Below are 89,994 nucleotides of genomic sequence, written 5' to 3' on the forward strand. Positions count from 1 at the left end.
CAACGGTCAGCGCGGGCTTCAGTCCGAGGAGGTCGAACACCGGGCCGAGCGTGCGGCCGACGGTCGGCGCGAGGTAGCCGATCTTCCCACCGGAGGTGGTGACGGCCATCACGCCTGATCCGTCATAGGCCTTCTTGGCGCGGTCCACCGCCGCCTCGAAGTCGGAGACGAGCTTCTTCGCGTCCTTCTGCTTGCCGAAGACCTCGCCGAGCACGGTGACCTGGCGCTTCAGCTCGGCGTCGAAGGGCTGCCCGTCGCGCGGGTCGAGCTCGAGGATGGTCGCATCGGGAACGAGCGCGGCCAGCTTGTCGTGGTGCTGGGTGAAGCGCTGACCGTTCACGATGAGGTCGGGGGCCACGGCGACGACCGACTCGAGGTCGGGCTCCATGTGGGTGCCGAGATCGATGATGCTCTTATCCTTGACGTACGACACGGTCCCCGGCATGAGCGACACCGCAGCCGCCTTAACCGGGATTCCCCAGTCGGCGAGCGTCTGGAACGTGCGGTTGTCGGTGGCGACGACCGAGGCCGGGGGCGTCGAGATCGTGTGCTCCCCGTTGTTGTCCTCGATGGTCACGGTGCTCGTGCGGGCGGTCGCGCTTTCCGTGGGGGTCGCGGCGGGGCCGGAGGCGCAGCCGGCGAGGGCGACGGCGGCGACGAGGCCGAGCGTGGTTGCGGTGAGGATCCGAGGCACGGACATGGAGATGCTCCTGTTCTGCGGGATGTGCTGTGTTGACCACCGGTCCACCGGGTTAGGGTTACCTAACTTCGACCGAGGCCGTACACAGGTTAGCCTTACCTTATGAACAACGCGAAATCCGGCTTCGCCCTGGGGCGACGCCCGCTCGAGCTGCGCTTCCGCACGCTGACCCTCTCCTCCCGCGAGTGGATCGCACCCGATTTCGTGCGCGTGCGGCTGACCGGATCCGATCTCGCCGGCTTCGATTCCCTGGGCGCCGACGACCACATGCGGCTGTTCTTCGCTGACGGTCCGACCGAATCGGTCGAAGAGCTGCGGGCGGCCCCGAGTCGTGAGTACACGCCGCTCGCATGGGGCGAGGACTGGCTCGACGTCGAGTTCGCGGTGCACGGCGACGAGGGCGTCGCGGCCCCCTGGGCGGCGAGCGCTCCCCTGGGCTCGACGGTGGGCGTCGGCGGTCCGCGTGGCTCGATGGTGCTGGATGGCGAGCCCGACGGCTGGCTCCTCGCCGGAGATGAGACCGCGATCCCGGCGATCCGCCGCTTCGCCGCGCAGATCCCCGCCGGCACCCCCGCCCGCATCGCGATCGAGGTGCGTGGCGCCGAGCATGAATTGGCTCTCGACGCACCCGTGCCGGTCGAGTGGATCCATCGCGGCGACGCTCCGGCCGGATCCGCCCTCGTCGCCTTCCTGGAGTCGCTCAGTGCGGACGATCGCCCGGGTGAGGCCCCGCTCGTCTTCGTCGCGGCGGAATCGTCGATCGTGAAGCCGGGCCGCGCCCTCCTCGCACGCTGGGGTGTCGACACGGCCCACGCCGTCGTGAAGGGCTACTGGAAGCGCGGCGAGGCCGAGTACCACGCCCCGCACTGACGTCTTCAGGCCGCCAACAGGTCGAGAACGTCGACCCCTGCCCCTGGCGGTCCACGGTCAGTAACGGGCCGCGGTTAGTCCTCGTCGAGCACGGCGGCAACGGCCTCGATCTCCACCAACTGGTCGTCGTACCCCAGCACCGTGACACCCATCAGCGTGCTCGGCGCGTTGTGAGCACCGAACGCCTCGCGCACCACTGCCCAAGCGGCTCCGAGGTCCGCCTGACGGGTCGAGGCGACGAGCACGCGGGTGCTGATCACGTCGGTCAATACCGCTCCCGCGGCGGCGAGCGCGGTCTCGAGGTTCTCGATGCACCTCGCGGCCTGGCCGACGTAGTCGCCGACCGACGCCGTGGATCCGTCGCGGTTCAGCGGGCAGGCGCCCGCGAGGAAGATCAGCCGCGCATCCTTCGGCGCTGTGGCCGCGTAGGCGTATTGCGCGACATCGGAGAGCTCCGCGGCGTGGATGAGGGTCACGGCTGTCATGCCCACAGTCTGTCGCACCGGTGGGCTGCACCCGGGTCCGGCAGACTGAACCCATGCCTCTTTTCGACCACATCGGCCTCACGGTCGAAGACCTCGACCGCGCCTACGCCCAGTGGAACCCGGTGCTCACCGCGCTCGGCTGCCTCTCCGACGGCAGCGAGCTGGAGGGCGGGATGGCATGGTCCCGCGACGACGAGACCGAGCTGATCCTCTACCGCGCCCCCGAGCCCGACGGCGAGCCGCACAGGTACGGACGGATCGGCTGGCAGCATCTCGCCTTCGCCGTGGACTCGCGTGCCGAGGTGGAGCGCCTGCACGCCATCGCCGTCGACGCCGGCTGGACGACGGTGCGGGATCCGAAGGTCTTCACGCGGTTCTCGGATCGCTACTACGCGTCATTCGTCGAGGACGACAACGGCATCCGGATCGAGTTCATGTACAACCCGCCGCGGGAATCCGTCGAGGGCTGAGGCCCGCCGTACTGACCGGTCCTCGCGCATTGTCCCCGGCATCCGCGATGCTGGGGGGCATGGCCACTCTCGATCATCTCGGCATCAGCGTCGACCACGTGCCCGGCGCCTCCGCGCAGTTCGATCCGGTGCTGAGCGCACTCGGCTACGTCCGCAGGCACGATGCTCCCGATCTCGCGTACTGGCGGCAGGACGGCCTGCCCGAGATCCTGCTCTACCCCGCGCGCGACAACGCGGATGGCCCGCACGAGCACGGGCGCGTCGGCTGGCAGCACCTCGCGTTCGCGGTCGATTCGCGCGCCGAAGTCGACCGCGTGCACGACATCGCGATCGACGCGGGCTGGACCGCCGTGCGCCCGCCGAAGGAGTACCCCCGTTTCAGCGATCGCTACTACGCGTCCTTCGTCGAGGACGACAACGGCATCAGGCTCGAGATCGTGCACAACCCGCCACGCGACGCCTCCGTGAGCTGATCCGCGACACACCATTGCCGATGTCGGAGGCCGGCCTCAGACTGAGTGCGGCGCCGATGCGGCGTCGTCGATCCGAGCACGGAGGACACCGATGACCAACCTCAATCCGTACATCTCGTTCCGCGGCGACGCCCGCGCCGCGATGGAGTTCTACCAGCAGGCCCTCGGTGGCGATCTGCAGGTGATGACCTTCGGCGACATGCCGGGCATGCTGCAGGATGAGGCCGAGCAGACGCTCGTCATGCACGCTCAGCTGACCACTCCCGGCGGCCTGGTGCTGATGGCCTCCGACACCCCCGGATACATGGAGTACAAGGCCCCGCAGGGTGTCTCCGTGTCACTGAGCGGCTCGGACGAGGCCGAGATCCACGCCGCGTGGGACAAACTCGCCGACGGCGCCACGGTCAGCCAGGCCTACGGTCCCGCGCCGTGGGGCGGGCAGTTCGGCATGCTCACCGATCGGTTCGGCGTCGACTGGATGTTCTCCGGCGGGGAGGGCAACGCCTGATCTGCACGCCTGGCTCCGCGGGGCGGAGCCAGGCCTGACCGCGCCGACCGCTCCTCGGGGCCGGCGTGATTCAGAGCTCGGGCTCGGCGGTCGCCCATTCGACGCCGTCGAGCGCGAGCTCCTTGGTCATGTCGCGCAGGAASCGGATGACGACCTCGCGCTCCSCCTCCGTCAGGCGCGCCGCCGAGTGGAAGCGGCGCGCCTGCTGGCGTCCGACCGTCTCCATGGCCGCCTTCTTCGTCTCGGGTGTGATCGAGATCGCCAGCGCACGTCGATCCGAGGGGTGCGCTGACCGCACCACGTGGCCGCCGCTCTCCAGCCTGTCGAGCAGCTTGGTGGTCGACGCGGTCGAGATGCCCAAGTGCTGTGCGATCCCGCCGGGGGTCGCCACCGCGCCACGGTTCGCACACACGATCAGGTAGTGCAGCGCGCGCATGTCGGTCTCGTTCAGCTTCATGTACCGGCGGGACGCCTCGGCGAGGCGCTGCTCGGCGTCGCGCAACTCGCCGAGGGACGCCATCAGCTCTGCGATCTGCCGGATCGCGCTCTCGTCCATGCCGGCGCGATCGAGCAGCACGCCGTCCGGATCGCTCGCCTCGATGTCGTAGACGGCGCTCGCCTCGACGCCGTCACGCGCAGTCGCCTCGGCGCGCGTCCCGAGGCCCCGCTCATCCGCCTCGTCGCGCCGCTCCGCCATGCCGTCATGCTACACCGAGCCTTTTTCATGCCAGGATGATTACTTGCCAAGCTAGCTAACTCGAACTATCCTGCCGAGGACGGAAGGAACCCGATGACCGCCCCGCAGCACGTCGCACCACCGCACCGCCTCCGCCGCGCTCTGCGGATCCTCCTACCCGCCCTCATCATCGTCGCGTGGCTGGTCGCGGCATCGCTCGGCGGCCCCCTGTTCGGGAAGGTCGACGAGGTCTCCTCGAACGACCGCACGGCGTACCTCCCGTCCTCCTCCGACTCCGCGCGGGTGCAGGAGCTGCAGACGCGCTTCGCCGGATCCGATGAGATCCCCGCGATCGTCGTCGCCTCCTCCGACGACGCACTCACGGAGGCGCAGCGCACCGCCCTGTCCGATGCAGTCACGGCCACGACGGACATCGCGGGCGTCGGCGACGACGTCTCCCCCGCGCTGGTCTCGGATGACGGCAAGGCCGTGCAGGCGTTCATCCCGATCCGCTCCGACGCAGAGCTCGGCGATGTGGTCGCGGAGCTGCGGTCATCCCTCGACAAGGCCGCCCCGGAGGGGGTGCACGTCTACATCACCGGGCCTGCCGGGTTCAGCGCCGACCTCGTCGCCGGTTTCGCCGGCATCGACGGGATCCTGCTCGGTGTGGCCCTCGCCGCGGTCTTCGTGATCCTCGTGCTGGTCTACCGCTCGCTGCTGCTGCCCGTCGTCGTGCTCCTGACGAGCCTGTTCGCCCTCTGCACCGCGCTGCTGCTGGTGTGGTGGCTCGCGAAGTGGGGCGTGCTGCTGCTCAGCGGCCAGACCCAGGGGATCCTGTTCATCCTCGTGATCGGCGCCGCGACCGACTACGCGCTGCTGTTCGTGTCGCGTTTCCGCGAAGCCCTGCGCGTCGAGCAGGATCGCGCCACGGCGGTGCTCTCGGCCTGGAAGGGCTCCTTCGAGCCGATCCTGGCCTCGGGCGGCACGGTGATCGCCGGCCTGCTCTGCCTGCTGCTCAGCGATCTGAAGTCGAACAGCGCGCTGGGCCCCGTCGCGGCGATCGGGATCGCGTTCGCGATGCTGTCGGCGCTCACCCTGCTGCCCGCTCTCCTCATGGCGTTCGGGCGCGCGGCGTTCTGGCCGCGCCGGCCGGTGTACGCCCCCGAGGTGGTCGCGGCCGAGGGCGGCATGCCCACGACCGGCGTGTGGGCGCGCTTGGCCGAGCTGATCCGGCGCCGCTCGCGGGTGATCTGGATCGCGACGACCCTGGTGCTCGCGATCGGCACGCTCGGCGTGCTCCAGCTCGACGCCTCCGGCGTGCCGCAGTCCGACCTCGTGCTCGGCTCGTCGCAGGCTCGCGACGGCCAGAAGGTGCTGGGCGAGCACTTCCCAGGCGGATCCGGCAGCCCGGTCCAGGTGGTCGTCGCCAACGACTCCCTGCAGAGGACGGCCGACGTGCTGCTCGCCGACAAGGGCATCGACGGCGTCACCGTCACCGCGAAGGATTCGCCGAGCGGCTCGGCACCCGTGACCCAGGACGGCGTCCAGCAGGTCGGACGGCCCGGCACTCCCGCCCCGGAGGCGACCGTGGTCGACGGCGACGTGGTGCTGCAGGGCACGCTCACCTCCGCGGCGGATTCGACGGCCGCGGAGGACACGGTGCGGCGGATCCGCACCTCGCTCGAGGGCACCGGTGCGCTCGTCGGCGGCGTCACCGCGACGGCGACCGACACGGACGACGCCTCGCTGCACGACCGCACCCTGATCATCCCCGTGATCCTCGTCGTGATCATGCTCATCCTGATGATCCTGCTGCGCGCGRTCGTCGCGCCCGTGCTGCTGATCGTGACCACCGTGCTGTCGTTCGGCACCGCGATGGGCGTCTCGGCGCTCGTCTTCAACGGGATCCTTCACTTCCCGGGGGCGGATCCGGCCGTGCCGCTGTACGGCTTCGTCTTCCTCGTCGCCCTCGGGATCGACTACAACATCTTCCTCATGACCCGAGTGCGGGAGGAGAGCCGGATCCACGGCACGCGCGAGGGCGTGCGCCGCGGTCTTGCGATCACCGGCGGCGTCATCACCTCGGCAGGCCTCGTGCTCGCGACGACGTTCGCCGCGCTCGCGGTGATCCCGATCCTGTTCCTCGCGCAGCTGGCCTTCATCGTGGCGTTCGGCGTGCTCCTGGACACGTTCGTGGTGCGCTCGCTGCTCGTGCCGGCACTCGTGCACGACGTGGGTCGCGTCGTGTGGTGGCCCTCGAAGCTGTCGCGCAGGGAACGCTGAGCGTCATCCGCCCCGGGCGTCAACCGATCGCAGGTTCCGTGGCGGCGGCGTGGTCGGCGCGATCGGTGAATGCCTGCTTCGGGACGAAGAGCAGCAGGACCGCAGCGGCGAGCGCGGTCACGCCGCACACCACCCACACCGTGACGTAACCCGAGAAGGATCCGGCGGTGCCTTCGGCCGCGGCGGATCCGGCGACCGCGTGCATGAGCGCGATCCCGAACACGCACGAGGCGATCGCGCCGCCCACGGTCTTCACCGAGTTCGTGAGCCCGGTCGCAACCCCGGTCTGGGTGTGCGGCGCCGCCGAGGCCRCCGCAGCGGGCAGCGCGGCGACGAGCGCTCCGGATCCGATCCCGACGATCACCATGTTCGTGATGACTTGCCCGTAGGCCGCGTGGAACGGCAGGAACAGCAGGAACCCGATCCCCACGAGCACGGAGGCGCCGATGAGCGTGATCCGGGGCGTCGCGAACCGGGCGATCTGCGGGTAGCCGAGGGCGCCCGCGATCATCGCGACGAGGTAGACGCCGATGATCAGAGAGGTCGCGAAGCCGGTGGTGCCGAGGCCATAGCCGTAGACCGCCGGATCCGTGCGGGCGAAGGTCGACAGCGGCGCCTGCGCGCCGAGCACACTCACGCCGAACAGGCCGGCCGTGAGGAACACCGGGCCGAGCGCGGGGCTGCGGAACATCCGCACGTCGATGAGCGGATCCTGCTGGCGCAGCTCCCACAGGGCGAACGGCACGATGAGCAGCACGCCGATCACGATCACGATCCAGGACAGCGGGTTCGCGACGCCGCCGGGCAGGCGCAGCAGGCTGAGCCCGCCGGTGAGGCCGATGAGCGACAGCGAGATCAGCACGAGTCCTGTCGTGTCGAAGACGCCGCCGGTCTTCTCCGGCGACTCCTGCACGCCGAAGAGGATCACGAAGAAGCACGCCGCGATGAGCACCGCGGGCACGAGCAGTACGACCGTGAGCGGCAGATGGTCGACGAGCGCCCCACCGACGAGAGCGCCGATGATCGCGCCGCCCTCGAGGGCTGCGACCAGGATCCCGGCCGCCTTCGCCGTGATCGTCGAGCTGCCCTCGATGCGCCGGGCGCGCGACCAGATCAGGGCGATCTCCAGCGGCAGCCACACGACGTAGAAGCCCATCAGCGCCCATGCCACGAGGAAGACGCCGAAGGTCGCGGTGAACGGCAGCACGAAGGCGGCGACCGCGGTGAGGGCCGTCGAGATCAGCAGCATGCGCTTGCGGCCGACCATGTCGCCGAGCTTCGCGAATGCCGGCACGACCAAGGCGGACAGCATGAGCTGCGCGCCCTCGAACCAGTTCACGTCGGCGTCGTGGATGCCCAGGTGCCGCGCGATGTCGCTGAGCATCGGCGTGTAGTAGCCCTGCAGCACACCGCTGGTGAACTCGACGAAGGCCAGGAAACCGACCACGGCGACCAGAGTGCCGAGTGTGGCGGTGCGCGTCATCGCGACTCCTTCGTGCAGTTCCGCGGTGTCGGCGGAACGTGGTGCGGACGCGCCGACGTGCTCGGCGTCCGCGTGCGGGTCAGCTCACTGTAACCGTTCGATGAGCGCGCGGTGGAACAGCTCCCCGCGCTCGAGCGCTGCGATCTCGACGCTCTCGTCCACGCCGTGGATCGTGGCCCGCTGCGCGTTCGACATCTCCAGCGGCGCGAACCGGAACACCACGGGCGAGAACCGGTGGAAATGCCGGGAGTCGGTGGCCTGCATCGTCACGTACGGCACGGCGGGGATCCCCGGGTGCGACGCAGCGAGCGCCTCCGCAAGAAGAGCGAAGGGCGCCGTGTCCGTGGGCGACTCGGGCGACGGATCGCTGCCCTCCAGTACTTCGACGGTCACGAGCGGATCCGCGATGCGCCGGCGTACGCGTGCGGTCGCGCTCCGCACCGTCTCGCCGAGGGCGATCCGCAGGTTCACGGTGGCCGAGGCCTGCGACGGCAGCACGTTGGCTGCGGTGCCGCCGGATTGCATCGTGGGAGCGACGGTCGTGCGCACGAGGGCCGCCGCCTCGCCGCCGAGCGCGGCGAATACCCGCGCAGACACGGGCGGGAGCRCTCCGAGCGTGCGCAGCAGCAGGCGCGCGGGCCCGGAGGCGGAGCCTGCGAGCTGCGTCAGCATGCGCGAGATCGCCCGCGGCGTGCGCGGACGGAAGGTGCCGGGGCCCAACCGGTCGACCGCACGCGCGATGCGGCGCACGGCGGTGCGCGGCGGCGGGGCCGAGGCGTGGCCGCCCTCGCCACGCGCGCTGAGCCTCACCGTCATCACGCCCTTCTCGCCGACGCCGATCATCGCCGCGCTCCCCGGCACGAACGGCAGGGGCGCGTCCACCACCGCGCCGCCCTCGTCGAGCACGAGCCAGGGCACGATCCCGCGGTCCTTCAGCACATCTGCGATCGCGGTGGCGGCGGATCCGAACGTCTCCTCGTTGCCTCCGAAGGAGAGGTAGACGTCGCGGGCGGGCGTGAAGCCCTCCGCGAGCAGGTTCTCGACGGCTTCGAGGATCACGATGAGCGGCCCCTTGTCGTCCAGGGCACCGCGGCCGTAGACGGATCCGTTCTCGATCACGCCCGCGAACGGCGGGTGTGTCCATGCGTCGGACTCGTCCACGGGGACGACGTCGTAGTGCGCCATGAGCACGAGCGGCCCGTCGGCCGCCGTGCGCTGCCCTGCCCAGTGGAACAGCAGCCCGAAGTCGGTATGGCGCTCGAGAGTCAGCTCGGCGTGCACCCGGGGGTAGAGCTCGGCGATGAGCGCCACGAAGTCCTCGAACGGCGCGGATCCGCGCTCGTCGAGTTCGGCGGACACCGTGGGCAGCTGGATCATCCGCGACAGGCGTTCGGCGATCGGGGGCACGTCAGTCATCGTGGCCATGCTAGCCGCGCATGCGCATCCGTCGCGGCGGCGCAGACGGGCGCGCGAGGACGGGTCAGAGCGCCTGGTGGTACCCGCGTCGCACGGCGACCGCGGTCAGCACGATGCCCCAGGTCAGCTCGGACACCATCACCGCGATCTGGTACCAGAGCGGGGCCGCACCCGGGGAGAGCACCTGGGTCCAGTCCCCCAGGGCGTGCAGGAACGCGAGTGCCCAGATCGACCCGATCATGAGCCGGGCGCCGGCGAAGCAGACGCCGAAAGTAGCCGCACCGAGCACCTGCCACCACGTCTCATCGACGCTCTTGCCGAAGAACAGCCCGTTGCCGAGGTGCCACAGGCCGAATACGAGCGACGTCGCGGCGACGCCGAGCCAGGGGTGCCGCCTCATCACCGCGCCCAGCGCGAGGCCGCGTGCCGCCGTCTCCTCGGAGATCCCCACGGCGAGCATTCCGGCGGCGACGCTGAGCAGCATTCCCGGCGAGCCCGCGATCCCGGGGATGCCCTGCCGTCCGATCCAGATGTAGGAGAGCTGGATCGCCAGCACCGGCGCGAGCCAGCCGAGGGCGTCGACCCGGCCGGAGCCCCACCCCGCGACCCGCCGCAGCGGAGTGCTTCCCCACCATCCGGCGCGGTGCACCAGGGCTGCGACGAGCCAGGCGACGGCGAGGCTGAACCCGTTGGTGACCACGACCCCCAGCTGCGGGAACCAGCCCGGCTGCAGGGCAGGGATCGGGACGGAGCCGAAACCGTAGGTGGTGACCCACCAGGCGAGCATGACGAGGAGCGCGCCGGTCCACGTCCGCCACCCGGCGGGATCGATCGGCGTGCGCGCGGTCGTCACGCCAGGAAGGCTACCGGACCGGATCCGACCGCAGGCCCGCGACTTAGGCTGGGCGCATGAGCATCCCGCAGTCGCCCTCCGGATCCGCCCGCCCGCTCGCCGTCATCAGCGGCGGAGGCACAGGCATCGGTCTCGCCTCGGCCCTGCGCCTCGCGCGCGACGGCTTCGACCTCGCGCTCATCGGACGCCGCGCCGGCGTGCTGCAGGAGGCGACCGACCGCGTCCTCGCGCAGACGCCGGACGCCCGGGTGCAGACGATCACGGCCGACCTGCAGGATCCGGACGCCGTCGAGCGCGCCGCCGGCGAGATCGCCGGCGGCGTCGAGGTGCTGCTGAACAACGCCGGCGGCAACGTGCTGGACCGCGGCGAGGGCCTCGCCGGGATCGCCGCCAATTACGAGGCCAACATACGCCTGAACGTGCTCACCGCGGTGCTGCTCACCGAGGCGCTGCTGCCCCGCATCGCGCGGCCGGGCGGCCGGATCATCTCGATCAGCTCGATCGCGGCGCTTCGAGGAGCGAACGGCTACGGCGCGGCGAAGGCTGCGATCCATGGCTGGATGATGGGCCTCGCCGCCGACCTCGCCCCTGAGGGCGTGACGGTCAATGCCATCGCGCCCGGCTACGTGCCCGACACCGGGTTCTGGGACGGCCGGCGCACGCCGGACATCGTGGCGTCGCGGCTCGCGCAGGTGCCGATGAACCGTGCCGGCACGCCGGACGAGGTCGCCGGCGCCGTGTCCTACCTCGCCGGCCCCGAGGGCGGCTGGACCACCGGGCAGATCATCCAGGTGAACGGCGGCGCGCTCTTCGGGCGGGGCTGACGATCGGTCGCTGAGCCCCGGCGGAGCCCGGATCCGCTGAGCTCGAGTCCGCGCGTCGGGAACGCCGGTGCCCCGTCACCCGCGACGCGTGTAGCGGTGTTCCGGTCGTCCGGTGGCGCCGTAGCGGAGCCGCACCTCGACCTCCTCGCGGTCGGCGAGCGCGGCGAGGTGCCGTTGCGCCGTGGCCCGGGAGATCCCCACGCGCTCGCCGATCTCTGCGGCCGAGGCCTCGGCCTCGCCCAGCGCGGCGAGCACGACCTGCTCCGTCGCCGATCGCGAGGGCGTCGCAGCCTCTCCCGATCCGTACAGGATCGCGAGCGCACGGTCGAGGTCCTTCTGCTGCAAGGCTCGATCGCCCGCCATCAGGTTGCGGAAGCGGGCGTATCGATCCAGCGCCCCGGTGAGGGTGCGTCTCTCGAAGGGCTTGATCAGGTAGGACAGGGCACCGGAGCGCAGTGCGCGCCGCACCGTCGCCGGGTCATCGGCGGCCGACACGAGGATCGCATCGATGCCCGCCTCCCGCACGACGCCGATCCCGTCGCCGTCGGGCAGGTAGACGTCGGCGAGGAGCAGATCCGGAGACAGGTCCCGGATCGCGGCGCGGGCCTCGGCGAGCGTGCGCACGGGCTCCAGCGCGACGAACCCCGGGCGCTCGTCGACGATCGTCTGATGCAGCCGGCCGACCCGGAAGTCGTCGTCCAGCACGAGGGTGCGGATCGGATCCGTCATCTGCTCTCCTCCTTGTCGGGGCGGGTACTGGTTCGTTCGCCGTCGGTGTCCGCGCGGCCGGCCCCTCCCAGCGGTGCGACCGCCCTGTCGAGACGCGCGGCGAAGACTGCTCCGTGCTCGTCGCCGCCACGGTCGATGATCCACAGATCGCCGCCTCCGCGCCGGGCGATCTCGCGGGACAGAGGCAGGCCCAGCCCATGACCGTGCACGGCCCCGGCGTCATCGGAGTCGGCGCGGTCGTCCGGGCCGGGCTTGTCGGGGTCGGTGTCGCCCGGCGCACCCTCCTCGAGCGCCGCATCGAGGCCTGCCCCCGAATCCGCGACCGTGACGACCAGTGCCGCACCGTCATCGAGCACGGTGACCTCGACCCAGCGCGGAGCGGCTCCGGCGACCGCCGCGGTCACGGCGTTGTCGACGAGGTTGCCCAGCACCGCGGCGACGTCCTCGGCCTCGACCACGGCGCCGAGCAGGTGCGTGTCCTCGGCGATCCGCAGGGTCACGCCGCGCTCGGACGCCTCGAGCGCCTTCGCGCCCAGGAACGAGCGCAGGAACGGGTCGGTCAGCCGCTCCCGCCCCTCCACCGGGAAGTCCACGGATCCCCGGACCATCAGCTCGGCGAGGAAGTCCCTGGCGTCCTGCACGCGCTCCGCATCGATGAGCCCGGCGGCGACGTGGATCCGGTTCGCGAACTCATGGCGCTGCACGCGGAGGGCGGCCGTCATCGTGCGCACGGTCTCCAGTCGCTCCGAGAGTGCGACCAGCTCGGTGCGATCGCGGATGACGGCCACCGTGCCGAGCGGTCGCCCGTCGCGCTCGACGGGCCGGGTGTCGAGGTAGAGCACCCGGTCGCCGTGCACCGCCTCCGAGAGTGCCCATCCTCCGGAGACGGCCTCGCGCACCGCGCCCGGAAGGCCGGTCCGATCCAACGGCACGCCGACAAGGTCGTGCACCGACAGCAGCCGCTCGGCGGCGGCGTTGCAGACCCGCACCACCCCGTCCGGGTCGACCGCGAGCACGCCGTCGTCGACGCCGTTCAGCACGGCGGTATGGTTCTGCACGAGCGCGACCAGTTCCTCCGGCTGCACGCCGAGGGTGAGCCGCTCCCAGCGGCGGCGCAGCACGAGCGCGGCGACGCCGGCCAGCAGCAGCGATCCCACGGCGGCGACGCCGATCACGGCGAGCAGCGGCGGCAGGTCGTCGAACACGCCCGCGCGAGCGAAGCCGACGCTGACCTCGCCGATCGGGGTTCCTCCGCCGTCCCGCACGGGCACCTTCGCCCGGGCCGAGTCGCCCAGGGTGCCGGTCTCCCATTCGATGACCTCGTGGCCGGCGAGCACGTCCTGGAACGGGGTGCTCACCTCCTGGCCGAGACGAGCCGGATCCGGATGCGCGAGCCGGATCCCGTGGTCGTCGGTGATCACGATGAACAGGGCGCCCGTGCGGGAGGCAGTCGCCGTCGCGGTGCGCTGCAGCACTCCGTCCCGCAGGTCGTCCGCCTGCGGCGTGCCGGGGTCGGCGGAGGCGCGGGCGACCTCGGCGCGGATCTCCGGATCCTCCGCCAGCGTGCGCGCGATACCGAGTGCCGAGGACTCGGCCTCGGCACGCAGCTGCTGCACGGCGAGCAGCAGATACACGCCGGTGCACAGCGCGACGACGAGCACCACCGTCGCGAACTGCAGCAGGAGGGTCCGCGTCGCGAACCGCATCCGGTTTCTGCGGGGCATCCGTCCTCCTTGAGCAATATGCGCAGAAGTCACGCTACGCGCACAACGCGGCGGAATGCGACTTTCCGGATCCGCAGCGCCTGCGTTCCCTAATCTCGGCGAGGTCCGTCGAAGACGACAGGCGGATGACGAAGGAGTCACCTCATGCCCACGGTTCTCATCGGTCTGCTCGCCGCAGCCGACGAAAAGCCCTCGTACGACATCGCCTTCGCGCCACCCGAATGGGTCCTGGTGATCCTCGGCTTCGTGATGGTGCTGGTGTTCATGACGCTGATCATGACCAAACGCCTCACCCCGATGGTGGCGCTGATCCTGGTCCCCACCGTGTTCGGCCTCTTCGCCGGTGCCGGACTGGGCCTCGGCGACATGATCCTCGACGCGATCGGCAAGATGGCGCCGACGGCGGCGCTGCTGATGTTCGCGATCATGTTCTTCGGCATCATGATCGACGTCGGCCTGTTCGACCCGCTGATCCGCCTGATCACGCGCGTGCTGGGCGACGACCCGGCGAAGGTGGTCATCGGCACGGCTCTGCTCGCCGGCGCCGTGTCGCTGGACGGCGACGGATCCACGACGTTCATCATCACCACCTCGGCGATGCTGCCGATCTACCTGCGCCTGGGCATGAGCCCCGTGGTGCTGACCTGCGTGGCGGGCCTGATGAACGGCACGCTCAACATCGTGCCGTGGGGTGGCCCCACCGTGCGCGCCGCGACCGCGCTCGGTGTGCAGCCGACGGACATCTTCGTGCCGATGCTGCCCTCACTGGGTATCGGGCTGATCGTCTCCCTCGGCTTCGCCTGGATGCTCGGCCTGCAGGAGCGTCGCCGCCTCGGTGCGCTCGACGAGAGCCGCCTGACCGGCACCGCCGAGGGCGGACTGCTCGCCGCGGTGCCCGCGATCTTCCGCGGCTCCGACGCCAAGCCTGGCGCGCGCGCCTCGCTGCGGACCGGCAACATCGTCACCGTCGCCGGCGGTCATGGCGCCGTCGCCGCGGCCGGGGTGGACCCGACCGACACCGCGATGGCCGACACCATGCTCGACCCGAACAGGGCGACGCTGCGCCCGCGGCTGATCTGGTTCAACCTCGCCCTCACGGTCGCCGTCATGGTGCTGCTCATCGCCGACCTGCTGCCGCTGCCCTACGTGTTCATGGTCGGCGCCGCCCTGGCGCTCGTGGTGAACTTCCGAAAGCTCAAGGAYCAGGCGTCCGAGATCGTCGCGCAYGCGCCSAGCATCGTCGGCGTSGTSTCSATGGTGATCGCGGCGGGTGTGCTCGTCGGCGTGCTCACCGGCACGGGCATGGTCGACGCGATGGCGTCGTGGATCACGAATGTGCTGCCCCCGGCGCTGGGTCCGTTCCTCGCGCCGATCACCGGGATCCTGTCGATCCCGTTCACGTTCTTCATGTCGAACGATGCGTTCTACTACGGGATCCTGCCGGTGCTGTCGCAGAGTGCCGCGCACTTCGGCATCGACCCCGTCGAGATGGCCCGCGCGTCGATCACCGGCCAGCCCGTGCACCTGCAGAGCCCGCTGGTTCCGGCGATCCTGCTGCTGGTCTCGCTCGCGAGCGTGAACCTCGGCGACCACCACCGCAAGGTGCTGTGGCGCGCGCTCGTGGTCTCGCTGGTGATGCTGGCGGTCGGCCTCCTGACCGGCGCGATCCCGTTCTTCGTCGCGCAGTGACCACCCGGGTGATCGTGGTCAGCGCTCGCTGACCACGATCGGCCCGTCGGCTCCCGCGATGAGGCGCAGGCGGGGCGTCTTCTCGCCGGCGGTGATCCTCGTCCGGATCCGGTTCGACCGCGGCGCCAGCGCACACGTCGTCATGTCGCTGTACGCGCACGGGAGGTTGCTGGATCGGGTGAAGTCGATCATCGCCGTCTCGCCGTCCAAGACCGGGTCCACCACGACGTCGCGGCCCCAGACGGTCGTCTCACGGCCCGAGGTCGCATCGGTGAACGGCAGGCGCCAGCCGTTGCCGGACACGCTTTCGAAGACGGCGAGTTCATGCCCACGCCCTCCGATGGTGAACCGCAGCGTGCCCGGAGACTGCAGGAGATGCAGGAAGTCGCCGACTGCGGCGTCGACCTCGTACGCACGCGGATCCGCGTGGAACACGGCGGGGATCACCCACGCCTCGTTCGGGCGGAACGCGGGAGTGCCTCCGAAGCTCTCCAGGAACGGACTCGGCTGCAGCCGACTCCGCAGCACCGCATGGCCGCCGAGCCGGGCGAACTCGGCCGTGCCGCCGGCGAACTCGAGGGTGCCGTTCTCACCGGGGTCGATGCGGGCTTCGCCCGTGAGGTCGACACCCGAGTATCGGGCGCGCTCGTCAGGATCGAGGGAGAGGAGCACGGACCCGCGAATCGCGCGGAACGATCCCGGCACCCTCGGCACGCGCTGCGGGCGCGCGCTCAGCCAGTGCAGTCCTGTGTACGCGAGAGGTCCGTGCGGATCCCGCCTGCGCTCATCGAGATCGTCGTGCCAGTGCTGCCAATCCTGCGCGAAGACGTACGAGCCCAGGCTCTCGAATCCGAGGTCGTCGATCGGCGGATCGGGCGACAGCGAGGCGGAGGAGAGCCCTGCGAACGTATCGTCCGCGAGCTCTGAATACCATTCACCGGTCACCATGATCCCTCTCCGTCCGCGTCGCTGTGTCTTGTCCCTCTCACCGCGACGCTAGATCGCGGCCGTGCGCTGGGCGCCGGATGTCGTCACCCGACGTCATCCCGCGCAACAGTTCTGCACCTGACGACACAGAGGCTTCCGCGTGCCGTCGTGACGGCAGGCTGGGCGCCACGGAGCCGGCATGTGCCGCGCACCGCCGCATCGTCTCGAGCAGAAGGAGGGATCCGTCATGTCGACCCAGCAGATCGACCGGCCGCGGAGCGTGGAGAGCCACCGACTCGAGGACAGCAGCCCCGACCGGGTGGAGGCTCTCTCCGCGGAGGAGTTCAGACGCGTGTTCCGGGAGCACCCCGCGGGCGTCGCGCTGGTCACGGCCGAAGCCGGCGACGGGCCGGTCGCGCTGACCGCCACGAGCGTGTCCTCGGTCAGCGCGGAACCGCCTTTGCTCGTGTTCTCGATCTCCGATCAGTCGTCGGCGTCGACCACGATCAACAGCGCGGACACCGTGATCGTCCACCTGCTCTCCTCTGCGCAGCTCGGCCTGGCGAAGCTGGGCGCCACCAGCGGCATCGACCGGTTCGCGGATCGCGCGATCTGGAGCCGCCTGGATACGGGTGAGCCCTACTTCCCCGCGGCGCGCACCTGGGTCCGCGGCCGTGTGCTGCATCGCCTGCGGGCGGGCACGTCCACGGTGGTGATCGTGCACGCGCTCGACGCCGCCCTCCCCGAGCCGTCCGAGACCGGGATCGCCGCAACGCCACTGGTCTATGTGAGCCGCACCTGGCATGCCCTGGGAGAGCCGTCCCGGATCGAGTGACGGCGGCCGGTCAGGTGCCGCAGTAGGTGAGGTGTCTCGGCGCGCCGTCCGGTGCGGGGCGGGTATAGCGGCGGTGCTGATCTCCCGCGCGCTCGATGAAGGGTGTGCGCAGCAGGCCCAGCAGTTGCGTGAACGGCGCGATGTCGCCGTCGACCGCCGCCGCGAGCGCCTCGTCCAGGATGTGGTTGCGTGCGATGTACACGGGGTTGGCCCTGCGGATCAGTTCGTCGTCGGGGCCGAGGGCGCGCCACCGGTGCAGCCACGCGTCGAGCTCGGGGACCGGACCGAGGAAGCGGCTGCGGACCGGGCGCTCGTCGCCGGCCGCGGCCGCGGCGAGATCCCGCCAGAATCCGGTGAAGTCGACCGCGTGCTCGGTGAGCATCCCGAGGGCCGCGTCGGCCACGGCCTCGATCTCCGCCTGTTCGACGTTCTGACCGACGCCGAGCTTCCGACCGAACGCCAGGGATCTGTGCGCGCGATAGCGGTCCTCGAAGGAGGCGGTGATGTCGGCCGCGATCCGCTCGGCGGTCGCCACGTCGTCGTTGAGCAGAGGCGCCATCGCCTCCGCCAGGCGTTCGAGATTCCACCGCATGATGGCAGGCTGCCTGTCGTAGGCGTAGCGGCCGAACTCGTCGATCGAGCTGAAACGAGCCCCGGGCTCGTAGGCGTCCAGGAACGCGCAGGGCCCGTAGTCGATGGTCTCGGCGGAGACCAGGACGTTGTCCGTGCTGAGCACGCCGTGGACGAACCCGATCCGCATCCAGTCCGCGGTGAGCGCGGCCGCTGCCTCCACGATCTCCGCGAGCAGGGCGCGGTAGGGGTGCTCCGCGCGCGCGGCCTGCGGGTAATGCCGGGCGATGACGTGGTCGGCGAGGCGCCGGAGCAAGCCGGGATCCTCGTGCGTGCCGGCGTACTCGAACGAGCCGAAGCGGACGTGGCTTGCGGCCGTGCGGGCGAGCACAGCACCGGGCAGCACCTGGCCGTCGCGTTCGCGCGGAGCGCCCGTCGACACGACCGCGAGCGCTCGGGTCGTGGAAACGCCGAGGGCGTGCATCGCCTCGCCCATGAGGTATTCGCGCAGCATCGGGCCGACCGTGGCGAAGCCGTCGACGCGCGACATCGAGGTCGGGCCGATGCCTTTGAGATGCAGGTCGCGCAGCCGTCCCCGCCGGTCGCGTCTCTCCCCGAGCAGGGCGGCGCGGCCGTCGCCGAGGATCGGCCGGAACTCACCCCACTGGTGGCCCGCGTACACCTGGGCGACAGGGGCCGTCCCGTCGGCCCGCGACTCGCCGGTGAGGAAGCGCGCCCCGTCGTCGGACCGGAGCCAGCCGGGTTCGAGGCCGAGCTCACCGGCGATCTCCTCGTTCAGCGCGATCAGCCGCGGATCCGGCGTGCGCACGGGGGACGCCGGGCGGGAGAGCTCGGGCAGGAGCTCCGCCCAGGTCTGCTCGAGGACCGGCGGGCGACGCGCGGCGTGGGGGGCGATCGGATGCGTCATCCCACGAGTCTCCGCTCGCGCCGCGGAGCGCGGATCCCGAGCGAAATCCGGCGACATGCGGCGGAACATTCCGTCGTCGAAGACGCCGCGAGTCGCCCGATGACGGTGCGCTTCGGAAGCATCGCGCCCCCGGATTAGCGTGAGGGCGCGCCGTGCCCTCGCGCGGCCTGGACTCCGAGGAGAGCACGTGTCGGACTACTTCGATCGCACCGCAGACAAGACCTTCACCCGCGTCTACAAGCGCGAGACGCCTGACATCCTCGCCGCGTTCGCCGCGTTCGATCAGGCGGTCTTCGCCGAGGAGGGGCGCGCCATCCCGCTGAAGTTCCGCGAGCTGATCGCCCTGGCGGTGGGCATCACGACGCAGTGCGCCTATTGCATCGACGGGCATGCGCAGAACGCGGTGCGCGCTGGCGCCACCGAGGCGGAGCTCGCCGAGGCCGCCTGGGTCGCGACCGCGATCCGCGCGGGAGGCGGGTACGCGCACGGCAGGCTCGCATTCAAGCTCGCCGGCGACGCGCGCGTCGAGCACGCGCACGGGCACGAGCACGCGGGCGCGCAGTGACGGCTCCGTCGCCCGTCGAGGCGGAGGCCCTCGAGCTCATCCGCGACCTCATCCGCATCGACAGCGTCAACACCGGCGATGCGGCCACCATCGGCGACGGGGAGACTCGGGCGGCATTGTTCGTGAAGCAGAAGCTCGAGGAGGCCGGCTATCACGTCGACCTGGTCGAGCCGCGACCCGGCCGGGCGAGTGTCGTCGCCCGGCTGGCCGGGACGGATCCGGACGCCGGGGCGCTGGTGGTGCACGCGCATCTCGATGTCGTGCCCGTGGTGGAAGCGGACTGGACTCATCCGCCGTTCGGCGCGGAGATCCACGACGGCATCCTCTACGGACGCGGCGCCGTCGACATGAAGAACTACGCGGGGGCCATCCTCGCTCTCGCCCGGGCCTACCGCAGGGAGGGCGTCGTGCCCCGCCGCGATCTCATCTTCGCGTTCTTCGCAGACGAGGAGGCAGGCGGCGTGTGGGGCGCGCGGTGGATCGTGCACAACCGGCCGGAGCTGTTCGACGGCGCCACGGAGGCGATCAGCGAGGTCGGCGGGTTCTCCATCCCGCTCACCGACGAGCGGAGGGCCTACCTGGTCGCCACGGCTGAGAAGGGCGTCACGTGGGCCACCCTCACCGCGCGCGGGCACGCGGCGCACGGCTCGCGGCCGACGTCGGACAACGCGGTGGTGCGCCTGTCCCGTGCTGTCGCCGCCGTGGGGGCGCACCGCTTCCCCGTCGTGACGACCCCCGCCCTGAAGCGCTTCCTGCAGGTGTTCGGGGAGCATCGCGGGATCCGGTTCACGGACGACGGCTTGGACGAGGAGCTCGCCGGGCTCGGATTCGTCTCCTCGATCGTCACGGCATCCGCGCGCAACACGGTCTCGCCGACGGTGCTCAGCGCCGGYGGCAAGACCAACGTGATCCCCGCCGAAGCCACCGCACGTCTCGATATCCGCGCCCTGCCGGGGGCGGATGCCGCACTGCAGCAGGAGCTGGCGGCTCTCGTCGGCGACGACGTCGATCTCTCGTGGGGGCGCCCGGTGCCCGCGATCGAGTCGCCGATCGACTCTCCGCTGCTCGAGGTGCTTCAGGATGCAATCGCGACCGAGGATCCCGACGGCCTCGTCGTGCCCTATCTGCTGCCGGCGAGCACCGACAACAAGCACCTGGCGCAGCTCGGCATCCGCGGGTACGGCTTCGTGCCGCTGCGGGTTCCGGCCGACTTCGACGTGTTCGGGGAGTTCCACGCCGCGGACGAGCGGATCCCGGTGGAGGCCCTGTACTTCTCGACGCGCGTCACGGATCACATCCTCCGCAACGCCTGAACCGACCTGCCGACGGGGCGCCGGTCCGACCATGGACCGGCGCCCTGTCCTCTGCGCCTGGGTGACGCCGGACATCGCTCCGTTACGCCGTATATCAGCCGGTTGCATCGGATATCAGCCGGTTGCCGCGTGTGAATCCCCGGCTGTGGAGGCAGCCGAAGGTGCTCATACCGTGGCTTCACGCAGCACCCGCTGCGCTGAGGAACCACGAGGGAGCATCATGACCGACATCGCCGCACCGCCTCTCGGCCGCTCGGTCGACCACGAACCGAGCCGACCGGAGGATCGCACTCGGACCAGGGTCGACATCAGTGCCGTCCCCGTGGTGCACACCCGTCACTGGTGGCGCTGGACGTTCGCCGCGCTCATCCTCTTCGTCGTCGCCCAGTTCGGCTGGAGCCTCGTCACGAACAGCCGCTACGAGTGGGGGACGTTCGCCGAGTACTTCTTCTCGGGCCCCGTGCTCATCGGCATCGGGTACACGCTCGCGATCACCGCCGTCTCGGCGATCGTCGGCTTCGTGCTCGGCACGATCATCGCGCTGGGACGGCTGTCGAAGTCCCCGCTGCTCAGCTCCGCCGCGTGGGCGTACATCTGGTTCTTCCGCTCGGTGCCGTTGGTCGTGCAGATCATCGTCTGGTACAACCTCGGCTACCTGTACCCGAAGCTGGGACTCGGCACGCCGTTCACCACCGACTTCTGGATCGTGGAGTTCCCCACCGTCCAGCTGGTCAGCGCGTTCGCCGCAGCCATCCTGGGCCTCGGGCTGCACCAGGCCGCATACTCGGCGGAGATCATCCGCGGAGGGCTTCTCTCCGTCGACCAGGGGCAGTCCGAGGCGGCGGCCGCCCTCGGCATTCCGGCGGGCCGGCGGCTGTTCCGGATCATCCTCCCGCAGGCGGCGCGCTCGATCGTCCCGAACGCGACGAACGAGGTCATCGGCCTCGTCAAGGGCGCGTCCGTGGTGTTCGTGATCGCGATCCCCGAACTCTTCTACGCGGTGCAGGTCATCTACAACCGCAACAGCCGGGTCATCCCCCTGCTCCTGGTCGCGGTCGTCTGGTACACGATCATCACCACGATCCTCAGCATCGCGCAGTTCTACATCGAGCGGCACTTCGCGCGCGGCTCCGCCCGGGCGCTGCCGCCCACCCCTCTGCAGCAGGCCCGGCGCTGGGTCGGTTCGCAATGGGCCCGGCTCGGCGATGATCAGACACCGGCCGGTGCCGCGATCCGCTCCACCGGAAAGGCGAGCGCATGAGCACCATCAGCGCGGAGACCGCCACCAGCGGACTCGTCGAGATCCACAACGTCCATAAGAGCTTCGGCGGGCTCGAGGTGCTTTCGGGGATCGATCTCACCGTGCAGCCCGGCGAGGTCATCGCGCTGCTCGGCCCGAGCGGCTCCGGCAAGTCGACCCTGCTGCGCACCATCAATCACCTGGAGAGCGTGGATCGCGGATCGGTCACGGTCGACGGCGAGCTGATCGGCTACGAGCTGCGCGGTGAGAAGCTCCATGAGCTGCACGAGCGGGAGATCCTGCGGCGCCGCACGCAGGTGGGGATCGTCTTCCAGCACTTCAACCTGTTCCCGCATCTCACCGCGCTGGAGAACATCGTCGAGGCGCCGATCGCTCTCAAGCGCCTGGCCGCCTCGGACGCCAGAGAGCTCGCCCTCGGCCTGCTCGATCGCGTCGGCCTCGCCGACAAGGCCGACGCCTACCCCCGGCAGCTCTCGGGAGGCCAGCAGCAGCGCGTGGCGATTGCCCGCGCACTCGCACTGAAGCCCAAGGTGCTGCTGTTCGACGAGCCGACCAGTGCGCTGGATCCAGAGCTCGTCGGCGAGGTGCTCGAGGTCATCAGCGACCTCGCCCGGTTCGGCACCACGCTCATCATCGTCACCCACGAGATCGGCTTCGCCCGCCAGGTCGCCGACCGGATCGTCTTCCTGGACCACGGGACCGTGATCGAGGAAGGACGTCCCGCCGACGTCCTGGATCACCCGAAGCATCCGCGAACCCGAGAGTTCCTGGCCAAGGTCCTGAACTGATCCGCACGCCCCGAACGCGGCACGGCCGCATCATCGCAAGGCCCCTCACCGCAAGGAGAAACACAGCATGGCACTCAGCAAGAAGCAGGGCGCGGTGGTCGGCATCGCCGCCGTCGCGGTCGCCGCGATCGTCGCCGTCGGCGCGGTCGTCGCCCTCAACCAGCCGGCGGCTGCGACCGCCGCCGACAGCACACCGCAGCCCACGAAGAGCGCGGCGAAGGTCTCGGCCGACGACGTGAAGTGGGTCGAGGGCGAGGTCGTCCCGAAGGCCGTCGAGGCTCTCAAGAAGAGCGGCTTCCACCCCGTCGAGCCGGGCAAGCTCACCGTCGCCGTGGGCGCCTTCGTGCCGCCGCTCAGCTACGTCCCGGACGGCAAGACCCTGCCCGCCGGCACCGAGCCGAACATCGGCAGCCTGATCGCGCAGGGACTCGGCCTGACCTACAACCCCGTGGTCGTCGCCTGGGCCGATTGGCCGCTCGGAATCCAGTCCGGCAAGTACGACCTGATCACCTCGAACGTGACGGTCACCGAGGCGCGCAAGGAGCTCTTCGACTTCGCCAGCTACCGTCAGGATCTGCTCGGCTTCTACGTGAAGTCCGACAGCACGATCTCCAAGATCCAGAAGGCCGCGGACATCTCCGGCCTGAAGATCGTCGTCGGATCCGGCACCAACCAGGAGCAGGTGCTCCTGAAGTGGAACGAGGAGCTCAAGACCGCGGGCAAGGCACCGGCCGACCTGCAGTACTACGACGACAACGCGGCCGCGACCCTCGCGCTGCAGTCGGGCCGCGTCGATGCCACCTTCGGCCCGAACGCCTCCTCCGCGTGGGCGGCCAGGGAGACAGGCGCCACGAAGCTCGTGGGCATCGTCCCGGGCGGGTGGCCGCAGGCGGCCGCGATCGCGGCCGGCACCGCGAAGGGCAACGGACTCATCGAGCCCGTCAACATCGTGCTCAACGAGCTCATCGCGAACGGGAAGTACGCCCAGGTGCTCAAGGGGTGGGGGCTCGACTCGGAGGGGGTCACGACCTCGGAGATCAACCCGCCGGGGTTGCCCAAGTCTTGAATCCGAGGTGCGGGCCGGCGGCAGATGCCGGCCCRCACCTTTCCGTGTATCCGCACCCGAGAAAGACGAACACATGACCAACCGTGCACCGCTCAGCATCCTCGAGCTCTCCCCGTTCGGCGAAGGGTCGACCGCGGGCCAGGGCCTCCGTGACACGATCGCGCTCGCGCAGACCGCGGAACGACTCGGCTACCACCGCTTCTGGCTCGCCGAGCACCACCTGAACCCCGGCGTCGCCGGCGCCGCCCCGCACGTGCTGCTCGCGGCCATCGCCGCGGCGACCGAGCGCATCAGGATCGGCACTGCCGCGACCATCATCGGCAACTACGCGGCCCTCCAGGTGGTGGAGGCCGCGGGCGTCGTGGCCGCCCTCCACCCCGGGCGCTTCGACCTCGGCATCGGCCGATCCGGATCCACATCGCACCCCTCGGCGCCGAGCGCATCGGCCCCTGCGGAGGCCCGCGTCGTGGACGGTCTGCTGCTGCCGGCCGCGAAGCCGTTCGCCTTCGACTCCGCCCGGTTCGCCGCACAGGCACGGTTGCTGCGCCGCACCGCAGGCGACGCCGACCGGTTCGAGCAGGACGTGCTCGACATCCTCGCGCTCATCGCGGGCGCCTACATCGCCCCCGAGGGCGTGCCGATCCACGCGACGCCGGCCGAGGGGCAGGACATCCAGGTGTGGCTGCACGGCAGCACTGCGGGGATCAGCGCCGAGCTCGCCGGGCGTCTCGGGCTGCCGTTCGGCGCCAACTTCCACGTCGCGGGCAGCTTCGTGCTCGACGCTGTGCAGGCCTATCGGCGTGCCTTCCGGCCTGGCGCGCTCGCCGAGCCGCGCGTGATCGTCTCGGCCGACGTGCTCGTCGCGGATACGGCGACCGAGGCGGAGCGCATCGGCCGCGGGTACGCAGAGTGGGTGCACAGCATCCGCGCGGGCCAGGGGGCGATCGCCTACCCGCACCCCGACGATGCCCTCGTCGCACCGTACCCGGCCGACCTGCTCGGCGTGGTCGGCGACCGCCTCGACACCCGTTTCGTGGGCGACGCGGAGACCGTCGTGGAGCGGCTCGACACCCTCCAGCGCGTGACCGGCGCCGACGAGCTGCTGCTCACCACGATCACGCACGACCCCCGGGACCGCGAGCGCTCGTTCGCGCTGCTCGCCGACGCATGGGGTTCCGAGAGCAGCGCACCCCGGGTCCTCGAGACGGCGCGCGGGCGATGAGCCCGACAGCGACGGCGCTCGCCATCCGGCTCGCCGTGCCCGACGAGTACGGAATCGTCGGGCGCCTCACCGAGGACGCCTACGTCTCGAGCTACTCCGAGCTGTCGGCCGCGTACCTCCGGTCGCTGCGCGACGTGGCCGCGCGCGCGGCGCTGGGAGACATATGGGTCGCGCTGGAGACGGATGTGATCGTCGGTAGTGTCTGGGTCCCGCGCGCCGGTGCGCATCTGTCGGAGGTGGCGCGCGACGGCGAACTCGATTTCCGCCAGCTCGCCGTCGCACCCACGGCCCGCGGACGCGGCGTCGGCGAGGCCCTCACCCGGCATGTCATCGCCCTCGCCGCCGAGCGGCGGGCCGAACGAGTGGTCATGAACAGCGGACCTGAGATGACGGGTGCGCACGCCCTCTACGCGAAGCTCGGCTTCCGCAGGCTGCACGAACGCGAGCAGAGCGTCGAGGTCGAGCCAGGGGTGTTCCTCGAGCTTCTGGCGTTCGGCCTCGACATCGCGCCGGCGGAGACCTCCGACGCATGACGTAGCCTGCCGATCGCACCTGCCGACGCCCATGCACAGCGCTCAGCGCCGCCCGCGCATCCGCGGGCGGCGCTGAGTCGTGAGCGCTCGAGGTCCGGCGCTCAGAGCGAGTCGGCCCGGGGGATCAGGCCCTCGGCGGAGACCTCGCCGTGCACACGTCGGGCCGGCGTCTGCTCTCCCGCCGTCACCGCGATGCGGAGCCGGTTCTCCGCGGGAGGCAGCGGGCAGGTGGCGAAGTCGGTGTACGCGCACGGCAGGTTCGTCGCCCGGTTGAAGTCGACCACGGTCGCGTCGGAGCCCTCGGCCACCTCGAACGACACGGTCCTGTTCGCGGCGTACGTGGTGACGCCGCTGGTCGCGTCGGTGAACAACGCGAACAGCGAACCGGGTCGGTGCCCGTCGAACGCGAGCAGCCGGAACGGCTCGTCGTCGACGAGGAACTCGACGTAGCCCGGGGAGTCGTACACGTGGCTGATGCCGTCGACGGCTGCACCGACCTCGATCGCCCTCGGCGCGACGAACCGGACGAACCGGCCCGGGATCCGCCAGCGCGGGTCGGGCGGGAATGCGGCTGTCCCCGTGTAGGCGGACAGGAACGGGAAGTCGGGGCGGCGCGGCCGCAGGATGTCCCGTCCGCCACGCTTGGCGACTTCGACGACGCCTCCCTCGAACCCGACCGTCACGCCGTCGCGCTCCGCGAGGGGGCCGAACGCGTGCGTGTCCGTGACCTCGGCGCCGTCGACCGTGAGGGCCTCGCCGTCCGCGAGGACCACGACGGGCCCGGTGACGCCGGTGAACCACTCGCCGGGCAGGCCGGGGAAGCGGCGCGCTTCCGCCGTCAGCCAGAACAGGCCGCTGACGGCGAGGAACCCGTGCGGGTCGGCACGGCGCTCCTCATGCGTTTCGTGCCAGTCCTCCCACTCCCGCGCGAACGCGTCCGCCGTCTGCGCGGGCGTTGTCTCCACCGGGGCAGGGAGCGTCATCGTGCCGTCTCCGTCGCCCCGGCGAGCTCCTCGGCGCGCGCCGGCAACGGCAGGCGCAGGTTCGCGCGCAGCGTCGTGCCGTCGTACTCGCTGCGCAGCGAACCGCGCTCCTRCAGCAGCGGCACGACCTCGTCGACGAACTCGTCGAGCCCCGACGGAACCAGGTGGGAGCCGAGCACGACACCGTCTCCGCCGTCCTCCTGCACGAACGCGTCGAGCTGATCGGCGACCTGCACAGCAGTGCCCACGTATCCCGGTCCGCGGCTGATCTCGTGCGCGAGGCCGCGCAGCGTGAGACCCCGCTCGTCGGCGAGTTCACGCCATCTGCGCACCGTCTCGAACCGGTCCTGGAACACGAAGGCGCGGCCCTGGATGATCGGCGGAGCTTCGGGATCCGGGTCCACGTCCGGCAGCGGTCCGTCGGGGTCGTAGGCCGACAGGTCGCGGTTCCATACCTGCTCGAAGGTGACCTGGATGGTCTTGTCCGTGAGCTGCTGCTCCAGGATGTGGCGGGCCTTCTCCTCGGCGTCCGCGGCCGAGTCCCCGATCACGAATCCCGCCGCGGGCAGGATCTTGATCTCGTCCGGTCCGCGACCGAAACGGGCCGCGCGCTCCCGGATGTCGGCGGAGAACGCCTTGCCCTCGGCGAGCGTCGCGTAGGGCGAGAAGATCGCGTCCGCCGTGGAGGCCGCGAAGTCCCGGCCCTGCGGCGAGACCCCGGCCTGCACGATGACCGGGCGCCCCTGCGGGCTGCGCGGCACGGTGAAACGGCCCGCGATGTCGAACTGCGTGCTGGACTGGGCGAACGCGCCGGCGCCGGCGTCCGCGAGGAAGACGCCCGTCGCCTTGTCTGCGACGATCGCCTCCTCGGCCCACGAGTCCCACAGCCGGCGGATGGTGGCGACGGTCTCCTCCGCGCGCACGTAGCGTTCGCTGTGCGGAAGGAAGCCGCCACGGCGGAAGTTCGCGCCGGTGAACGCGTCGAACGAGGTGACGACGTTCCATCCGGCCCGRCCGCCCGACAGRTGGTCCAGGCTGGCGATCTGGCGGGCGAGCTCGTASGGCTCGTTGAASGTCGCGTTCAGCGTGCCCACCAGGCCGATGTGGTCGGTCACCGCGGCCAGCGCCGCGAGCACGGCGAGCGTGTCGGGGCGTCCGGCGATGTCGTGGTCGAACATGCGGCCTGCCCTGGCGCGCAGGGCGAGCCCCTCCGCCAGGAAGAAGTAGTCGAAGCGCCCACGCTCGGCCGTCTGCGCGACGTGCCGGAACGTGGAGAAGTCGATCTGACTGCCCGCATCCGGGTGCTCCCACAGGGTGTGCTCGTTCACTCCGCCGACATACGCGGCGAGGATGATCTGCTTGCGTGCTCTCGTGGTCATGGTGTTCTCCTCTGATCGGTCAGACGGCGGCGTAGCGACTGGGGACGTGCTCAGGCAGGCCGAGCAGCCCGCGCAGGGTGCCCGCCTCGTAGGCGTCGTGGAAGAGACCGCGTGCGCGCAGCTCCGCGGCGAACGCGCCGGCGATGCGGGGCAGGTCGTCGGTCAGCACCCCGGGCCGCAGGCGGACCCCGGCGTATCCGAGGGCTCCGAGCTGGGCGACGAGGTCGGCGAGCTCGGATGCGGAGCCGGTGAAGACGCGCGCGTCGCTCGTGAGCGGGCGGCCGAGGGCGTCGAGACGACGGAGTCGATCGGCGGCGGGCTCCCCGTCCGGATCGTCGAGGAACACCACGAGATCGGCGAAGACCTGGAGGGGCTCTCCCCCGCGGCCATCCGCGGCGGCGGCGACCTCCGTCAGGATCCGCTCCGCGTGCGCAGCGTCGGCCGGGGTGACGAAGACGAGGTCCGCGGAGCGCGCGGCCAGCCGGTAGGGCACCTCGGCGTGCGCGAGCGCGGCGACGACCGGCTGCCCCTGGGGCGGGCGCGGTGTGATCGACGGCCCTCGCACGCTGAACCAGCGGCCCTCGAAGTCGATCTCGTGCACCTTGTCGGCGTCGAGGAACCGGTCGGTCGCGACGTCGCGGATCTCGGCGTCGTCCTCCCAGCTGTCCCAGAGCCTCCGAACGACCTCGACATGATCGGCGGCCTCGTCGAAGAGCTCGCCGACCAGCACGTCGAAGGCAGGATCGCCCCAGGCGATCTGATCGCCGGGGTGCGCGCGACGCCCGAAATGGGCGGCCTCGTCGGCCCGCCCGGACACTTTCACCTGCCACCCCGCGCGACCCTCGCTCGCGAAGTCGAGCGTGGCGATGCCCGTGGAGACGTGGAACGGCTCGGTGTGCGTGGTCGTCACGGTCGGGATCAGCCCGATGCGAGAGGTGACGGGCGCCACACGGGACGCGATCAGCAGGGCGTCCAGGCGTCCGCGCACCTCGTCGGTGCGTTCGTCCCCGCGGACGGGATCCGAGGACTGCAGCGCGAGGGAGTCCTCGATCGTGACGAAGTCGAGGAGCCCTTCCTCCGCGGTGCGGACGAGGTCGGTCCAGTACCCGGGGGTGAACAGCTCGGCGGGCCGCGATGATGGCTCCCGCCAGGCGGCAGGGTGCCAGCCGGCGCCCTCGAGGGCGACGCCGACGCGAAGTCGTGAACTCATGATGTGCTCCTTGTCTGGGACGGTCGATGYGTCTGGGACGGTCGATGTGTCTGGGGCGGTCGAGGGGACGATCGAGAGGGGACCCGCTACGCGGCGGCCGAGGCGAGTGCTCCGGCGGCCGGCACCCAGCCGAGTCGGGGCAGGACCGCGTGGCGGATGTCGGAGAGGATCTGCCGGTAGTCGTCGAGCGACAGCGCATACGGCAGCGCGATGCGCAGTTCGGTGAGGCCGTCGATCGCGGGGTCGGACGCGAGCCGCTCGACGATCTCGTCGGCGGTGCCGAACAGATCCCGCTGGAACAGGTGCCCGTTCGTGGGCCGCTCGGTGCGCGCCTGCCTGCTCTCCGCGAACGCGGTGTAGCGGTCGCGCTGGCCGGCCGTGGCACTGTCGATCGGCAGGATCACCCGCTCGACTCCGACCGACCCGGTGCCGGCGCCGGCGAAGTGCGCGTGGTAGTCGTCGATGTGGGCGCGCTGCGCGTCCTCGAAGGAGGCGGCTCCCGCGGCGGCCGTGATGTTCCCGAGCAGGAGCTTGAGTCCCTGGTCGGCGGCCCACCGCACCGAGCGGGCGGAGCCGCCGCCGAGCCACACCCGATCCCGCAGCCCCGCGATGTGCGGCTGCACCCGCGGGGTCTGCGGGCCGTACGGCGTGGGGATGTCTGCGCCGAGCGCATGGCCTTCCAGCGCCTCGAGGAAGCGTCCGATCAGGACGTAGGCGTCGATGTCGCCGTCGTCCTCGATGCGGCCGAGGTGTCGCAGCAGCGCCCCGTGCGGCGCGGACGAACTGACTCCGACGTTCAACCGGCCGTTCGACAGGGCATCGACCGTGCCGAAGTCCTCAGCGAGGCGGAACGGCGTCTCGTAGCCGAGCGGCACCACCGCCGTCTCCAGGCGGATCCGCTCGGTGCGCTGCGTGGCTGCGGCGAGGAAGGTCAGCGCCGACGAGACGCCGCGCTCGAGATGGCGCTGGCGGATTCCGGCCACCTGCAGACCGATCTCCTCGGCGAACTCGAACAGCCGCAGCGTGTCCTCGAGTCCTGCCGTGGGATCGGCCTCGGGGTAGTTCCCGGCCAGGGTGAAGCCGGCGGAGGCGATGGTCGCGGTGCTCATCAGTGTGCGTCCTTCCAGGCGGAGACCAGCGAGTCCAGGCGTGAGTCCGCTCCGAGCCTGATGCCGTGCACGGTGGACTGGGTCGACAGGATCGAGGTGAGCTCGTGCACCGGGATCTGGTAGTACTGCGCCGCGATGCGCGCCTGCGCCTCGGCGAGGATCTTGTCGCGCGCGGCGGGGTTGCCCGCCGCCAGCTGCCCCTGCAGCAGCGTCTCGAGCTCGGGGTCGTCGATGTGCAGCTTCGTGGTGGCCTTGGAGTACTGCGTGCGCAGCACATCGCCGTCGGCGCGGGAGAGGTTGCCCCACACGATGTCGAAGTCGCCCGACGCCTGCTTCGCGAGGAACTCGGGCACGGTGCTGCCGGAGAGGACCACGTCGATGCCGACCTTCTTGAGCTGCTGCTGGATCAGTTCGAGCGAGGTCTGGTTCGGCCCGAAGTTCGTGATCCACGCCAGCTGCAGCGTCAGCGGAGCACCGCCCTTGGTGCGGATCCCGTTCGCGCCCTTGGTCCAGCCCGCCTTGTCGAGGAGCGTCCCGGCGTGCTTCGGGTCGTAGGAGAAGTGCTTGCTCTCGTCGGCCCAGGACGGCGTGTTCTTCGCCAGCGTGCTCGTGGCGACGTTGAAGAGCTTGTTCAGGGCGGTGTCCCGCACGACGGCCGGGTCGATCGCCGCGGAGATGGCCTCCCGCACGGCGATGTCCGAGACGATGGGGCGGGCCAGGTTGAACGAGAGCCCGAAGCTGATGCCGGGATTGCCACGCGAGATCAGCGGGTACCCGGCGTCCTGAAGCGTCTGCACATCGGTGGGCTGGACGCCGCCGATGACATCGACCTGGTCGCTGGTCAGGCTGCCGGTGCGCACGCCCGCCTCGGGCGCGACCTGGAACGTGACGGTGTCGAGATGGGCGCGACCGTTGTTGCCGAGCGCTTTGGGCGCCCAGGCGTAGTTCTTGCGGGCGGTGAGCACGGTCGAGACGTTCTTGGTGTAGCTGTCGAGCGTGAACGGGCCGGTGCCGACGATGGCCTTGCCGTCGGCGCGGTTGGCGAAGGGCRCGGCGAGGGTGGCGTTGCCGACGATGCCCAGRCCGACGCTGGCYGTCGAGTTCGGGAACGCGGCGTTCGGGGTGCTGAAGTCGACCTCGACSGTGTCGTCGTCGATSACCYTGGTCTCCTTGTAGCCGACGAAGTTGCTGGTCGTCTGCGTCAGGGCACCCCCGGTCTGGATGTCGTCGAAGGTGGCCTTGACGTTCGCCGCGGTGAACGGCGTGCCGTCGGAGAAGGTGACGCCGTGGCGCAGCTCGAAGGTGAACGACGTCGCGTCGGCGTTGCTCTTGTAGGAGGTGGCGAGCCACGGCTCGAGCTCGCCGGTCTGGGGGTTCTGGTAGAGCAGGGAGTCGACCAGCTGCCGGGTGACGTACCAGGTGTCGTTGCCGGAGCCGATCCCGGAGGGGTTCAGGGAGATCGGGTCGTTGGCGATCGCGAACGTGAGCGCCCCGCCGTCGACGGGCTTGGCCCCGGCACTCGTCGGTGCGGCCGCGGGCGCCGCGGGCGCGCAGGCGCTGAGGGCGAGGCCGGCGATGACGGCGATCGAGGCGAGCGCGGTCGTTCGCAGGCGCAGGGCGGTGCGCGGGCGCGACGCCGTTCGGGTCGGGTTCATGGTGGCTCCTTGGTGGGGGTGCGGTCCGGTGCGGGACGGAGGGGGAATCGGGTGGGAGATGGTCAGAGGGCGATCCGCAGGCCGCCGGGGATCGCGTCGAGCAGGGTGCGGGTGTACTCGGTGCGCGGGTGGTCGAAGATCTCCCGCGCGGTGCCGGACTCGACGATGCGACCGCGCTGCATGACGCCGACGGTGTGCGCGATCTGCCGGACCACAGCGAGGTCGTGCGAGATGAAGAGGTAGCTGAGGCCGAATTCGCGCTGGATGGTGCTGAGCAGCGTGAGGATCTGGTGCTGGATCGACACGTCGAGGGCGGAGACGGGCTCGTCCAGCACGATGAGCTCGGGCGAGATCGCGAGCGCGCGGGCGATCGCGACGCGCTGCCGTTGCCCGCCGGACAGCTCCGAGGGCTTGCGCTGCAGCACCGAGGAAGGCAGTGCGACGACGTCGACGAGTTCCGCGGCGCGGGCGCGGCGCTGGGCCCGGTCYCCGAGACGGTACGCGATCAGCGGGTCGCTGATGATGCGCTCGATGGTCAGCCGCGGATTCAGCGCGGCATAGGGATTCTGCTGCACGAGCTGCACCCGGCGGCGCAGCTGTCGCAGCTCCGCGCCGCGGAGTGCGGTGACGTCGGCGCCGTCGAACCGGACGGTGCCGGAGGTCGGGTCGGTGAGGCGCAGCGCCAGCCGGGCGGTGGTCGTCTTGCCCGACCCCGACTCGCCGACCAGGGCGAGCGTCTGGCCGCGTTCGATCCGGAAGCCGACGCCGTCGACGGCGCGCTGCACGGCCCCGCCCGTCCCGGGCACCGCGAACTCCTTCACGAGCGCGTCGACTTCCAGCACGGGCTCGACGATCGCCGGGCTGGTCGGCGGCACTCCCGCGTCCCGGGCGGCGAAGGGATCGCCGGGGCGTCCGCGCAGCACGACCGGCGCTGAGGCTGCGGCGATCACCGGCTCGTGACGCGCGTTCAGGCCGGGGGCGGCCGCGATCAGCTGGCGGGTGTACGGATGCTCGGGCGCCAGCAGCACCTGCTCGGGGGTGCCCTGCTCGACGATGCGGCCCTGAGACATCACGATGATGCGATCGGCGCGGTCCGCGGCGACGCCGAGATCGTGCGTGATGAGCAGCAGGCTCGCSCCGCGCTCGCGCTTGAGCCCGTCCAGATGGTCGAGGATCTGCCGCTGCACGGTGACGTCGAGCGCGCTCGTCGGCTCGTCGGCGATGATCAGCTGCGGGTCGGCCGCGATCGCGATCGCGATGAGAACGCGCTGCCGCATCCCTCCGGACAACTCGTGCGGATACTGGCGGGCGCGCAGCGCGGCATCGGGGAGCCCGGCGCGCTCCAGCGCCTGCACCGCGCGCTCCGCGGCGCCCTGCCGATCGGCGAGCCCGTGCACGCGCAGTACCTCGGCGACCTGCGTGCCGATGCGTTGAACCGGGTTGAGGCTCACCGTCGGGTCCTGCGGCACGAACCCGATCCGGCGTCCGCGCACCGAGTGCAATGCCGCGTTCGACGCCGCGGCCAGGTCGACTCCGTCGAATCGGATGGCGCCGGAGGCGATGTCCGCCGCACCGGGGAGCAGCCGGATCACGGCGTGCACGGTCGTGGACTTGCCGGATCCGGATTCGCCGACGATCGCGACGGTCTCGCCGGGCGCGACCGACAGGCTCACGTCGCGCACTGCGTCGACGCGTCCGCGCGACGTCCGGTACGCCACCGACAGCGACTCGATCTCCAGCAGCGGGCTCTGCGCGTTCATGATCCGTCCGTCCGTTCGGTGTCGAGCCCCCGTGCGAGTCGGTTCGCGGCGAGGACGGTGAGGGCGATGACGAGTCCCGGGAAGGTGGTGAGCCACCAGGCGTTGCGGAGGAAGTCGCGGCCGCCGGACACCAGGGCGCCCCATTCGGGCGCAGGCGCGGGCGCACCGTATCCGAGGAAGCTGAGCGCGGAGACGGCGAGGATCGCGCCCCCGAACTCGAGCACGCCGAGGGCGATCACCGGCCCRGTGGAGTTGGGCAGCACGTGCCGGAGAAGCACCCGGATCCAGCTGTTGCCCGAGGCGCGCGCGGCCTCGACGTAGGCGGAGCCGCGCACCTTGATGACCTCGGCGCGCATGATGCGCGACACCGAGGCGACGCTCGCGATACCGACGGCGATCGCGACGTTGACGGTTCCGAAGCCCAGAGCCGTGATGACGGCGAGTGAGAGCAGCAGGCTCGGGATCGCCAGGAGCACGTCCGCGGCCCGCATCAGGACGGCGTCGGTCCGGCCACCGGCGAAACCGCTCAGCAGGCCGATCGCGGATCCCGCGACCACACCCACGGCCACGGCCAGCGACGCGGCACTGATCGTCAGCGAGGTGCCGTGCACGACCCGGGTGTAGAGGTCGCGCCCGATCTGGTCGGTACCGAACCAGTGCGCCGCGGAGGGCGCCTGGAGGTGGTCGGCGGGGACGCCGGCCAGCGGATCACCAGGAGCGAGCAGAACCGGTGCGACCGCGGCGACGAGCACGACGGCCAACCAGAGCAGGGAGGCGGCGGCCGCCGGGCGCCGGGCGAACCAGCTCCGCCTGCGCGGGCCGGACGCCTCGCGTCCGCGGTGCGAGGCGCGCTCCGCGACCGCGTCGTCGAACCGGTTCGCGGCCGTCCCGCCGAATCCGTCCGCGGGGTGCTGGGTGCCGTCGGGCAGCAGGGCGACGGTGTCGCTCATCGGACTTCCTCCAGGACGGCGTCGATGTCGACCGAGGTCGACTCAGCGGGAGCGGGGGCCGCGGCGGGGGTCGCGGCGCGCGGGCGACGCCGGCGGCGCGGCGCCGATGTCAGCTCGATCCGCGGATCCAGGAGCGGATAGATCAGATCCACGACGAGATTCGCGGTGACGAAGACGACAGCGGCGAACAGCACGACGCCCTGGACCACGGGGATGTCCTGCTGCTGCACGGCGGTCGCGGTGACCCGGCCGATGCCCGGTCGGGAGAAGACCGTCTCGGTGACGACCGTGCCGCTGAGCAGCTGACCGACGATGAGTCCCGTCACCGTCAGCGCCGGCAGCGCGGCGTTGCGCAGCGCGTGGCGCAGATGGATCCGGGCACCCCCCGCACCTTTGGCGCGAGCGGTGTCGATGTAGGGCTCGCGCAGCGCGGCCGTGAGGCTCTTCGACAGCAGCTGGGCGATCATCGCTCCGGTCGGCAGCGCGAGGGCGATGGACGGGAGCACGAGCGAGGGGAAGCCGCGGTCTCCCATCGCGGGGAACAGCGGCAGCTGGAACGAGAACAGCTGGATGAGGATCAGCCCGAACCAGAACGCCGGGATCGCGACGCCGAGCGGTGGCAGCCCGAGCAGGAAGGTCGACAGCGCGCGGCTGCGCACGAACGTCGCGACCACGGCGAGCGCGGCGCCGGTGAGCACGGCGATGGCGAAGCCGAGGCCSGCCAGCTGCAGSGTCGGMGGGATCGCCTCGCCGATCACCTGCGAGACGGGTCGCCCCGTGTCGATCGACGTGCCGAGGTCGCCCGTGAGCGCGTGGCCCAGGCGCAGCACGTACTGCACGAGGAGGGGCCGATCGAGCCCGTACTTCGCCTTCAGCGCGGCGAGCTGCTCCGGGGTGATGTCGCTGGCGTCGCCGCCGGTCTTGAGCGCCACCGGATCGCTGGGCAGCGCGTAGAGCACGAGGAACGACACCGTGTACGCGGCCCACAGCACGATCACTGCCTGGCCGAGTCTCGATGCGACATAGCGCGCAACGGCCGATCGAGACGAATTCGCTGTCGACATGGGGTGCTCCTTTCGCGCTTCGCAGCATGGATCCGGGGAATCTGCGGAGCACGAGRGCTCCGTTCGAGCGATGCTCCCATCGGCGGCGGCACGGGTCGCGAGCAGGGGTCATGGGCTGATGCAGACGGTCAAGAACCGTCGTGCTCCGTCACGCGGCGTCGCATCGTGTCACCGGGCGACACAGTCGGCTGCAGCCCTCGCCGAGAGCACCGCGCGGTACCTACTGTGGGTGTCCCTGACCCAACGAATGCAGGAGAGGGATCCGCGTCATGGCATCCACAACCTCGGGCGACCACGTGCTCGACAACCCGGCGTGGCATGCACTGACCGGCCCGCACGCGACCTTCGCGCTCGGCGGCGACCTGGTGCGCCGGTATCCGTCCGACGTCGCCCCCTTCGTCGCGGTGCGCACCTGGGAGGACCCGACCGTGTGGCAGGCCCTCGCCGAGCTGGTCGGCCCCGGGCAGGAGATCGGCATCTCGGGCGCCGATCCCGCACTCCCCGTGGGGTGGGAGGAGCTCGGCCGTGGCGAGGGAGTGCAGCTGGTGCAGACCGACGCGCTGCGGCCAGTCCCGGACGACGAGGCGATCGAGCTGGGTGCTGACGACGTTCCCGAGATGCTCGCCCTCGTCGAGCGCAACCAGCCGGGCCCCTTCCGTCCTCGCACGGTCGAACTGGGTCGCTACATCGGGATCCGGCGCGGGGGCCGCCTCATCGCGATGGCAGGGGAACGACTGCATCCGCAGGGGTGGACGGAGATCAGCGCGGTCTCGACGGATGCGGAGCACCGCGGTCAGGGCATCGCATCGCGTCTCGTCCTCGATGTCGCCTTCCACATCCAGCGGCGCGGAGACAAGGCGCTGCTGCACGCGGCGGCGACGAACGTCGGAGCCATCCGCGTCTATGAGCGCCTCGGGTTCGTCCTGCGCCGGCACACCACTTTTCTCGCTGTCCGCACGCCCGCCGCCGCGGACGACCGCGTGCTTGCGGAGACGCGATGACCCGTTCCTCCGGCTTCGGCTTCGGCTTCGCGACCAGGCAGCTGCACGCGGGCGCCGACTCCGCTGATCCGCATCGGCCGCGTGCCACGCCGATCCACCTCAGCGCGGGTTTCGTGTTCGACGATTTCGATGAGGCGCACGCACGGTTCGCGGGGTCCGCGGACGGGTTCTCCTACACCCGGGTGTCGAATCCCACGAATGCCGCTGCAGAACGTCGCATCGCCGATCTGGAGTCCGGTGCCGGAGCCCTCCTGGTGGGCAGCGGGCAAGCGGCCGTGGCGGTCACGCTCCTGTCCCTCGTCTCCGCGGGCGATCACATCCTCGCCTCGCCGAGCATCTATGAGGGCACCCGAGAGCTTCTGCGTGACGACCTCTCCCGCCTGGGCGTGCACACCTCGTTCGTCTCGGAGCTGAACGACCTCGCCGCCTGGGAGGCCGGGATCCGGCCGGAGACCCGCGCACTGTTCGCCGAATCGATCGCGAACCCGAAGAACGAACTGCTCGACATCGCCGGCGTCGCCGCGATCGCCCGCGGGCATGGGATCCCCCTCATCGTCGACAACACACTGGCGACGCCCTACCTGCTGCGTCCGATCGAGCACGGCGCGGACGTCGTGGTGCACTCGGCGAGCAAGTTCCTCGCCGGTCACGGCACCGTGCTCGGCGGTGTCATCGTCGACGGCGGACGCTTTCCCTGGGATGCCCAGGCCACCCGGTACCCACAGCTCGCCGTCGACCGCGGGGCGGACGGACTGACCCGGGTCGAGCGCTCGGGAGCGGGCGCGTTCCTGGAGCAGGCCAGGCACGTCGCGATGCGCTACGGTCCCACGCCCTCTCCGTTCAACGCCTTCCTGATCCTGCAGGGCATCGAAACGCTGTCCCTGCGCGTGCAGCGGCAGTCGGCGACGGCCCTGCGCCTCGCCCAGTGGCTGGAGAGCCACCCGGCGGTCGCATCGGTGGACTACTGCGGCCTGTCATCGAGCCCGCAGCGACGGCTCGCCGAGCACTACCTCCCGCGGGGCCACGGCGCCGTCCTCTCCGTCACCGTGCACGGCGGGCGCGATGCCGCGCGCGCGTTCACGGATGCGCTGGGCCTGTTCACCCGGATGACTCATCTCGGCGACACCCGTTCGCTCGTGCTGCACCCGGCATCGACGACGCACGTGCTGCGCGGCGAGACCGAGCTCGCCGCGGCCGGCATCGGGCAGGGGCTGCTGCGCCTGTCGATCGGGCTGGAGGATCCGGAAGACCTCATCGCCGACCTCGATCAGGCGCTCACCGTGGCGTCCGAGGCGGAGATCCTCACGAGAGCAGGAGTGAGATGACCCGTCCCCAGCACTTCGGCTGGTTCTTGTCACGCGGCTTCGGCCCGCACGGCTGGGCCCGCCCGTACCAGGAATGGAACTACGCCTGGCAGCGTCCCGACATCTATCAGCAGTCCGCTCGGGACCTGGAGCAGGCCGGGTTCGATTTCGTCCTCATCGAGGACGCACTGTCGGTCGGGATCACCCCCGCGACGCTGGATCTGCGGGTGCGCAAGGCGTACGGCGGCCCCAAGCACGACCCCTGGACACTTGCCCCGTACCTGTTCGCGGCGACCAGCCACCTCGGTGTGATCCCGACGGCGAATCCCGCGGCGTACCCGCCCTACCTCGCGGCACGGCAGTTCGCATCGCTCGCACATCTGAGCGGCAACCGCCTGGGTCTCAACGTGGTCACGGACGTCGGCAGCGCCCATCACTTCGGCACCGACCGGCTGCCGCACGATCAGGCCTACGACAGGGCGCAGGAGTGGCTGGACGCGTTGCGGCTGCTCTGGCACAGCTGGGACGACGACGCGCTCATCGCCGACCCGATCTCGCAGGTGTACGCCGACGGATCCAAGATCCGAGCTGTGCAGCACCGCGGGCATTACTTCTCGTTCGATGGGCCGCTCAACGCCGAACCGCTGCCGGCCGGGGATCCCATCGTCGCCTCACCCGGCGGGTCGCCACGCGGGATCGATTTCGCCGGACGCAACTCCGAGATCCAGCTCGCGCTCTCGAATCTCGACGTCGAGAGCATCCGGGCGTACCGCACGCGCGTGCACGAGGCTGCGGCCGCGCAGGGGCGCACCCCGGAGGACATCTCGATCCTGTTCGTGTTCAAGCCGATCGTTGCGGCGAGCGTCGAAGAAGCCGACCGCATCGTGCAGGCGTCGCTGTCCCCCAGCGAGGCGGCGCTTCGGGAGGTCGCGGAGGCCTGGTCCAGCGACCTGGAGACGGATCTGACGGCGTTCGATCTGGACAGTCCCCTGGATCCCGCCGCCGCATTCGGCGATCACGTGTCGAAGGGCACGATACGGGGACTCCTCGGCCACCACGACTCCTTCGACGGGGTGCCGCTGCGGGAGATCCTGGCCGGCAAGGCGCGGCTGGGCCGCATCACCGACGGTCGCGGCGGGACGGTCGGCACCGCGGAGGAGATCGCCGATGTCATCCAAGCGCTCGGCGACGACGCCGACAACGACGGCCTCATCTTCTCCGGCGACCTGCACCCGGTCACGATCCACCGCACGCTCGATGAACTCGTGCCGGTGCTTCGTCGCCGCGGCATCCTGCGCGACGGCTATGCCGACGGCGGTCTGCGCGCCAACCTGACGTCATTCTGACCAAGACATCACTCTCGGAGGCAAACCCATGACCCGGATCGCAGTGCTGGTGGGAAACCCCCAGCCCGCTTCGCGCACCCGTCTCGTCGCCGAGGAGGTGGCGGCCCTGCTCGGTGCGCGCAGCGGCGCGGACATCGACGCCACGATCGACCTCGCGGACGTCGCGGACGCGCTCTTCCGCTTCCCCGAGCCCAGGCTCGACGACCTGCTGAACCGGGTGGCGACCGCGGACGTGGCGGTGATCGCGAGCCCCACGTACAAGGCCGCCTACACGGGCCTGCTGAAGGCGTTCCTGGACCGCTACGGATCCGACGGGCTGCGCGGTCTCACCGCGGTGCCCGTGCTCACGATCGGGGCCCCGACGCATGCGCTCGCGGTGGAGACGACCCTTCGGCCGCTCCTCGTGGAGCTCGGCGCGAGCGTACCCACCCGCGGGCTGGCGTTCCCTGCCGCTGCCGTCGAGGATCGTGCGAGCATCGTCGGCCAGTGGGTCGATTCCGAGTGGCCGCGGATCCGGCACGCGTTCGGCATCGGCGCGGAGACAGGGCGATGAACGGCCGCTTCCGCCCGGCCGAGTCGCTGGCCTCTGTCGCCGTCGCCGCGTCCGAGACCATCGTGGGCCGCGGATCCGGAGTGACGCCTCGCGCGGAGGTGCCTCGTACGGAGACGCCTCGTACGGGAACGCCTCGTACGGGAACGCCTCGTGCGGAAACAAGGAGCGTGCAGCTCGAGCCGGCCTGTCTGGAGGTCGCGCACCGGGCGCAGCTGTTCGCCGCCCGGTTCTGACCCGGTCGGGTCGAGTCGGCTGGTGGCAGGCGGCTTGCGGGGTGATGGCGGTCACCACGGGATGATGACAGGTCGACGCCCGCCTGTGTCAGGCGGCGTCGGCCCTGCTTTCTTCCGCATCCGTGAACATCACGCGCGGCGGTGGTGCGTCGGTGTACTCGACGCCGGACGGACTGGTCCAGACGATGACGCCGCCAGGACGCTGTCGCGCGGTCCAGCGCCAGCGCGGGTCGAGGTCGGGATGCTTGAGCGCGTGGTGGGTCTCGCAGAAGCACGCGAGGTTCACGGGATCGGTGGGCCCGAACCGGGCATAGTCGTGGTTGTGGTCGACCTGACATCGCCGGGCCGGCATCCGGCAGTTCAGGAACCGGCAGTTCCGATCCCGGGCGCGGAGGTACCGTTTCATCGCTTCCGGAGGTCGGTACGGGCTGGTCCGGACGATCATTCCCCTGCCGTCGAGTTCGAGCCGTTCCCAGCTGAACGCGGCGGCGGCGAAGCGGCGGGCGAGGTCGGGATCCATCGGCCCGCGCCCGTCGAGTTCCGCCATCCGGTCATCGTGGCCGGAAAGAGTGGTCTCTGCGACCGTGACCTGAATGACGGCGTGCACACGGTCGAGGAGGTCGGCGTCGTCGGCGATGCGGCCGGTGAGGATCTTCAGCAGGAACCGGTCGAAGCGCACCTGGTCCAGCCGTCGCACGTCTTCGACGGCACCCTCCTGCTTGGCGGCGTCGAGGACGGCACGGCCTTCCTGCGTGAGCAGGTCGAACGCGGCGTGGATGAGCGCCGCCGGCCCGGTCGCGTGCATCGTGGCCTGCCCGGCGCCGTCGTCGGTCACGCTCACAGCGCGATCATCGTGGGCGCGTCGGTGCACCTCGGTCAGGGCGACCGGAGCGACCGCCGCAGCCACGGTCTCGGCGAAGGCCTTCGTGCGCGCCCGCGATTCGGCGGCGGCGAACGGCACGACCTGCGCCTCGTATTCGGCCAGCGTGCCGGTGTCGTCATGGGGGATGTCCGCGGCGGCTTCGAGGATCGCCTCGACGTGCCCGAGCGAGACCTCCCCCGTCTCGAGCGCCGCGCAGGTGACGGGGAATCGTTCGTGCAGGGAATACCCGGTGGCGAGGAGCTTTGCGGCGGCGTAGCGGGACAGGTGCATGCCCACCGAGAACTCACTGATCATCGACCGCTCGGCCGCGTCGAACCCGTCGGATCCGGGGCGGATCTCATCGAGCAGCAGCGCCACGCGCTCGTGGGCAAGAGCCAGCTGGCGTGCCTGCAGCCGAGCGATCTCGCGGCCCAGTTCTGCGCACTCCCCGACGATCTCCGCACTGCGGCGGAGGTAGTGATCGAGGGGCTTCTCCATACGTCAATTATAGAACATATCTTCGATGATTGGAAGAGTTCTCCACAGCCGGATCCATCGCGGAACGGAACCCGACGAGGATCGGATCCGGCTCAGAACAGCGCCTGCGGCAGCGCCCCCTCATGCTCGAGCAGCCAGCGCTTCGTGTGCAGTCCCTCGCCGGGCGCACCGCCGGAGTAGCCGCCGAGGCCGTCGCTCGCGACCACGCGATGACAGGGCACGATGATCGGGATCGGGTTCGCTCCCATGATGGATCCGATCGCGCGGGCCGGGACCGACGTGCCGCTGCGCTCGGCGAGCTCGCCGTAGGTCACGGTCTCGCCGTGCAGGACCGTGTCGTAGAGCGCGTGCAGCACCGCGTTCGTGACATCGGACTGCGGTCCGAGGTCGAACGGCAGGTCGAACACGGCCCGCTCCCCCGCGAAGTAGGCGCCGAGCTGGGCGAGGGCATCGGCGAGCAGCGGATCCCGCTCGGCGTCGGACGGCATGCCCGGAACCGCCGGCGTGGAATGCCCGCGGCGCGGCCAATGCACCCGGCGGATCGCCGTGCCGTCGCTGTGCACGGAGAGCACGCCCACGGGCGTCGCGATCGAGCCGGAGAAGGTCACGCGCCGATCGTACGCCGGGGATCCGACATCGCGGACAACGCCCGCAGATCGTCACCCGCGACACCGATCCGGCGATCGATGCAGCACCCGTGTCACACTTTCGCACCGCGCTCCGACATCCCTGATGAGAGCCGCACGAACGCCGACGAGATCCGCCGGGGCGTCGGCCGGAAGAGGAACGACGATGACCAGGATCGACATGGGCCGCACCAACAAGCTCGGCTACGCCGCGGTGCTCGGGCTGGAGGCGTACTCCCGCAAGAGCGTGGAGCCGCGGCTGTACGAGCTGATCAAGCTGCGCGCCTCGATCCTGAACGGATGCGGGTTCTGCGTCGACATGCACGCGACCGAGGGCGCCAAGCGCGGCATCCCCCAGCGCACCCTGCACGCGGTCGGCGCGTGGCAGCACGCCAGGGGTTTCTTCGCCGAGAAGGAGTTGGCGGCACTCGCCCTGACCGATGCCGTCACGCAGCTCGGTCCGGAGACCGTGACGGACGAGATCTGGAACGCTGCCGCGCAGCACTTCGACGAGGGCGAGCTCGGCGCCCTCGTGCTGGCGATCTGCACGATCAACGTCTGGAACCGCGTGGCCATCGCCACCGAGATGGCGCCGCCGATCGACGACAAGCACCCGATCGTCTGAGTGGTGTCGGAGGGGGCGCGCTACCGTGGGCCCATGACGCTCGCCTCGCCTGCCACGCGCGCGTGGCAGGCGGAGCGCGGGCGCCTGATCGGCATCGCCTACCGGATGCTCGGCGACTACGGGCACGCCGAGGACGTGGTCTCCGAGGTCGCGATCGAGGCGCTGCAGCAGGAGCGCGCCGAGCGCCGCGACGCGGACGGCCTCGACGGGCCTGGTGCGGACGAGCCCGGTGGGGACAGCTCCTCCTCGGCGGGACGCGTGCGCTCCTGGCCCGCGTGGCTGACGACGGTATGCGTCCGCCGCTCGATCGACCGCGTGCGCGCGCTCGCRGCGATGCGGGAGGACTACGTCGGCCCGTGGYTGCCSGARCCCGTCGCGACCTCGCGGCTGCCCGAGGAYGCGGTRGCCGAYCGCGAGCTGCTCTCGCTCGCGCTGCTGCACATGGCCGAGCAGCTCGCGCCCGATGCGCGAGCGGCGGTCGTGCTGCACCGCGCATTCGGGATGTCGGCCGTGGAGATCGGACGCATCCTGGAGCGCTCCCCCGCCGCGGTGCGGCAGCTCATCTCGCGCGGTGAACGCCGACTGCACCTCGCGGACGATCCCGCTTCGACGCGCGCGGCGGATCCGGCGGCGCTCGGTGCTCTGCTCGCCGCGGTCGAGCACGGCGACATCTCCGGTGTGCTCGCGCTGCTCGCCGATGACGCGATCCTGTGGAGCGACGGCGGCGGGCGAGTGCGCGCGGCCCTCAACCCGATCTTCGGCGCCGACCGCGTGCGGCGCTTCCTCTTCGGTGTGCTGGAGAAGGCCACGGCCGACCCGTCGCTGCCTTTCGGAGTCGCGCAGCTCGACGTCAACGGCGAGCCCGCGGTCGCACTCACGCATTCCGGTCGCACCGACGTGCTCACCCTCGAGTTCGGCGCCGACGGCCTCATCCACGGGCTCCGCCAGGTCTGCAACCCCGACAAGCTCGCACACGCGTTCTGAGGGCATCGAACGGCGAGAACCGAGGTCACGGTATCCCGAACGTGCGAGACGGCCGGCCCCGAAGGCGGTTCGGCGGGCGTACGCTGAGGATCAACAGCGGCACCTGGGCCGATCGGCCGGCCGCTGACCGGGTCGCGCATCGCGGTTCCACGGGAGGTGCCCTTCGGCAGACGTCTCGCCATCGGCTCCGCGCTGCAGCGCGAGCCCGAGCGGAAAGGCGTGCTTCTCATGACACGTTTCGGATTCGTCAGCACGTTCCCCCCGACACGATGCGGCCTCGCGACGTTCACCGCCGCGCTGGCGGGGGCCCTGTCGAAGAGCCCGGGCGACGAGTCGGTGATCGTCCGCGTCGACGACGGCGTGCCGGCGGGCCCTTCCGTCCCAGGCCTCCGCCTGCGGATCGCCACGACGTTGAGCCCGGGGGATCCGCCGAGCCGACGCGCAGCCGCACAGGCGCTGAACGGCTGCGACGTCGTGATCGTGCAGCACGAGTTCGGGATCTACGGCGGTCCGGACGGCGCGGAGATCATCGATCTGCTGGATCTGATCCGGCGGCCGGTCATCACGGTCATGCACACGATCCTCGCCGCGCCCCGCCCGCATCAGCGCCGGGTCACCACCGCGGTCGTGGACCACAGCGACACCGTCGTCGCGATGACGGAGTCGGGAGCGCGACTGCTCGTCGACGAATTCGGGGTGTCTGCGTCGCGGCTGCGCGTCATCCCGCACGGCGTCGACGAGTGGGGTCCCGTCGTTGCCTCCGATGCTCCCCATCGACCGACGGTGCTGACCTGGGGGCTGCTCGGTCCCGGCAAGGGGATCGAATGGGGCATCATGGCGATCGCCGTGATGCGCCGCACCGGGATCGCGTCCCCTCCGCTTTACCGGGTGCTCGGGCAGACGCACCCGAAGGTCCTCGCGGAGCATGGTCAGCAGTACCGCCGATCCCTGTGGGCGCTCGCGGACGAACTGGGCGTGGGAGATCTGGTCGAGATCGACGCGCGATATCGCACGCAGGACGAGCTCGCGCTCGAGGTGGTCACCGCCGACGTGGTGCTCCTGCCTTACGACTCCCGCGAGCAGACCACCTCGGGCGTGCTCGTGGAGGCCATCGCGGCGGGACGACCCGTGATCGCGACGAGGTTCCCGCACGCCGTGGAACTGTTGTCCGACGGTGCGGGCATCCTCGTCGCGCATCAGAGCCCCACGCAGATCGCAGCCGCGATCGGCACGATTCTGCGCGCACCCGCCCCGGCTCACAGCGCGGCGTCACGGACGGCGCACGGCGCGCTCGCCAACGGCTGGACGTCGGTCGCCGATCAGTATCGGGCGCTCGCCGCCGACCTGACGATGGCGCTGCAGGTGGCCGGATGAACGCGGCCGCCACCGCCATCGCGGTTCCGGACGCGCCGGCGACGACCGCGGGACCCCTTCCCCTGGGGCACCTCATCGCGCTGACCGGCCCGTACGGGGTCTACGAGCACGCTCTGTGCGAGACCCCTCGCCTCGAACACGGGCACTGCACGGACGACGTCGCCCGGGTACTCGCGGTGGCCGTCCGGGAACCGTCCCGACGCGCCTCGCCCAACACCGTGGAGCTGCACCACCTGATCGAGCTCTCCCTGTCCTTCTTGGAGAGCGCGGTCGCCCCCGACGGTACTGTGCGCAACCGGAGGGCGGCGGACGGCACCTGGACCGATCCGCCGAGCATCGGCGATTGGTGGGGGCGGGCCGTCCTCGGACTCGGTGCAGCCATCCGGCACTCACGGGACCCGGGGATCCGCGCACGTGCACTTCGTGTCTTCCTGCGAGCAGCGCAGCAGGGCTCCCCCGACGTGCGCGCGTCCGCTTTCGCGGCGATCGGCGCGGCCGACGCCCTCCTCACCTTCCCGGAGCTCACCGCCGCCCGGATGCTGCTGGCCGACGGCCTGCGCCGCGTCCCCCGGCCGGAGGGCGCGGATCGGGGTTGGCCGGAACAGCGGCTGCGCTACGCGAACGGCGCCCTGTGCGAGGCGCTCATCGCGGGAGGGCAGGCATTGCAGCGGTCGGATGCGATCGACACCGGCCTGGAGATGCTGGACACGCTGCTGCGGCTGGAGACGAGACCGTCGGGGATGCTGTCGTTCGCGGGCCCCGGAGGACGGGATCGGTCGGATCCGGAGCGGGCGGGCGACCAGCAGCCGATCGAGCCCGCCACGATCGCCGACGCCTGCCTGCGCGCGGCTTCGGTCACGCGCGACGAGCGCTGGCACCACGAGTCGCTGCGGATCTGGGCCTGGTTCACCGGCGAGAACGACGCCGGCATCGCGATGTTCGACCCGCTCACAGGCGCCGGCTACGACGGGCTCACGCCGACCGGACGCAACGAGAACCGCGGGGCGGAGTCGACCCTCGCAGCGCTCAGCGCCTTCCAGTGCGCGCGCTCCGCGCGGGCCGGCCTGAGATGACGGTCCTCGCCGAAGACGCCGGCATCGAGCTCGGCGCGGAGTCCGACCGGGTTGTCGCTCGGCTCTTCCTCCCCGGGGAGAGCACCCCGGGTGGATCCTCCCGCACGCAGGCGGTGCTCGATCGGGTGCTGGCCCTGCCCGCGGATGTGCTCGCCGCTTGCGCGCACCGCGTTCGCGACCGTCTCTCGGGGCGGGATCCGTCTCTGCTGAGCGGCGTCCTTCAGAACGCCGCCATGGTGCGCCTCGCTGACGCGCCAGAGCTCGACGAGGACGCCGCACTCGTCATCGGGGCGACCTTCACCGCGGAGTACTCGCTCGAAGGCGCCGCGCTGTGCAACCCGAGCACCGTGCCGCATCCGGATCAGACCGGCCTGGCCGACGGGCAACTGCGCGTGCTGCTGTCGCTGCGCTCGATCGGCGAGGGGCACGTCTCCTCGATCCAGTTCTGCGAAGCGGTGATCGGGCCGGGACGGACATGGCGCTTCCTGCCGAGGCAGGCCCCGCCGCGCCTTGCGTCCGTCAGCGAGGGCGAGTGGCAGAAGGAGCATTTCCTGCGTGCTCTCGAGCACGCCGGCGGCACCGACGAGCTCACGGACGCGATCGGCCAGATCCTCCCGGACCGGTTCGAGAGCGGTCTGATCGAGCAGACCATTCAGACGCTGCGTGCTCCCTTCCTGCGACGGGCGGGTGCTCGTGCGCATCTCGACGCGATGCGGATCGTCGCCGATTCGGCCTATCACGCGACCTTCCCGGCGGACAGCGCGCTCACCGCGCGCGTGCTGCTCCCGGCCGCCGACGAAGAGCGGCAGGGCATCGAAGACCTCCGGCTCGTCCGGACACCGCGCGCCGATGGGCCCGCGTACGCGGGGACTTTCACGGCCTACGACGGTCACGCGATCTCGTCGCGTCTGCTGACGACAGACGACTTCCGGGACTTCTCGATTCATCGCCTCGTCGGATCCGCGACCCGGACGAAGGGTATGGCCCTGTTCCCCCGGCCCGTCCACGGTACGCATCTCGCGCTCGGTCGCGGCGACGGCGAGTCGATCACCCTGACCAGGTCCGTGGACGGCCTGGTCTGGGAGGACGAGACGATCCTGCACATTCCGAGCGCCCCCTGGGAGATCGTGCAGACCGGCAACTGCGGCTCACCGATCGAGACCCCGCAGGGCTGGATCGTCCTCACGCACGGCGTCGGACCGTTCCGCCTCTACAGCATCGGCGCGCTGCTGCTGGATCTCGACGATCCGTCCCAGGTCATCGGCGTGCTCCCCACGCCGCTGATCGAACCGCCGCGGAACGGGGGCGGCTACGTGCCGAACGTCGTCTACAGCTGCGGCGGCCTCGTCCACGACGGGGTGCTGTGGATCCCGTACGGGGTAGATGATCAGCGCATCCGCGTCGCGCACGTCGAGGTCTCCGCCCTGCTCGCCGCGATGACCCCGCCCTCCACGGCGCACTCGGAGGAGACGCACGACCTCGGCTGATCCGTCGAGAGCCGCCCAGCCGCGTGACGGCTCGGCCTTCCGGCCCACGTCGCCCTGGCAGACCGGGCCCGTCCAGTACGTGCAGCACTCAGTCCAGCAGGTGCCGGGTGTAGCGTCCGGGTTCGTCGAGGAAGGACCGCCAGTGCCGCACGAGCTCCAGGTCCTCCCACACCGCCGGGCGCAGGCCCCACTCCCCGACCTCGAGGATCGTCGCGCCCGGCAGCGCGGCGAGCACCGGCGAGTGCGTCGCGCAGAGCACCTGCCCTCCCTCGTCGGCGATCCGGCGCAGCACGGCGATGAGGCTCAGGGTCGAGGAGAACGAGAGCGCCGCCTCGGGCTCGTCGAGGCAGTAGAAGCCGGGATCGTCGAAGCGCGTCTCGAGCACGGCGAGGAATGACTCGCCGTGGCTCATCTCGTGGAACAGCGGCTCCGGTCCGGTTGACGGGTTCTCCTCGAGGTACGTGTAGAACGAGTGCATCGTCTCGGCGCGCAGGAAGAAGCCCCACCGGTTCGCGCCCACACCGCGCTGGATGCGGAGCCACTCCGACAGCGGCGACTCAGTCGGGCGGGTGCTGTGCCGGGCCTGGCGGGATCCGCCCTCCGGCGAGAGCCCGTAGGCGACCGCGATGCCCTCGACCAGCGTCGACTTGCCGCTGCCGTTCTCGCCGACCAGGAACGTCACTCCCGGATCCAGGTCGATGCCCTCCCGCAGCATCTGGGCGACCGCGGGAATGCTCGCCGGCCAGGTGTCGCTCGTGGAGGGGGCGTCATCGGCCGGGTACACCGCGACGACCGGCTGCTGCCGGCGCCGGCGGCTGCGCGGGTCCCAGAACGGATCCATGGCGCTCCCTCCGGCGATCGGCTCGGATCCATTGTGCCCGGCCTGACCGACACGGGGCCCGAGCCTGGGCTGCCGTACCGCTCGCACGACTGACGAGGCCAGCAGCAGCACCCCGGAACCGGACCGTCAGCCGTTCCTCAGACCGGGACCGGAAGGATGGATCCGTGAGTCAGGCGACGCGGGACCCGGTCAGGACGACACGCGCCGCGCCCCGCCGCGGTGCCATCGTCGCACTGCTGCTGGCCGCCATGGCGCTGACCGTCGCTGTGCTGCTCGGATCGGTCCCCGGCCCGCTCGGCACGGCGATCGCTGTGGCCCTGCCCTGGCTGGGGCTGCTCCTGGCCCCGCTCGTGGTCGCCGCCCTGCTGATCCGGCCGCGGACGGCATGGATCGCGGCGGTGCCTGTCGTCGCCTGGACCGTGGCGCTGTGGGGGTTCCTCCCCGTGCCGTGGCAGGGCGATCCGTCCCCCGGAGCCTCAGGCCTGCTGGTCGCCACGCAGAACGTGCAGGCAGGATCGGGCACCGGGGCGGCGTCCGCACGCGCCCTCGCCGGCCAGGGCGCCCAGATCCTGGCGTTCACGGAGCTCGACGGCGATTCGGGAGCGGCGATCGCGGACGAGCTCGCCGATGCGTACCCGCACGCCTACCGGGTCGGCACCGTCGGGGTCTGGAGCCGGTACCCGATCCTCGACGAGGAAGCGCTCGACCTCGGGCTGGGTTGGAAGCGCGCGCTGCGCGTCGAGGTGGACGCACCCGGCGGCCCCGTCAGCGTCTACGTGGTGCACGCCGCCTCGCTGCGCCCGGGCGCGCAGAGCGCCAGAGATGGGATGCTCTCCGCGCTGGGCGAGCAGATCGGTGCGGATCGGAGCCATCGCGTGATCGCCCTCGGCGATTTCAATGCCGTATCGACGGATCCGGCTCTCGCCGCGATCGCCGGGAGGCTCGGCGAGGTGCGGTTCGGCGGGATCGGCCCCTCGTTCACCTGGCCCGCATCGTTCCCCGCAGTCCGGATCGACCATGTCTTCCAGCGCGGCTTCGCGGCCGCCTCCGGACGGACGGAATCGGCCGGCGCCAGCGACCACCTCGCGATCCTCGCGGCCCTGAGCGGCTGATCCTGAGCGACTGATCCGACGCGGCTGATCCGGCCGGCTGAGGGCCGCCGGTTCGAGGCGGCCTCAGCCGACGACCATGAGGACCCGGGCGTCATCGGCGACGATCCCGGGTCCGCGAGTGACCGCACTGTCCCCCGTCATTGCGGACGGCAGCACCAGCGCTTCCATCGCCGATGCCGTGCTGCCGCCCATGCTCACCCGCCCCGAGCGCACGACCACCGCGCGCGTATCCTCGGGCAGATCGGATGCACCGTGCAGGTCGGCGAAGACCAGCGCCGGCCTCGCCCGGGATGTCACCGTGGACAGGACGAGGATCCGGCTCAGCTCCGCAGCACGGAGCCGGGGCCGGCGCAGTTCCAGGAGCGGGCCCGTGTGCCGCAGCACCCGCTCCTTGCGCAGTCCGACCGGCGCGCCAGGACCGACGTCGACCTGCGGGCCGCCGATCCCGGCGAGCACGTGCGTCGCCTCGTCCACCAGATGCAGGATGCCCACCGGGCCCCGCAGCTCGACGAGCTGCAGGGCCCAGTGCAGCTCTCCATTCGGACCGCGCAGTCCGCAGATCTCGCGCACATGGCCGCCTCCTGCGGCGAGCCCGCGCCTCGGCAGGTTCCGCAACTGCAGGAGACCGGCCGTGGCGGAGCTCGCCGCGAGGAAGGCGGGGTTCACCGGCTCAGACCCGCGCGCCGATGAGGACATAGCCCTCTTCGCCGTGCACCACGGTGTCGAGCCCTGCGATCTCGTCCTCGTTCTTCACCCGGAATCCGAGGAGCTTCTCGATGACGAATCCGATCCCGAAGGCGAGTGCGAACGAGTAGACGAGCACGGCGCCTGCTGCGAGCGCCTGGGCCGCGAGCTGTGCGAAGCTGCCGCTGAAGATCAGGCCGGTGCCGTTGGCGAACACGCCCAGGTAGAGCGTTCCCAGGATGCCGCCGATGAGGTGGATGCCGACCACGTCGAGCGAGTCATCGAAGCCGAGCTTGAACTTCAGGTCGATCGCGAGCTGGCAGACCGCACCGGCGAGGAGGCCGAGCACGACCGCCCAGATCGGGGTGAGCGCGGCGCAGGCCGGGGTGATCGCGACGAGACCGGCGACAGCACCGGATGCGGCGCCGACCGAGGTCGGCTTGCCGTTGCGGATCTTCTCCATCACCAGCCAGCTGAGCAGAGCGGCCGCGGGAGCCGCGAGGGTGTTCACGAACGCGATCGCGGCGGTGCCGTCGGCGCCGAGCTCGGAACCGGCGTTGAACCCGAACCAGCCGAACCACAGCAGGCCGGCGCCGAGCAGCACGAACGGCGGGTTGTGCGGCACGTCGGCGCCCTTCTGGAAGCCGATGCGGCGGCCGAGCACGAGGGCGAGCGCGAGACCGGCGGCTCCGGCGTTGATGTGCACCGCGGTGCCGCCTGCGAAGTCGATCGCGCCGACGCCGAGCCAGTCCTGAAGGCCCTTGGTGACCCAGCCGCCGTAGGCGAAGGTGCCGTCCTTGTTCAGGCCGAAGTTGAAGACCCAGCTCGCGACCGGGAAGTAGACGACCGTCGCCCAGATGCCGGCGAAGATCATCCAGGATCCGAACTTGGCACGGTCGGCGATGGCGCCGGAGACGAGGGCGACGGTGATGATCGCGAAGGTCGCCTGGAACGCGACGAACGCGAGCGGCGGGTACGCTGCGCCCTTCGGAACCTCGAGCAGGCTGTTCAGGCCGATCGCGGACCAGTCGATGGTCCACGGGGCGATCAGGCCCTTACCGCTGGGGAACGCGATCGCATAGCCGAAGACGACCCACAGCACGCCGATCAGACCGATCGCGCCGAAGCTCATCATCATCATGCTGATCACGCTCTTGGCCTTGACGAGGCCACCGTAGAAGAACGCCAGACCTGGCGTCATGAGCAGCACGAGGGCTGCACAGATCAAAACGAAGGCGGTGTTTCCCTGATCCATGGGTCCGCTCCTCTCTCAGTGAGAACGCTCCTGCAGCGTCGGGTGAGGTCAGACTGTCACCCGTGCGTTTCGCCTCGACGCGCGCTGTGTTTCCATTCCGTTTCGTCGAACGCACCCGACGTGAACAAGCTGTAACGCGGGGCCCGCCGCCTGGCAGGATGAGCCCATGCGTGCAGTGGTGTTCGATGCGGTCCGTTCCCAGCCGGAGGTGCGCTCGGTCCCCGAGCCGGACGTGCCCGATGACGGCGTCCTCGTCCGGGTGATGGCCACGGGGATGTGCCGCAGCGATTGGCACGCCTGGGCCGGGCACGACGACATCGCGTTCCCGCATGTGCCGGGGCACGAGCTCGCCGGGATCATCACCGAAGTGGGACCGCGGGTCACCCGCTGGCAGGTGGGCGATCGCGTGACCGTGCCGTTCGTGTGCGGCTGCGGGCGTTGTGAATGGTGCCTCTCCGGCAACGCGCAGGTCTGCCCCGACCAGCAGCAGCCCGGCTTCACGCACTGGGGATCCTTCGCCGAGGCAGTCGCCCTGCACGCAGCCGACGTGAACCTGGTCGCGCTGCCGGACGAGGTGGACTTCGCCACGGCGGCGAGTCTCGGCTGCCGCTTCGCCACCGCGTTCCGCGCGCTCGTCGGACGCGCGCAGGTGCGCGACGGCGAATGGGTCACGGTGATCGGAGCCGGCGGCGTCGGGCTCAGCGCCGTGATGATCGCCCGGGCGGCCGGTGCGCGCGTCATCGCCGTGGACCGCAACCCGGAGGCCCTCGCCGTGGCCGCCGAAGTCGGCGCCGAGCACACGCTCCTCGCGGACGGGACCGACATCCCGGCCGCCGTGGCCGCGCTGACCGGAGGCGGAAGCCACGTCTCCGTCGATGCGGTGGGCAGCGAGCAGACCCTCGCCGACGCGATCCTGGGGCTGCGCCGGCGCGGCCGGCACGTGCAGATCGGCCTGCTCCCGCCGATCGACGGGCACCCGCGCGTGCCGATGGACCGCGTGATCGGCTGGGAGCTCGACCTGCTCGGCAGCCACGGCATGGCGGCCACGGACTACCCAGCGATGATGGCGCTGATCGCCGAAGGGCGCCTCGCCCCGCAACGCCTCATCGAGCGCACCATCGGTCTCGAGGAGGCCGCGGCGCTGCTGCCCGGCTTCGACCGGGCCACCGTGGCGGGCATGACCATGGTGGATCCGCAGCGGATCGACTGATCGCCGCGTGCCGCCGAGACGCGGCTCACGTCGCTGTCGTCGTCGCGTCCAGTCCGGGCGATCGCGCCCCCTTCGGGAGGCCGAGCCGGCCGCGGGTCACGACGATCAGCACGAGAGCCGTGACCGTGAAGCCGATCAGCACCGGCAGAAGCCCGTAGTCGTTGAAGATCGGCGCGGGGAAGAGCGGCGCGCCCACCTTGTTCGCGAAGGTGTTGAAGGAGGCGTGCATCAGCATTGTGATCAGCACGCTGCCCGCCGCGTGGTTGAAGACCCAGGTCATCATGATCGTCAGCGCCGTGATCATCACCACGAACATCACCATGTTCGTGAGCGTCGGCGGCGTCCACACCCCGCTCCAGAAGAGCGGGAAGTGCCAGAACGCCCACAGCAGGCCGAGGATGACACTCCCCGTCAGCGGACCGTAGCGGTCCTGCAGCCGCGGCAGGGCGAACCCTCGCCATCCAGGTTCCTCGCCCAGCGGGCCGCCGAGGAGGAACGTCATCAGGAATGCCAGCGGGTAGGCGGCGAGCAGCGGCCCGACGATCGGCTGGAACGACGACAGCGCCCCCGGCACGACGATCGTGCCCAGCACGATGATGATCGGCACCCCGACGAGCAGGAACAGGTACCAGACGATCCCGACCCGCCATTGCACGTACCGGTGGAGCAGGTGGGTGATTCCTGCCTTCCCCTCCAGCACGCCCGTCATGACGAAGGCACCGACCGTGGGTCCGAAGGTCGCGGCGACGACCGCGATCGCGATCACCGGTTTCGGCAGGGCCGGCAGCACGCCCTGCGCCGACAGCGCGACCGGCACCTCGATCAGCCACGAGACGAGGTAGGCGATCACGAAGTAGGAGGTGAGCGGATTCCGGGCGAGCAGCCCGCGGGGCGCCGCGTGGGATGACCGACCGAGGTTGCCGACGACTGCCATGATGCTGACCTTTCCGCCAGCGACGGGCCCGCGACGACGCGGGTCAGCCGTTCGCCATGCCTCAGTGTGGCACTCGGCGGGGCACGCCACCAGAGGCTCCGCCAGACCCGGATCAGTTCTCGAGCAGGTGCCGGATCGCGGACTCGGGAGTGACGGTCGTATCGAGCACCCGACCCCGGGCGTAGCGGCGGAACACCCGCGGATCGATGTAGCTCGCCCGCGCCACCGCGGCCGTGTTGCCGAGCGCCGCGGCGGCGGCCTCGACCGCATCCCGTTCCGCACGTCGGCGCTGAGCCGCGTCGTCCGCCGCTCCCGCGGCTGCCAGCGCACTCGCCGCCGCGATCGTGCCGCGGAGCGTCCGGAAGTCCTTCGCCGTGAAGGCCGTGCCGGTGAGGGCGCGCACGTGCTCGTTCACTTCCCGGGCCGTCACCGCGACCCGCCGCCGTCCGCGGCGATAGGCGAGCAGCGGCGCGCTCGGGCGGGAACCCTCCACGAGGCTCGCGAGCACCGCCGAGAGCGCCGGATCCTCGACCTCGAGATGCATGCGACGCCCGCTCTTGGCGGGGAAGGCGAGCACGGTCGTGGCCCCGTCGATACGCACATCACGGCAGCGGAGAGTGGTGAGCCCGCGACTGCCGTGGCGTGCCAGATAACGCTGCGAGCCGACGCGCGGCGCCGCATCGTCCAGCAACCGGAAGGCGGCGGCCAGCACCCGCTCCCGGTCCGCCTCGTCGTCCTGCACGAGCACGCGCGTCACCCTGGCGCGCGCCCCCGGCAGCGCCGCGGCGAGCGCCATCGCGCGGCGGAACTTCCTCCGGTCCCGGCGCTGCCGCCATTGCGGGTGGTACAGGTACTGCCGCCGCCCCGCCGCGTCGACGCCCACCGCCTGGATGTGGGCGCGTGGATCCTTCGCGATCCAGACGTCCTGCCACGCCGGCGGGATGGCGAGCGCGCGGATCCGCTCGAGATCGGCGTCCGACACCGCGTGCCCCTGCGCATCCGTGTAGCGGAACCCGGATCCGGACCGCCTCCGCCGATAGCCCGGGTCGCTGTCGGGACGCGCACGGACGAGGCCCGACCCCGCGGCACCGCGCGTCATCCGCCGGCTCCGTGGAACCGGGACCCGCCGTCGAGCCGCCCGGCCATCCGCGCCTCCTCTCGCCCCGGCGGCACTCCGCCCGGTCACGATGACTCTGCCGCGCCGTCGGTCGCCCGGGAAGGGGCTGGTGGCCGATCTTCTCCGTCGGCTACGATCCTTCGGCGCCGCGTCGGGGGATCCGCTCCGCAGCCGGCGCCGAGCCGGCGGGTCCGGGGATCCGCTCCGCTCCGGCGCCGAGCCCGCCCGGACCGAAGCTCAGTCCCGCAGTCGTGCGGCGCGAGCCCGCAGGTAGTCGCGTTCAGGGACCGAGAGCGTCGCCCGGGCCGCGTCGAGGTACTCGGCGATCGCCTCCGGAGTGCGCCCCGCGCGTTCGAGCAGATGCGCGCGCACCGACGCGATGCGGCGGCGGTCGCCGCGCACCCTCGGATCCGCGATCCCGTCGATCACGGCCAGACCCGATTCCGGGCCGTGCACCATGGCCTGGGCCACGGCGCGGTTGATCGTCGCGACCGGGTTGCCGGTCTCCCGTTCGAGCAGGCGGTACAGGGCCAGGATCTGCGGCCAGTCCGTGGTCGCGGTGCTCGGGGCGTCATCGTGCAGCGCCGCGATCGCGGCCTGGATCGCGTAGGGGCCGTGGCGGCCCGCGGCGAGCGCCGCGTCCAGGATCTCGGTGCCCTCCTCGATCCGGCCCCGGTCCCAGCGCGTGCGATCCTGCTCGTCGAGCGGGATCAGTTCGCCGCGGGTGCCGGTGCGCGCGGACCGGCGGGCGTCGGTGAGCAGCATCAGCGCGAGCAGCCCCGCGACCTCGACGTCGTCCGGGCGTTCGCGATGCAGCATCCTGGCAAGGCGGATCGCCTCATCGCTGAGCCGGACGTCGTTGACCTCCGCACCCTCGGTCGCGGTGTGGCCCTCGGTGAACATGACATAGAGGACGGCGAGCACCGGATCCAGACGGTCCTCGGGGTCGGCAGGCTCGGGGAAGGCCGCCCCGGCCACGCGGATCTTCGCCTTCGCCCGGCTGATCCGCTGAGCGATCGTCGCCTCCGGCAGCAGGTGCGCGCGGGCGATTTGCGCGGTCGACAAGCCCGCGACCGCACGCAGCGTCAGCGCCACCTGGGCGGGCACGCTGAGCACGGGATGGCAGCACAGCCGCAGCACCTGCACGCTGTCGTCGGCATCTGCGGTCGACGCGTCCTCGAGCGGCCGCCACGCATCGACGTAGGCGTGCTCGCGCTCGCGACGCTGGTGCTCGCTGCGGATCCGGTCGATCATGCGGCGGCGCGCGACGGTCAGCAGCCAGCCCTTCGCGTCCACGGGAGCGCCCTCGGACGGCCACTGCTGGTGGGCGGCGAGGAGCGCCTCCTGCACCGCATCCTCGCAGAGGTCCAGCTGCGCGGCGCCGTAGCGGCGCAGCAGCGCGGCGAGGACCTGCGGCGCGCTGCGGCGCCACAGGTCCTCGTAGCGGCGATCGGTCACACGTCGGACCCGGCGGAGAACATCACGGGACGGACCTCCAGGGCGAGMCCGTCGATYGCCGCGTCCGGGATCTGCTGGGCGAGCTCGACCGCGCGCTCCTCGGAYTCGACCTCGATCAGGTAGTACCCGCCCATGAACTCCTTGGTCTCGGCGAAGGGTCCGTCGACCACTTCGGCTGAGCCGCCCGCAGCGCGCACCACCTTCGACTGGCTGGGGTCGGCGAGAGCGACGGTGCCGAGCATCTCGCCGGATGCGGTGATGGTGTCGATGAAGGCCTGGTGCCCGTCGCCGATCGCCTGCATCTGCTCCGCCGTCAGCGCATCCAGCACGTCCTGACGCACCTGCATGAGGATCATGTACTTCATGGTCGTTCTCCTTCTGTTCGTCGGGCGACCCGATGTCCGCCTCGGTATGTGGTCGGAGTCGATGTGCGTTTCTCGACAACATTCTGCGCGCCGATTCCGACAACCGCGCTCCGGCGCCCTCCGGCGGGCCGCGTCCCCCGGATGCGCGGGGCGTCTCGAGGCCCTGCTCGGGCCGAATCAGCCGCCGGCCGTCGTGCGCAGCGCCTGCTCGAGCGCGGTTCGCGCCACTGCGCYGACGGTCGGCGCGGTGACGAGGAAGATGCGCCGCTCGAACACGGCGTCGGCGATCTCCACGGTGGCCACGGCGTCCAGATGCGCGGGAAGCGCCAGCTCCGGCACGAGGGCGGCACCGAACCCGGCGGCGACATAGGCCGCCACGACGGCGTAGTCGTCGCTGCGCATCGCGATCCGCGGGGTGAAGCCGGCCTGCTCGGCGGCTCGGGCCAGGGCCGCGTCGACCGGATCCGCCTCCGTCGCACCCGCGATCCAGGCTTCGTCGTCGAGATCCGCAAGGGGAACGCCGGTGCGCCCGGCGAGAGGGTGCGCCCGCGGGACGATGACGGCGAGGCGCTCCTGGCGGACCGGGATCATCCGGAAGCCCGGCGGCAGGATCGTGGGCCGGCCTGGGGCGTCGTACACGATCGCGGCATCGAGGCGGAGTCCGACGACGTCCGCCATCAGCGGGTCGAGCTCGGCCTCGCTCACGTCCGGGTCGAAGCCGGCCTCCTGCAGTGCTCGCACGACCTGCGGCAGCAGCCTCGCTCCTGCGGAGGGGAACACGCCGATCGCGATGCGGCGGCGGTCTGACTCGACCAGCGCCCTGAGCTCGTCGACGGCGCGTTCGGAGCGGTCCAGGATCGCGATCGCGTGCGGCATCATCGCCTCTCCCACCGCCGTCAGCCGGGTGCCGCCGGATCCGCTCGTCACGACCGCGGCGCCGAGTACGCGCTCCAGGCCGCGGAGGTGGTGGGTCACGGTGGGCTGGCTCCACTGCAGGGCGTCCGCCGCACGCAGCACGGACCCGTGTTCGGCCACGGCCTCCAGCGCCTTGAGCTGCCTCAGATCGAGCATCCGCGCTCCATAGTGAGTATTGAGGAATGAAGATATGTCGTCATTCCTCATCGTATCCCTCGCCGTCAGAATCGATCCGTGACGACATCCACGCCCTACGCCGACGCCATCCGCCGATTCGCCGCACGCGACCTGCAGCGCCTCAACGTCCCCGGGCACAGCGCCGACCCCACCGCCGCCCCGCTACTGGCGGAGTTCTTCGGCGAGGACGTGCTGCGCTACGACGTGGAGCCGCTGCTGGACGGCATCGACAAGGGACCCGTGAACCCGCTCGCCCAGGCGCGCGAGGCCGCCGCCCGTGCGTGGGGCGCGCGGCGCACCTGGTTCCTCACCAACGGCGCCTCCGAGGCGAACCGGATGGCGGCGCTCGCACTGGCCGCGTTCCGCACCCCGGACGAGATCGTCGTCGCGCAGCGCAGCGCGCACTCCAGCTTCTTCGACGGCATCATCCTCGGCGGCCTCGACCCCCGCTTCGTGCAGCCGACGATCGATGAGCACCATGGCATCAATCACGGCGTGACGCCCGCCGCGATGCGCGAGGCGCTCACGGGCGTGGACGCGAAGGCCGCCTACATCATCAGTCCGAGTTACTTCGGCGCGGTCGCCGACGTCGAGGGCATCGCCGAGGTCTGCCACGAGGCCGGCGTGCCGCTGGTCGTGGACGCCGCGTGGGCCGCGCACTTCGGCTTCCACCCCGACCTTCCTGCGAACCCGATCGCGCTCGGCGCCGACCTCGTCGTCTCGTCGACGCACAAGATGGGCGGCAGCCTCACCCAGTCGGCCATGCTCCATCTCGCCGACGGCCCCTACGCCGCGGAGCTCGAGCCTCTGATCGACCGCGCCTTCATGTTCACGCAGTCCACGAGCGCCAGCTCGCTGCTGCTCGCCTCCCTCGACCTCGCCCGGGCGACGCTCGAGGACGGCCGCGACCGCATCACCGCGTCGCTCACCGCCGCCGCCGAACTGCGCGACGCCGTGCGTGCGACGGGACGCTTCCCGATCGTGAGCGACGGCTTCGACGCCTTCCCCGACATCGTCGGCCACGACCCGCTGCGGGTGTCGATCGATGTGGGGGCGGCCGGGCTGGACGGCCACGCCGTGCGCGAGGAGCTACTGCGCACCGCGGGGATCATGACGGAGATCTCGACCGGATCCTGCATCGTCGCGTTCGTCGGCCCCGGCACGACGCCCGACGCCGCCCGATTCGTCGCGGCGCTCGAGGCGCTGCGGCCGGTCGGCGACCTCGCCGCCCGCGGGGAGCTCGGCTCGATCGCATTGCCCAAGACCGGCCCCGCCGTGATGCGCCCGCGGGATGCCGCCTTCGCGCACACCGAGATCGTCCCGGCGGCGGACGCCGTGGGCCGGGTCTCGGCCGACGCGCTGGCCGCCTATCCGCCCGGGATCCCCAACGTCCTGCCCGGTGAGATCCTCACTGCCGAGACGATCGCGTTCCTGCGCGGGATCGCGGCGATGCCCGGCGGCTACGTCCGCGGCGCCGCGGACGCCCTCGTCGATGGCGTGCGCGTCGTGGTCGAGGCAGGTACGCCAGAGGTCTCGGCTCGATCGCAGGCCGCGCGGACCGGCAGGATCGATCCGCACCTCAGCACCGGCATGCGACGCGCAATGAAGCCCTCTTCCAGGAAGGAACTGGCCGCCGCGTCCTGAACCGGTTCCGGCTCAGGAGCCTGGATCCGCAGCGCGGGCTCTCGCCACGACGATGCCGCGCTGCGAGGTCCAGAAGCGCTGCAGCATCGCACGCAGCTCGGCAGGGTCGACGTCGGCGCCGAAGGCCTCCGCGCCGGGCTCCAGCATGATGCCGGCGGCCAGGCCACCGGCGACCACGGCGTCGAACCCGAGGTCGTCGACCAGCCGGGCCACCCGTGCGACATCCGCCGGGTCGTCTCCGGCGATGGCGATCGCCTTGCGGCCGGGCGCGCCCGCCGGGCGGGCTTCGTCCTCGAGGTCCTGGTAGCCCATGTGGTTGAACGCCTTCACGACCCGGGATCCGGTCAGGAAGCGCTGCACGATCTCGCTCGTGGAGGTACGCGGATCGTCCAGATCGCCACGGAGCCCATCGCCCCACCAGTAGTTCATGGCGTCGATCACGAGCTTGCCCCGCAGCGGGTCGACCGGCAGCGCCGTGTGCCGGGCAAGCGGCAGGGCGAGCAGCACGGCGTCAGCGCTGCGGGCGAGCTCTGCGACGTCGACCGCCGTCGCGCCGAGCGCCCGCACGGCACGCGCGATCAGGGCCGGATCCGACGAGCCCGCCACCAGCACGCGGTATCCGGCGGACGCGGCCAGCCGCGCGAGCACGCCGCCGACCCGACCGGCACCGATGATGCCGAGCGTCTGGATCCGGGGTTCCGTGTCCGTCACACCTCTCCTATGCCGAGGGAAGCGGCCCGAGGCGTCGGACTGCGCTCACGCCGTCGTCCACGCCGGCGGGGCGAAGACGCAGTCGCCGGTCTCGTCCCACTGCGAGACCTCCGCCTGCAGGTACGGCTGGATCCGCGGCGCGATCGTCGCGTTCATCGCACGCAGCGCCGGCGCGAAGCCATCGCCCGGCCAATCCTGCGGCAGCAACTCGCCGGGCAGCCGGGGGTCGTCCATACGCAGGACGATGACCCTGGCGTACATGCGATGCCAGATGTCGAGCAGCTCCCAGGGGTCGCGTTCGGCGGTGCCGCTGACGACGAGATCGTGGCTCTGCGTCACCTCGGAGATCGCGGCCCGATAGCGGTCCGCGATCCCGTCGAGATCCCAGGCCTTGGCCGTCATCCGCACAGCCTCCTGCTCGCTGCCGGGCACGAGGCGGATGTACGAGTACCAGCTGTCCTCGGGCGCGCGGCCGACGCCCTCCGCGATCGGCTGCCAGCGGTCCTCCGGATGGATCAGGACGCCAGGGCGAAGCAACCCGAAGCCCGCGTGCTCCGCCAGCCGGCGGAAGCGATCACGGAACTCGGGATGCACTCCGGCGATGTCGAAGACCACCCCGTGGAAAGCCCCGGACCAGTGCGGCACCGGCGTCGTGCCCTCCAGTTCCCGATACCTGACGAGCGCTGCGGGCGACAGACGGTGTGCGACGACCGGACCTTCGCCACCGCGGTCATCGATCAGCCAGCCCAGGCGCTGCATCCGTGAGATGGTGGCGCGCGCGTCGGAGTCGGTGAGCCCGAGGCTCTTCAGTACCTCGATGAGCACGGGATCCGGGATCACGGCGGCGGAGAGAGCACCGAAGACGAAGCCGACGGTGGTCGAATGGGGCGCATGCCGGGTTCGAGCGTCCGCTTCGCGTAGGTGCATGGCTCATCCCAACGCTCGAGAGGATCGTGTCCCCGAGGATGCCACGAATCACCCGAAAGGGCCACCGGCCCGCCAGGACCTCACCGATGACGAGGCCCTGCACCCCCGGATCTGCCGCCTCAGCGGACCGGGCGCTCGATCCGCGCGCGAGCCTCGCGCTCGACGAGGACAGGCACGAAGTCGCGCACCCTCGCCCGCTCGAACGAGCGCTGCGCGTCTCGGACCGCACCGTCGATCTCGATCTCCGCAGTCTGCGGGAACCTCGCCTGGAGACGTTCGATGACGTCGGCGATCGCCTTGTCCTCGTCGGACGATTCTCGGGTCATGGCGCCATCGTCGGCCTCGGTCCGAACCGATGTCAAGCAGGACCGGGGATGCACAGCGAGTTGGCGGCAGCGTCAGCGTCGCAGCGCGGCGGGGCGTCTCGATCCGGGATGCCGCAGCCGTCACGGCGCGGTCGTATCCAGGGAGCGCTCCGTCCGTTCCGGCGAAAGCCGGTCGGCACGCGGGCGTTCTCCGGTCTTCACCCGGATTCCGTAGGTCATCAGCGCCCCCGCTGCGGACAGCACCACGGCGACACTGAACAGCAGCCAGAACCCGCCGACGACGGCCACCAGCCCTGCGCCGAGCAGCGGCCCCAGCAGCTGCCCGAGCTGTGCGGAGACGTTCACAAGCGCGAGATCGCGCGCATGGGTTTCCGGATCTTTGAGCAGATCCGTCGCGAGCGCGAGGCTCACCGTCATGTACGCCCCGTAGCCGGCACCCATCAGCGCCGACGCGATCATGGTCATGATGAGAGAAGGGCTGACCAGGATCACCGCGCCCCAGACCACGCCGAAGAGCGCGGACACCACGGTCAGCGTGCGGCGCCGACGCACCGGATGGGCGGAGGCGCGGTCGGAGACGATCCCCGCGATGACCGAGGAGCCGACCACGAAGACCGTGTAGACGACGGTGAGCAGGAGCAGATCGTCCTGCGCCTCGGCCGCGGGCACCTTCACGCCGTAGAGCAGGAAGAAGAGGAGCAGTGCGGTGCCGAGGGCATTGCCGATGTTCACGATCAGGCGGCTGCTCAGGAGCCAGAGGAAGTCGCGGTCGCGCAGCCATGAGGGGCGGCCCGCGGCCATGGGGCGAGCAGGGACGGCGAGCCGGTGCGCCGGCTCGTCGGGAAGCCACAGTGCGGTGYCGACGCCGAGCACGAGGATGAGCGCCGCCAGCACGAGATAGGACTCGAAGATGCCGAGCCCGATCAGCACGATGGTGCCCACACCGACGACGACGCCGAGCGCCTGTGCCGAGCTCGCCGCGGCCGCCGCCGCGCCGCGTTGGGCCTCGGGCAGCTGATCGGCGATCATCGCGGTGAGGGCCGCCGAGGCCACCGAGATCCCGACCGACACGACGATCCAGGCACCGCCGACCGCAACCGGGCCCGTGGCGACTCCGGTGGTCATCAACCCGAGCGCGGAGAGCAGGGATCCACCGATCGCCCACGGGCGTCGGCGTCCCCATCGGGAGCGCGTGCGATCGGACCAGCGGCCCGCCAGCGGTGCCGCGACGACGCCGATGACTCCACCGACGGACAGCACCACGCCGGACCAGACGACACCGCCGATCCAGTCTTCGCCCAGGCCGCCGGTGTCCAGCTGCAGGGGCAGCAGCAGCTGGATCGGCGTGAACTGGATGGTCCAGATCGCCAGCCAGGCGAATGTGAACAGAGTCATCCAGAGCGGTCCGACCCGCTTCACCGCGGTGCCTGCATYGGAAAGTGCTGTCATGGTCGGGCCTCCTCGTCGAGCGCTGCACCAGGCGACGGCGGGTCACGGCGACGGAGGGCTCGACCGACGCACGCCGTGCGAGCGCGAGTTCGTCGACCGTGACGGTGTGCGGATCGGGCGATTCCGTGCCCCGCAGATCTGGTGGAGACAGTCTGATCCGCAGCCCGGGCCGGTCACCACGACAGGGCGCACCTGGTTCCGACGCAGGAGGTGCAGCGTGCACTCGCCGCGCGGGACGATGCGCACGGCCGTTCGCCGTGAGGGCTCAGCCGGAGGCTGTGGTCACGAGCTCGGGCGCGAGCTCCAGCACCAGCAGGGCCGCTGCGACGTAAGTCGGATTGTCTTCCACTTTGACCACGGAGAGCTCGTTCGCCCTAGACACCCGGCGCTCGACGGTGTTCCGGTGCAGGTACAGCCGCGCCGCCGCCCGGGTGGTGTTGAACCCGCACTGCACGTAGGTGAGCAGGGCCTGGCGCAGCGTGGCATCCGCAGTCGCCAACGCGCCGAGCGTCTTGGTCACGAACCTCTGCGCTCCGACGCGATCCTTGGTCAGGCTGTCGATGAGCTCGACATCGCTGTATACGGTGAACCGACGGTCCGACTCCAGTCGCGTGAGCATCACGTGAGCCGCGAGCGCGTCCTCATGACTGGACCGGAACGCCTCGAGCCCATGCCCCGGCCTGCCGACGGCCGCACGCACACGTCGGACATCGGCCACGGCCCTCTCGACATGGTGGAGATCGGGAACGTCCTGGCCGGAAAGCCAGATCCACCGGGAGGCCGAGGTCGCGCGAGCCACGAGCATGGTGCCGGAACGGCTCGCCGCACGCAACGTCGCCACCGCCTCGTCCAATGCACCGTCCTGGTCCGGAGCATCGGTCCACAGGATGAGCGCGACGTGCCGACGCCCCATCCGGTAACCCAGGCGCTCCTCCGCGATGTCCTGGGTCATCGGAGCTCCGCCGACGATCAGTTGGATCATGGCGAGCGTCTGGGCGTCCGCATTGCCCATCGAGGCCGCCAGGCTGACCTCCCGCACCATCGCCACCGAGTCGAGGGCGTACTGCACCAGCGAGTGCGCCGACACGGCCAGCACCTCGACGAGCAGATCCGGGTCGGGGCATTTCGCCGTGCAGAGCTCGAGCCATCGTCGCCAGCCGATGATCAACGCGGCCCGCCACCCCGCCACGAAGTCGGGCGCGATGCCCCGCGACACGAGATCGGCGACGTAGGCCGCCGAACGCGGGCCCACATAGGGATCCACCCGGCGTCCCGGATGCTGGATGTTCGACGTGAGCCACTGCACGATATCCGCACGGTTGAGCTCGCGGTCCTCGGCCATGAGCGACGCATCTGCGAGCAAGGCCGCGTCGCCGTGCGCCGACGCCAGCATCGCCGGTCGCGCGATGGCGTCGGCGAGAGCATCCGCATCGGCCATGAGCCACTCGCAGAGCGATCGGAACATGGCCGCGGCCGCGGGGCTGGGCGAGGGCCACAGATCTTCCATACGAGCAGTCTGGCCCGGCGCGCGCCGATGTCTTCGGAGTTCCCGAGCGCGTCGGCCGCGCGTGTGCACGCTGCACCTACTGCCTCGGAATCAGGTGCGCCCTGTCGTGGTGGCCCGAAGAGGTCGCCGATCAGACTGTGGGCACCATTTGTCGAAGGTGCAAGGAGTCAAGGATGACGGACAACGATTCAGGCGTGGTCGAGGAGTTCGACATCGTCGTGATCGGGGCGGGGATCTCGGGGATCGGGGCTGCGGCCTACTTCAGCCGCGAACTCCCCGGCAAATCCCTGATCGTGCTTGAGGGCCGCGAAGACATCGGAGGCACGTGGGATCTGTTCCGCTACCCGGGCATCCGGTCGGACTCGGATCTGCACACGTTCGGCTACGAGTTCCAGCCATGGCGTCACGAGAATGCGATCGCCGACGCTCCCCTGATCCTGGATTATCTCCGCGAGACGGTCGACGAGAACGCGCTGGCGCGTCTGATCAGAACAGGCCATCGGGTGCGGCGTGCGGACTGGTCATCGATGGAATCGACCTGGACCCTCACCGTCGCGACGACAGATCCTGCCACGGGATCGGACGTGACCAAGACGATCAAGGCGGGGTGGGTGTTCGCCGCGACGGGCTATTACAAGTACGACGAGGGATACTCCCCCGCGTTCCCGGGGATCGAGGACTTCGAGGGCGCCGTCGTGCATCCGCAGCACTGGCCGGAGGACCTCGACTACAGCGCCAAGAAGGTCGTCGTCATCGGCAGCGGCGCGACCGCCGTGACCATCGTGCCGGCGATGACGAAAGGCCCGGGGGCGGCCCGTCACGTCACGATGCTGCAGCGCACCCCGACCTATGTCATGCCGATTCCTCGCATCGACCGCGTCGCGCTCGCACTGACGAAGCTGCTGGGCGAGAAGCGCGGGTACGCCGCGACGAGGTTCAAGAACATCTGGATGGAGCACCTGCTCATCGAAGGCCTGCGCCGGTTCCCCCGGGCCGGGCGTGCCATGGTACGACGGGAGAACATCCGGAAGCTCGGGAAGGGCTTCGATGTCGACACGCATTTCAATCCGCCCTACGCCCCCTGGGATCAGCGCCTGTGCGCAGCACCCGACGGCGACTTCTTCGACACGCTGAAGTCGGGCGACGCCTCCATCATCACCGACAGCATCGCCCGATTCAGCAGGAGCGGCATCGTCCTGGGCTCGGGCGACGAGCTGGAGGCCGACATCGTCATCACGGCCACCGGGCTCAACCTGCAGCTTTTCGACGGCATGCCCATCGTGGTCGACGGACGCCAGATCGATGTCGTCGACACCATTGCCTATCGAGGGACGCTGCTCAGCGGCATCCCCAACTGGTCCATGGCCATCGGCTACACCACCTCGTCCTGGACCCTCAAGGTGGGCCTGCTCTGCAGATACCTCATCGATCTGGTCAGGTACATGGATGCGCACGGATACGACACGGTCGTGCCGGTGGCTCCCCCGGGCATGCAGACCAGACCGGTCATGGATCTCCAGTCCGGCTACGCCAAGCGCGGCGAGAGGATGCTGCCTCGGCAGGGCACGACGAAACCATGGCGGACCATGATGTCGTACCCCCAGGATGCGAAGGCGCTGCGGGGCCCGGTCGTCGACGAACATCTCGTCTTCGGGACCGGATCCGGATCCCTCCACGTCGACGAAGGACGGGTCGCCCATGTCTGACGTCGCCGCCGCGAGCCCTGACCAGTTCGTCACGCTCCCCTCCGGCGTGAGGATCTGCTTCCGCGACGCGGGAACGATCTCCGACCCGGCCATCATGCTCATCGGGGGGCTCGGAGAAGACCTCACGTTCTGGACCGACTCGGTGGTCGACGCACTCGTCGCGCGTGGCTTCCGCGTCGTCTCGCTGGACAACCGCGACGTCGGCCAATCGAGTTTCGCGACCACCCCGCCTCCCGCAGTGTGGCGTCAGGTCCTCGCACGCCCGCGTCCCGACGGCTACACGCTGGCGGACATGGCGCAGGACGCGATCGGCGTGCTCGACCATCTCGACCTCGATCAGGTGCACCTCGTCGGTCGCTCGATGGGCGGCATGATCGCGCAGACGATCGCGGCCACCCAGCCGGATCGGATCCTGTCGCTCACGTCGATCTACTCGACGACGGGGTCGCGCAAGGTCGGCCAGCCCACCTGGTCGACGATCCGGCTTCTCATGGGCCCCGATTCCCGCGACAGGACCGACGCAGTGCGCGACCATCTGCGGATCACGCGGCATATCGCGGGGGCGGCCTACCCGATCGACGACGCGGCCGAGGCCGCGATCGCCGCGCAGGGCTGGGATCGTGCCGCCGGGAATCTGGCGGCGGGTGGGGCACGCCAGATACAGGCGATCCAGCTCTCCGGCGACCGCACCGCACAGCTGAGCAGGATCACGGCGCCCACGCTCGTGATCAACGGCGACCGCGACCTGATGGTCGCCGAGACCGGTGGCGCCGCCACGGCCAGGGCGATCCGGGGTGCACAGCACGTGGTCATCCCCGGCATGGGACATCACATGCCGGAATCCCTGGTCGAGACGATCACGGGCTACATCGCGCAGCACGCGGCTCGTGTCAGTGAAGGAGGAGCTCATGTCGAGATCTCCTGAACGGCCCCATCGCATCGGAAAGGAATAAGGACACATGATCGAAACGCTCTTCATCGTCGCAGACGCGTGGTTGATGCTCGTCTGCTTCGTCTACGGGTGGAAGTTCATCCGGAGACACCACAACTATCTCCTCGGTATCGAATGGATCATCGTCGGTGTCTCTGCGACGAACTTCCTGCTCTGGTCGCTGCTCGGCGGCGACCCCGCGAGTCCCATGTACACCGTCGCGTACTTCCTCGATGCGTTCTCACRGTCGTTCGGATTCACGCTGGTCCTCATCCTCGGCTTGAGGGTGGTCACTCATCACTACAAGCCGACGCTCTGGGTCGAGATCGGCTCGTTCGTCTTGGCCATAGCCGGCGGCGCCTTCCTGGTGTCCCTTCACCACGGCGAGGTGTACGACGTCGGCCCGGCCACGTTCTTCGTCCTCACGAACCTCATCACGTCGATCTTCCTCTTCTCGTTCGCGGGCCGACTGTGGCGTGCGGGCGCGAAGGGCTGGTCCGTGGCGACCACCCTGATCACACTGGTGGCGATGATGATCGCGCTCACGTATGACTTCTTCCCCTGGCCGTTCGACGACTCCCACCGCACGTACTTCTACACCGCGGCGCTGGCCACGTGGGGCACACAAGGATTCATCTACTACTTCGGCTACCGGGCGCTGTCCGGCCACAATGCCTGGATCGATACGAGCGTCGTGCGAAGGATGGCCGTGTCGTCGTAAGGGACGGAATACAGCCCCGGGCTCTCCTTCGGCATGGCCGGAAGAGAGCCCGGGGAGTCGTCTTTTCCGGGTTCTGCGCTTCGCGTCAAAGCGCGTCGGGTCCGCCCGGAATGAGGTTCGTGCGCGGTCAGGGGATGAGCAGCGTGCGCAGCACGCCCCCCGCTTCGAGATCTTCCAGCGCCTCGGCGGCTTCCCTGAGCGGGCGCCGGCCGGAGATGAGCGGATCGAGCTTGAGCTGGCCATCCATGTAGCGATCGACCAGTGCGGGGATGTCGATGGACGGCCGCACCGAGCCGTAGTTCGATCCGAGAATCCGCTGATCGGCTTCCGCGAGCGCGAGCGGCTCGAACGATGCGGTTGCGCCGGTGGGCGGCAAGCCGACGATCACGGCGGCGCCGCCGAGGCCGAGCATGCGGATGGCCTGCTCGGTCGTGAAGGTGCGCCCGATCGCGTCGAAGGCGTAGTCGACGCCGTCGGGAATGAGTGCGAACAGCTGCTCCACAGGGTCGCCCTTGGAGGCGTCGATGCGATCCGTGGCGCCGAACTGCAGAGCCATCGCAGTCTTGTCCGCGACGACGTCGATCGCGATGATCCGCTCTGCGCCGGCGAGCTTCGCTCCTTGCACCACGTTCAAGCCGACACCGCCGCAGCCGATCACGGCGACGGTGGCTCCCGGCTCGACGGCGGCGGTGTTCGTGACGGCGCCGACTCCGGTCGCGACCGCGCATCCCACCACGGCGATCACGTCGAGCGGCGCATCGTCCCGCACCTTGATCGCGCCGGAGGCGGGCACGACGACCTCCTCGGCGAAGGACGAGACGCCGAGGTAGTGGTGCAGCGTCTCGTCATCGCCGTTCTCATCGGTCCTGCTCATCCGCGACGTGCCGTCGAACAGCACTCCCTTCGGCGCGACCAAGGCCGCGACCTTCTGGCAGCGGGCCTCGTGACCCTGCAGGCAGTAACGGCACTCGCCGCACGGCGGCACCCAGCTGAGCACGACGTGGTCGCCCACGGCGAGGGAGGTGACGCCCTCGCCAAGCTCCACGACGGTGCCGGAGCCCTCGTGGCCCATCACCAGCGGAGCGGCGGCGCGCCAGTCGCCCTGCTGCACGTGCAGATCGGAGTGGCAGACGCCGGCGGCGGCGATCTTGACACGGACCTCGCCGGCCCTCGGAGCGGCGAGATCGACGTCGATGACCTCGACTCGGGTCTTGGTGTCGCGGAAAACTGCTGCCTTCATGGCTTCTCTCCTTTGAACGCCGCACGCGAATGAAGATCGCGCACGTGAGGACTACGGCGATGCTAGGGAGCGGAGCGGTTCGCTGTCACTGTGCCAAGTGTTGAAGAGTTCATCCACTCACCGGCATTTGGTACAGTTCAGCCATGGCGCTCGACCTTCAGGCCATCGCTCGCGCGGTGCGCGGGACACTTGTCGTCGAGCGGGCTCCGGCGAACACTCCGATCGACGGTCTGGCCCGACTGCGCGAGTACGTGGTGGTCGCCAATCGCAACTTCGCCACGCTGCTGACCGGTGACGAGGAGGAGCTGCGCGCTCGGCTGGCCCCCGACTCCGAGGTTTCCGAGACCACCGCGAGCGGGGTGTTCGTCAGCACTGGCGACAGCGCGGAGCTGCGCGCTCTGCTGGCGAAAAGCCGCATGACGGCGGTCCTCGGCGCCCGTCTTCCGAACGATTCCGAGACCACCCCTGCGGACGCTCCGTCCGAGACTGCGCAGGCTGCCGGCGCGCCGTCCGCGCTGCACGCCCATCTCGCGGCGATCATCGCCGAAGATCAGGCCGCGTCCGACCGGCTGGTGACCGCCGGCACCAAGGTCCTGACTCAGGTCGCCCGACGCGGCGGCGCGCCCGCAGTGATCGCCGAGCTCGCGCATCGCATCGACGGTTGGGCGGTGCTCCTCGATGCCCACGGTCAGATGATCACGAGCGCGGGAGCGGGCCGCCTTCACATCGACGACGCGACGGCGGTCGCACTCGGGCGGCCGGTGCGCGTGCGGCACCCGGGACTGCAGGTGCATCAGGTCGGATCCGATCGCGATCTCACCGGCTACCTCGTGATCGCCTCCCGTTCCAGCGTGACCAGTCGCAACCGTGACCTCGCATCGCAATCCGCCGCGCTGTTCGATCTCGTGCTGCGCACACGAGACCCTTCACTGACCGAACGGCTGGGGCGCGAAGCGCTGATGGGTGTCCTGCTCGCGGGCGGACAGGACGCCGGACGGCTGCTCCGCCGGTGGGGTGTGCGCGAGACGGGTCTCACCGCCTTCCACCTGGGCAGCCGGACTCGCACGATCGATCTCGAGCGACTGACCGTGCGCTGGCTCGACGAGCTGGGTGCCGAGCACGTCTTCGTCGCCGGCGGCGGACGAGTACGCGGATTCGTGCCCGATGGCCTCGCGGAGGAGCTGGCGGCGCGCGTCATGGCCCTCACTCCCCTGGGTACCGGCACGGCGCACCTCGGGCTCGGCCTGCCGGCGCCGGCTGAGCTTCTGAGACGCAGCGCTCTTCAGGCGAAGCAGGCCCTCGACACCGCAGTCGAGGACGGGCAGACCGTCCTGCGTTATTCCGAGCTGCCCACGGTCGAGCTCGTGCTCAACGCGATGGGAGACGAATCCTCGGCGCAGCTGGCGGCCGTACTCGACGGGCTGCGCGACGCCGACGGCAACCACGGTGCGCTGACCGACACTCTGCGCACCTTCCTCGCGGAGCACGGCGCGCAGCGCACGACCGCGTCTCGCCTCGGCATACACCGCCAGACCCTCGCCTCACGCATACGGAGGATCGAGGAGCTGACCGGGCTGGCCACGGACCGCGCGGATGACCGCGCCGCCGCGTGGCTCGCGTTGCGCGCCCTTGGCCTGTCCGAGTCGTAGGTCCTCCCGCACGAGCCCTGCGTGCCCAACACAGCCAGGTCAGCGTCGCAGCGCGGCGGGACGGGGCAGCCCGAGGTCCTCGACGAGGTCACCGAGGGCGCGGTCGAGCTCCGCGCCGGCCTGCGTGATSTTGTTGACGCCGAAGCCGGCGAGCCGGGAGCTCGGCACCTCGAAGCTCAACGTGGTTCCCGGTGCCGTCGAGGTGTGCGCCTCGATGCGCAACGGGGCGTAGAGCATCGTGCCGGGGTCGTGCCGGAACAGCCGCGCGGTGATGCCGTGGTGCGCGATCAGCCACACCACGCTGCGCGCCCCGCTGCCGGCGTGCTCCATGAGCGCGTCGGGACGCGAGGTCCAGACCCGGACGAACCCGCTGGGCGCCTCCCACTGCAGCCCCCGCACGAACCCCGCCCAGTCGCCGCCGCGTACCTCGGCCAGCGCCTGCTCCTCCGGCAGCGCGGGGACCGCAGACTCGAACGCCCCGACCAGGGCATCGAACTGCGCGTTCGTCTCGAACCGGATCCGCCGTCCCGCATGTTCGAAGACGGTCTCATCCGCGTCATAGCTCACGAGACCATCCTCGTGCCTGTTGAGGCTCCCCGCCTCCGACATGCGGCCACTCGGCGCGGCCTCACGCCCGCCGCAGCTCCTCCGGACCGATCCGTGTGAATCCCCTCGCCCGTGCCGAACGGGCGATGCTGCTCGGCCGCGCCGCAGGATGAGGCTCAGTCGTCGATTTCGATCTCGATGAAGCCGCCGACGATGCGCGTGCGGAAAGTCCGCAGCAGCAGAGCCGGATCCGAATAGCACTCCCCCGTGCCGAGGTCGTAGATCTCCTTGTGCAGGGGCGACGCGACGGTGGGACGATCGCCCCTGGATCCGACGATCCCGCGCGCCATCACCGGCGCGCCGTCTGCGGCGGGATCGTTGTGCTCGACCGCATAGACCTCGCGCGGCGAGAGCAGGAACACGGCGATCTGCCGCATCCGGATGAGCACGGCCTCGCCCCAGGACGGCTCGAGGTCGTCGACGCGGCATGCGCGCTCCCACACGGTGCGCGCCGGGGCGGTGCGCGAGGAGACGACACGGGACCTGGTCTGCGTGATGGTGGTCATGCCACGACGGTAGGTCGCGCGTGTTTCAGCTGCGGTCGCGGCATGTGTCGGCCGTGTGAAAGTCCCCTCACAACCCTCCGCTCGTCGTGTGCGGGCGCTGTCATGTTACGGATACATTGCCGAAACGGTCGGGAAATCGCGCGCTCGTACGCTCGGGAACCACCGAACCGGAGGGGGCACGCATGACGTCCCGCAACACGCTCATCGTCGGAGGCGGCCCCGCCGCCCACCGGCTCGTGGAGGCCCTGCTGTCGCGCTTCGCCGATGAGCCGGCCGCCGCGCACCGCATCACCGTCGTCGCGGAAGAGCCGTATCTTCCGTACGACCGGGTGCAGCTGAGCAAGCGGCTCGCGGACGGATCCGTCGATCTCACGCTGGATCCGGCGTCGTGCTGGGAGCACGCCGCGGTCTCCCTGCGGGTCGGCGAACGGGCGCAGGCGATCGACCGCGCCGCGAAGACCGTGACAACGTCGACCGGCGACGTGCTCGGCTACGACGATCTCGTGCTGGCGACTGGATCCTCCGCCCCTGTGCCCGAGATCCCCGGTGCTCCGGCCGCCCGCGTGTACCGCACGATCGACGACGTGGACGCCCTCGTCGCCGAGGTCGCGGCACTCCGCGACGAGCTGGGCCGTTCTCCGCGCGTCGCCGTGGCCGGAGGCGGTCTTCTCGGACTGGAAGCTGCAGGAGGCGTCGCCGCACTCGGTGCCGACGCCGTGATCATCCACTCCGGCGGGTGGCTGATGTCGGCCCAGCTCGACGAGGGCGCGGGCCAGGCCCTGGGGCGGCTGATCGCGGCCCGCGGGGTCGACCTGCACCTCGGCACCCGGCCGCAGAAGATCGTGCTCGGCGCTGGCGGCCGCCCCGTCGAGGTGCTCTGCACCGACGGCCGCAGCGTTCCGGCCGACATCGTCGTGTTCGCCATCGGCATCCGAGCGCGCGACGAACTCGCCACGGCGGCGGGGATCGAGACCGCGCCGCGCGGCGGCGTGATCGTGGACGAGGCCTGCCGCAGCGCTGATCCGTCGATCTGGGCCATCGGCGAGGTCGCCGCGATCGACGGCCGCACGATCGGCCTGGTCGCGCCGGCCAACGCCATGGCCGAGACTGTCGCCGACCAGCTGCTCGGCGGCGATGCGGCTTTCACCACGATCGACGACGCCACCAAGCTCAAGCTGTCGGGCGTCGACGTGGCGAGCTTCGGCGACGCGTTCGCCCGCGATCCCGGCGCCCTCGAGATCGTGTACGCGGATCCCGCGCGCGGGCTGTACCAGAAGCTCGTCGTGAGCGACGACGCCCGCACGCTGCTCGGCGGCGTCTTCGTCGGCGACGCCACGCCCTACCTCGGTCTGCGACCGCTGCTCGGTCGCACCCTCGACGCCGAGCCGGCCGCGTACCTCTCCGCCGCCGGTGCCGAGCCGCCCACGAGCGGCGCGCTGCCAGACGACGCGCTGGTGTGCTCCTGCAACAACGTCGCCGCGGGGACGGTGCGCGCCGCGGTCGGCGACGGTTGCCACGACCTCGGAGAGCTGAAGACCTGCACCCGCGCGGGCACGCAGTGCGGATCCTGCGTGCCGCTGGTGAAGAAGCTGCTCGAAGCGGAGCTCACCGCCGCCGGCGCCACGGTCTCGCACGCGCTGTGCGAGCACTTCGACCTGTCCCGGCAGGAGCTGTTCGAGTCCGTCCGTGTTCTGGGGCTGACGAGCTGGGACGAGACGATCACCCGCCTCGGTCGCGGGCGCGGCTGCGACATCTGCAAGCCCGCGGTCGGATCGATCCTCGCCACCCAGCACGGCCAGTATCTGCTTGACGGCGGTCGCGGCCCGCTGCAGGACACGAACGACCGCGCCCTCGCCAACATGCAGAAGGACGGCACGTACTCGGTCGTGCCGCGCATCCCCGGCGGCGAGATCACCCCCGAGAAACTCGGCGTGATCGCCCGCGTCGCGCAGGACTTCGGCCTGTACACGAAGATCACCGGCGGACAGCGGATCGACCTCTTCGGCGCACGGCTGGACCAGCTGCCGGACATCTGGCGCCGGCTGGTGGACGCCGGCTTCGAGTCGGGGCAGGCGTACGGCAAGGCGCTGCGGAATGTGAAGAGCTGTGTCGGATCCACCTGGTGCCGGTACGGCGTGCAGGACTCGGTGGGGATGGCGATCGCCCTGGAGCTGCGCTACCGCGGCCTGCGCAGCCCGCACAAGCTCAAGTTCGGCGTCTCCGGCTGTGCCCGCGAATGCGCCGAGGCGCGCGGCAAGGACGTGGGCGTGATCGCGACCGATCTGGGCTGGAACCTGTACGTCGGCGGCAACGGCGGATTCCAGCCCGCCCATGCGCAGCTGCTCGCGTCGGACCTGGACGATGAGACGCTGGTGCGCTACATCGACCGATACCTCATGTACTACATCCGCACCGCCGACCGGCTGCAGCGCACGGCGCGCTGGATGGAGGATCTGGACGGAGGCCTCGACCACGTCCGCGACGTGGTGGTGAACGACTCGCTGGGCCTCGCCGCCGAGCTGGAGGCCGCGGTCGCCCTGCACGTCGACACCTACGCGGACGAATGGGCGGCTACCCTCGACGACCCCGAGCGGCTGCGCCGGTTCCGCTCCTTCGTGAACGAGCCGGGCGTCGCGGATCCGTCCATCGCACGCGTCGCCGAGCGCGGGCAGCTCCGCCCCGCGACCGCCGAGGAGCGCGCGGCCGGCATCGTGCCGATCGCCGGCACGAGCATCCCCCTGCGCGCCGACACAGTGCCCGCCGAGGAGCTGTCGTGACGGCCGCTGTCGGATCGGTCACTCTCGTCGGCGGCGGCCCGGGCGACCCGGACCTGCTCACGGTCGGCGCAGTCCGTGCGCTGCGGGACGCCGACGTGGTGCTGTACGACCGGCTCGCGCCTTACGCGCTGCTTGCGGAGTTGGCGCCGCAGGCGGAACTGGTCGATGTCGGGAAGCACCCCGGCCATCATGCGATCCCGCAGGAGGAGATCGAACGCCTCCTGCTCGACCACGCGCTCGCGGGTGCCAAGGTCGTGCGTTTCAAGGGCGGGGATCCGTTCGTGTTCGGCCGCGGCGGCGAGGAGGCGGCCGCCTGCCGCGCGGCCGGCGTGCCGGTGCGCGTCATCCCCGGGGTGACGAGCGCGATCGCGGTGCCCGCGTCCGCCGGCATTCCGGTCACGCATCGCGGGGTCGCCCGGCTGTTCACCGTGATCTCCGGGCACGCACCGCTCACAGAGTCGGAGGCCGAGCATCTTGCCGGCCTCGGCGGTACCATCGTCGTGCTCATGGGTGTCTCGAATCTGCCGTCGATCAGTGCCGGGCTGGTGCGCCACGGCATGGATCCCGGCACCCCCGTCGCGATCATCGAGCGCGGTTTCACCGCCGGCCAGCGCACGACCGTCTCGGACCTCGCGGGCATCCGCGACGCTGCGGAGGATGCGGGGGTCCGCTCCCCCGCCGTGATCGTCGTGGGCGACGTCGTCCGACTCGCCGGACACGATGATCGGGAGGCCGTCGCGCTGCTCAGTGACGCCGTCGCACTCGCGGGGGACGCCCCATGACGCCCTTCGAGCGCATCGATCCGGTGACCGGGTTCGGTCCGGATCAGCTCGCCGGCTTCCGGATCGGCGTGACCAGCGATCGCCGCTCCGCCGATCTCATCGACGCGTTCGAGCGCCGCGGCGCGTTCGTGCTGCACGCCCCGACGGTGCGGATGCGGCACGCGGACGACGACGGGCCGGTCATCGCCGACACCCGCGACATCCTCGCCGCACGCCCCGATCTCCTGCTCGCCACGACCAGCTACGGCATGCGGCGCTGGTTCGAGGTCGCCGATGCGGCGGGGCTCGGCGCCGCGCTGCAGGACGCGCTGTCCGCGGCGACGATCCTGGTGCGCGGTCCGAAGGCGCGGGGCGCGGTGCGCGCCGCGGGGCTCGACGACGAGGGCATGAGCGACGAGGAGACGACGGCGTCTCTCGTGGACAGAGTCGTCGCCGAGTTCGGAGCAGGAACCACGGTCGCCGTGCAGCTGCACGGTCAGACCGATCATGCGCAGCTCGCACGGCTCGCGCAGGCGGGGATGCGCGTACTCACGGTCGCGCCGTACACCTGGTCGAACGTCGAAGACGAGGACGAGCGGACCACCCGCCTCGTCGACGCCGTCGCGGCCCGGCAGCTGGACTGCGTCACTTTCACGAGCGCCCCCGCGGTGGACGGCCTGTTCATCGCGGCCCTGGCCCGCGGTCGCCACGACGAGGTCGTCGACGCGCTGCGGCAGGACGTGGTGGCCGCGAGCGTGGGCCCGGTGACCTCCGCGCCTCTGATCGCCGCGGGCATCCGGGTGCTGCAGCCGGATCGCTTCCGGATGGGCGCACTCATCCGGCTGGTCTGCGAGCACCTCGAGGACCGGGCGACCCTGCGCGTGCGCACCCGGCACGGCGAGGTGCAGCTGCGAGGCAGCGTCGCCGTCGTCGACGGCACACCTGTGCGGCTCACCCCCACCTCCGTGACGCTGTTCCGCGCCCTGGTCGCCGCCGAGGGCGCCGTGGTGTCGCGCCGGGCGCTCTCCGGATCCATGGACGGCGACGAGCACACCATGGAGGTCTCGCTCAGCCGATTGCGGCAGAGTCTCGCGACTCCCGGGCTCGTCGCCACGGTCGTGAAGCGCGGATACCGCCTCGACGTCTGAGCAGTTCCGCAGTCGCTGAGCACCCCCTCCGGGGTCGTTGAGCGAGGACGGCGGAGCCGACCGAGACGAAACGGGGCACGCTCGCGGATCACCGCGTTTCGTCTCGCTGCGCTCGCTCAACGACCCCGGATCGCGCGCCGACCCTATGCCGCCGGCACCGCCGCCAGTAGCGCGGTGATCCGCCCCTTGCAGCCGCCGCATCCCGTACCCGCGCGCGTGCACCGGCCGACCTCCTCGACGGTGCCGCACCCGTCCGCCACCGCCTCCGCGATGCGGCCCGCTGTCACGCCGTTGCACCAGCAGACGGTGGCCTCCGGCCCGAGCGGGTCGTCGGTCGCCCTGGCCGCGCCGGCATCGGCCGCGTCCAGCCGCAGCAGCGCGGCCGGATCCGCGACGAGACCCGCTCCCCGCTCGTAGCGCAGGGTGAGCTCGGCCCCGGCCTGCGGCAGGCCGACCGAGACGAAACCGACGAGCACGCCGTCGCGGACGACGGTCTTCAGATATGCGCCCCGCGCGGCGTCGATCCAGATGCTGACCTCGGTGTCGGCGTCCCACGGCTCCGCCGCGTACGCCCCGCCCGATACGACGTCGATCCCGATCGCCTTGAGCATGAGCACGGTCGGGCGCGCGTGCCGCACGACGCTCGCCTCCTCGCCCGCTCCGACCCCGGCCGCCTCGGCACGCAGCCGGCTCGCGACGGCTGCGGCCTGCCGCCATCCGGGCCCGATCAGGCCGCTCGGCGCYCCCGGCACGTGGCCCGTGGCGTCGGCCTCGCCGGGATCCGCGATCTGCGCGCAGTCGCCGATCGCGAACACCTCTGGATCCGTCCAGCTGCGCAGATCCGCGTCGACCAGCACGCCCGTCGAACAGGCAAGGCCGGCGGCGAGCGCGAGCTCGACCCGTGGAGCGACACCGCAGGACAGCACGAGAAGATGCCCGCGCAGATAGGTGCCGTCGGCGCACACGATGCCGTCGAACACCGGCCCCGCCGGGGTGTCCCTGAGCTCGACGGTCTCGGCGCGCGCATGCGCCGCCATCCGCAGGCCTGCCGTGCGGGCGGCACGCGCGAGCATCCGCCCGCCGGTCTCGTCGAGGTTGCGCGCCATGGGGGCCGTGCCGTGGTGCACCACAGTGACCCGCGCCCCGTGCTCGGCGGCGAGCAGTGCGAACTCCATGCCGAGCACGCCGGCGCCGAGCACGACGACCGCTCCACCCCCGGCGACCACCGGCGCGACCGCCTCGGCGTCGGCCACGTCGCGCAGCGCGAGCACGCCCGCGGGCAGCGCCCGGCGTCCGCCGTCCCGGCCGGGCACCGGCGCAGCGCCGCGCTCGTGCCTGGTGTGCTCCAGGCCGGCCAGGGTCGGCACGTTGGCACGCGCGCCCGTGGCGAGCACGAGCCGGTCCCAGGCGAGCTCGTCGCCCGCCGAAGTCCGCACCCGGCGTGCAGCACGGTCGATGGCGATCGCGGTCTCGTCGAGCCTGATCCGCACCCCGGCCGTGCGCGCCGCCGCGGTGTCCGCGATTTCGAGGCGCTCCCGTGAGGTGGCGCCCACCGCGTACTCGGCCAGCAGCACGCGGTTGTACGCGTCCTCGGCCTCCGCACCCAGCACGGTGAGCGACACCCGCCCCGCCGTCACCGCGGGCAGCAGCTCCTCGACGAAGCGGGCGCCGACCGGTCCGTAGCCGATCAGCACGATCCGCATCGGGCCGCTCATGCCGGCACCTGTTCGGCGTTCACGGATGCGACTCCGTTCTCCCCGACCGCGGGGGTGACGACGACCATCGTGCGCTTGAACTCCGGCATGCCCGAGATCGGATCCGTGACCGCGGCGGTCAGCCGGTTCGCGCATTCCGCATCCGCGAAGTGGAACGGCAGGAACACCGTGTCGAGCCGGATCCGCTCGGTCAGCAGAGCGTCCGCCATGACGCGTCCTCGGCGATTTCGGACCACGATCGGATCCCCGCCCGTGATTCCGAGCCGGGCGGCCGTCGCGGGGTGCAGCTCGGCGCGGGCGCGCGGGTGGGCATCGCTCAGCTCGGCGATCCGCCGGGTCTGTGCCCCGGACTGATAGTGCTCGAGCAGGCGCCCGGTGATGAGGGTGAGCAGCGCGGAGCGGGGCCGCTCGCCTGCCGCCCCGCCGTCGAGCGGCTCCTCGTCGGGCGCCTCCGGATCGCGCTCCTGCGGCTGCACCGGCACGAGCCGCGCCCGGCCGTCCGGGTGGGCGAACCGCTCGGCGAACAGCCGCGGCGTGCCGTCCGAGCCGGCGGGATACGGCCAGTGCGCGGCGACGCCTGCGGCGAGCTGTGCGTCGAGGAGCGCGTGGCTGAGCCCCGAGTAGTCCGCGATCCCGCCGGCGGAGGCGCGGGCGAGCTCCGCGAACACGATCGCCGGATCCGTCGGCCACTCCGACGGAGCCTCCAGCCGGGCGGCGAGATCGGCGAGGATCTCCAGCTCGCTGCGCACCCCGGGCGGAGGGGTCAGGGCGCGACGACGGCGGATGACCCGTCCCTCGAGCGTCGTGAGGGTGCCTTCCTCCTCGGCCCACTGCGTCACCGGGAGGACGACATCGGCGAGCGCGGCGGTCTCCGAGAGCACGAAGTCGCACACGACGAGCAGGTCGAGCGCACGGAGACCCGCGGCGATCGCTCCCGCGTCGGGGGCGGAGATCATCGGGTTCGCGCCGTGCACGAGCAGGGCGCGCACGCCGCCGGGTTCGCCGAGCATCCCCAGCAGCTGCACGGCCGGAACGCCCGGCCCGGGCAGACTGTCCGGATCCACGCCCCAGACCGCGGCCACAGCCGCCCGGTCCGCAGGATCGGCAATCTTGCGGTACCCCGGCAGCTGGTCGCTCTTCTGCCCGTGCTCGCGGCCGCCCTGGCCGTTGCCCTGGCCGGTGAGTGTGCCGTATCCCGAGTCCGATCGGCCGGGCAGCCCGAGCACGAGCGCGAGGTTGATCGCCGCGGTCGCCGTGTCGGTGCCGTCGACGTGCTGCTCGACGCCCCGCCCGGTGAGGATGTACGTGCCGCGGCCGCGTGCGAGCCGGTGTGCGGTCGCGCGCAGCACCGCGACCGGGATCCCCGTCATCGCCTGCACCCGCTCGGGCCACCATCGTGCGACGCTGCGGCGCAGCGCGTCGAGACCGGTCGTGCGCTGCTCCAGATAGGCGCGGTCGGCGAGCCCGTCCGCCAGCACGAGGTGGATGAGGCCGAGCAACAGCACGAGGTCGGTGCCGGGCGCGGGCTGCAGGTGCGAGCCCGCACCGTCCGCGGTGAGCTCGGCGGTCTGCGAGCGGCGCGGATCCACGACGATCAGGCCACCGGCGGCGCGGGCGCCCGCGAGGTGCGAGAGCAGGGGTGGCATGGTCGCGGCGACGTTCGAGCCGAGCAGCAGGATCGTGTCGGCGTCGTCGAGGTCGGAGACGGGAAAGGGAAGGCCGCGGTCGATCCCGAAGGCCCGGTTGCCCGCCGCCGCGGCGGACGACATGCAGAACCGGCCGTTGTAGTCGATGCGCGAGGTGCCCAGCGCCACCCGGGCGAACTTGCCGAGCAGGTACGCCTTCTCGTTCGTGAGCCCGCCGCCCCCGAACACTGCCACTGCGTCGGGTCCGTCAGCCGCGCGGATCGCGCGCAACGACGACGCGATCCGCGCCAGCGCCTCGTCCCAACTCGCCGGGCGCAGAACACCGGCATCGCGGATCAGCGGTGTGGTGAGCCGCTCTGGGGACGCGAGCAGGGCGGCTGAGGTCCACCCCTTCTTGCACAGCCCGCCTCGGTTGGTCGGGAACGTGCGCCCCTCCACCCGCACCGGGGCCGGACCGGCCGGATCCTGCGTGAGGGTCATGGCGCACTGCAGCGCGCAGTACGGGCAGTGCGTGCCCGCCGCGGCAGAAGAGGCGGGAGCCGTCGGGGGCGGGGATCCGGTTGCCATCGCGGCCGACTCAGATCCGCGCCCCGCGGCGGCGTCCGCGCAGCAGCACGGCGGTCGTGATCCCGCACAGCACGACGTAGGCGACTACGAACCAGCCGAGGCCGGCCGCGTATCCTCCGGTCGCCGCCTTGGACAGCCCGAGCGCCTGCGGGACGAGGAAGCCGCCGTAGGCGCCGATCGCGGAGACGATCCCCAGCGCAGCGGCCGCGGCGCGCTGAGTGGCGACGTCGCCCGATGAGGAGTGCCCGTCAGCCCCGGACCGCAGCGCGAACAGCGTCGGGATCATCCGGTACGTCGCGCCGTTGCCCGCGCCGCTCGCGACGAACAGCAGCAGGAAGAAGCCGAGGAACAGCCAGAAGGAGTGCAGCGGCAGCGTGAGCACCACGGCGAGGGCGCCGAGCGCCATGACTGCGAAGGCGGCGATCGTCACGGCGCTGCCGCCGAACCGGTCGGCCAGCCGTCCGCCGAAGGGGCGTGCGAGCGACCCGACCAGCGCCCCGACGAACGCGAGCGACAGCATCGCGCCTCCGACGGGGAAGGCGGTGAACGCCGGGAACTGGTCGGCGATGAGCTTGGGGAAGACGGCGGAGAATCCGATGAACGATCCGAACGTGCCGATGTACAGCAGCGCCATGAGCCACAGTTCGGGATAGCGCAGCGCGGCCAGAGACGCCGAGATGTCGGCACGGGCGCTCGTGAGGTTGTCCATCCGGCGCCAGGCGCCGAAGGCCGCGATCAGGATGAGCGGCACCCAGATGAGACCCGCGAGCGGCAGATGCAAGGTCGCGCCGGCTCCCAGTGTGATCACGATCGGCACGACGAACTGGGCGACGGCGGCACCGAGGTTCCCGCCGGCGGCGTTGAGCCCGAGGGCCCAGCCCTTCTGCCGCTGCGGGTAGAAGGAGGTGATGTTCGCCATCGAGCTCGCGAAGTTGCCTCCGCCGAGGCCGGCGAGCGCCGCGACGGTGAGCATCACCGGGAACGGGGTACCGGGGTTCGACACGCACAGCGCGAGCCCGAGCGCGGGGACCAGCAGCAGCAGCGCCGATACCACCGTCCAGTTGCGTCCACCGAAGCGCGGCACCATGAACGTGTACGGGAAGCGCAGGGTCGCTCCGACCAGGCTCGGGATCGAGATCAGCCAGAACGTCTCGGAGACGGTGAAGTGGAATCCTGCCGCCGGCAGCGCCACGACCACGATCGACCAGAGCTGCCAGACGACGAAGCCGAGGAACTCGGCGCAGATCGACCAGCGCAGGTTGCGCCGCGCGATCGCAGAGCCCGCGGTGCGCCACTGATCGTGGTCCTCGGCGTTCCATCCGGAGATCCAGCGTCCCGGCAGGAAGCCGAGCGCGGAGCCGGTCGCGGGCCTCTCCGCGGTGGGCGTGGTGGTGCTGTTCGTGGCGATGCCGGTCATGCGGACCTCCCAGGAGTGCGTGTGCGATCACGCTAGGAAGTCCGTGTTTCCGGCTGTCGTGTGCGCCGTAACGTCTGCGTGTCGAACTCCTCTCCGCAACAACCAGGCTCTGTGAGATGTCGCGATGCGCTCCCGGTGCCGCCCCGGGGATGAACGTCGCGAGCGGGGTGGAGTAGGACGAGACGGCAGACCAGTCAGGCGGGTGATCCGGAAGGCGGCTGGCTCACGTCTCGAGCGCCCGGGACATCACCGCCTGCTGCACCGTCGTGAGATGGCGTTTGAACCTGTATCCGACGAAGGATGGATGATCAACGGCGTCCTCGGAGACTTCGCGTCCTCGGATGAAAGGCGGACAAGGAGCGAACCGGACATTGTCCGGCGCAGTATCCAGAAGCTCCCCCGTCACGCGATAGGGTGCGAGCGCATCCGCATCGCGACCGGGCCCGTCCGTGATTACGACGTCTGCTCCGCGCATGGCGTCGCGAAGATCCTCGTTCCAAGGCATCCCCGGCACCCGAAGCTCTGCGGGACAGCTCTGCTCGATATCGATGCCGAAAGCGACTCCTGCCTCCCACCACGCACGGGCAATATTCCCGTCAGCGCCTACGAACAGGAACTTGAGCCCGAACGGATCAGCGTCCTGAGCCAGCGCATAAAGGTCTGAGAGCACCTCGCACGGATGGTTCACGTTCGTCATCGCATTGATCACCGGGAGCGTCTCCGCCCCTGCCAGACCGCGCAGCACTTCGATATCAGGGTGACGCACGACGAGGAGATCCACCCACGAGGCGAGGTAGCCGACGACATCGATCGGGTCCTCGTCCTTATCGAGTGTCTCCGGCGGAAACACAATCGGCTGCAGTCCCATCTCGGCGGCACCACGCTCGAAGGAAACGCGCGTTCGCACGCTTGATGCGGGAAAGAAGAGGGCGGCAGCTCCATCCATGATGGGGCCTCTCCCGCCTTCGAAGGACTTGGCGCGTGCGAATATGTCGCTCAGGTCGTGCCGGCTGAGGCCTGACAAGGAAAGTAAATGTCGCACTCATCTAGTATCCAGAAGATCCACGGACGGGCGGGCCCCACGGAGGAACACACCCAAATGCCGGCCGGAGCCCGACGTAGCGCCACTCGCCAATGCTGCCGGCCGACAGAGTGAGCTCGCGAGCTCCTCCCGTCACAGGGAGTGTGTGCCCCTCAGGATTCGGATTTCCCGAAGGGCTCACACCTCCGTTGCGGTCGTCTCGCGCGGGCGACGACGTCAGTTGCGTTTCGCTGTCATCACACCGACGATGAATCCGATGACGGCCGCGCCTGCGGCCACGAGCAGAACAGTGCGCGTCGGATGGTGCTTCACGTGGGCGACCGCATCACCGCCCATCCCCGCCACGAAGTCCGCGGCCTGTCTGGCTCCCGCGATGACCTCCTCACGTCGGGCGTCAATCGCATCCGTGACCGCACCTGCCACCGCGCCCACCGCATGCGACGCCGTGTCGGATGCCTAGGAGATCACATCCGACGCCGCGCCCGCAGCCTTGTCCACGCGTTCCTCTACGGCACCGGCAGCCGCGTCGCTGATCCTGCGCACGCGATCCTCCGGCTCGCTCCCTGTCTCGGCCATGCTCATCTCCCGACCTTCTTGGCTTGCTTCACGGCAGCCTGTGCGACCGCTTCTGCGCGTTTGAGGGCCTTCTTGCGCGCCTTCTTCACCTTCGGGTCGTTCCATACGGCATCGATGCTCGCTCGGATGTCTCGGTACCGGCCCCGACCCGCCTTCGCACCATAGAAGTAGGCCACCATCGCGAAAACCCCGATGCCGAGCCAGAAGAAGTACTTTCGCATTTTGCTCTCTCTTCCCTCACCACGTCCGCAGTCCCGTCGATCTCCGCACAGAGTGCGTGGTCGCCGGGCATGCCTGCACGATCACGCTGCATCGGCCAGAAAGCCAGATCATTGACAGATGCCGCTCGCGCTCGCTATAGGCCACGAATACTCCGTGGCGATCATGCGACGTCGCCTCGCCCGCGGTTCACGGGTTTGCTCCGAGAATTGCACTCACCCGCCGGCGACGGTGTACCAGATGCCATAAGCGCCGGCGACGCACATGAGCACGGTGGTGGCCCATCCCAGCGTTGCTGCCAGTTTCCCGTTTCGGTGTCTGCCCATGATGGTGCGGTCGCGGGAGATCAGCATCATGATGATCAGGAACGGACCGGCGGCGATGCCGTTGACGATCGCACTGAGCACGAGCAGCCCGATCGGGTCGGTGGAGACGACGGCGAGGATGGTGCCGCCGATCATGCCGATGCCGAGCAGAACATAGAAGAGCGGCGCCCGGCGTGGGTTCTTGTCCAGACCCCAGTTCTTGTTCAGCAGAGCCGAGAGGCCCGCAGCTCCCGCGGCTGCGAGGACAGGTACGGCGAGCATGCCGGATCCGATGAACCCGAGGGCGAAGAGGATGCTCGCGAAATCGCCTGCAATGGGCTCAAGGGCCTTGGCCGCTTCCGCRGCRCTGGAGACCGTCTTRTGGTGCGCACCCAGGGTCGCTGCGGATGACGCGATGATCGCGAACATGATGAGGACGCTGAAGGCCATACCGGTGAAGACGTCGATTCGTCCGTTGCGCAACCGGCGGTGCGCCTCGCGTGCGGGACGTTCGTCGAGAGCGGGCGCATCGTCTCCACCTCGTTTCTCTTCGCGCATCTCCTCGACTCGCTGCGCCGACTGCCAGAAGAACATGTACGGGGACACGGTCGTCCCGAGCACGCCGACGGCGAGACCCAGGTAAGCCGGCGAAAGCTGGAATTGGAAGCCTGCGAGGCCGGCCGCGACGCTGCCCCAGTTCACATGTGTCGCGAAGAGGACGCCGAGGTAGACGAGCAGCACAAGGCACAACCACTTGAAGATCCTGCCGATCAGCTCGAACGAGCCGAGCATGACCGTCACGAGGATCGCGATGCCGGCGACGATGCTCCAGATCCATGCAGGTCCAGCGTGCAGAAGCTGCATGCCCTGCCCGATCGCGTTGAGGTCCGCGGCGAGGTTCAGACAGTTCGCCGCGATCAGCGCAACGATCAGAACACCGATCGATGCACCGACGCCCCGGCGGAACTTGCGGCGAATCAACGCGCCGAGGCTGTCGCCAGTCGCGAGGGCCATGCGRTCGCAGATCTCCTGCACCGCCATCATGAGCGGCARSGAGAGMGGRACGGTCCATAGCAGCCCGTTCCCGAACGTGGCCCCCGCCTGCGAATACGTGGCGACGCCTGAGGGGTCATCGTCCGCGGCGCCTGTGACGAGACCGGGACCCAGCACGCGCAGGAAGCGCACAACCGGATTGCTCTTCGGCTTCTCCTCTTCGCCGCTGCCCGCGGTGGCGGAACCAGAGGGCTCTTCCCCTGCGTCGGCGGCAGGATCGATGACGGTCATCGTCTACTCCTCCGACCAGCGGGGTTGCTGGCGGACGCAGCCGGCGCGAGCGGTGTCATTTCGTCTCGGCGGGGTGTTGCGCGCCGCGCGCGGGCGTGCGACGGTTCTTCGTGGTGGTCGATGCCTGGGGGCTCATGGGACTCCTCACTGTCTCGGCGCCGCGGCCGCGCAGCGGCGCGGCCCTGTGTGTCTGTCGAGTTCGCAGGCTATGTGCTCCGCCACAGGCGCGAAACGGGGTTGCAAGGCGCCCGAGAGATGGACTACGCGTCCCGTCACGGTGCGGATCCGATCCCCTCACCGGAAGACCTCGGAGGACGACGCGAAACCGCTCCCGCCCCTGCCCGCAACGGGCTGGAAACACGGGGGTGCGACCCTGGGCATGGCGAAGCTCCTCGAGTCGGCGTCGCGATGGCGGGATCCTGTTTCGCCGCATCGTCCCGTCTCCCGAGAGGACTGCTCATGGATCCGCTCATCACCTTCGTCCTGGTCGGCTCCCTCGTGGTGGCGGCGTCCTGGGCCGCGCCGCGGCTTCGTGTTCCCGCGCCGCTGCTCCAGCTGCTCCTCGGGCTGCTCGTCGGGTTCATCCCGGCGGTGCGCGACATCCACCTCCCGTCCGATGCGGTGCTGGTGCTGTTCCTGCCGGCGCTGCTGTTCTGGGAGGCGCTGATGACGCCGCTGCGCGAAGTCCGCCGCGATCTGCGGGTCATCCTGCTGCTGAGCACGCTGCTGGTGGTCGCGACGACGTTCGGAGCGGCGGGCATCGGCGTCGCCTTCGGCTGGGGATGGCTGCCCGCGCTCGTCCTCGGCGCCGCGCTCGCGCCCACCGACGCCACCGCCGTGGGAGCACTCGCCCGCGCGCTCCCGCACCGCAACATCGTCCAGCTGCGGGCCGAGAGCCTGGTCAACGACGGCACCGCGCTGGTCATCTACACGATCATGATCGGGATGGCCGCGAGCGGCGCAGACTACTCCGCAGGGGAGATCGCGACCCTCGTCGGTGTGGCGTACGGCGGCGGGGCCGTCATCGGCCTTCTCGGCGGTCTTCTGGGGACCGTCGTGCTCCGGCGCCTGCACGATCCGCTCCTGCACAACGCCGCGCTGGTGCTGGTGCCCTTCGCCGCATTCCTCGCCGCCGAGCAGATCCACGCCTCCGGCGTCATCGCCGTGGTCGTCGCGGGGCTGTATCTGAGTCGCACCGGTCCGCGCTCCGGCACCCCGCAGTCCCGGCAGCAGCGGGACGGCTTCTGGACGCTGGCGACCACGACGCTGAACGGCGCGCTGTTCGTCCTGATCGGGATCGAAGCGCAGTCGGCGATGCGCGCGGTCCCCCTGCAGAGCCTCCCGATGCTGGTGTTGCTGTGCGTGCTGATCTGGATCGCGATCCTGCTCATCCGCTTCGCGTTCCAGATGATCACGACCTGGGGGATCCGGCTCGTGGACCGCAGCCCCGCCCAGCGCAGGAAGCGGATGACGCATCGCGCCAGGGTCGTGTCGACCGTCGCGGGGTTCCGCGGGGCGATCTCCCTGGCCGTCGCACTCGCCGTGCCCGCGGCGATGCCGGGTCGCGCCGAGATCATCTTCGTCGCGACCGGGGTGGTGGTCCTCACGATCCTCGCGCAGGGGATGCTCCTGCCGGCCGTGATCCGCTGGGCGCGCCTCGAGCCCGACTCGATGGTGACCGCCGAGTTCACCCGCGCGCACCGCACCGCGCTGCGCTCGGCGATCGAGGCGACGCCTTCCCTCGCCGACGGGATCGACGCGCCGGACCACGTGCGCGAACGGGTCGTGAACGAGTACCGGGAACGGCTCGAGCGGATCGACGCCTTGCCGGAACCCGGACGCGGCACCCGGCGCGACCTGGATCACGACTACGCCGCGCTGAGCCTCGCCCTCGTCGACCACACCCGCGACGTCGTGATCCGCCTCCGCAACGACGGCGCGATCAGCGACGCCACGCTGCACCGGCTGCAGACCCGGCTCGACCGCGACGCGCTGCACTTCACGCCGGCGTCAGCGGAGCGGCACGAGTGACGGTGCGATCCCAGGCCTAGGCTCAGGCGCGCTCCGCCGCGGCTTCCGCGGAGGCGACGCGCACGAGCATCTTGCCCGTGTTGGCGCCGCGCATCATGTCGAGGAACGCGTCGACAGTGTTCTCGATGCCGTCGACGATCGTCTCGTCGTAGGCGATCTTCCCCTCGGCGAACCAGGCCGCCATCTTCTCCTGGAACTCCGGCGCCAGGCCGAGGTATGCCGCGAGGGTGAAGCCCTTCAGCGTCAGGGCGCGGGTGATGATGTTGGCCATGTTGTCCGGCCCCGGCGTGCGGTCGGTCGTGTTGTAGCCGGCGATCGCGCCGCACAGCGCAGCGCGGCCGCCGTCGTTGAACGCGTCGAGCGCCGCCTCGAGGTGATCCCCGCCCACGTTGTCGAAGAACACGTCGATGCCCTCCGGCGCCGCGGCCGCGAGCTGGGCGCGCACGTCGCCGTCCTTGTAGTTGAAGGCCACGTCGTAGCCGTACTTCTCCGTCAGCAGCGCGACCTTCTCGGGCGTGCCCGCCGAGCCGATGACCCGCCCGGCGCCGAGCAGCTTGGCGATCTGGCCGACCGCGGTGCCGACCGCGCCGGCCGCACCGGAGACGAACACGGTGTCGCCCGGCTTCAGCCCGGCGATCGCGGTGAGGCCGACGTACGCGGTGAGGCCGGTCATGCCGAGGATGTGCAGGCGCAGCGACGACGAGAGGCCGCGAACCTCGGGCACGGCGCGGAACGTGGATGCGTCGGCCTGCACCACGTCGGCCCACCCGTGCTGGTGCAGCACGACCGTGCCGACCGGGAGCTCGGGAGCCTCCGAGGCGACCACACGCCCGATCGCACCTCCTGTGATGGTCTCGCCCAGAGCGAAGGGCGGGACGTAGCTGCGGACGTCGTTCATGCGTCCTCGCATGTAGGGGTCGACAGAGACGAACTCGTTGCGCACGCGCACCTCGCCGGCGGCGGGGGCCTCGTAGACCACCTCTGCGGTCCGGAAGTCATCGGGCGTCGGCCAGCCGACCGGACGCTTCGCGAGCTGGATCTGGGTGCTCAGGGCAGTGGACATGGAACTCCTTCGTAAGGGGGTGGGATACGAACCAGAGGGTCGGTCAGAGCGTGACGCCGAGGGCCAGAATGACGACCGCGATCGCGGGGATCACGCCCTGCTTCAGCGCCGCAGCCCGCTTGTCGGGGCTGGACAGGAGCAGCACCAGCGCCGCAGCCGCCATCGATCCTGCTCCGACGAACACGAGGGTCGCGCCGACGGCGGGTGCCCCGATCGCGAAGAAGACGATGCCCACGAGGRCGGCGATCGCGAGGAAGAGGTTGTAGAACCCCTGGTTGAACGCCATCGACTTCGTCGCCAGCGCTTCCTCCTCACTCGTGCCGAACGTCGCGCGCACACGGGGCGTGGTCCACGCCAGCGACTCCATGACGAAGATGTAGACGTGCACGAGCGCCGCGACTCCGGCGAAGATCAGACCTGCGACAACCACGATGGGACTCCTCTGCGTGAAACCTTTTCTGTAACGACCTGTCCAATATATACTAGACCGACCGTTACACAAAAGGAGCGTCCATGGCACGCACGCAGAGCTTCGACCGCGACACGGTGGTGCGCGCGGCCCGCACGCTGTTCTGGTCGGCCGGCTACGAGAGCGCCTCGATCCCCGAGCTCGAGGCCGCGACCGGCCTCAGCCGCTCCAGCATCTACAACGCATTCGGCTCGAAGCGCGGACTGTTCGACGCCGCCGTGCAGAGCTACCTCGATGAGGTCGTCCGCCCGCGACTGCGACCCCTGTCCGGCGAGACCGTCGAGCCCGACGCGATCATCGCCTACCTGCAGGGTCTGCACGACGCGTTCGGCACTCTGACCTCGATGCCGGCGTCGCACGGCTGCCTCCTGGTGAACGCCGCCGGCGCCCCGATCGCGCAGGACCCGAAGGTCGCGCGCGTGATCGCCGACTATCGCGCGGAGCTCCATGACGCGTTCGCCCGGGGAGTGGAGGCGCACGACCCTCACCTCGATGCGGATGATCGCGAACGGGTGGTCACCACGATCACGAGCAGCGTCGTCGCGGCGTTCGCCCTGGCGCGGATCGATGCCGCCGAGGCGGCACGCGGCGTGGCGTCGGCGATCGAGCTCCTCACACTCCGCACGGGAGCCGCAGCCCGATCCTGATCAGGCGCCGCTCGCACCTTGTGATCGGGCGTGCCGTCCTCCCGAGGCCGGCATCATCGCGGCGTGATTGGATGTCAGCAGCCGGCCGGCCAACACAGCGGAGGGAACGCATGAGTTTTTTCAGTGGCTTCGATCTACCAGGGAGCCCCGGCTACCGACGGCGTGAGGAGTTCCGCACGCATGAGGAATTCGTTCGCGCGAACTGGCAGCGACCAGGTGTCGTGGCGGACGGCGTCACCCTGGTGGATCTCTACGACCGCATTGAGGCTCTGGAGGCCCGGATCCGCGAGTTGGAGCAGCGCGCGAAATAGCCGCGAGTTCTGCGGGATCCCGGATCCCGTGAACCTGCGACGTCGTTCTCTCGTGGTTCGCACCGGGGGCCTCCGTCCCCTGTGCGCGCCGAGCGATGGAGATGAAGACGATGAACGCGACTGCCGACCGATCGACCGACACCCCTGCCGCGGAGATGGCGAGCCCGCTCCGCACGCCCTCCGACGAGACCGCATCGCCCCTCCGCGTGGTGTGGCCCGTCCTGCGGATCACGATGGCCCTGGTGTTCTTGTGGGCCTTCCTCGACAAGACGTTCGCCCTCGGATTCAGCACGGGCCGAGACCCCAAGACCGGAGCCGTCGACCTCTTCGGCGCCGCCGCATGGATCCACGGCGCATCACCCACGACCGGATTCCTGCAGTTCGGGACCCAAGGCCCGCTGTCCCCCCTGTTCCACGGGCTGGCGGGCAACGTCGTGATCGACTGGCTGTTCATGCTCGGCATGGGCGGCGTCGGCATCGCGCTCCTCCTCGGGATCGCCACCCGGATCGCGACGCTCTCTGGCGTGGCCCTCATGGTGCTGCTGCGGCTCGCGGTGTGGCAGAGCGCGACCAACCYGATCATCGACGAGCACCTGGTCTATGCCCTGGTCCTCATMGGGCTCGCCATCACGCCCGCCGCACGCACGGCGAGCCTCGACGCGTCCTGGCAGCGCCTGCCGATCGTGCGGCGGGTTCCGATCCTGCGCTGACCTGTTCGATCTCACGGAAGTTGTCAGAACGTGAGACAGGAGATCGAC

At 70.6% G+C, this 89,994-nt stretch carries 82 protein-coding genes and 1 pseudogene; 38 read left to right on the forward strand and 45 right to left on the reverse strand.

The genetic code is table 11. The annotated features are described in order from the left end of the window. A partial coding sequence (locus AC1DMN_RS08020) for an ABC transporter substrate-binding protein (RefSeq protein WP_477384060.1) occupies positions 1-700 on the reverse strand: 700 nt, incomplete at its 3' end. Positions 701-802: 102 nt separating this feature from the next. On the opposite strand from AC1DMN_RS08020, the gene AC1DMN_RS08025 reads away from it, so the two are divergent. Beyond that, positions 803-1,570, forward strand: coding sequence for a siderophore-interacting protein (locus AC1DMN_RS08025; RefSeq protein ID WP_477230417.1), 768 nt, complete (start codon positions 803-805; stop codon positions 1,568-1,570). A gap of 74 nt (positions 1,571-1,644) precedes the next feature. Here the strand turns inward: AC1DMN_RS08025 and AC1DMN_RS08030 are convergent, their stop codons facing one another. Next, positions 1,645-2,055, reverse strand: a complete 411-nt coding sequence (locus AC1DMN_RS08030) for a Rid family hydrolase (protein ID WP_477230418.1) — start codon at positions 2,053-2,055, stop codon at positions 1,645-1,647. Positions 2,056-2,108: 53 nt separating this feature from the next. On the opposite strand from AC1DMN_RS08030, the gene AC1DMN_RS08035 reads away from it, so the two are divergent. The 3 genes from AC1DMN_RS08035 to AC1DMN_RS08045 all read left to right on the forward strand — a co-directional run bounded on the left by AC1DMN_RS08035 (position 2,109) and on the right by AC1DMN_RS08045 (position 3,506). Beyond that, complete coding sequence (locus AC1DMN_RS08035) at positions 2,109-2,525, forward strand: VOC family protein (protein WP_441975628.1); 417 nt, start codon at positions 2,109-2,111, stop codon at positions 2,523-2,525. Between the two features lie 59 nt (positions 2,526-2,584). Next, on the forward strand, positions 2,585-2,998 hold the full coding sequence (locus AC1DMN_RS08040; protein WP_440734847.1) for a VOC family protein: 414 nt from the start codon (positions 2,585-2,587) through the stop codon (positions 2,996-2,998). A 91-nt stretch (positions 2,999-3,089) separates the two neighbouring features. Continuing rightward, complete coding sequence (locus AC1DMN_RS08045; protein WP_440734846.1) at positions 3,090-3,506, forward strand: VOC family protein; 417 nt, start codon at positions 3,090-3,092, stop codon at positions 3,504-3,506. A 70-nt stretch (positions 3,507-3,576) separates the two neighbouring features. Here the strand turns inward: AC1DMN_RS08045 and AC1DMN_RS08050 are convergent, their stop codons facing one another. Then, entirely contained in the window at positions 3,577-4,203 is a 627-nt protein-coding gene (locus AC1DMN_RS08050; protein WP_477384062.1) for a MarR family winged helix-turn-helix transcriptional regulator, read from the reverse strand. A gap of 93 nt (positions 4,204-4,296) precedes the next feature. On the opposite strand from AC1DMN_RS08050, the gene AC1DMN_RS08055 reads away from it, so the two are divergent. Beyond that, complete coding sequence (locus AC1DMN_RS08055) at positions 4,297-6,465, forward strand: MMPL family transporter (RefSeq protein WP_477384064.1); 2,169 nt, start codon at positions 4,297-4,299, stop codon at positions 6,463-6,465. A gap of 19 nt (positions 6,466-6,484) precedes the next feature. On the opposite strand, the gene AC1DMN_RS08060 is transcribed toward AC1DMN_RS08055, so the two are convergent. The 3 genes from AC1DMN_RS08060 to AC1DMN_RS08070 all read right to left on the reverse strand — a co-directional run bounded on the left by AC1DMN_RS08060 (position 6,485) and on the right by AC1DMN_RS08070 (position 10,217). Then, entirely contained in the window at positions 6,485-7,948 is a 1,464-nt protein-coding gene (locus tag AC1DMN_RS08060; protein WP_477384066.1) for an MFS transporter, read from the reverse strand. Between the two features lie 84 nt (positions 7,949-8,032). Then, positions 8,033-9,364: a M20/M25/M40 family metallo-hydrolase gene (locus tag AC1DMN_RS08065; RefSeq protein ID WP_477384068.1), complete on the reverse strand. Its 1,332-nt coding sequence runs from the start codon at positions 9,362-9,364 to the stop codon at positions 8,033-8,035. A 64-nt stretch (positions 9,365-9,428) separates the two neighbouring features. Then, entirely contained in the window at positions 9,429-10,217 is a 789-nt protein-coding gene (locus tag AC1DMN_RS08070; protein WP_477230423.1) for a lysostaphin resistance A-like protein, read from the reverse strand. A gap of 56 nt (positions 10,218-10,273) precedes the next feature. Between AC1DMN_RS08070 and AC1DMN_RS08075 the strand changes: the two genes are divergently transcribed. Next, positions 10,274-11,041, forward strand: coding sequence for an SDR family NAD(P)-dependent oxidoreductase (locus AC1DMN_RS08075; RefSeq protein WP_441975622.1), 768 nt, complete (start codon positions 10,274-10,276; stop codon positions 11,039-11,041). A 75-nt stretch (positions 11,042-11,116) separates the two neighbouring features. Here the strand turns inward: AC1DMN_RS08075 and AC1DMN_RS08080 are convergent, their stop codons facing one another. Next, positions 11,117-11,770 (reverse strand): response regulator, encoded by a 654-nt coding sequence (locus tag AC1DMN_RS08080; RefSeq protein ID WP_477230424.1) that lies wholly within the window; start codon positions 11,768-11,770, stop codon positions 11,117-11,119. Beyond that, positions 11,767-13,494, reverse strand: a complete 1,728-nt coding sequence (locus AC1DMN_RS08085; protein ID WP_477230425.1) for a sensor histidine kinase — start codon at positions 13,492-13,494, stop codon at positions 11,767-11,769. The genes AC1DMN_RS08080 and AC1DMN_RS08085 overlap by 4 nt, the downstream gene beginning before the upstream one ends. 144 nt (positions 13,495-13,638) lie before the next feature. Between AC1DMN_RS08085 and AC1DMN_RS08090 the strand changes: the two genes are divergently transcribed. Further along, complete coding sequence (locus AC1DMN_RS08090) at positions 13,639-15,183, forward strand: CitMHS family transporter (RefSeq protein ID WP_477230426.1); 1,545 nt, start codon at positions 13,639-13,641, stop codon at positions 15,181-15,183. Between the two features lie 18 nt (positions 15,184-15,201). Here the strand turns inward: AC1DMN_RS08090 and AC1DMN_RS08095 are convergent, their stop codons facing one another. Beyond that, a complete protein-coding gene (locus tag AC1DMN_RS08095) occupies positions 15,202-16,131 on the reverse strand; it encodes a DUF1684 domain-containing protein (protein WP_440734836.1) in 930 nt (309 codons plus the stop codon). Positions 16,132-16,357: 226 nt separating this feature from the next. Between AC1DMN_RS08095 and AC1DMN_RS08100 the strand changes: the two genes are divergently transcribed. Continuing rightward, complete coding sequence (locus AC1DMN_RS08100; protein ID WP_441975619.1) at positions 16,358-16,945, forward strand: flavin reductase family protein; 588 nt, start codon at positions 16,358-16,360, stop codon at positions 16,943-16,945. 10 nt (positions 16,946-16,955) lie between these two features. Here AC1DMN_RS08100 and AC1DMN_RS08105 read toward each other — a convergent pair whose 3' ends face one another. Continuing rightward, positions 16,956-18,443, reverse strand: coding sequence for a protein adenylyltransferase SelO (locus tag AC1DMN_RS08105; protein ID WP_477230427.1), 1,488 nt, complete (start codon positions 18,441-18,443; stop codon positions 16,956-16,958). A gap of 187 nt (positions 18,444-18,630) precedes the next feature. Here AC1DMN_RS08105 and AC1DMN_RS08110 point away from each other — a divergent pair, with 187 nt between their 5' ends. The 7 genes from AC1DMN_RS08110 to AC1DMN_RS08140 all read left to right on the forward strand — a co-directional run bounded on the left by AC1DMN_RS08110 (position 18,631) and on the right by AC1DMN_RS08140 (position 25,191). Then, positions 18,631-19,008 (forward strand): carboxymuconolactone decarboxylase family protein, encoded by a 378-nt coding sequence (locus AC1DMN_RS08110; RefSeq protein ID WP_440734833.1) that lies wholly within the window; start codon positions 18,631-18,633, stop codon positions 19,006-19,008. Continuing rightward, positions 19,005-20,321, forward strand: a complete 1,317-nt coding sequence (locus tag AC1DMN_RS08115; protein ID WP_477230428.1) for a M20/M25/M40 family metallo-hydrolase — start codon at positions 19,005-19,007, stop codon at positions 20,319-20,321. Before AC1DMN_RS08110 ends, AC1DMN_RS08115 begins: the two co-directional genes overlap by 4 nt. A gap of 220 nt (positions 20,322-20,541) precedes the next feature. Continuing rightward, positions 20,542-21,582, forward strand: a complete 1,041-nt coding sequence (locus AC1DMN_RS08120) for an amino acid ABC transporter permease (protein WP_441975615.1) — start codon at positions 20,542-20,544, stop codon at positions 21,580-21,582. Then, complete coding sequence (locus AC1DMN_RS08125) at positions 21,579-22,370, forward strand: amino acid ABC transporter ATP-binding protein (RefSeq protein WP_441975614.1); 792 nt, start codon at positions 21,579-21,581, stop codon at positions 22,368-22,370. The genes AC1DMN_RS08120 and AC1DMN_RS08125 overlap by 4 nt, the downstream gene beginning before the upstream one ends. Positions 22,371-22,437: 67 nt before the next feature. Continuing rightward, entirely contained in the window at positions 22,438-23,436 is a 999-nt protein-coding gene (locus tag AC1DMN_RS08130; protein WP_441975613.1) for an ABC transporter substrate-binding protein, read from the forward strand. A 73-nt stretch (positions 23,437-23,509) separates the two neighbouring features. Then, positions 23,510-24,658 carry an LLM class flavin-dependent oxidoreductase gene (locus AC1DMN_RS08135; RefSeq protein WP_477230429.1) on the forward strand — a complete coding sequence of 383 codons (1,149 nt, stop codon included), beginning with the start codon at positions 23,510-23,512 and terminating at the stop codon, positions 24,656-24,658. Next, positions 24,655-25,191: a GNAT family N-acetyltransferase gene (locus AC1DMN_RS08140; protein ID WP_441975611.1), complete on the forward strand. Its 537-nt coding sequence runs from the start codon at positions 24,655-24,657 to the stop codon at positions 25,189-25,191. The genes AC1DMN_RS08135 and AC1DMN_RS08140 overlap by 4 nt, the downstream gene beginning before the upstream one ends. A gap of 101 nt (positions 25,192-25,292) precedes the next feature. Here AC1DMN_RS08140 and AC1DMN_RS08145 read toward each other — a convergent pair whose 3' ends face one another. From AC1DMN_RS08145 to AC1DMN_RS08180, 8 genes are all read right to left on the reverse strand, one after another. After that, positions 25,293-26,174 (reverse strand): DUF1684 domain-containing protein, encoded by an 882-nt coding sequence (locus tag AC1DMN_RS08145; RefSeq protein ID WP_477230430.1) that lies wholly within the window; start codon positions 26,172-26,174, stop codon positions 25,293-25,295. After that, positions 26,171-27,553, reverse strand: a complete 1,383-nt coding sequence (locus tag AC1DMN_RS08150) for an NtaA/DmoA family FMN-dependent monooxygenase (protein WP_477384070.1) — start codon at positions 27,551-27,553, stop codon at positions 26,171-26,173. The genes AC1DMN_RS08145 and AC1DMN_RS08150 overlap by 4 nt, the downstream gene beginning before the upstream one ends. 19 nt (positions 27,554-27,572) lie before the next feature. Further along, complete coding sequence (locus AC1DMN_RS08155; protein WP_477230432.1) at positions 27,573-28,763, reverse strand: LLM class flavin-dependent oxidoreductase; 1,191 nt, start codon at positions 28,761-28,763, stop codon at positions 27,573-27,575. Between the two features lie 86 nt (positions 28,764-28,849). Then, positions 28,850-29,872 carry an LLM class flavin-dependent oxidoreductase gene (locus AC1DMN_RS08160; RefSeq protein WP_477230433.1) on the reverse strand — a complete coding sequence of 341 codons (1,023 nt, stop codon included), beginning with the start codon at positions 29,870-29,872 and terminating at the stop codon, positions 28,850-28,852. Next, positions 29,872-31,527 carry an ABC transporter substrate-binding protein gene (locus AC1DMN_RS08165; protein ID WP_477384072.1) on the reverse strand — a complete coding sequence of 552 codons (1,656 nt, stop codon included), beginning with the start codon at positions 31,525-31,527 and terminating at the stop codon, positions 29,872-29,874. The genes AC1DMN_RS08160 and AC1DMN_RS08165 overlap by 1 nt, the downstream gene beginning before the upstream one ends. Positions 31,528-31,589: 62 nt before the next feature. After that, positions 31,590-33,287: a dipeptide ABC transporter ATP-binding protein gene (locus AC1DMN_RS08170; RefSeq protein WP_477230435.1), complete on the reverse strand. Its 1,698-nt coding sequence runs from the start codon at positions 33,285-33,287 to the stop codon at positions 31,590-31,592. Beyond that, the gene (locus tag AC1DMN_RS08175) at positions 33,284-34,237 is read right to left on the reverse strand and encodes an ABC transporter permease (protein WP_477230436.1); all 954 of its coding nucleotides are present in this window, start codon (positions 34,235-34,237) and stop codon (positions 33,284-33,286) included. The genes AC1DMN_RS08170 and AC1DMN_RS08175 overlap by 4 nt, the downstream gene beginning before the upstream one ends. Further along, positions 34,234-35,301, reverse strand: a complete 1,068-nt coding sequence (locus tag AC1DMN_RS08180) for an ABC transporter permease (protein WP_477230437.1) — start codon at positions 35,299-35,301, stop codon at positions 34,234-34,236. The genes AC1DMN_RS08175 and AC1DMN_RS08180 overlap by 4 nt, the downstream gene beginning before the upstream one ends. Before the next feature lie 269 nt (positions 35,302-35,570). Here AC1DMN_RS08180 and AC1DMN_RS08185 point away from each other — a divergent pair, with 269 nt between their 5' ends. From AC1DMN_RS08185 to AC1DMN_RS08200, 4 genes are read left to right on the forward strand one after another with little or no spacing between them, the layout of a single operon-like run. Continuing rightward, positions 35,571-36,302, forward strand: coding sequence for a GNAT family N-acetyltransferase (locus AC1DMN_RS08185; protein ID WP_477230438.1), 732 nt, complete (start codon positions 35,571-35,573; stop codon positions 36,300-36,302). Next, positions 36,299-37,627, forward strand: a complete 1,329-nt coding sequence (locus AC1DMN_RS08190) for an O-acetylhomoserine aminocarboxypropyltransferase/cysteine synthase family protein (RefSeq protein WP_477230439.1) — start codon at positions 36,299-36,301, stop codon at positions 37,625-37,627. Before AC1DMN_RS08185 ends, AC1DMN_RS08190 begins: the two co-directional genes overlap by 4 nt. Continuing rightward, a complete protein-coding gene (locus AC1DMN_RS08195) occupies positions 37,624-38,952 on the forward strand; it encodes an NtaA/DmoA family FMN-dependent monooxygenase (RefSeq protein WP_477230440.1) in 1,329 nt (442 codons plus the stop codon). The genes AC1DMN_RS08190 and AC1DMN_RS08195 overlap by 4 nt, the downstream gene beginning before the upstream one ends. A gap of 28 nt (positions 38,953-38,980) precedes the next feature. After that, positions 38,981-39,505 carry an NADPH-dependent FMN reductase gene (locus tag AC1DMN_RS08200; protein WP_477230441.1) on the forward strand — a complete coding sequence of 175 codons (525 nt, stop codon included), beginning with the start codon at positions 38,981-38,983 and terminating at the stop codon, positions 39,503-39,505. A 321-nt stretch (positions 39,506-39,826) separates the two neighbouring features. On the opposite strand, the gene AC1DMN_RS08205 is transcribed toward AC1DMN_RS08200, so the two are convergent. Beyond that, positions 39,827-41,098, reverse strand: coding sequence for an HNH endonuclease (locus AC1DMN_RS08205; protein WP_477230442.1), 1,272 nt, complete (start codon positions 41,096-41,098; stop codon positions 39,827-39,829). A 92-nt stretch (positions 41,099-41,190) separates the two neighbouring features. Further along, positions 41,191-41,706, reverse strand: coding sequence for a methylated-DNA--[protein]-cysteine S-methyltransferase (locus tag AC1DMN_RS08210; RefSeq protein ID WP_441975596.1), 516 nt, complete (start codon positions 41,704-41,706; stop codon positions 41,191-41,193). Positions 41,707-41,890: 184 nt separating this feature from the next. Here AC1DMN_RS08210 and AC1DMN_RS08215 point away from each other — a divergent pair, with 184 nt between their 5' ends. The 5 genes from AC1DMN_RS08215 to AC1DMN_RS08235 all read left to right on the forward strand — a co-directional run bounded on the left by AC1DMN_RS08215 (position 41,891) and on the right by AC1DMN_RS08235 (position 47,267). Next, positions 41,891-42,349 carry a carboxymuconolactone decarboxylase family protein gene (locus AC1DMN_RS08215; RefSeq protein WP_441975595.1) on the forward strand — a complete coding sequence of 153 codons (459 nt, stop codon included), beginning with the start codon at positions 41,891-41,893 and terminating at the stop codon, positions 42,347-42,349. A 33-nt stretch (positions 42,350-42,382) separates the two neighbouring features. Then, the gene (locus AC1DMN_RS08220) at positions 42,383-43,333 is read left to right on the forward strand and encodes a sigma factor-like helix-turn-helix DNA-binding protein (RefSeq protein WP_441975594.1); all 951 of its coding nucleotides are present in this window, start codon (positions 42,383-42,385) and stop codon (positions 43,331-43,333) included. A 228-nt stretch (positions 43,334-43,561) separates the two neighbouring features. Then, positions 43,562-44,707: a glycosyltransferase gene (locus tag AC1DMN_RS08225; RefSeq protein ID WP_477230443.1), complete on the forward strand. Its 1,146-nt coding sequence runs from the start codon at positions 43,562-43,564 to the stop codon at positions 44,705-44,707. Continuing rightward, positions 44,704-45,780 carry a glycosyltransferase gene (locus AC1DMN_RS08230; protein WP_441975592.1) on the forward strand — a complete coding sequence of 359 codons (1,077 nt, stop codon included), beginning with the start codon at positions 44,704-44,706 and terminating at the stop codon, positions 45,778-45,780. The genes AC1DMN_RS08225 and AC1DMN_RS08230 overlap by 4 nt, the downstream gene beginning before the upstream one ends. After that, positions 45,777-47,267, forward strand: coding sequence for a glycoside hydrolase family 130 protein (locus AC1DMN_RS08235; protein WP_477230444.1), 1,491 nt, complete (start codon positions 45,777-45,779; stop codon positions 47,265-47,267). The genes AC1DMN_RS08230 and AC1DMN_RS08235 overlap by 4 nt, the downstream gene beginning before the upstream one ends. An 88-nt stretch (positions 47,268-47,355) precedes the next feature. On the opposite strand, the gene AC1DMN_RS08240 is transcribed toward AC1DMN_RS08235, so the two are convergent. Beyond that, on the reverse strand, positions 47,356-48,108 hold the full coding sequence (locus tag AC1DMN_RS08240; RefSeq protein ID WP_477230445.1) for an AAA family ATPase: 753 nt from the start codon (positions 48,106-48,108) through the stop codon (positions 47,356-47,358). Positions 48,109-48,272: 164 nt separating this feature from the next. On the opposite strand from AC1DMN_RS08240, the gene AC1DMN_RS08245 reads away from it, so the two are divergent. Continuing rightward, positions 48,273-49,220: an endonuclease/exonuclease/phosphatase family protein gene (locus AC1DMN_RS08245; protein WP_477230446.1), complete on the forward strand. Its 948-nt coding sequence runs from the start codon at positions 48,273-48,275 to the stop codon at positions 49,218-49,220. Positions 49,221-49,283: 63 nt separating this feature from the next. On the opposite strand, the gene AC1DMN_RS08250 is transcribed toward AC1DMN_RS08245, so the two are convergent. Together AC1DMN_RS08250 and AC1DMN_RS08255 are read right to left on the reverse strand one after the other, a co-directional pair. After that, positions 49,284-49,916, reverse strand: coding sequence for a hypothetical protein (locus tag AC1DMN_RS08250; protein WP_440734804.1), 633 nt, complete (start codon positions 49,914-49,916; stop codon positions 49,284-49,286). Continuing rightward, the gene (locus AC1DMN_RS08255) at positions 49,891-51,159 is read right to left on the reverse strand and encodes an ammonium transporter (protein WP_440734803.1); all 1,269 of its coding nucleotides are present in this window, start codon (positions 51,157-51,159) and stop codon (positions 49,891-49,893) included. The genes AC1DMN_RS08250 and AC1DMN_RS08255 overlap by 26 nt, the downstream gene beginning before the upstream one ends. A gap of 166 nt (positions 51,160-51,325) precedes the next feature. On the opposite strand from AC1DMN_RS08255, the gene AC1DMN_RS08260 reads away from it, so the two are divergent. Next, positions 51,326-52,369 (forward strand): zinc-dependent alcohol dehydrogenase family protein, encoded by a 1,044-nt coding sequence (locus AC1DMN_RS08260; RefSeq protein WP_477230447.1) that lies wholly within the window; start codon positions 51,326-51,328, stop codon positions 52,367-52,369. Positions 52,370-52,394: 25 nt separating this feature from the next. Here AC1DMN_RS08260 and AC1DMN_RS08265 read toward each other — a convergent pair whose 3' ends face one another. The 5 genes from AC1DMN_RS08265 to AC1DMN_RS08285 all read right to left on the reverse strand — a co-directional run bounded on the left by AC1DMN_RS08265 (position 52,395) and on the right by AC1DMN_RS08285 (position 57,314). Beyond that, positions 52,395-53,303, reverse strand: a complete 909-nt coding sequence (locus AC1DMN_RS08265) for a CPBP family glutamic-type intramembrane protease (RefSeq protein WP_477230448.1) — start codon at positions 53,301-53,303, stop codon at positions 52,395-52,397. A 112-nt stretch (positions 53,304-53,415) separates the two neighbouring features. Next, positions 53,416-54,402: a DNA topoisomerase IB gene (locus tag AC1DMN_RS08270; RefSeq protein ID WP_477230449.1), complete on the reverse strand. Its 987-nt coding sequence runs from the start codon at positions 54,400-54,402 to the stop codon at positions 53,416-53,418. Between the two features lie 255 nt (positions 54,403-54,657). Then, positions 54,658-55,878, reverse strand: coding sequence for an RNA polymerase sigma factor (locus AC1DMN_RS08275; protein ID WP_477230450.1), 1,221 nt, complete (start codon positions 55,876-55,878; stop codon positions 54,658-54,660). Next, positions 55,875-56,243 (reverse strand): YciI family protein, encoded by a 369-nt coding sequence (locus AC1DMN_RS08280; protein WP_477230451.1) that lies wholly within the window; start codon positions 56,241-56,243, stop codon positions 55,875-55,877. Before AC1DMN_RS08280 ends, AC1DMN_RS08275 begins: the two co-directional genes overlap by 4 nt. 177 nt (positions 56,244-56,420) lie before the next feature. Then, the gene (locus AC1DMN_RS08285) at positions 56,421-57,314 is read right to left on the reverse strand and encodes a LysR family transcriptional regulator (protein ID WP_477384074.1); all 894 of its coding nucleotides are present in this window, start codon (positions 57,312-57,314) and stop codon (positions 56,421-56,423) included. A gap of 78 nt (positions 57,315-57,392) precedes the next feature. Between AC1DMN_RS08285 and AC1DMN_RS08290 the strand changes: the two genes are divergently transcribed. Beyond that, positions 57,393-58,979 carry an aminotransferase class I/II-fold pyridoxal phosphate-dependent enzyme gene (locus AC1DMN_RS08290; protein ID WP_477230452.1) on the forward strand — a complete coding sequence of 529 codons (1,587 nt, stop codon included), beginning with the start codon at positions 57,393-57,395 and terminating at the stop codon, positions 58,977-58,979. 12 nt (positions 58,980-58,991) lie between these two features. Here the strand turns inward: AC1DMN_RS08290 and AC1DMN_RS08295 are convergent. The 5 genes and pseudogenes from AC1DMN_RS08295 to AC1DMN_RS08315 all read right to left on the reverse strand — a co-directional run. Continuing rightward, positions 58,992-59,699 (reverse strand): annotated as a pseudogene (locus AC1DMN_RS08295) (NADPH-dependent F420 reductase); the annotation flags it as partial. A gap of 36 nt (positions 59,700-59,735) precedes the next feature. Continuing rightward, on the reverse strand, positions 59,736-60,617 hold the full coding sequence (locus AC1DMN_RS08300; protein WP_477230453.1) for a PaaX family transcriptional regulator C-terminal domain-containing protein: 882 nt from the start codon (positions 60,615-60,617) through the stop codon (positions 59,736-59,738). Between the two features lie 119 nt (positions 60,618-60,736). Next, on the reverse strand, positions 60,737-60,943 hold the full coding sequence (locus tag AC1DMN_RS08305; RefSeq protein WP_477230454.1) for a three-helix bundle dimerization domain-containing protein: 207 nt from the start codon (positions 60,941-60,943) through the stop codon (positions 60,737-60,739). Between the two features lie 120 nt (positions 60,944-61,063). Continuing rightward, positions 61,064-62,392 carry an MFS transporter gene (locus AC1DMN_RS08310; RefSeq protein WP_477384076.1) on the reverse strand — a complete coding sequence of 443 codons (1,329 nt, stop codon included), beginning with the start codon at positions 62,390-62,392 and terminating at the stop codon, positions 61,064-61,066. Positions 62,393-62,657: 265 nt separating this feature from the next. After that, positions 62,658-63,899, reverse strand: a complete 1,242-nt coding sequence (locus AC1DMN_RS08315; protein WP_477230456.1) for a PucR family transcriptional regulator — start codon at positions 63,897-63,899, stop codon at positions 62,658-62,660. 173 nt (positions 63,900-64,072) lie between these two features. Here AC1DMN_RS08315 and AC1DMN_RS08320 point away from each other — a divergent pair, with 173 nt between their 5' ends. From AC1DMN_RS08320 to AC1DMN_RS08330, 3 genes are read left to right on the forward strand one after another with little or no spacing between them, the layout of a single operon-like run. Further along, positions 64,073-65,605 (forward strand): flavin-containing monooxygenase, encoded by a 1,533-nt coding sequence (locus AC1DMN_RS08320; protein ID WP_477230457.1) that lies wholly within the window; start codon positions 64,073-64,075, stop codon positions 65,603-65,605. After that, complete coding sequence (locus AC1DMN_RS08325; protein WP_477230458.1) at positions 65,598-66,530, forward strand: alpha/beta fold hydrolase; 933 nt, start codon at positions 65,598-65,600, stop codon at positions 66,528-66,530. Before AC1DMN_RS08320 ends, AC1DMN_RS08325 begins: the two co-directional genes overlap by 8 nt. Positions 66,531-66,564: 34 nt before the next feature. Then, complete coding sequence (locus tag AC1DMN_RS08330) at positions 66,565-67,257, forward strand: hypothetical protein (RefSeq protein WP_477384078.1); 693 nt, start codon at positions 66,565-66,567, stop codon at positions 67,255-67,257. A 127-nt stretch (positions 67,258-67,384) separates the two neighbouring features. On the opposite strand, the gene AC1DMN_RS08335 is transcribed toward AC1DMN_RS08330, so the two are convergent. Next, positions 67,385-68,497: an alcohol dehydrogenase catalytic domain-containing protein gene (locus AC1DMN_RS08335; RefSeq protein WP_477230460.1), complete on the reverse strand. Its 1,113-nt coding sequence runs from the start codon at positions 68,495-68,497 to the stop codon at positions 67,385-67,387. Between the two features lie 143 nt (positions 68,498-68,640). Between AC1DMN_RS08335 and AC1DMN_RS08340 the strand changes: the two genes are divergently transcribed. Next, entirely contained in the window at positions 68,641-70,146 is a 1,506-nt protein-coding gene (locus AC1DMN_RS08340) for a PucR family transcriptional regulator (protein ID WP_477230461.1), read from the forward strand. A 39-nt stretch (positions 70,147-70,185) separates the two neighbouring features. Here AC1DMN_RS08340 and AC1DMN_RS08345 read toward each other — a convergent pair whose 3' ends face one another. Both AC1DMN_RS08345 and nirD read right to left on the reverse strand, forming a co-directional pair. After that, positions 70,186-70,713 carry a hypothetical protein gene (locus AC1DMN_RS08345; protein ID WP_477384080.1) on the reverse strand — a complete coding sequence of 176 codons (528 nt, stop codon included), beginning with the start codon at positions 70,711-70,713 and terminating at the stop codon, positions 70,186-70,188. Positions 70,714-70,868: 155 nt separating this feature from the next. After that, complete coding sequence (nirD, locus tag AC1DMN_RS08350) at positions 70,869-71,258, reverse strand: nitrite reductase small subunit NirD (RefSeq protein ID WP_477230463.1); 390 nt, start codon at positions 71,256-71,258, stop codon at positions 70,869-70,871. Positions 71,259-71,440: 182 nt separating this feature from the next. Between nirD and nirB the strand changes: the two genes are divergently transcribed. Genes nirB through AC1DMN_RS08365 form a run of 3 tightly spaced genes read left to right on the forward strand, consistent with a single transcriptional unit; the run spans position 71,441 to position 75,944 of the window. After that, a complete protein-coding gene (nirB, locus tag AC1DMN_RS08355) occupies positions 71,441-74,035 on the forward strand; it encodes a nitrite reductase large subunit NirB (protein WP_441975563.1) in 2,595 nt (864 codons plus the stop codon). After that, positions 74,032-74,817 carry a uroporphyrinogen-III C-methyltransferase gene (gene cobA, locus AC1DMN_RS08360; RefSeq protein ID WP_477230464.1) on the forward strand — a complete coding sequence of 262 codons (786 nt, stop codon included), beginning with the start codon at positions 74,032-74,034 and terminating at the stop codon, positions 74,815-74,817. The genes nirB and cobA overlap by 4 nt, the downstream gene beginning before the upstream one ends. Beyond that, entirely contained in the window at positions 74,814-75,944 is a 1,131-nt protein-coding gene (locus AC1DMN_RS08365; protein WP_441975561.1) for a uroporphyrinogen-III synthase, read from the forward strand. Before cobA ends, AC1DMN_RS08365 begins: the two co-directional genes overlap by 4 nt. 143 nt (positions 75,945-76,087) lie before the next feature. Here the strand turns inward: AC1DMN_RS08365 and AC1DMN_RS08370 are convergent, their stop codons facing one another. The 7 genes from AC1DMN_RS08370 to AC1DMN_RS08400 form a co-directional block, all read right to left on the reverse strand. Further along, positions 76,088-77,659, reverse strand: a complete 1,572-nt coding sequence (locus AC1DMN_RS08370) for an FAD-dependent oxidoreductase (RefSeq protein WP_477230465.1) — start codon at positions 77,657-77,659, stop codon at positions 76,088-76,090. Then, positions 77,656-79,872: a molybdopterin oxidoreductase family protein gene (locus AC1DMN_RS08375; RefSeq protein ID WP_477230466.1), complete on the reverse strand. Its 2,217-nt coding sequence runs from the start codon at positions 79,870-79,872 to the stop codon at positions 77,656-77,658. Before AC1DMN_RS08375 ends, AC1DMN_RS08370 begins: the two co-directional genes overlap by 4 nt. 10 nt (positions 79,873-79,882) lie before the next feature. Further along, positions 79,883-81,289: an MFS transporter gene (locus tag AC1DMN_RS08380; RefSeq protein WP_441975558.1), complete on the reverse strand. Its 1,407-nt coding sequence runs from the start codon at positions 81,287-81,289 to the stop codon at positions 79,883-79,885. Between the two features lie 223 nt (positions 81,290-81,512). Then, positions 81,513-82,331 (reverse strand): ornithine carbamoyltransferase, encoded by an 819-nt coding sequence (locus AC1DMN_RS08385; RefSeq protein WP_441975557.1) that lies wholly within the window; start codon positions 82,329-82,331, stop codon positions 81,513-81,515. A gap of 216 nt (positions 82,332-82,547) precedes the next feature. Then, complete coding sequence (locus tag AC1DMN_RS08390; RefSeq protein ID WP_477230467.1) at positions 82,548-82,754, reverse strand: hypothetical protein; 207 nt, start codon at positions 82,752-82,754, stop codon at positions 82,548-82,550. A 155-nt stretch (positions 82,755-82,909) separates the two neighbouring features. Next, the gene (locus AC1DMN_RS08395; protein ID WP_441975555.1) at positions 82,910-83,128 is read right to left on the reverse strand and encodes a hypothetical protein; all 219 of its coding nucleotides are present in this window, start codon (positions 83,126-83,128) and stop codon (positions 82,910-82,912) included. Positions 83,129-83,341: 213 nt separating this feature from the next. Beyond that, entirely contained in the window at positions 83,342-84,715 is a 1,374-nt protein-coding gene (locus AC1DMN_RS08400) for an Nramp family divalent metal transporter (RefSeq protein WP_477230468.1), read from the reverse strand. Positions 84,716-85,174: 459 nt separating this feature from the next. On the opposite strand from AC1DMN_RS08400, the gene AC1DMN_RS08405 reads away from it, so the two are divergent. Beyond that, complete coding sequence (locus tag AC1DMN_RS08405; protein ID WP_477230469.1) at positions 85,175-86,746, forward strand: Na+/H+ antiporter; 1,572 nt, start codon at positions 85,175-85,177, stop codon at positions 86,744-86,746. 22 nt (positions 86,747-86,768) lie between these two features. Here AC1DMN_RS08405 and AC1DMN_RS08410 read toward each other — a convergent pair whose 3' ends face one another. Both AC1DMN_RS08410 and AC1DMN_RS08415 read right to left on the reverse strand, forming a co-directional pair. Continuing rightward, positions 86,769-87,809: an NADP-dependent oxidoreductase gene (locus AC1DMN_RS08410; RefSeq protein WP_477230470.1), complete on the reverse strand. Its 1,041-nt coding sequence runs from the start codon at positions 87,807-87,809 to the stop codon at positions 86,769-86,771. A 43-nt stretch (positions 87,810-87,852) separates the two neighbouring features. Next, a complete protein-coding gene (locus tag AC1DMN_RS08415; protein WP_477384082.1) occupies positions 87,853-88,239 on the reverse strand; it encodes a DUF1304 domain-containing protein in 387 nt (128 codons plus the stop codon). 83 nt (positions 88,240-88,322) lie between these two features. Between AC1DMN_RS08415 and AC1DMN_RS08420 the strand changes: the two genes are divergently transcribed. The 3 genes from AC1DMN_RS08420 (at position 88,323) to AC1DMN_RS08430 (ending at position 89,946) form a co-directional block, all read left to right on the forward strand. After that, entirely contained in the window at positions 88,323-88,925 is a 603-nt protein-coding gene (locus tag AC1DMN_RS08420; RefSeq protein WP_477230472.1) for a TetR/AcrR family transcriptional regulator, read from the forward strand. A 110-nt stretch (positions 88,926-89,035) separates the two neighbouring features. Next, complete coding sequence (locus AC1DMN_RS08425; RefSeq protein ID WP_477230473.1) at positions 89,036-89,236, forward strand: hypothetical protein; 201 nt, start codon at positions 89,036-89,038, stop codon at positions 89,234-89,236. Positions 89,237-89,346: 110 nt separating this feature from the next. Further along, a complete protein-coding gene (locus AC1DMN_RS08430; protein WP_477384084.1) occupies positions 89,347-89,946 on the forward strand; it encodes a hypothetical protein in 600 nt (199 codons plus the stop codon). Positions 89,947-89,994: the final 48 nt, after the last annotated feature.

This window comes from Microbacterium sp. 01T413_2 (genome assembly GCF_056398985.1).

What these genes read in the sequence shown, in the direction of transcription:
- AC1DMN_RS08215 (WP_441975595.1), top strand. Translation starts at nt 41,891, where the DNA reads ATGACCAGGATCGACATGGGCCGCACCAACAAGCTCGGCTACGCCGCG.
- nirB (WP_441975563.1), top strand. Translation starts at nt 71,441, where the DNA reads ATGACGTCCCGCAACACGCTCATCGTCGGAGGCGGCCCCGCCGCCCAC.
- AC1DMN_RS08025 (WP_477230417.1), top strand. Translation starts at nt 803, where the DNA reads ATGAACAACGCGAAATCCGGCTTCGCCCTGGGGCGACGCCCGCTCGAG.
- AC1DMN_RS08255 (WP_440734803.1), bottom strand. Translation starts at nt 51,159, where the DNA reads ATGGATCAGGGAAACACCGCCTTCGTTTTGATCTGTGCAGCCCTCGTG.
- AC1DMN_RS08250 (WP_440734804.1), bottom strand. Translation starts at nt 49,916, where the DNA reads ATGTCCTCATCGGCGCGCGGGTCTGAGCCGGTGAACCCCGCCTTCCTC.
- AC1DMN_RS08305 (WP_477230454.1), bottom strand. Translation starts at nt 60,943, where the DNA reads ATGACCCGAGAATCGTCCGACGAGGACAAGGCGATCGCCGACGTCATC.
- AC1DMN_RS08315 (WP_477230456.1), bottom strand. Translation starts at nt 63,899, where the DNA reads ATGGAAGATCTGTGGCCCTCGCCCAGCCCCGCGGCCGCGGCCATGTTC.
- nirD (WP_477230463.1), bottom strand. Translation starts at nt 71,258, where the DNA reads ATGACCACCATCACGCAGACCAGGTCCCGTGTCGTCTCCTCGCGCACC.
- AC1DMN_RS08225 (WP_477230443.1), top strand. Translation starts at nt 43,562, where the DNA reads ATGACACGTTTCGGATTCGTCAGCACGTTCCCCCCGACACGATGCGGC.
- AC1DMN_RS08085 (WP_477230425.1), bottom strand. Translation starts at nt 13,494, where the DNA reads ATGCCCCGCAGAAACCGGATGCGGTTCGCGACGCGGACCCTCCTGCTG.
- AC1DMN_RS08230 (WP_441975592.1), top strand. Translation starts at nt 44,704, where the DNA reads ATGAACGCGGCCGCCACCGCCATCGCGGTTCCGGACGCGCCGGCGACG.
- AC1DMN_RS08365 (WP_441975561.1), top strand. Translation starts at nt 74,814, where the DNA reads ATGACGCCCTTCGAGCGCATCGATCCGGTGACCGGGTTCGGTCCGGAT.
- AC1DMN_RS08410 (WP_477230470.1), bottom strand. Translation starts at nt 87,809, where the DNA reads ATGTCCACTGCCCTGAGCACCCAGATCCAGCTCGCGAAGCGTCCGGTC.
- AC1DMN_RS08375 (WP_477230466.1), bottom strand. Translation starts at nt 79,872, where the DNA reads ATGGCAACCGGATCCCCGCCCCCGACGGCTCCCGCCTCTTCTGCCGCG.
- AC1DMN_RS08320 (WP_477230457.1), top strand. Translation starts at nt 64,073, where the DNA reads ATGACGGACAACGATTCAGGCGTGGTCGAGGAGTTCGACATCGTCGTG.
- AC1DMN_RS08130 (WP_441975613.1), top strand. Translation starts at nt 22,438, where the DNA reads ATGGCACTCAGCAAGAAGCAGGGCGCGGTGGTCGGCATCGCCGCCGTC.
- AC1DMN_RS08125 (WP_441975614.1), top strand. Translation starts at nt 21,579, where the DNA reads ATGAGCACCATCAGCGCGGAGACCGCCACCAGCGGACTCGTCGAGATC.
- AC1DMN_RS08200 (WP_477230441.1), top strand. Translation starts at nt 38,981, where the DNA reads ATGACCCGGATCGCAGTGCTGGTGGGAAACCCCCAGCCCGCTTCGCGC.
- AC1DMN_RS08260 (WP_477230447.1), top strand. Translation starts at nt 51,326, where the DNA reads ATGCGTGCAGTGGTGTTCGATGCGGTCCGTTCCCAGCCGGAGGTGCGC.
- AC1DMN_RS08140 (WP_441975611.1), top strand. Translation starts at nt 24,655, where the DNA reads ATGAGCCCGACAGCGACGGCGCTCGCCATCCGGCTCGCCGTGCCCGAC.
- AC1DMN_RS08420 (WP_477230472.1), top strand. Translation starts at nt 88,323, where the DNA reads ATGGCACGCACGCAGAGCTTCGACCGCGACACGGTGGTGCGCGCGGCC.
- AC1DMN_RS08270 (WP_477230449.1), bottom strand. Translation starts at nt 54,402, where the DNA reads ATGACGCGCGGTGCCGCGGGGTCGGGCCTCGTCCGTGCGCGTCCCGAC.
- AC1DMN_RS08425 (WP_477230473.1), top strand. Translation starts at nt 89,036, where the DNA reads ATGAGTTTTTTCAGTGGCTTCGATCTACCAGGGAGCCCCGGCTACCGA.
- AC1DMN_RS08265 (WP_477230448.1), bottom strand. Translation starts at nt 53,303, where the DNA reads ATGGCAGTCGTCGGCAACCTCGGTCGGTCATCCCACGCGGCGCCCCGC.
- AC1DMN_RS08300 (WP_477230453.1), bottom strand. Translation starts at nt 60,617, where the DNA reads ATGCACCTACGCGAAGCGGACGCTCGAACCCGGCATGCGCCCCATTCG.
- AC1DMN_RS08120 (WP_441975615.1), top strand. Translation starts at nt 20,542, where the DNA reads ATGACCGACATCGCCGCACCGCCTCTCGGCCGCTCGGTCGACCACGAA.
- AC1DMN_RS08185 (WP_477230438.1), top strand. Translation starts at nt 35,571, where the DNA reads ATGGCATCCACAACCTCGGGCGACCACGTGCTCGACAACCCGGCGTGG.
- AC1DMN_RS08405 (WP_477230469.1), top strand. Translation starts at nt 85,175, where the DNA reads ATGGATCCGCTCATCACCTTCGTCCTGGTCGGCTCCCTCGTGGTGGCG.
- AC1DMN_RS08240 (WP_477230445.1), bottom strand. Translation starts at nt 48,108, where the DNA reads ATGGATCCGTTCTGGGACCCGCGCAGCCGCCGGCGCCGGCAGCAGCCG.
- AC1DMN_RS08105 (WP_477230427.1), bottom strand. Translation starts at nt 18,443, where the DNA reads ATGACGCATCCGATCGCCCCCCACGCCGCGCGTCGCCCGCCGGTCCTC.
- AC1DMN_RS08155 (WP_477230432.1), bottom strand. Translation starts at nt 28,763, where the DNA reads ATGAGTTCACGACTTCGCGTCGGCGTCGCCCTCGAGGGCGCCGGCTGG.
- AC1DMN_RS08380 (WP_441975558.1), bottom strand. Translation starts at nt 81,289, where the DNA reads ATGACCGGCATCGCCACGAACAGCACCACCACGCCCACCGCGGAGAGG.
- AC1DMN_RS08135 (WP_477230429.1), top strand. Translation starts at nt 23,510, where the DNA reads ATGACCAACCGTGCACCGCTCAGCATCCTCGAGCTCTCCCCGTTCGGC.
- AC1DMN_RS08045 (WP_440734846.1), top strand. Translation starts at nt 3,090, where the DNA reads ATGACCAACCTCAATCCGTACATCTCGTTCCGCGGCGACGCCCGCGCC.
- AC1DMN_RS08040 (WP_440734847.1), top strand. Translation starts at nt 2,585, where the DNA reads ATGGCCACTCTCGATCATCTCGGCATCAGCGTCGACCACGTGCCCGGC.
- AC1DMN_RS08235 (WP_477230444.1), top strand. Translation starts at nt 45,777, where the DNA reads ATGACGGTCCTCGCCGAAGACGCCGGCATCGAGCTCGGCGCGGAGTCC.
- AC1DMN_RS08160 (WP_477230433.1), bottom strand. Translation starts at nt 29,872, where the DNA reads ATGAGCACCGCGACCATCGCCTCCGCCGGCTTCACCCTGGCCGGGAAC.
- AC1DMN_RS08190 (WP_477230439.1), top strand. Translation starts at nt 36,299, where the DNA reads ATGACCCGTTCCTCCGGCTTCGGCTTCGGCTTCGCGACCAGGCAGCTG.
- AC1DMN_RS08075 (WP_441975622.1), top strand. Translation starts at nt 10,274, where the DNA reads ATGAGCATCCCGCAGTCGCCCTCCGGATCCGCCCGCCCGCTCGCCGTC.
- AC1DMN_RS08395 (WP_441975555.1), bottom strand. Translation starts at nt 83,128, where the DNA reads ATGCGAAAGTACTTCTTCTGGCTCGGCATCGGGGTTTTCGCGATGGTG.
- AC1DMN_RS08080 (WP_477230424.1), bottom strand. Translation starts at nt 11,770, where the DNA reads ATGACGGATCCGATCCGCACCCTCGTGCTGGACGACGACTTCCGGGTC.
- AC1DMN_RS08195 (WP_477230440.1), top strand. Translation starts at nt 37,624, where the DNA reads ATGACCCGTCCCCAGCACTTCGGCTGGTTCTTGTCACGCGGCTTCGGC.
- AC1DMN_RS08030 (WP_477230418.1), bottom strand. Translation starts at nt 2,055, where the DNA reads ATGACAGCCGTGACCCTCATCCACGCCGCGGAGCTCTCCGATGTCGCG.
- AC1DMN_RS08100 (WP_441975619.1), top strand. Translation starts at nt 16,358, where the DNA reads ATGTCGACCCAGCAGATCGACCGGCCGCGGAGCGTGGAGAGCCACCGA.
- AC1DMN_RS08035 (WP_441975628.1), top strand. Translation starts at nt 2,109, where the DNA reads ATGCCTCTTTTCGACCACATCGGCCTCACGGTCGAAGACCTCGACCGC.
- AC1DMN_RS08205 (WP_477230442.1), bottom strand. Translation starts at nt 41,098, where the DNA reads ATGGAGAAGCCCCTCGATCACTACCTCCGCCGCAGTGCGGAGATCGTC.
- AC1DMN_RS08335 (WP_477230460.1), bottom strand. Translation starts at nt 68,497, where the DNA reads ATGAAGGCAGCAGTTTTCCGCGACACCAAGACCCGAGTCGAGGTCATC.
- AC1DMN_RS08095 (WP_440734836.1), bottom strand. Translation starts at nt 16,131, where the DNA reads ATGGTGACCGGTGAATGGTATTCAGAGCTCGCGGACGATACGTTCGCA.
- AC1DMN_RS08145 (WP_477230430.1), bottom strand. Translation starts at nt 26,174, where the DNA reads ATGACGCTCCCTGCCCCGGTGGAGACAACGCCCGCGCAGACGGCGGAC.
- AC1DMN_RS08340 (WP_477230461.1), top strand. Translation starts at nt 68,641, where the DNA reads ATGGCGCTCGACCTTCAGGCCATCGCTCGCGCGGTGCGCGGGACACTT.
- AC1DMN_RS08325 (WP_477230458.1), top strand. Translation starts at nt 65,598, where the DNA reads ATGTCTGACGTCGCCGCCGCGAGCCCTGACCAGTTCGTCACGCTCCCC.